82 protein-coding genes are annotated in these 83,776 nt (G+C 68.1%); 47 read left to right on the forward strand and 35 right to left on the reverse strand.

Annotated elements, in window-relative coordinates:
- The coding region (locus VFY73_RS19205; RefSeq protein WP_329721751.1) for a helix-turn-helix domain-containing protein at window positions 1-567 on the reverse strand (567 nt) is incomplete at its 3' end.
- Window positions 568-704: 137 nt separating this feature from the next.
- Here VFY73_RS19205 and VFY73_RS19210 point away from each other — a divergent pair.
- The 6 genes from VFY73_RS19210 to VFY73_RS19235 all read left to right on the forward strand — a co-directional run bounded on the left by VFY73_RS19210 (window position 705) and on the right by VFY73_RS19235 (window position 7,005).
- Window positions 705-2,216 (forward strand): CoA-acylating methylmalonate-semialdehyde dehydrogenase, encoded by a 1,512-nt coding sequence (locus VFY73_RS19210; protein WP_329721753.1) that lies wholly within the window; start codon window positions 705-707, stop codon window positions 2,214-2,216.
- A 17-nt stretch (window positions 2,217-2,233) separates the two neighbouring features.
- Window positions 2,234-3,394 (forward strand): acyl-CoA dehydrogenase family protein, encoded by a 1,161-nt coding sequence (locus VFY73_RS19215; protein ID WP_329721755.1) that lies wholly within the window; start codon window positions 2,234-2,236, stop codon window positions 3,392-3,394.
- Window positions 3,391-4,176 (forward strand): enoyl-CoA hydratase, encoded by a 786-nt coding sequence (locus tag VFY73_RS19220; protein WP_329721757.1) that lies wholly within the window; start codon window positions 3,391-3,393, stop codon window positions 4,174-4,176. The genes VFY73_RS19215 and VFY73_RS19220 overlap by 4 nt, the downstream gene beginning before the upstream one ends.
- Before the next feature lie 14 nt (window positions 4,177-4,190).
- A complete protein-coding gene (locus VFY73_RS19225) occupies window positions 4,191-5,297 on the forward strand; it encodes an enoyl-CoA hydratase/isomerase family protein (protein ID WP_329721759.1) in 1,107 nt (368 codons plus the stop codon).
- Between the two features lie 19 nt (window positions 5,298-5,316).
- Complete coding sequence (mmsB, locus tag VFY73_RS19230; protein WP_329721761.1) at window positions 5,317-6,258, forward strand: 3-hydroxyisobutyrate dehydrogenase; 942 nt, start codon at window positions 5,317-5,319, stop codon at window positions 6,256-6,258.
- Window positions 6,259-6,555: 297 nt separating this feature from the next.
- Window positions 6,556-7,005, forward strand: a complete 450-nt coding sequence (locus tag VFY73_RS19235) for a hypothetical protein (RefSeq protein WP_329721763.1) — start codon at window positions 6,556-6,558, stop codon at window positions 7,003-7,005.
- 45 nt (window positions 7,006-7,050) lie between these two features.
- Here the strand turns inward: VFY73_RS19235 and VFY73_RS19240 are convergent, their stop codons facing one another.
- Window positions 7,051-7,446 carry a winged helix-turn-helix domain-containing protein gene (locus VFY73_RS19240; protein ID WP_329721765.1) on the reverse strand — a complete coding sequence of 132 codons (396 nt, stop codon included), beginning with the start codon at window positions 7,444-7,446 and terminating at the stop codon, window positions 7,051-7,053.
- A gap of 459 nt (window positions 7,447-7,905) precedes the next feature.
- On the opposite strand from VFY73_RS19240, the gene VFY73_RS19245 reads away from it, so the two are divergent.
- A complete protein-coding gene (locus VFY73_RS19245; RefSeq protein ID WP_329721767.1) occupies window positions 7,906-9,153 on the forward strand; it encodes a glycoside hydrolase family 5 protein in 1,248 nt (415 codons plus the stop codon).
- An 8-nt stretch (window positions 9,154-9,161) separates the two neighbouring features.
- Here VFY73_RS19245 and VFY73_RS19250 read toward each other — a convergent pair whose 3' ends face one another.
- Complete coding sequence (locus tag VFY73_RS19250) at window positions 9,162-10,163, reverse strand: aldo/keto reductase (RefSeq protein WP_329721769.1); 1,002 nt, start codon at window positions 10,161-10,163, stop codon at window positions 9,162-9,164.
- Between the two features lie 156 nt (window positions 10,164-10,319).
- On the opposite strand from VFY73_RS19250, the gene VFY73_RS19255 reads away from it, so the two are divergent.
- On the forward strand, window positions 10,320-11,291 hold the full coding sequence (locus VFY73_RS19255; RefSeq protein ID WP_329721771.1) for an AraC family transcriptional regulator: 972 nt from the start codon (window positions 10,320-10,322) through the stop codon (window positions 11,289-11,291).
- Window positions 11,291-11,929 carry a VOC family protein gene (locus tag VFY73_RS19260; protein WP_329721773.1) on the forward strand — a complete coding sequence of 213 codons (639 nt, stop codon included), beginning with the start codon at window positions 11,291-11,293 and terminating at the stop codon, window positions 11,927-11,929. The genes VFY73_RS19255 and VFY73_RS19260 overlap by 1 nt, the downstream gene beginning before the upstream one ends.
- Window positions 11,930-11,945: 16 nt before the next feature.
- Here VFY73_RS19260 and VFY73_RS19265 read toward each other — a convergent pair whose 3' ends face one another.
- Window positions 11,946-12,560 carry a DUF2239 family protein gene (locus VFY73_RS19265; RefSeq protein ID WP_329721775.1) on the reverse strand — a complete coding sequence of 205 codons (615 nt, stop codon included), beginning with the start codon at window positions 12,558-12,560 and terminating at the stop codon, window positions 11,946-11,948.
- 254 nt (window positions 12,561-12,814) lie between these two features.
- Here VFY73_RS19265 and VFY73_RS19270 point away from each other — a divergent pair, with 254 nt between their 5' ends.
- From VFY73_RS19270 to VFY73_RS19335, 14 genes are all read left to right on the forward strand, one after another.
- A complete protein-coding gene (locus VFY73_RS19270) occupies window positions 12,815-14,383 on the forward strand; it encodes a PilN domain-containing protein (RefSeq protein WP_329721777.1) in 1,569 nt (522 codons plus the stop codon).
- Window positions 14,383-15,195, forward strand: coding sequence for a hypothetical protein (locus VFY73_RS19275; RefSeq protein ID WP_329721779.1), 813 nt, complete (start codon window positions 14,383-14,385; stop codon window positions 15,193-15,195). The genes VFY73_RS19270 and VFY73_RS19275 overlap by 1 nt, the downstream gene beginning before the upstream one ends.
- A 2-nt stretch (window positions 15,196-15,197) precedes the next feature.
- Window positions 15,198-15,722 (forward strand): hypothetical protein, encoded by a 525-nt coding sequence (locus VFY73_RS19280; protein WP_329721781.1) that lies wholly within the window; start codon window positions 15,198-15,200, stop codon window positions 15,720-15,722.
- Window positions 15,719-17,374, forward strand: coding sequence for a pilus (MSHA type) biogenesis protein MshL (gene mshL / locus VFY73_RS19285; protein ID WP_329721783.1), 1,656 nt, complete (start codon window positions 15,719-15,721; stop codon window positions 17,372-17,374). The genes VFY73_RS19280 and mshL overlap by 4 nt, the downstream gene beginning before the upstream one ends.
- Before the next feature lie 20 nt (window positions 17,375-17,394).
- Window positions 17,395-19,104, forward strand: coding sequence for a GspE/PulE family protein (locus VFY73_RS19290; RefSeq protein ID WP_329721785.1), 1,710 nt, complete (start codon window positions 17,395-17,397; stop codon window positions 19,102-19,104).
- Between the two features lie 160 nt (window positions 19,105-19,264).
- Entirely contained in the window at window positions 19,265-20,512 is a 1,248-nt protein-coding gene (locus VFY73_RS19295; protein WP_329721787.1) for a type II secretion system F family protein, read from the forward strand.
- Window positions 20,513-20,530: 18 nt separating this feature from the next.
- Window positions 20,531-21,025, forward strand: coding sequence for a hypothetical protein (locus VFY73_RS19300; RefSeq protein WP_329721789.1), 495 nt, complete (start codon window positions 20,531-20,533; stop codon window positions 21,023-21,025).
- 53 nt (window positions 21,026-21,078) lie between these two features.
- Window positions 21,079-21,450 carry a type II secretion system protein gene (locus tag VFY73_RS19305; RefSeq protein WP_329721791.1) on the forward strand — a complete coding sequence of 124 codons (372 nt, stop codon included), beginning with the start codon at window positions 21,079-21,081 and terminating at the stop codon, window positions 21,448-21,450.
- A 37-nt stretch (window positions 21,451-21,487) separates the two neighbouring features.
- Window positions 21,488-24,871 carry a LamG domain-containing protein gene (locus tag VFY73_RS19310; protein WP_329721793.1) on the forward strand — a complete coding sequence of 1,128 codons (3,384 nt, stop codon included), beginning with the start codon at window positions 21,488-21,490 and terminating at the stop codon, window positions 24,869-24,871.
- The gene (locus VFY73_RS19315) at window positions 24,852-25,346 is read left to right on the forward strand and encodes a type II secretion system protein (RefSeq protein WP_329721795.1); all 495 of its coding nucleotides are present in this window, start codon (window positions 24,852-24,854) and stop codon (window positions 25,344-25,346) included. The genes VFY73_RS19310 and VFY73_RS19315 overlap by 20 nt, the downstream gene beginning before the upstream one ends.
- 14 nt (window positions 25,347-25,360) lie before the next feature.
- Window positions 25,361-25,825 carry a type II secretion system protein gene (locus tag VFY73_RS19320; RefSeq protein ID WP_329721797.1) on the forward strand — a complete coding sequence of 155 codons (465 nt, stop codon included), beginning with the start codon at window positions 25,361-25,363 and terminating at the stop codon, window positions 25,823-25,825.
- A complete protein-coding gene (locus VFY73_RS19325; protein ID WP_329721799.1) occupies window positions 25,822-26,688 on the forward strand; it encodes a type II secretion system protein in 867 nt (288 codons plus the stop codon). The genes VFY73_RS19320 and VFY73_RS19325 overlap by 4 nt, the downstream gene beginning before the upstream one ends.
- Window positions 26,685-27,149 (forward strand): MSHA biogenesis protein MshP, encoded by a 465-nt coding sequence (locus tag VFY73_RS19330; protein ID WP_329721801.1) that lies wholly within the window; start codon window positions 26,685-26,687, stop codon window positions 27,147-27,149. The genes VFY73_RS19325 and VFY73_RS19330 overlap by 4 nt, the downstream gene beginning before the upstream one ends.
- A gap of 78 nt (window positions 27,150-27,227) precedes the next feature.
- The gene (locus VFY73_RS19335; RefSeq protein WP_329721803.1) at window positions 27,228-27,437 is read left to right on the forward strand and encodes a hypothetical protein; all 210 of its coding nucleotides are present in this window, start codon (window positions 27,228-27,230) and stop codon (window positions 27,435-27,437) included.
- Here the strand turns inward: VFY73_RS19335 and VFY73_RS19340 are convergent.
- Both VFY73_RS19340 and VFY73_RS19345 read right to left on the reverse strand, forming a co-directional pair.
- On the reverse strand, window positions 27,428-27,775 hold the full coding sequence (locus VFY73_RS19340) for a four-helix bundle copper-binding protein (RefSeq protein ID WP_329721805.1): 348 nt from the start codon (window positions 27,773-27,775) through the stop codon (window positions 27,428-27,430). The genes VFY73_RS19335 and VFY73_RS19340 overlap by 10 nt on opposite strands.
- A gap of 76 nt (window positions 27,776-27,851) precedes the next feature.
- Complete coding sequence (locus VFY73_RS19345; RefSeq protein WP_329721807.1) at window positions 27,852-28,292, reverse strand: MerR family transcriptional regulator; 441 nt, start codon at window positions 28,290-28,292, stop codon at window positions 27,852-27,854.
- Between the two features lie 80 nt (window positions 28,293-28,372).
- Between VFY73_RS19345 and VFY73_RS19350 the strand changes: the two genes are divergently transcribed.
- The 4 genes from VFY73_RS19350 (at window position 28,373) to VFY73_RS19365 (ending at window position 33,039) form a co-directional block, all read left to right on the forward strand.
- Window positions 28,373-29,272, forward strand: a complete 900-nt coding sequence (locus VFY73_RS19350; RefSeq protein ID WP_329721809.1) for an MBL fold metallo-hydrolase — start codon at window positions 28,373-28,375, stop codon at window positions 29,270-29,272.
- Window positions 29,273-29,332: 60 nt separating this feature from the next.
- On the forward strand, window positions 29,333-30,934 hold the full coding sequence (locus VFY73_RS19355; RefSeq protein WP_329721811.1) for a GGDEF domain-containing protein: 1,602 nt from the start codon (window positions 29,333-29,335) through the stop codon (window positions 30,932-30,934).
- A 45-nt stretch (window positions 30,935-30,979) separates the two neighbouring features.
- Window positions 30,980-32,053 carry a flavodoxin family protein gene (locus VFY73_RS19360; RefSeq protein ID WP_329721813.1) on the forward strand — a complete coding sequence of 358 codons (1,074 nt, stop codon included), beginning with the start codon at window positions 30,980-30,982 and terminating at the stop codon, window positions 32,051-32,053.
- A 149-nt stretch (window positions 32,054-32,202) separates the two neighbouring features.
- Window positions 32,203-33,039: a glycoside hydrolase family 16 protein gene (locus VFY73_RS19365; RefSeq protein WP_329721815.1), complete on the forward strand. Its 837-nt coding sequence runs from the start codon at window positions 32,203-32,205 to the stop codon at window positions 33,037-33,039.
- A gap of 17 nt (window positions 33,040-33,056) precedes the next feature.
- Here the strand turns inward: VFY73_RS19365 and VFY73_RS19370 are convergent, their stop codons facing one another.
- Both VFY73_RS19370 and VFY73_RS19375 read right to left on the reverse strand, forming a co-directional pair.
- On the reverse strand, window positions 33,057-34,103 hold the full coding sequence (locus VFY73_RS19370) for a phosphatidylinositol-specific phospholipase C (RefSeq protein WP_329721817.1): 1,047 nt from the start codon (window positions 34,101-34,103) through the stop codon (window positions 33,057-33,059).
- Between the two features lie 153 nt (window positions 34,104-34,256).
- Entirely contained in the window at window positions 34,257-34,595 is a 339-nt protein-coding gene (locus VFY73_RS19375; protein WP_329721819.1) for a nuclear transport factor 2 family protein, read from the reverse strand.
- Window positions 34,596-34,951: 356 nt separating this feature from the next.
- Between VFY73_RS19375 and VFY73_RS19380 the strand changes: the two genes are divergently transcribed.
- Entirely contained in the window at window positions 34,952-35,143 is a 192-nt protein-coding gene (locus tag VFY73_RS19380) for a hypothetical protein (RefSeq protein ID WP_329721821.1), read from the forward strand.
- Between the two features lie 40 nt (window positions 35,144-35,183).
- On the opposite strand, the gene VFY73_RS19385 is transcribed toward VFY73_RS19380, so the two are convergent.
- Entirely contained in the window at window positions 35,184-37,295 is a 2,112-nt protein-coding gene (locus VFY73_RS19385) for a phosphocholine-specific phospholipase C (protein WP_329721823.1), read from the reverse strand.
- A 155-nt stretch (window positions 37,296-37,450) separates the two neighbouring features.
- On the opposite strand from VFY73_RS19385, the gene VFY73_RS19390 reads away from it, so the two are divergent.
- On the forward strand, window positions 37,451-38,485 hold the full coding sequence (locus VFY73_RS19390; protein ID WP_329721825.1) for a ligase-associated DNA damage response exonuclease: 1,035 nt from the start codon (window positions 37,451-37,453) through the stop codon (window positions 38,483-38,485).
- Entirely contained in the window at window positions 38,482-40,221 is a 1,740-nt protein-coding gene (locus tag VFY73_RS19395; RefSeq protein WP_329721827.1) for an ATP-dependent DNA ligase, read from the forward strand. Before VFY73_RS19390 ends, VFY73_RS19395 begins: the two co-directional genes overlap by 4 nt.
- On the opposite strand, the gene VFY73_RS19400 is transcribed toward VFY73_RS19395, so the two are convergent.
- Window positions 40,205-41,359 (reverse strand): VCBS repeat-containing protein, encoded by a 1,155-nt coding sequence (locus VFY73_RS19400; protein WP_329721829.1) that lies wholly within the window; start codon window positions 41,357-41,359, stop codon window positions 40,205-40,207. The two genes, VFY73_RS19395 and VFY73_RS19400, sit on opposite strands and share 17 nt — an antisense overlap.
- 301 nt (window positions 41,360-41,660) lie before the next feature.
- Here VFY73_RS19400 and VFY73_RS19405 point away from each other — a divergent pair, with 301 nt between their 5' ends.
- A complete protein-coding gene (locus tag VFY73_RS19405) occupies window positions 41,661-42,422 on the forward strand; it encodes a hypothetical protein (RefSeq protein WP_329721831.1) in 762 nt (253 codons plus the stop codon).
- Window positions 42,423-42,599: 177 nt separating this feature from the next.
- Here the strand turns inward: VFY73_RS19405 and VFY73_RS19410 are convergent, their stop codons facing one another.
- From VFY73_RS19410 to VFY73_RS19430, 5 genes are all read right to left on the reverse strand, one after another.
- Window positions 42,600-43,115 carry a L,D-transpeptidase gene (locus VFY73_RS19410; RefSeq protein WP_329721833.1) on the reverse strand — a complete coding sequence of 172 codons (516 nt, stop codon included), beginning with the start codon at window positions 43,113-43,115 and terminating at the stop codon, window positions 42,600-42,602.
- A gap of 290 nt (window positions 43,116-43,405) precedes the next feature.
- Window positions 43,406-44,239 carry a hypothetical protein gene (locus VFY73_RS19415; protein WP_329721835.1) on the reverse strand — a complete coding sequence of 278 codons (834 nt, stop codon included), beginning with the start codon at window positions 44,237-44,239 and terminating at the stop codon, window positions 43,406-43,408.
- A 101-nt stretch (window positions 44,240-44,340) separates the two neighbouring features.
- Window positions 44,341-44,886: a hypothetical protein gene (locus VFY73_RS19420; RefSeq protein WP_329721838.1), complete on the reverse strand. Its 546-nt coding sequence runs from the start codon at window positions 44,884-44,886 to the stop codon at window positions 44,341-44,343.
- Window positions 44,887-45,061: 175 nt separating this feature from the next.
- Window positions 45,062-45,616, reverse strand: coding sequence for an NAD(P)H-dependent oxidoreductase (locus tag VFY73_RS19425; RefSeq protein WP_329721840.1), 555 nt, complete (start codon window positions 45,614-45,616; stop codon window positions 45,062-45,064).
- Window positions 45,613-47,577, reverse strand: coding sequence for a thiamine pyrophosphate-requiring protein (locus VFY73_RS19430; RefSeq protein WP_329721842.1), 1,965 nt, complete (start codon window positions 47,575-47,577; stop codon window positions 45,613-45,615). The genes VFY73_RS19425 and VFY73_RS19430 overlap by 4 nt, the downstream gene beginning before the upstream one ends.
- 187 nt (window positions 47,578-47,764) lie before the next feature.
- Here VFY73_RS19430 and VFY73_RS19435 point away from each other — a divergent pair, with 187 nt between their 5' ends.
- Window positions 47,765-48,220, forward strand: a complete 456-nt coding sequence (locus VFY73_RS19435) for a PA2169 family four-helix-bundle protein (protein WP_329721844.1) — start codon at window positions 47,765-47,767, stop codon at window positions 48,218-48,220.
- 203 nt (window positions 48,221-48,423) lie between these two features.
- Here the strand turns inward: VFY73_RS19435 and VFY73_RS19440 are convergent, their stop codons facing one another.
- The 8 genes from VFY73_RS19440 to VFY73_RS19475 form a co-directional block, all read right to left on the reverse strand.
- Window positions 48,424-48,978 (reverse strand): DUF4142 domain-containing protein, encoded by a 555-nt coding sequence (locus tag VFY73_RS19440; RefSeq protein ID WP_329721846.1) that lies wholly within the window; start codon window positions 48,976-48,978, stop codon window positions 48,424-48,426.
- Between the two features lie 364 nt (window positions 48,979-49,342).
- Window positions 49,343-50,647, reverse strand: coding sequence for a cation:proton antiporter (locus tag VFY73_RS19445; RefSeq protein ID WP_329721848.1), 1,305 nt, complete (start codon window positions 50,645-50,647; stop codon window positions 49,343-49,345).
- On the reverse strand, window positions 50,626-50,826 hold the full coding sequence (locus tag VFY73_RS19450) for a hypothetical protein (protein ID WP_329721850.1): 201 nt from the start codon (window positions 50,824-50,826) through the stop codon (window positions 50,626-50,628). The genes VFY73_RS19445 and VFY73_RS19450 overlap by 22 nt, the downstream gene beginning before the upstream one ends.
- Window positions 50,827-50,905: 79 nt before the next feature.
- Window positions 50,906-52,432: an RNA polymerase factor sigma-54 gene (rpoN, locus tag VFY73_RS19455; RefSeq protein WP_329721852.1), complete on the reverse strand. Its 1,527-nt coding sequence runs from the start codon at window positions 52,430-52,432 to the stop codon at window positions 50,906-50,908.
- A gap of 283 nt (window positions 52,433-52,715) precedes the next feature.
- Complete coding sequence (locus tag VFY73_RS19460; protein ID WP_329721854.1) at window positions 52,716-54,851, reverse strand: response regulator; 2,136 nt, start codon at window positions 54,849-54,851, stop codon at window positions 52,716-52,718.
- 205 nt (window positions 54,852-55,056) lie between these two features.
- Complete coding sequence (locus VFY73_RS19465; protein ID WP_329721856.1) at window positions 55,057-61,395, reverse strand: HAMP domain-containing protein; 6,339 nt, start codon at window positions 61,393-61,395, stop codon at window positions 55,057-55,059.
- A 308-nt stretch (window positions 61,396-61,703) separates the two neighbouring features.
- The gene (locus VFY73_RS19470) at window positions 61,704-63,032 is read right to left on the reverse strand and encodes a PQQ-dependent sugar dehydrogenase (protein WP_414654492.1); all 1,329 of its coding nucleotides are present in this window, start codon (window positions 63,030-63,032) and stop codon (window positions 61,704-61,706) included.
- A gap of 105 nt (window positions 63,033-63,137) precedes the next feature.
- Window positions 63,138-63,662, reverse strand: coding sequence for a hypothetical protein (locus VFY73_RS19475; RefSeq protein ID WP_329721860.1), 525 nt, complete (start codon window positions 63,660-63,662; stop codon window positions 63,138-63,140).
- Between the two features lie 185 nt (window positions 63,663-63,847).
- Between VFY73_RS19475 and VFY73_RS19480 the strand changes: the two genes are divergently transcribed.
- A complete protein-coding gene (locus VFY73_RS19480) occupies window positions 63,848-64,144 on the forward strand; it encodes a hypothetical protein (protein WP_329721862.1) in 297 nt (98 codons plus the stop codon).
- Window positions 64,145-64,224: 80 nt separating this feature from the next.
- Here VFY73_RS19480 and VFY73_RS19485 read toward each other — a convergent pair whose 3' ends face one another.
- The 3 genes from VFY73_RS19485 to VFY73_RS19495 form a co-directional block, all read right to left on the reverse strand.
- The gene (locus VFY73_RS19485; protein ID WP_329721864.1) at window positions 64,225-66,681 is read right to left on the reverse strand and encodes an ATP-binding protein; all 2,457 of its coding nucleotides are present in this window, start codon (window positions 66,679-66,681) and stop codon (window positions 64,225-64,227) included.
- Window positions 66,682-66,883: 202 nt separating this feature from the next.
- Window positions 66,884-67,162 (reverse strand): hypothetical protein, encoded by a 279-nt coding sequence (locus tag VFY73_RS19490; protein ID WP_329721866.1) that lies wholly within the window; start codon window positions 67,160-67,162, stop codon window positions 66,884-66,886.
- Window positions 67,163-67,248: 86 nt separating this feature from the next.
- Window positions 67,249-67,569 (reverse strand): hypothetical protein, encoded by a 321-nt coding sequence (locus tag VFY73_RS19495; RefSeq protein ID WP_329721868.1) that lies wholly within the window; start codon window positions 67,567-67,569, stop codon window positions 67,249-67,251.
- Between the two features lie 163 nt (window positions 67,570-67,732).
- On the opposite strand from VFY73_RS19495, the gene VFY73_RS19500 reads away from it, so the two are divergent.
- Both VFY73_RS19500 and VFY73_RS19505 read left to right on the forward strand, forming a co-directional pair.
- On the forward strand, window positions 67,733-68,350 hold the full coding sequence (locus VFY73_RS19500; protein WP_329721870.1) for a hemerythrin domain-containing protein: 618 nt from the start codon (window positions 67,733-67,735) through the stop codon (window positions 68,348-68,350).
- 95 nt (window positions 68,351-68,445) lie between these two features.
- The gene (locus VFY73_RS19505; RefSeq protein ID WP_329721872.1) at window positions 68,446-68,772 is read left to right on the forward strand and encodes a BON domain-containing protein; all 327 of its coding nucleotides are present in this window, start codon (window positions 68,446-68,448) and stop codon (window positions 68,770-68,772) included.
- 58 nt (window positions 68,773-68,830) lie between these two features.
- Here VFY73_RS19505 and VFY73_RS19510 read toward each other — a convergent pair whose 3' ends face one another.
- The gene (locus tag VFY73_RS19510; RefSeq protein ID WP_329721874.1) at window positions 68,831-69,472 is read right to left on the reverse strand and encodes an outer membrane beta-barrel protein; all 642 of its coding nucleotides are present in this window, start codon (window positions 69,470-69,472) and stop codon (window positions 68,831-68,833) included.
- A 157-nt stretch (window positions 69,473-69,629) separates the two neighbouring features.
- On the opposite strand from VFY73_RS19510, the gene VFY73_RS19515 reads away from it, so the two are divergent.
- From VFY73_RS19515 to VFY73_RS19525, 3 genes are all read left to right on the forward strand, one after another.
- Window positions 69,630-71,852 carry an ATP-binding protein gene (locus VFY73_RS19515; protein ID WP_329721876.1) on the forward strand — a complete coding sequence of 741 codons (2,223 nt, stop codon included), beginning with the start codon at window positions 69,630-69,632 and terminating at the stop codon, window positions 71,850-71,852.
- A 63-nt stretch (window positions 71,853-71,915) separates the two neighbouring features.
- Window positions 71,916-72,263 (forward strand): DUF2845 domain-containing protein, encoded by a 348-nt coding sequence (locus tag VFY73_RS19520; RefSeq protein WP_329721878.1) that lies wholly within the window; start codon window positions 71,916-71,918, stop codon window positions 72,261-72,263.
- Between the two features lie 55 nt (window positions 72,264-72,318).
- Window positions 72,319-72,774, forward strand: coding sequence for a nuclear transport factor 2 family protein (locus tag VFY73_RS19525; RefSeq protein ID WP_329721880.1), 456 nt, complete (start codon window positions 72,319-72,321; stop codon window positions 72,772-72,774).
- Between the two features lie 110 nt (window positions 72,775-72,884).
- Here VFY73_RS19525 and VFY73_RS19530 read toward each other — a convergent pair whose 3' ends face one another.
- Window positions 72,885-73,139: a hypothetical protein gene (locus tag VFY73_RS19530; RefSeq protein WP_329721882.1), complete on the reverse strand. Its 255-nt coding sequence runs from the start codon at window positions 73,137-73,139 to the stop codon at window positions 72,885-72,887.
- A 175-nt stretch (window positions 73,140-73,314) separates the two neighbouring features.
- Here VFY73_RS19530 and VFY73_RS19535 point away from each other — a divergent pair, with 175 nt between their 5' ends.
- The 6 genes from VFY73_RS19535 (at window position 73,315) to VFY73_RS19560 (ending at window position 76,187) form a co-directional block, all read left to right on the forward strand.
- A complete protein-coding gene (locus VFY73_RS19535; protein ID WP_329721884.1) occupies window positions 73,315-73,869 on the forward strand; it encodes a hypothetical protein in 555 nt (184 codons plus the stop codon).
- Window positions 73,859-74,311, forward strand: a complete 453-nt coding sequence (locus VFY73_RS19540) for an ABA4-like family protein (RefSeq protein WP_329721885.1) — start codon at window positions 73,859-73,861, stop codon at window positions 74,309-74,311. The genes VFY73_RS19535 and VFY73_RS19540 overlap by 11 nt, the downstream gene beginning before the upstream one ends.
- Before the next feature lie 71 nt (window positions 74,312-74,382).
- Window positions 74,383-74,688, forward strand: coding sequence for a putative quinol monooxygenase (locus tag VFY73_RS19545; protein ID WP_329721887.1), 306 nt, complete (start codon window positions 74,383-74,385; stop codon window positions 74,686-74,688).
- 18 nt (window positions 74,689-74,706) lie between these two features.
- The gene (locus VFY73_RS19550) at window positions 74,707-75,300 is read left to right on the forward strand and encodes a hypothetical protein (protein WP_329721889.1); all 594 of its coding nucleotides are present in this window, start codon (window positions 74,707-74,709) and stop codon (window positions 75,298-75,300) included.
- Entirely contained in the window at window positions 75,297-75,740 is a 444-nt protein-coding gene (locus VFY73_RS19555; RefSeq protein WP_329721891.1) for a hypothetical protein, read from the forward strand. The genes VFY73_RS19550 and VFY73_RS19555 overlap by 4 nt, the downstream gene beginning before the upstream one ends.
- A 15-nt stretch (window positions 75,741-75,755) precedes the next feature.
- Entirely contained in the window at window positions 75,756-76,187 is a 432-nt protein-coding gene (locus VFY73_RS19560) for a hypothetical protein (protein WP_329721893.1), read from the forward strand.
- Here the strand turns inward: VFY73_RS19560 and VFY73_RS19565 are convergent.
- The 5 genes from VFY73_RS19565 to VFY73_RS19585 all read right to left on the reverse strand — a co-directional run bounded on the left by VFY73_RS19565 (window position 76,182) and on the right by VFY73_RS19585 (window position 79,494).
- Window positions 76,182-76,661 (reverse strand): hypothetical protein, encoded by a 480-nt coding sequence (locus VFY73_RS19565; protein ID WP_329721895.1) that lies wholly within the window; start codon window positions 76,659-76,661, stop codon window positions 76,182-76,184. The genes VFY73_RS19560 and VFY73_RS19565 overlap by 6 nt on opposite strands.
- Window positions 76,662-76,711: 50 nt before the next feature.
- Window positions 76,712-77,656 (reverse strand): lipocalin family protein, encoded by a 945-nt coding sequence (locus tag VFY73_RS19570; RefSeq protein WP_329721897.1) that lies wholly within the window; start codon window positions 77,654-77,656, stop codon window positions 76,712-76,714.
- Window position 77,657: 1 nt separating this feature from the next.
- On the reverse strand, window positions 77,658-78,119 hold the full coding sequence (locus VFY73_RS19575; RefSeq protein WP_329721899.1) for a phage holin family protein: 462 nt from the start codon (window positions 78,117-78,119) through the stop codon (window positions 77,658-77,660).
- A 26-nt stretch (window positions 78,120-78,145) separates the two neighbouring features.
- Window positions 78,146-78,415, reverse strand: a complete 270-nt coding sequence (locus tag VFY73_RS19580; RefSeq protein WP_329721901.1) for a GlsB/YeaQ/YmgE family stress response membrane protein — start codon at window positions 78,413-78,415, stop codon at window positions 78,146-78,148.
- A 104-nt stretch (window positions 78,416-78,519) separates the two neighbouring features.
- The gene (locus VFY73_RS19585; RefSeq protein ID WP_329721903.1) at window positions 78,520-79,494 is read right to left on the reverse strand and encodes an SDR family oxidoreductase; all 975 of its coding nucleotides are present in this window, start codon (window positions 79,492-79,494) and stop codon (window positions 78,520-78,522) included.
- A 230-nt stretch (window positions 79,495-79,724) separates the two neighbouring features.
- On the opposite strand from VFY73_RS19585, the gene VFY73_RS19590 reads away from it, so the two are divergent.
- The 3 genes from VFY73_RS19590 to VFY73_RS19600 all read left to right on the forward strand — a co-directional run bounded on the left by VFY73_RS19590 (window position 79,725) and on the right by VFY73_RS19600 (window position 82,332).
- Complete coding sequence (locus VFY73_RS19590) at window positions 79,725-80,048, forward strand: hypothetical protein (protein ID WP_329721905.1); 324 nt, start codon at window positions 79,725-79,727, stop codon at window positions 80,046-80,048.
- A gap of 248 nt (window positions 80,049-80,296) precedes the next feature.
- Window positions 80,297-81,508, forward strand: coding sequence for a glycosyltransferase (locus VFY73_RS19595; RefSeq protein ID WP_329721907.1), 1,212 nt, complete (start codon window positions 80,297-80,299; stop codon window positions 81,506-81,508).
- Window positions 81,509-81,510: 2 nt separating this feature from the next.
- Window positions 81,511-82,332, forward strand: coding sequence for a polysaccharide deacetylase family protein (locus tag VFY73_RS19600; RefSeq protein WP_329721909.1), 822 nt, complete (start codon window positions 81,511-81,513; stop codon window positions 82,330-82,332).
- A 362-nt stretch (window positions 82,333-82,694) separates the two neighbouring features.
- Here VFY73_RS19600 and VFY73_RS19605 read toward each other — a convergent pair whose 3' ends face one another.
- Window positions 82,695-83,228: a CDP-alcohol phosphatidyltransferase family protein gene (locus tag VFY73_RS19605; protein ID WP_329721911.1), complete on the reverse strand. Its 534-nt coding sequence runs from the start codon at window positions 83,226-83,228 to the stop codon at window positions 82,695-82,697.
- Window positions 83,225-83,776: NAD(P)H-dependent oxidoreductase (locus tag VFY73_RS19610; protein WP_329721913.1), on the reverse strand; the 552-nt coding region annotated here is incomplete at its 5' end. The genes VFY73_RS19610 and VFY73_RS19605, both read right to left, overlap by 4 nt.

The raw sequence follows: 83,776 nt of genomic DNA on the forward strand, positions 1-83,776 counted from the left end.
ACCGGGCTGCAGGCCCAGGTCCTGCGCCAACGTTTCGGCCAGCCGATCGAGGCTGTCGATGTGGTTGGTGCGGCGGTTGAAGTGGTCGCGCACCGCTTCGTGCGGCAGCGGTGACAACGCCATGCGCTGCTGCTCGCCGCCCAGCTCGCCGTAGAACCGGTCGACCGTCTGCTGGTGCTCTTCCTGCAGGCGCTGGTGACGCTGGTACAGCGACAGAAACGCCTCCACCAGCTCGGGCGCCTGCTCGATCATGCGCGCCAACTGGGCTGGCGCGACGGACTCGCGGCTGAGCGTGCGGTCGTGCAGTGCGCTGTCCAGCTCGGCCAGCTGGCGCTTGTCCTGCTCTTCGGAGAACTGCGCGACGTCACCGCCGAATACCTCCGCCAGGCGCAACAACACGCTCGCGGTCACCGGCCGCTGGTTGGTCTCGATCTGCGAGACATAGCTCAGCGACAGGCCCAGCCGCTCGGCCAGCAGGCCCTGGTTCCAGCCCAGCTGTTCACGCAGCCGGCGCACGCGTGGGCCGACGAAAAGCTTGCGAGTGGTAGCAGGCGAGGCAACGCTCATTTCACAAGGTTCGCAATTTTCACTGGCGGCTTGCGAAGCAATTCGCAAGTTTTCCTTTTCACATCAAGCACTTGTTGAGCGTTGTGGAATCGGTGGATAGATTCTGTGTGAAGTTTCCCGACCTGACAAGGACACCCATGAACACCCAAGCCCTGCCCTGCATCCCGCTGCTGATCAACGGCGAACTCGTGGCCTCGCGCAGCACCGAATGGCGTGACGTGGTCAACCCGGCCACGCAAGAAAAGCTGGCCCGCGTGCCGATGGCCACGGCCGGCGAGGTTGAAGCCGCAGTGGCCGCCGCGCGCACCGCGTTCACCACCTGGCGCAAGGTGCCGATCGGCCAGCGCGCGCGCATCTTCCTAAAGTACCAGCAACTGATCCGCGACAACATCAAGTCGCTGGCCACCACGCTGAGCGCCGAACAGGGCAAGACGCTGGCTGATGCGGAAGGCGACGTCTTCCGCGGCCTCGAGGTCGTCGAGCACGCCGCCAACATCGGCAGCCTGCAGATGGGCGAGCGCGCGCACAACGTGGCGGTGGGTGTCGACACCTACACGCTGCTGCAGCCGCTGGGCGTGTGCGCCGGGATCACGCCGTTCAACTTCCCCGCCATGATCCCGCTGTGGATGTTTCCGATGGCGATTGCCTGCGGCAACACCTTCGTGCTGAAACCGTCGGAGCAGGATCCGATGGTCACGATGCGCCTGGTCGAGCTGGCGCTCGAAGCCGGCATCCCGCCGGGTGTGTTGAATGTGGTGCACGGCGGCGAAGCGGTGGTCAATGCGCTGTGCGACCACGCCGACATCAAGGCGATCTCGTTCGTCGGCTCCACACGCGTCGGCACGCATGTGTACGAGCGCGCGACGCTCGCGGGCAAGCGCGTGCAATGCATGATGGGCGCGAAGAACCACGCCATCGTGCTGGCCGATGCGCACAAGGAGCAGACGCTCAATGCGCTGGTGGGCTCGGCCTTTGGTGCCGCGGGCCAACGCTGCATGGCGGTGTCGGTCGCAGTGCTGGTGGGCGCGGCGCGTCAATGGGTGCCCGAGCTCGTCGCCAAGGCCAAGCTGCTGAGTGTTGGCGCAGGCAACTCGGCGGGCACCGACGTGGGCCCGGTGATCTCGTGCTCAGCGAAGGAGCGCGTCGAAGCGCTGATCGCCCGTGGTGTCGAAGACGGTGCGACGCTGGCACTCGACGGCCGTCTGCCGCCGCTGGACGGCCGGCTGAAAGAAGGCAACTTCATCGGCCCGACGATCTTCACCGGCGTCAAGCCCGGCATGGCGGTGTACGACCAGGAAATCTTCGGCCCGGTACTGTGCGTGACCGAAGCCGAGTCGCTCGACGACGCGATCGCGTTGATCAACGCCAACCCGAACGGCAACGGCACGGCGATCTTCACGCAATCGGGCGCGGCGGCCCGCAAGTTCGAGGATGAGATCGACGTCGGCCAGGTCGGCATCAACGTGCCCATTCCGGTGCCCGTGCCGCTGTTCTCGTTCACCGGTTCACGTGCGTCGAAGCTGGGTGACCTGGGGCCGTATGGCAAGCAGGTGATCCTGTTCTACACGCAGACCAAGACGGTGACCGCACGCTGGTTCGACGACGACAGCGTGGCCGGCGCGGTGAACACCACCATCAGCCTGCGCTGACGCACCAAGGTCCGATCATGGACTTCGAACTCAGCGACGACCAGCGCGCCTTTGCCCAGGCGGCGCGCGACTTTGCGCTGGCCGAGATGGCGCCCTTCGCCGCCGGTTGGGACGCGGAAGCAACCTTCCCGCGCAGCACCTTGCGCCACGCAGGCGAGCTGGGCTTTTGCGGCTTGTATGCCAGTGCCGAGCATGGCGGCCTCGGCCTGCCGCGGCTCGACGCGACGTTGGTGTTCGAAGAGCTGGCCGCCGCCTGCCCGTCGACCACCGCGTACCTGAGCATCCACAACATGGCGACGTGGATGGTCACCGAGTTCGCACGCCATGAGGTGGCCGCAGTCTGGGGCCCGGCGCTCGCCAGCGGCGCCAAGCTGGGGTCCTATTGCTTGACCGAACCGGGCGCCGGCTCCGATGCCGCCTCGTTGCGCACCAGCGCGCAGCGCGACGGGGATGTCTACGTGCTGAACGGCGGCAAGACTTTCATCTCAGGCGCCGGCGCCACCGACGCGCTGGTGGTGATGGCGCGCACCGGTGGTCCAGGCGCGGCTGGCATCTCGGCCTTCCTGGTCGCAGCCGACAGCCCCGGCATCGCCTACGGCCGCAAGGAAGAGAAGATGGGCTGGAACAGCCAGCCCACCCGCGCGATCGCGTTCGACGGCGTGCGCGTGCCCGCCAACCATCTGCTCGGCGAAGAAGGCCAGGGCTTCAAGATCGCGATGCAGGGGCTGGACGGTGGGCGCATCAACATCGCCTGCTGCTCGGTCGGCGCCGCGCAAAGCGCGCTGGTCGCAGCGCAGCGCTACATGCACGAGCGGCGCCAGTTCGGCAAACCGCTGGCTGACCTGCAGGCGCTGCAGTTCAAGCTGGCCGACATGGCCACCGAGCTGGTGGCCGCGCGCCAGATGGTGCGCCTGGCCGCCGCCAAGCTCGACGCCAACTCGCCCGACGCGCAGGTCTATTGCGCGATGGCCAAACGCCTGGCCACCGACATCGGCTTCACCGTCTGCAACGAAGCGCTGCAGATCCACGGTGGCTACGGCTACACGCGCGAATACCCGCTGGAACGCTACCTGCGCGACGCGCGCGTGCACCAGATCCTCGAAGGCACCAACGAACTCATGCGCGTGATCGTCGCGCGCCGTTTGCTGCAAGACCACGCACCGGAGACCATTCGATGAACGATTCGTACCAAGGTTTGAAGCTTGAGAAGCGCGAGCACGTCGCCGTCGTCACGCTGAACATCCCACCCGCCCATACCTGGACAGCCGAGAGCCTGAGCGCCCTCATCCGCCTGGTGAAGGACCTCGACACCGACCGCAGCATCTATGCGCTCGTCATCACCGGCGACGGCGAGAAGTTCTTCAGCGCCGGCGCCGACCTGAAGCTGTTCGCCGATGGCGACAAGGGCGTGGCCGCGACGATGGCACGCCGCTTCGGTGAAGCCTTCGAAACGCTCGCGGCCTTCCGTGGCGTGACGATCGCCGCGATCAACGGCTACGCGATGGGTGGTGGGCTCGAATGCGCGCTGGCCTGCGACCTGCGCGTGGTCGAGTCGCATGCCCAACTCGCCTTGCCCGAGGCCACCGTCGGCCTGCTGCCCTGCGCCGGCGGCACGCAATGGTTGGCCTGGACGGTCGGCGAAGCGTGGGCCAAGCGCATGGTGCTGTTGGGTGAGCGCGTCGACGCCGAGACTGCGTTGCGCATTGGCCTGGCGGACGAACTGGCGCCAAAGGGCCAGGGCCTGGCGCGTGCATTGGCGCTGGCCGAAAAGGTGAGCAAGCAAAGCCCGAGCAGCGTCGCGGCCTGCAAGCGCCTGATCCAGTCGGCGCGCCACGCGCCGGCGCACGCCGCCTTGCCCGGCGAGCGCGAAGCCTTCATCGGCCTGTTCGACACCGAAGACCACCGCGAAGGCGTGCAGGCATTTCTCGGCAAGCGCCCGCCCGTGTGGCACAACGCTTGAGCGGAGCCATCGGGATGACTGTCCTGCTCCGCGAGATCACCACCGCCAGCGGCCACCGCTTCGGCCACGCGACGCTTGCCGCACCGGCCAGCCTGAACGCGCTGTCGCTGGCGATGATCGACACGCTGGCACCGCAGCTCGACGCCTGGCTGGCCGACCCGGGCGTTGTCGGCGTCGTGCTCGACGGTGACGGCGACAAGGCCCTCTGCGCCGGCGGCGACGTGCTGGCGCTGTACCGCAGCATGCGCGAGACCGAGCCCGGCGAAACGCCTCGCGAGGCCGCCGCGTTCTTCGAGCGTGAGTACCGGCTGGACCACCGCATCCACACGGCGCGCAAGCCCATCGTCTGCTGGGGTCACGGCATCGTGATGGGCGGCGGGCTCGGCCTGATGGCCGGTGCCTCGCACCGCGTGGCCACCCCCGCCACACGTATCGCGATGCCCGAGATCACGATCGGCCTGTACCCCGACGTCGGCGGCAGCTGGTTCCTGCCGCGCATGCCGGGCCGCGCGGGCCTGTTCCTCGCGCTGACGGGCGCCCCGCTGAACGCTGCCGACGCCGGATTCGCTCAACTGGCCGACATGGTGTTGCCGCACGAGGCCAAGAGCGCTGCGTTGTTGGCGATGGCCGAGGCTTCATGGCACGGCGAGCGAGACGCCGACGATGCTCAGCTGACGCGCCTGCTGCACACCCAGGCCATCGGCCTGCTCGACTCGCCGCTGCGGCGCCACGCCGATCGCATCGACGCGTTGATGGCCGGCGACGACCTCGGCGCGATTGCCGAGCGGCTGCGCGACCTGGCCAGTCATGAAGACCCCTGGCTCGCTGCAGCCGGCAAGACCTTCAGCAAAGGCTCACCAACGTCAGCCGCCCTGTCGTGGGCCCTGTGGCACCGTGCCCAAGAGCTGGAGTTGGCCGACATCTTTCGCCTCGAGTACCAGGTGTCGCTCGGCTGCTGCATCCATGCCGACTTTGCCGAAGGCGTGCGCGCGTTGCTGATCGACAAGGACAAGAAGCCGCGCTGGCAACCGGCAACGCTGGACGCGGTGACCACCGCCCACGTCGACGCCCATTTCATTCCCCGCCACACCGGCCCGCACCCACTCGCCGATTTGACCTGACCTTAGAAAGACACTGACCATGCGAACGATTGCCTTCATCGGCCTGGGCCACATGGGTGCGCCGATGGCGCTGAACCTGCACAAAGCCGGCTTCGCCGTCCAAGCCTTCGATCTGAGCGCTGCGGCCTGCGAAAGCGTCGCCTCGCAGGGCGTGACGGTCGCCAACTCAGCGGCAGCGGCTGTCGAAGGCGCCGACGTCGTCATCACGATGCTGCCTGCGAGCAAGCACGTCGAATCGCTTTACCTCGGCGAGGGTGGCCTGCTCGGCGCGATCGCCGGCGGCACATTGCTGATCGACTGCAGCACGATCGCACCGGCCACCGCCCGCGTCGTCGCCCAAGCTGCCGTCGCACGCGGCCTCGCGATGATCGATGCCCCCGTCTCCGGCGGCACCGCCGGCGCTGCCGCAGCCACGCTGACCTTCATCGTCGGGGGCGAGGCTGACGCGCTGGAACACGCCCGCCCCGTGCTGCAAGCCATGGGCAAGAACACCTTCCACATGGGTGGGCACAGCGCTGGCCAGGTCGCCAAGCTGTGCAACAACATGGCGCTCGGCATCATCATGGCCGCGACCAGCGAAGCCTTGGCGCTGGGCGTGGCACATGGCCTGGACGCCACCGCTTTGTCGCAGATGATGGCCGTGAGCACCGGCCGCAGTTGGGCCACCGAGGTGTGCAACCCGTGGCCCGGCGTGCTGCCCAACGCGCCGGCCTCGCGTGGCTACAGCGGCGGCTTCGGCAACGACTTGATGTTGAAGGACCTGGGGCTTGCAGCGGAAGCGGCGTTGGGTGTCGGTGCGGCCATCCCGCTGGGTGAGCTGGCGCGCAACCTCTATGCGCTCAACAGCCGCGCGGGACGCGGTGGGCTGGACTTCTCCAGCATCCAGCGCCTGGTGCGGAGCGATCCAGGCATGGCCACCGCATCGCTCAACGATGCCACGCCACCGGCCCTATCGCCTTGAATCGGTGCCCCCACCGCCGGCGAGCCTCGTTCACTTGAGAGCGCCCCAGGGCCGGGCTGCGCCCAGCCCGCGCCCGCGAGGGTTCAAGAAACTCGGGAACGGCCCTTCGTTTCTTGCGAGATTCCTTCGCTTTCATTGCCGACAAATCCACCGCGGCGTGCTGAGAGATTCCATCGCGACTTCAGCGCGTCGCGAAGCGAACTTCATAACCTGAAAGTGGTGACGGTGAGCTTTCAACGCAGTGTGGCTGCAACGGAAGCCATCTTCGCCTCAACCATCAATTTCAGGAGAAATGCAATGAAACTCGAAAGGCTCACCCAGGCGCTGTTGGTCGCGGGACTGCTGATCACCACGGCCACCACGGCCTCGGCCGCCCGCCAACGCGGCGGCGCCGACCCCTCCCCCGCGGCGGCCGATGTCGAGGCGGTGTCAAACGCACCGGCGATCACCTGCCCCGCTGGCTTCTACTGGGTGGGTGCCACGCTGTGCATGACGGGCGCCCTCGGTCCGACGTCGTTCGCCAACGCCATGGCCTATTGCCAGGCCATCGGTGGTTCGGTGGCCGGCTACGGCGCGTGGCGCTATCGCATCCTCTATGGCGATGGCATTGCGGCACCGGTGGGCTGGTGGCTCGGCCCCATCACGGCAGACGACAACGCCCTCTACGTCAACTCGGGTGACGTGGGCAACTTTGACGGTGAAGGCAGTCGGTTCGACAGCCGCTACTACGCCTGCTCGAAGGGCTGACGCAGTCGCTTCGGCTGCAGGGGCCCTTCGGGGCCCTTTTGGCCTTTACGCATCGGCGTGCTCAAGAGCGCCCCCAGACCTGTCGCTTCGCGCCAGGCCCCCCGAGGGGGTTGAGTCAACTTGGGAACGGCCCTGCGTTGACTCAAGAGCCACGAACCGATAGCCGAAGCCCGTCAGCGTGCGCACATAGCGATGCGGCTGGCTGCGATCGTCAAGCGCCAACCGGACATCCTTGATGGTGCTGGCCAGGGTTTCGTCGCTGATGACCCGCGGCGACCAGACCGCCTCGCACAACTCGTCCTTGGGGACGGCGCGCGGGCTCTGCTCGATCAGGTAGCGCAAGCACTCATAGGCCTTGCGCCGAAGCTGAACTTCCTGGTCGTCGCGGAACAGAGCCCGGCGCAGGGTGCACAGGCGGTACTCCCCAAAGGCATGGATCACGAAGGCCTCGCAATGGATCGAGGGGCCAACCTCACGGCGGTCCCAGCTGAATGTCGGCGATTCAATGCGGCTCGCTTGCTCCAGCAGCCGACGAGGCGAACCTTGAAGCGGCGCTGCCTGTCACCGCGTAACCCGCATCTTTTCGATGCGTCCACGGCCGTGCCACGGCATGGCCACCGCGTCTTGCCAGACCTCCAGCAGGCACATGAGCCCCGTCTGATCGCCACCTTGAACGGCAGTGTGCGGACATCCGGTGGCCTCGGCATCCTACGGGTTGGTGAGTACGTACCCCCCATTTCTCGTCCGCACGTCACCGCGGCATCGCCCGCCTTCGAGGCGTTGGCACGATTGGGTTTCAACTGTTACTGCCCGCCATTCGGACTCGGCAGCTTTCTTCAAGCCTGGCACTGCGCGGCCACCTACATTGGGTCGATCGTTCAACGTCACAGGTGGAGCGCCATGTCCAAGCACGCTGCCGCACGGATCGCCACGCTGATCAGCGCTCTGTTCCTCGCCGCGCCCGCCCAAGCCCAACCTCCCGAATCCTGGCAGGGCCTGCGCGTCGACGGCCAGCGCATCGTCGACGCCGCCGGCAAGAACTTCGTGATGAAGGGCTTCGGCGCCGGCGAGTGGACCAACGTCGAGGCCTACATGATCGAGTGGCCCGATGGCGATGGCAAGTACCTCTGGTACTACGGCCACACGCGCATCCACGAGACGCTGGCCGGCATGATGAGCCCGTCTGCCTACGACAAGTACTGGCGGGACTGGAACCACAACATCGTGACCGAAGACGACTTCGCGCGCATGCAGCGCTGGGGCGTCAACACACTGCGCGTCTCGATCAACCACCACTGGCTGTCGCCGTCCGACGGCGTGTACCTGCAGAGCGGCTGGGACTGGCTCGACCAGATGATCGCGTGGGGCAAAGCGCACGACATCCACATCGTGCTGTGCATGCATGCGGCACCGGGCGGGCAGAGCAACGAGCTGATGTCCGACACGGTCGACGGTGTGCCGCATCTGTGGACCGAGCCCGAGATCTACCAGCCTTGGACGATCCGCCTGTGGCAGGCCATCGCCGCGCGGTACGCGAATGACACGACGGTCGCCGGCTACGAACTGCTCGACGAGCCGATCGTCTACAAGAACAACCCGCGCGGCGGCGGCGACAAGCTGCGTGCCTTCTACGTGAAGGTCACCGATGCGATCCGCGAGGTCGACCCGAACCACATCATCTTCGCCTGCGGCACCGAATGGTGCGGCTCGCCGGCCGCGATGCGCACCATCCTGCCGCCGTGGGACGACAACATGGCGCTGGTCTTCCACAAGTACTGGGACAAGAACAACCAAGACTCGATCCAGGGCTACCTCGACATCCGCAGCAAGCACAACGCGCCGCTGTGGAATGCCGAGACCGGCGAGAACGGCAACGCCTGGGCGCAAGGCATGGTCGACCTGCTCGACAAGCACAACATCGGCTGGGCGTGGTGGACCTACAAGAAGGTCAACAACAGCACCCAGCCGTGCAAGGTCCGCGAACCGGCGCGTTATGCCAAGGTGCTGGACTATGTCGAAGGCAAGGGACCCAAGCCCTCGCAGTCAGCCGCCGACACGATCATGCTCGAACTGGCCGCGAACACCGCCAGCTCGAAATGCATGTGGAACGACGGCCTGTTGCAGGCGCTGTTCAACACCGATCACTAAAGGCTGCGTCAGCCATTGACCATCGCCATCCCTGCGGCCGGGTAGCGATCACCAGCCACGGGATGCTCGGCGAGCAACTGGTCGAGTTGCTGCAGCACCGCGGCATCGAGCCCCAAGGTCGCGGCGGCGGCGTTCTCGTCCAGCCGCGCGATCTGGCGGGTGCCCGGAATCGGCACGATGTCCGGCCCGCGGTTGAGCAGCCAGGCCAATGCCAACTGGGCTGGCGTCGCACCGTGCTGCGTCGCCAAAGCCTTCACCGCATCGGCCAGGGCCAGGTTGCGCACCATGTTGTCACCCTGGAAGCGGGGGTTCTGGCGGCGCCAGTCGTTCGCGTCCAGCACGTCGGCACTGCGCATCGCACCGGCCAGGAAGCCGCGGCCCAGCGGTGAATAGGGCACCAGCCCAATGCCCAACTCGCGGCAGGTCGGCAGGATCTCGGCCTCGACGTCACGCGTCCACAGCGAGTACTCGGTCTGCAGCGCGGCGATGGGGTGCACCGCCGCGGCGCGGCGGATCGTCGCGGGCGAGGCCTCGGACAAGCCAAGGTACCTCACCTTGCCAGCCTTGACCAGCTCGGCCATCGCGCCCACCGTCTCTTCGATCGGCACCGTGCGGTCGACGCGGTGCTGGTAGTACAGGTCGACGTGGTCCAGGCCCAGCCGCAGCAGGCTTGCATCGCAGGCACTGCGCACGTACTCGGGCCGCCCGTCGACCCGGACGAAGGTGCCGTCCTCGGCGCGCACGTTGCCGAACTTGGTGGCGATCACCACCTCATCGCGTCGTGCCTTCAGCACCGGTGCCAACAGGCGTTCGTTGCTGCCCACGCCGTACATGTCGGCCGTGTCGAAGAAATTGATGCCGATGTCCAGCGCGTGGTTCAACACCGCCAGCGAACGTTCGTCTTCGGCGGCGCCGTAGAAATCGGACATGCCCATGCAGCCGAGGCCGATCGCGGAGACGGCGAGATCGCCTTGGCCGAGATGACGTCGGGGGTAAGTGGTGGTGCTCATGCTGCCTTCTCCTTGCGGGTGTGTTGTGGATGGCCGTCAGCGTAGGCGCCCACCGCCGCGCAGCGATAGTCGATTGCTGGTGCATGCTTGCCTGATCCTCCAGAACCATGTCCCCACGCGCTGTGCCGCCGCGCGCGCCGCTCCACAATCAGCGCCATGGTCGATACCGTCTGGCCCACGCCACCCGACACCGTTTCACGCACCAGCGCCTCGCCGCCGCCGGATGGGCGGCAGGACGAGATGGTGTCAATCGCTTGCCAGTTCGCGCGCACCACCGGCTCGCACGAAACCGCCATCCGCGGCCTGCACCTGATTCGCGCCGACGGCCCGGGCCAGCGGCTGCCCGCGGTCTACGAGCCGGGCGTGGTCGTGGTGCTGCAAGGGCGCAAGCAGGCGCGGCTGGGCAACGCGGTGTTGGGTTACGACCCGCTGCACCACCTGATCGTGTCAGTCACGATGCTGCCGACCAGCCAGATCATCGAGGCCTCGCCCGAGGCGCCGTACCTGTGCCTGCGGCTGAACGCAGACACCAGCGAACTCGCTTCGCTGCTGCTTGATGCCGGGCCGGCCGCCGCGGCGGCGCCGAGCGCCCCGACGCTGGACCGCGGCCTGCAGGTCGCACGCAGCTCGCCCGCGATGCTCGACGCGGTGCTGCGCCTGCTGCGCCTTCTGCGCACACCTGCCGATGTGCCGGTGTTGGCGCCCCTGGCGAAGCGCGAGATCTTCTACCGGGTGCTGACCGGGGAGCTGGGCCACCGGCTGCGTGCACTGGCGGTTGCCGAGAGCCATGCCCAGCGCATCGCCCGCGCAATCGAACTCGTCAAGCGCCGCTATGCCGAACCCCTGCGCATCGACGATGTCGCCGAAGCCGCGCACATGAGCCCTTCGAGCCTGCACCTGCACTTCAAGCAGGTCACCTCGATGTCGCCGCTGCAATACCAGAAGCAGCTGCGTCTGCACCACGCCCGCCAGCTGATGATGGCCGAAGGCCTGGACGCCGCGGTCGCCGCACATCGCGTCGGCTACGAAAGCCCGTCGCAGTTCAGCCGCGAATACCGGCGCCTGTTCGGCGCACCGCCACGCACCGAGATCCAGCAGGCACTTGGCACGGTGGGGTCGGCGCGCTGATGCTGCGGCTGGATCACATCACCGTCGCCGCGCTCGACCTGGCCGATGGCGTGGCCTGGGCACAAGAGCGACTGGGCGTCGAGATCCCGCGCGGTGGCGAGCACCCGCTGATGGGCACGCACAACCACCTGCTGCGCCTGGCCGACGACCTGTTCCTCGAAGTGATCGCGCCCGACCCGGCCGCCGCGGCACCGGCGCGTGCCCGCTGGTTCGGCCTGGACAGCCCGGCCACGCAGCAGGCCCTCGCGTCGTCGCCCCGGTTGTGGACCTGGGTCGCACGCACGGCCGATCTCGACCAGGCGCTGCGCGAGGTCACCGGCAGCGCTGGCCCCGCCGTGCGCGTGACCCGCGGCGCGCTGTCGTGGCTGATCGGCGTGCCGGACGATGGCTCGATGCCCTTCGACGGCGCCTTCCCGACCCTGATCGAATGGCCACCCGGCCCCCACCCGGCCAGTCGCATGGTCGGGCGCGGCTGCAGCCTGCTGAGGTTCACGGTGCACCATCCGCAGGCCGATCGGATCGCCGCGCAACTCGAACCTCGCTTGAGCGACCCACGGGTGAGGTTCGAGCCAGGCCCGACTTGCCGCCTCGTGGCAGAGATCCAGACGCCGAACGGCGTGCGCGTGCTCGATCAGTAGACAACCCCAGCGGAGTTCAGAGCTCGTCGCTGAACGCCAGCGTCGTCGCGTGGTCGGCCAGGTCGGCGGGCCAGGCAGCGACCAGTTCGACGAAGCGCTTGCGGTCGTTGGCGAACAAGGCCCGCGTTGCCTCCTCATAACCCGGCAGGTCACCGGCAATGGCCGACATGAAGTGGTAGGCACGCTCCTGCGCCTTGCGCTGCCGGTCCTTGTCGCCGTGCACGCGCCGCGCCTCGTCGACCAGCTTGCGCAAGGCCACCGATGCACCGCCAGGCTGCGATGCCAACCATGCCCAGTGCCGCGGCAGCAGCGTCACCTCGCGCGCCACCACGCCCAGCTTGGGCCGGCCTCGCCCCCGCGGTTCGCTGGCGGGCTCTTCCGCCTCGTCGAGCACCGCCTGAGCCGCCGTCAAGCCGAGCAAAGCGGCCAGGCGGGTGACGACCTCGTCGTCCGAGCCCCGCGTGTCGATGTCGACGCAGCGGCCGGTCTGGTCATCGAAGACCAGCACCGGGCCGGCGGCCCCGCTGTCCAGCGCCCGCTTGGCCCGCAGCGCCACCACCTGCAGGGGGCCTTGCGCAATGCGGCGAAAGCCATCGAAGCCGGTGTACGAAGGAAAGGTGTCGGGTGTCATGGGGAAACCGCTTTTTGCGTCCATCGAAGAGACGACGTATTTTTACCCGGATCAAATGATGACGTCAATAGTACCCGGGTAAAACTCCACGACGCGGCTTTGAACACAACCCGGCGCCGGCCGCCATTGGCAATCGGCATTCCCGCAAAGAGCAGCCGACTCAGGCACCTTAAGGCTGCATTCCTGGTGCTTTTCGATCGACTGGTGCGGGGCCGGAACGCCCACCATTGGCGGTGAACGATCACTCTCACCCCGTGCCTACCATCTCAATGCGTCATCGTCTTGTTGCTGCCGGTTGGATTGCCTGCGTACCGCAAGCGGCCGGCCTGCGCCTGGCGCTGGTTGAAGCCGGCGAACGCCCCGTCGTGCGCTGGCTGCACAGCGAGGCGGCTCGCGCTTCGGGTGCCGTGCTGCGCCGGGCGCGCCGGGCCCTGCCGCGTGGTCGTTGGGCCAGCGTGGTGTTGCTCGAGCGCGGCAAGTACCAGCTGCTGCAGGCCGAGGCGCCCGAGATGCCGCCCGAGGAGTGGCGCGATGCGTTGCGCTGGCGGTTGAAGGACCAGGTCGAATTCCCCGTCGATGGCGCCGCCATCGACCTGCTGGCAATGCCGCCGCAAGCCGGCCCGCGCAACCAGCGCACCCTGATTGCCGTGGCCGCACCGGCCACCGCCCGCGAGGCCTTGCGCCGCGACGGCGAAGACGCCGGCTGGCAATGGCAGGCGATGGACGTGGCCGAGACGGCACTGCGCAACCTGAGCGGGCTGCTGGCCAGCCCGAACCGCGGCCATGCGCTGCTGCACCTGGGCGAGACCTACGCAACGCTGGTCATCACCGTGGCCGGCGCATTGCTGCTGTCGCGCCAGGTCGAGGTGGCCCGCGCCCAGTTGGTCGACCCCGACGAACACACGCGCCAACAAGCGATGGAACGCGCCGGCCTGGAGCTGCAGCGCACGCTCGACGGCTTCGACCGCGTCTTCAGCCAGGTGGCTGTCGAGCGGCTGGACGTGCTGCCCGGCGCTGGCGCCGAAGGCCTGGCCGACTTCGCCCGCGAATTGCTTTACGTACCGGTGCTGGTCGCGAAGATCGCCGACAAGCTCGACACCTCTCAGCTTCCGACCGACACCGACCTGAGCGACCACTGGCTGGCCATCGGAGCCGCGCTGCGCCGCCCCGATGCGCCTGCGATCACCGTTGCCGATGCCGGCACCGAACCCACCGAACAGCGCCAGGCCGACCTGAACCTCGACCCGCCGAGCCTGCGCCCACGCCCGCAGCCGTGGCGTGCCAGCCAGGGCCTGCTGGCACTGGCCGGCGCATCGGCAGGCATCTGGGCCTTGGCCCACGGCCTGGACGCCTGGGCCCAATACCGACAACAGCAGGCCGATGCGCTGGCGCAGTCGCTGCCGCAGCAACGCGCCCAGCTCGAAGCCCGCGACCCCGGCGGCGCCGACGCCATCCAAGGCCTGGCGGCCGAACGCAACCGGCTGCAGAGCCTCGAAGCCGACCAGCGCCACCTGCGCGCGCAGATCGACGAACACATGAAGCGCGGCGCCGGCGGCTACACGCCTTACTTCATGGCGCTTTCGCGCCAAAGCCAACCCTCGGTGTGGATCACCGGCTTCAGCGTCGCCCCGAACAACGGTGCGATCGAACTGCAGGGCCGCATGATCGACGCTGCCGCGCTGCCCAGCTACCTGCAACGCCTGAACCAGGAAGGCAGCTTCAAGGGCCGCCAGTTCGCCCGCCTGCAGCTGGCCCAGGGCGAAGGCCTGACCGAGTTCACGCTCGCCGGCATCGGCGCCGATGCGACCGCGGGAGCGAAATGATGGACTGGCAAGACCGCCTCTACGACCTGCGCCAGCGCGCACTCGCACAAGCCCGCCGCTTCGACGCCCGCCCCAAGCGCGAGCGGGTGATGATGATGCTGGCCACTGCCGCGGTGCTGCTGCTGGCAGGTGACCGCTTTTGGCTGACGCCGGCCTTCCGCCACTTCAGCGCCGCCTCATCGGCACTGGCCGTGGCCCGTGTCGATCAGCAAAACCTGACCGAAGAATCCGAGCGCCGGCGCGTGGTGGGCGACGCCCAGCGCCGCGAACTCGACGCCGACATTGCCCAGTGGCGCCAACGCACCACCCAGGGTGCGCAGGCGCTGGCCGACACGCAAGCCGGCCTGATCGGCCCGGACCGCATGGTCTCGCTGCTCGAACAGATGCTGCCCAAGCAAGGCAGCGTCAAGATCGTCGGGCTGAAGACGCTGCCGCCGCAGGACGCCCGCCTGCCCTTGACCGCGCCGAGCGCCACGCCGAACGCCTCGATGCTGCCCGCGGGCGCCGCCTCGGCCGTGCCGACACTGGCCAACGCGCTGGCCACGCCGACCAGTGCGACACCGGTGCCCGCCGCGGCGACCGCGGCCGTTCTGCCGGCCACCGCAGGCGCCCCCCTCTTCCGCCACGGCGTCGAAATCACCGTCGAAGGCCCTTATGGCGACCTGATGGGCTACCTCTCGTCGCTCGAGAGCTTGCCCGGCCCCCGCCTGTTATGGGGCGGCGTCAAGCTGAAGGTCGAAAAGCATCCCACCGTGCAGCTGAGCCTGACGGTCTACACGCTGAGCCTGGACCGGGCCTGGCTGGAGCTGTGACGATGAATTCACTCACCGCCCTGCGCTGCTTCGTGGTCGGCCTGTTGCTCGGTGCCTTCACGGTCGCCTTTGCGCAGCCGGCCGCCACCGCCTGGGCCGATCCTACCCGCCCGGCGGGTGCATTGGCCGCCGATGCCGGTGCCTCGGCACCGCGCGCCGCCCGCGCCGCGGCCGCCGCCTCGGCTGCTGCGCCCGCCGTGCCGCAACTGCAGTCGCTGCAGGTCGGCGCCAACGGCCAATCGACCGCGCTGGTCGACGGCCGCGTCATGCAGACCGGCGACGCACTCGGTGCCGCGCGCATCGTCGCCATCGACGCCGACGGCCTGACGCTGCGCGACGCCAAGGGCCGCACCGAGCGGCTGCTGTTGATCAACGCCGCGATCGCCAAGCGCGACAGCGGCTCGCCGGCGCCGATGGCAACGGCCCCCCACAAAGATTCGCGGCCGATGGCGGCCGCTCTTGCGACCGGTGCTGCCGTACCTGCCGGCTCCCTTGGTCGCGGCGGACGCGAAGGACAACGCCCATGAACTCCATCACCCTTGCCCCCATTCGCCGCCGTGTCACCGCGCTGGCCGCCGGCCTGGCCATGGTCGCCGGTGCCCACGCCGCCGACCCCGGCCGCTTCGACCTGTCGGTCAACAACGCACCGGCCGCCCAGGTCTTCATGCAGATCGGCACCGGCACGCCCTACAGCATGCTGGTCACGCCCGAAGTCTCGGGCAATGTCTCGGTCACACTGAAGAACGTGACGGTGATCGAAGCCCTCGAATCGCTGCGCGACCTCTACGGCTACGACTTCAAGGTCACCGGCACCCGCGTGCTGGTGTTGCCGAACACGGTGCAGTCGCGCCTGTTCAAGGTCAACTACCTGCCGGGCCGCCGCCAGGGTGGTTCGGACCTGCGCGTCAGCACCGGCTCGGCCGCGATGTCCGGTGCCGGCTCGCCTGCGCCAAACGGCAGCAACAGCAACGGCAGCACCAGCACGCCGTCCACGCCGACGCCGGGCCAGAGCAGCCGCGCCGTCTCCGACAGCGCGCAGGTCCGCACGACCAGCGACGCCGACTTCTGGACCGAGGTGCAGGCCTCGCTGAACGCGCTGGTCGGCAACACCAACGGCCGCGGCGTCGTGTTGAACCCGGCCGCCGGCGTGATCGTCGTCAAGGCCACGCCGGCCGAGCTGATCCAGGTCGAGAAGTACCTCAGCGCGATCCAGCTGTCGATCGAGCGCCAGGTGATGCTGGAGGCCAAGATCGTCGAGGTCACCCTGTCGAAAGACGCGCAGGCCGGCATCAACTGGGCAGGCTTCGGCCGCGTGCTGGGTGACAAGCTGTCGGCTTCGTTCGGCATCGTCGGTGCAGGAACCGTGCTCGGCACGACCGGCGCGATCGGCAACAACGACGTGGCCACCACGCCGGCCAGCAACATCAACACCAATGCCACCGGTCGCGGCTTCTACGGCCTGGCCCTGCAATCGCCCAACTTCGCCGCGCTGATCAACTTCCTGCAGACCCAGGGTGATGTCTCGGTGTTGTCCAGCCCGCGCATCGCGACGCTGAACAACCAGAAGGCCGTGCTGAAGGTCGGCAGTGACGAGATGTTCGTCACCGGCATCACGACCAACACCACGACCAGTGGCACCAACGCCATCTCGTCGCCGACGCTGACGTTGACACCCTTCTTCTCCGGCATCGTGCTCGACGTGACGCCGCAGATCGATGCCGACGGCGTCGTGATGCTGCACGTGCACCCGGCCATCAGCAACGTGGCCGAGAAGACCAAGGCGATCGACCTCGGCTCGCTCGGCAACTACCGCCTGCCGCTGGCCGCCAGCACGGTCAACGAGAGCGACAGCATCGTGCGCATCGGCGACGGCCAGATCGTCGCGATCGGTGGCCTGATGGTCCAGACCAACGCCAACAACAGGAGTGGCGTGCCAGGCCTGCAAGATGCACCGCTTGTCGGCGGCCTGTTCCGCCAGACCAGCGACGTCAACTCCAAGCGCGAGCTGGTGATCCTGATCAAGCCGACCATCATCCAGAGCAACGGCGCCAACTGGCCCGACGCACCGACCGCGCAGATGGGCGCCGGCACGCCGATCGCCCATGTCGAGCCCGCCACCACGAGCCGCGTGGCGATCCCCGGTTCGGGCCTGAAGCTCGACAGCACGCTGACCCGCTGATTTCCTGAGACGCGACCCCGATGGCCCGCCCCGAACGCATCCGCCTTGGTGACCTGCTGATCCAGGAGCAGTTGATCTCGCAAGAGCAGCTGGAGAAGGCACTCGCCGAACAGAAGCAGTCCGGCCGCAAGCTCGGCCGCATCTTCATCGACTCTGGCTTCGTCACCGAAGTCCAGATCGCGAAGGCAGTGGCGCGTCAGCTGCGTGCACCGTTCGTCGAACTGACCGGCCGCATGATCCGGCCCGAGATCGCGCGCCTGCTGCCCGAAGGCCAGGCGCGGCGCATGCGCGCGCTGCCGCTGGAAGAAACCCCGGCCGGCCTGCGCGTGGCGATGGCCGACCCGACCGACATGGCGGCGTGGGACGAACTGAACCGCCTGCTCAAGCGCGAGATCGACCTCGCGGTCGCCGCCGAAAGCCAACTGCTGGCCGCACTCGACCGCAGCTACCACAGCACCGAAGAAATCGCCGGCCACGCGCAAGCGCTGCAAGCCGACCTGGCCAACGTGACGCAGGAGTTCGGCGACCTGCTGGGCCTGTCGACCGCGACCACCGAAGACGCGCCGGTCGTGCGTCTGCTGCACTCGGTGTTCGAAGAGGCGCTGCGCGTGCGCGCATCGGACATCCACATCGAGCCGCAAGAGCGCACGCTGCGCATCCGCTTCCGCATCGACGGCGTGCTGCACGTGCAGACCGAGGCCGACCCGAAGATCGCCACCGCGGTGGCACTGCGGCTGAAGCTGATGTCGGGCCTGGACATTTCCGAGAAGCGCCTGCCACAGGATGGCCGCTTCAACGTCAAGCTTCGCAACGGCACGGTCGACGTGCGCATTTCGACCATGCCGACGCAGTACGGCGAGTCGGTCGTGATGCGACTGCTCAGCCAGAGCGGCGGCCTGCTGTCGCTGGACAAAGTCAACCTGCCACCCGCCGTCAACGAGGCCCTGCGCCGCGCCATCGCCCGCCCCAGCGGCATGGTGCTGGTCACCGGCCCGACCGGCTCGGGCAAGACGACCACGCTGTACGCGGCGCTGAACGAACTGAACGACAGCGAACGCAAGATCATCACCGTCGAAGACCCGGTCGAATACCGCCTGCCCGGCATCAACCAGGTGCAGGTGCTGGACAAGATCGACCTCAGCTTCGGCCGGGTGCTGCGCGCCGCATTGCGGCAGGACCCGGACGTGATCCTGGTTGGCGAAATGCGCGACCAGACCACCGCCGAGATCGGCCTGCGCGCCGCCCTGACCGGCCACCTGGTGCTGTCGACGCTGCACACGAACGATGCGCCGTCGACGCCTATGCGGCTGATCGACATGGGGGTGCCTCGCTACATGGTCGCGATGTCGCTGGCGATGGTGCTGGCGCAGCGTCTGGTGCGCGTGATCTGCAGCCAGTGCTCGGAAGGCTACACGCCGAACCCGCACCAGCACGAATGGCTCAAGCTGGAGTTGGGCGACGAGGTCGACCGCCACCGCTTCCGCCATGGTCGCGGCTGCCCGGTCTGCAACGACACCGGCTACTCGGGCCGCACGGGCGTCTACGAGTTCATCGAGATGACCCAGGAGCTGGTCGAAACGATGAACCACGGCCACGCGCCCGATTTCGCCCGCGCGGCCAAGAAGCAGATGGGCAAGGGAACGCTGCGCGGCGACGCGGTGCGCCTGGCCACCGAGGGCCGCACGACGATCGAAGAAGCGATGCGTGTGGCCACGCAGCTGGACGGATGAGGCACGACGTGCAACCAACGCTGCTGAAGCGGGCTGAGCGCTGGGCCGCTCCCGAGCCAACCGCTCGCTGGCGTGAGCCGTCCACCGGACGCCTCACGTCCGCGCTCGCCCCCCTGGGGGATCTGCCGATGTACCCATCGGACGAGGGGTTGAGTCTCAAATGATGCGTTACGCCTATACCGGCCGCAGCGCGGCGGGGCCCGTCAACGGCACGCTGGAAGGCAGCGATGCCGGCGCCGTGGCCGACCTGCTGCTCGCCCGCGGTGTGACGCCGCTGCGCATCGAGCCGGAAGAAGGCGCGGTGGAGGTGGTCGAGGGTGCGTCCAAGCCGATGCTGGAGCGGCTGAAGGCCATGCTGCAGCCGCCCGTGCACACGGTCGACCTGATGCTGTTCTGCCGCCAGTTGCACACGCTGATGCGCGCCGGCGTGCCGATCCTGCGGGCGCTGCTGGGCCTGCAGGAATCGGCCACCCACCCCGGCATGAAGGCCTGCCTGGGCGAGGTGCGGCGCAGCCTGGAGTCCGGCATCGAGCTGTCGATGTCGTTCGCCCAGCAGTCGCAGCTGTTCAACGGCTTCTTCGTCGCGATGGTGCGGGTCGGTGAGATGACCGGGCGCCTGGACGAAGTGTTCGACCGCCTGTTCCAGCACCTCGAGTTCGAGATGTTCATGCACCAGCAGGTGAAGTCCGCGCTGCGCTATCCGATGTTCGTGGTGGCGGCGATGGTGGCCGCCATTGGTGTCATCAACGTGATGGTGATCCCGGCCTTTGCCGGTGTGTTCGCGAGCTTCAACGCCGAGCTGCCGCTGCCGACCAAGATCCTGCTCGCCACATCCAAGTTCACGATCGATTTCGGCTGGCTGCTGGGCCTGGCCGTCGTCGGCGCCTTCTTCGGCTGGAACACCTGGCGCCACACGCCAGCCGGCAAGCTGAGGTGGGACGAGTTCGTGCTCAAGATGCCGGTGGCCGGCAAGATCGTCCGCAAGGCGATGCTGGCCCGCTTTGCGCGCGGCTTCTCGATGGCACTCAAGAGCGGTGTGCCGATCGAGCGTGCACTGGCCGCCGTCGCGCAGACGGTCGAGAACGCCTACATCGCCAAGCGGGTGGACGGCATGCGCGAAAGCGTCGAGCGCGGCGATTCGATCACCCGCTCGGCCGCGGCCACGGGCGTGTTCACGCCGGTGGTGCTGCAGATGATCGGTGTCGGCGAAGAGACCGGCGCGATCGACGAGTTGATGGAAGAAGTCGCCGACCTGTACAGCAACGAGGTGCAGTACGAACTGAAGACCCTGAGCCAGCAGGTCGAGCCGATCCTGATCGTCTTCCTCGGCGCGCTGGTGCTGGTGCTGGCACTCGGTGTCTTCCTGCCGATGTGGGACCTGGGGCGTGCCGCCTCGGGCAAACACTGACGACCGCGATGGATGCCCATGATTTCCAGATCCGCCCGTCTGTTCGGCCTATCGCGCTTCGAATTCGCGGTGGCGGTGGCGCTGATCGGCGTGCTGATGGCATTGGCGTTGCCGCGGCTGGCCGACTCGCGTGTGGCCGCGCGCCAGGTGCAACTGAAGATGCTGATGGCCACCACCCAGGCCACGGTCAACTTGTTTCGGCTGCGCTGCGAGGCGATGCCCCTGCCGCCCGCAGGCGAGCCACGCTGCGGCCAGGTGCTCGTGCAAGGGCAGAAAGTGGTCGGAATCCACGGTTGGCCCGCGGCCAGTGCCGATGGGATTGCGATAGCCGTCAATTCCTGGGGCGACACAGCCGATATCGACTGGCGACCCGACCGGATCGATGGTGTACCCGCCTTGCGGGTGCGCCTGAAGACGGGGGGGATTGCCGGCGCATGCGAGTTCATCTACGCCCAGGCGGCATCGCCGGGTGCGGCCCCCCGCATCGAGCTGACTGATGCGACCTGTTCCTGAAGTACTCGAAACCTGTTCCTTTCCCTACTTTCCTTTGTCATAGGAGTTTTGCCATGAAACGTATGCAAGCCGGCTTCACGATGATCGAACTGATCGTCGTCATCGTCATCCTCGGTGTCCTGGCCGCCGTCGCCATGCCCAAGTTCGTCGACGTCTCGTCGGAAGCCAAGGCCGCCGCCCTGCAAGGCGTGGCCGGTGCCGCCACTTCGGCGATGAACGTCAACTACGGTGCCCGCAAGGTCGCGCCGGCCAAGGGCGTTGCCGTTGCCAACTGCACTGACCTGCAGAACGTTCTGCAAGGTGGTGTGCCCGCTGGTTACACCGTCACGGCTGCGGCGATCGCTGCTGAAGCATCGGTGAGCTGCACCATCACCCAGGACGACGGTGGCGCCACCGCCACCTTCACCGGTCTGGGCATCAACTGACGCCACGATGCCGCAAACCGCGGCATCATGTGCGCTCATGCTGAGCACCCTGGCACGCCAGAGTCAAGACAGAAGCGCGGCCCCGCCGATGTGGCGGGCCGCGCTTTCTTTGCTTTGGGGGCTGCTGTTCCTGCTCCCGCTGTCATCCCAGGCAGCCACCTACACCTTCAAGAGCGACACCTACGCCTGGGAGACCGCCGCCAACGCGATCACCTGGGACCGGACCTGCACCCAATACCCCGGCGACGACGACAAGGCCACGATCAACCTGACCGGCGGCTTCACCTTCACCTTCGCGGGTACCGCCTATTCGTCGGTGCGGGTGCTGGCCAACGGCATGCTCCAGTTCGGCGCCGACACCGGCTTCTTCCGCAACTACACCAACGCCAATCTGCCGGCGGGCACCGCCACGGCCTACGGCGGGTGCGCCGCCGCCGCGACGGCGCGGGTCATCATGGCCTACTGGACCGACCTGGACCCCAGCCGCGCCGGCTCCGGCAACGTGACCTGGGAACAGAAAGGCACGGCCCCGAACCGCCGGCTGGTGGTCTCGTGGAACAGCGTCTACCAGTACAACACCAACACGCCGTACGCATTCCAGGTCATCCTGTACGAGAACGGCGAGTTCAAGTACCAGTACGGCAACGCCAACGCAACCGGCTCGAATGCGACGATCGGCGTGCAGGTCTCGGCCACCGACTTCACGCTGTACTCGTACAACAGCGGCTACAACGCCAACGGCAGCGCGATACGGTGGTTCCTGCCCAGCGGCACGCCGACGCGCCTGGCCGAGTACCGGATGGACGAATACTCGTATGCCGGCAACGTCGGCGAGGTCGCCGACAGCACCGGCAACGGCTATGGCGGTGTGCGTGTCGGCTCGGCGTCGAGCAGCGCCAGCGGCTACGTCTGCCGCGCGGTTGACATCCCGGCCAACACCGACACCTCGATCTCGGCGGTCGACACCACGATCGACATCGACTCGGCGCTGGGCGCCGACGGCGGCATCAGCTTCTGGTACGCCAGCAACCGCAACTGGGCCAGCTCGCCCGAGGCCCAGCTGTTCGACGCCAGCGGCTCGGCGAGCCGGCCTTTCTACCTGGCGCGCAAGAGCACCGGCGTGCTGCGGTTCGGGCTGTCCGACAGCGCCGGCACCGTGCTCAGCGCGCAGTCCGGCGTGCGGGGCATCAGCGCCGGCACCTGGACCCATGTCGCGGTGACGTGGCGCCTGGCCGCCGGAACCAACCAGAGCACGCTGCGCATCTACATCGACGGCGTGCAGGCCGGCGCCGTCACCGGCACCACCAATGGCACGCTCGACCCGAGCCTGCTGACGCTGTTCCTGGGCGACAACCGGACGACCGCCATCCCGGCCAATGCCACCTCGGCCTCGGCCAACGGACGTCTCGACGAAGTCAAGGTCTACAACTACGAGATCAGTGCGCTCGAGATCGCAGCCGACATGGCGGTCAGCCACAGCTGCCTGCCACCGCTGCACCACGTCGAGATCCGCCACGGCAGCGGCACCGGCCTGACCTGCACCCCCAGCACATTGACGGTGGCGGCCTGCCAGGATGCGAGCTGCGCAACCCCCTACACAGGCGGCCTGACCGGCACACTCACGGCCACCGGCACACCCAGCGTCGTCTGGCCCGGCGGCGCCAACTTCACGATCGCCTCGGGCGCCAGCACCACGACCACCGACGTGCAAGTGACCACGCCGGGCAGCGTGGACTTCGGCACATCCGGCCTGAGCCTGACGCCCAGCAACTCGACCAGCTGCGACTTCGGCAGCCCGGCGTGTAGGTTCACCGCCAACGACGCAGGGCTGCAGTTCAGTGTTGCCGATCACGCTTCCGACACCGCGCAGACTGTCAGCGTCACGGCCGTGCGCAAGTCCGACAACGCACTCAGCTGCACGCCAGCCTTTGCCGGCGTCAGCAAGGCGATCACCTTCACCTGCGGCTACACCAACCCGGCGAGCGGCACGCTGCCTGTTCGCGTAGCAGGGAACAACGTCGCATGCGGTGGCGCCGGCCAGGCAGTGACGCTGGCCTTCGACGCGACCGGCACCGCCAGCACCACGGTCCAATACGCCGATGTGGGCCAGATGAGCCTGAGCGGCAGCTACACCGGCAGCGGCAGCGACGCGGGCTTGGTGATGACCGGCACCGACAGTTTCATCGCGGCGCCGGCTTCGTTCGCGTTCAGCAACTTGCCCGCCGGGCCGATCAAGGCCGGCGTGAGCTTTTCGGCCACGCTGACCGCACGCAACAGCAGCAACAACGCGACACCGAACTTTGGCAATGAAACGGTACCCGCCACGCCGACAGTCGCCTTCGTGCGCCGCCAGCCGACCGGCGCTGGTGCCAGCGACGGCGTCTTCAGCGGCAGCTTCGGCAGCTTTGCCAGCGGTATCGCAACCGCCAGCAATCTGGCATGGACCGAGGTCGGCAGAGGTGACCTCACGGCCACGCTCAGCAACTATCTCGCCAGCGGCCTGTCGGCCAGCGGCACCACTGGCGTCGGCGGCGCCGTCGGCCGCTTCACGCCGCACCACTTCGACACCAACGTCACGCAGGCCTGCGCCGCTGGCAGCTTCAGCTATTCGGGCCAGCCCTTCACGACGCGCATCACGGCCGAGAACGCGAGTGGCAACACCACCGTCAACTACGACGGCAGCGCCGCCACCACGCCCAGCTTCGCGCAAGCGACGACGCTCAGCGACGCCGGCTTCGGCCTCGGCAGCTTCGACGCGGCGGCCAGTGTTGCGGCCAGCCAGTTCACAGCCGGCGTTGCCACCGTGACGCCTGCCTACACCTTCACCACCAAGCAGACCTACTCGGCCACTGCGATGACGGTGCGCGCGACCGATGCCGACGGCATCAACTCGCAGGTGGCGTCCGGCGGCGTCGAGGGCAGCACCATGCTGCGCAGTGGCCGGCTGCAGCTGTCCAACGGCTACGGCAGCGAGAAGAGCAGCCTGGTGCTGCCAGTTCGCGTTGAATACTGGAGCGACTTGGCCTGGGTGCTCAGCAGCAACGACAGCTCGTGCACTGGCGTGATCCCGGCTTCGGCGTTGGCGATGTCGAACGTGCGCGACCACAAAGGCAACGCCGGCAGTTGGACCACCACCGGCTCGGCGATCACGATCACCGGCGGTGTCGGCACACTGACGTTGACGGCGCCCTCCGGCGGCGCCACCGGCACCGTCGACCTGGCGTTGAACCTGGGCAGTACCGCCGCCGATCAGTCGTGCCTGACCACCCACCCGGCCAGCACCGGCGCCAACCTGCCCTGGCTGCGCTCACGCAACGGCAGTTGCGCCGCCGGCTGGGCGGCCGACCCCTCGGCGCGCGCCTCGTTCGGCGTCTACAGCCCCGAAACCCGCAAGACCGTCCATGTGCGCGAGATCTTCTAAGCGTTGCCCCAAGCCGCAGCGCGGGTTCACGATGGTCGAACTGATCGCCATCCTGATCCTGGTGGGCGTGATGGCCGCGGTCGCGATGCCCAAGCTCGACGTTGCAGTCAGCCTGCGCAACGACACCGCGCGCGACGAAGTGCTGGCCGCGCTGCGTTATGCCGGCCAGACGGCGCAGTCGCATCGCCGCCTGGTCTGCGCCGATGTCAGCGCGACCGCCGTCACGCTGCGCATCGCGACGAACCGGCCGGCATCGGCCTGCGACAGCGCTCTGACCGGCCCCGACGGCGGCACAAGCTTCACCAGCAACCCCGGCTCGTCGACCTTCACGCTGTCGCCCGGCGGCACGATGTACTTCCAGCCCGACGGCCGCGTGACCACCGATGGCGCCGGCACCGCCGCCAGCGCGCGCACGCTGGCGATCACCGGCGTCAGCAGCATCACCGTGGGCGGTGAGACGGGTCTGGTCAGATGACGCACCGACGTGCCATGACCCGCCGATCGCAGGCCGGCTTCACCCTCGTCGAGATGATCATCGCGATCGTCATCCTCGGCGTCGGCCTGGCCGGGGTGGCGGTGGCGTTCTCGGTCGCGATCGGCCGCAGTGCCGACCCGGTGATCAACCAGCAGTTGCTGGCGATCGCCGAAGAGATGATCGAAGAGGTTCAGCTCAAGCCCTATGCCAGCGCCGCCAACAGCCCGCCGGCAGGCTGCGCACGCGACACCTACAACGATGTGTCCGACTACAACGGCTATGCCACCAGCGGGCAGATCTGCACCGTCGACGGCGTCGCGGTCAGCGTGTTGGCGGGCTACTCGGTCTCGGTCGGTGTGGCCACCGCCAGCCTGTCCGGTGTCGCCGCCGCCAAGCGCATCACCGTCACCGCCACGCGCGGCTCGCAAAGCCTGACGCTGGTCGGCTGGCGCACCGACTTTGCATGGGAGCCGCCATGACGCCGCGCCGACACGCGCAACGCGGCTTCACGCTGATCGAGCTGATCATGGTGATCGTGATCGGCGCGGTGCTGGCGGCGACGCTGGCCGTCTTCCTGCGCCCGGCGTTCGACAGCTGGATCGCGCTGCGCACGCGCGCCGAGTTGTCGCACCAGGCGACGAACGCCTTGCGCCGCATGCGCGACGACGTGCGCGCCGCGGTGCCCAACTCGATCCGCAGCCCCGGCTCGCAATGCATCGAGCTGGTGCCGACGCTGACCGGCGCCAGGCTGCGGCGCGACGTCGACTCACAGATCGTCGGCGCGATGCCGCTGGACACCAGCACCGCGACGGCGCAGTTCGACGTGATGACCGCGTTCTCGACCACGCCCGCCGTCGGCGACTTCGTCGTGATCGACAACCAGAACCCGGGTGATGTGTACAGCGGCAGCAACCGTGCCGTGATCACGGCCGTGCCGTCTGCACCACCGAACCCTGCGTTCGGCCGATACCGCGTGAGCGTTGCCTCGACCCAGTTCCCAGCTGGCTACCAGGGCAATCGAATGGTGGTCGTGCCGAACAGCCAGCAGGCGGTGTTCTACGTGTGTGAAGGCGCCGACGGCACGCTCGATGCATCGGGCAATGGCAAGGGCGTGTTGGCGCGCTTGTCGCGTTATGGCTTCAACAGCGGCTACCCTGGTAGCTGCCCCAGCGCCGCCAGCGGCGAGGTGCTGGCGACGTCAGTCAAGTCTTGCCGCTTCATCTACGACCCGGCCCAGGGTGCCACGCAGCAAAGCGGCTTCGTCTCGATGCAGATCGAGATCACCCGAAACGCCGAGAGCGCCGGCCTCGTCGTCGGCGCCCATGTGGCGAACGTGCCATGAAGCGCCACACCCGATCTTCATGGCGCCGCCAGCGCGGCCTCGGCGCGGTGGCCGCCATCGTGGTGCTGGTGCTGCTTGCCGCGCTGTCGGCGGCGGTCGTGCGTATGACCACCGCGCAACAAATGGGCAGTGCGCAAGAGGTGAGCGCCGCCCGCGCCTCGCAGGCGGCGCGGGCCGGCATCGAATGGGGGCTGTACCAGGCCTTCCGAGGCAGCTGGACGGCCTGTGCCGGCAACACCCAGACGCTGGACCTCAGCGCCGACCTCGGCATGCGGGTCACCGTGACCTGCAATTCGTCGCTCTACAACGAAGGCGAGTCAGCCCCCGGCACGCCGCAGACGGTGCGCGTCTTCACGCTCGACGCCGTGGCCTGCAACAGCACCAGCAGTTGCCCCGACGCGGCCCGCGTCACCGGCCCGACCTACGTCGAGCGGCGGATGCAGATCCACGCCAGCAGCTGATCGGGCTCGCAGGGCAAAGGGCGGGCAAGCGGCGGGATCGCTACTTGCCCCCGGTCAGCGCCCAGCGCAAGGAACCCCGTGAACGCCCGACATGACGCCCTGCTCGCCCTGGCTTCCAGCGTGCCCTGGCCGGTGAGGGCGCTGCACAACGTTCCGCCCGGCCCTGCGCCAGCGCCGACGCCGGCCCCCGCCGACGAGCCAGCGATCAAGGACCCACCGGCGCCGGATCAGTTGCCGCCGGTGCGCGACCCGCCCCCCTCGCACGCGGCCGACGCACGTCAGGTGTGACGCTCGGACGCGTGCTTGGCGCAGGCCTCGGCGCAACGCTCGCAGGCCTGGCGGCAGCGCACGCAATGGTCGGTCTTGTGCTTGGCGCATTCGGCCGCGCAGGCCCGGCACAGGTGCTGGCACAAGGCGCAGAAATCACCGTGATGGATCGACCGCCGGGCCAGCGCCTTCAGCGTGGCGTCGCAAGCGTCGGCGCAATCGAGGTTGATCAGCGCGCACTGCGCCATGTGCGGGTTGACGTCGCGCAGGTCCGAGGCGGCGCAGTCCAGGCAGGCGCGCAGCGCGTCCTGGCAAGCGGTGATGCAGGCGCTGAGGTCGTCTTGGGCTTGTTGAACCATGGTGGTCCCCTGTGGGTGGTGGATGGGCTTCGCGCGGCAAGCGCGATGCCCAGGGCCTGCCGTGGCGCAGCGCAGATCACGCCGTGCGCCTGCGGGGCCCCGCCACACGCCGGGCCGGCGCTCGTTGCATCGCCTCGCTGGTCGCCTGCTGCACGGTGACCTGGGTCTGCTGTTCACAGCGCAGCGAAGACAGCGTGGCCTGCACTTCCTTGCGCAGCGTCCGCAGTTGCTTGATGTGGCCGTCGATCTCGGCCAGCTTCTTGTTCAAGTGCGTTTCGATCTCGGCGCGTTGCACCTGGCCGGCGTTCAGCCGCGGCAGGATCCAGCGGATCTCGGCCAGCGAAAAGCCCAGCGCCTGCGCGCTGCGAACGAAGCGCACCCGCGCCGCGTCGGCTTCGTTGTAGACGCGGTAGCCGTTGGCGGCGCGGCACGGCGGCGCCAGCAGCTTCTCGCGCTCGTAGTAGCGCAGCGTGTCGGCCGACACACCGGTCAGTTGGGCCAGGGCACCGATGTTCATGGGCGTGTCCGTCAGGGCTTGACCTTGGAGCTTACTCCAGGCTTTAGCCTTCGGTCCTCGCCACAAAAAATCCACCCACCATGCTGAAGAACACGCTTGCCGCACTCGCCTTCTGGTCCGCCACGGCCATCGCATCGGCAGCCGGCGGCGACACGCCGGCCGCACCGTCGACCGTGCGCTTCGCGATCGTCAAGACCGCCTCGCTGCAGACCCACGAGTGGCTGCTGTTTGCCGGCGGCCGCTTCGAGCCGGCCGAAACCGCGTTCTCGGCCTTCCTGGTCCGGCATGGCGATGATCTGTTCCTGCTCGACAGCGGCCTGGGCAGCCAGGTCGACAGCCAGTACCGCGCCGACATGCCGGGCTGGAACAGGCCCTTCTTCCGCTACGACCAACCGGTTCGGCCGGCGAAAGACCAGTTGGCCGAGGCCGGCCTCGGGCCGATCAGGCGCATCGTCGTCAGCCATTCGCACTGGGACCACCTGAGCGGCCTCGGCGACTTCCCGCAAGCCGAAGTCTGGCTCGCCCCGGCCGAGCACGAGCTGGTCAAGAAGCCGAGCCAGGCGGTGGGCGGTGTCTGGCCCTCGCAAGTGGCCGGCATCACGGCCTGGAAGGACATCGAGTTCGACGGGCCTGCATTCGAAGGTTTTGCGGCAAGCCAGGACATGTACGGCGATGGCCGTGCGGTGCTGGTCCCGATGCCCGGTCACACGCCGGGATCGATCGGCCTGTTCCTGACGGTCGACTCGGGGCAACGCTATTTCTTCGTCGGCGACGTGGTCTGGAACGCCGGTGCCTTGAAGGAAGGTGCGCCGAAGAACTGGGCCGCCCGCTGGCTCGTCGACCACGACGTCGAGCAGACCCAGGCCGCGATCGGCTTGATCCGTGCCGCGATGGCACGCGACCCGAAGCTGATCGTCATCCCCGCGCACGACGCGAAAGTACAGGCCAGCCTCGGACATTTCCCGACTTGGGTGCAATAGTCGCCACAAACGCGGCCGCCGCCGATCAATTCGGCACAGTACTTGCCGTAACTGGGGGCTATGACCTCTGAAGCCGGGCCGTTGCAGGCCGCACGCGCCGCCGTCGATGCCGGCAACATGCACCAGGCCTCGCTGCTGGCGGATGCTGCATGGCGCGCCGTCTCGCAGGCCGACGACCGCGGCCGGGCAGAGGCCGGCTACCTGCTGACGATGGCGCGGTTCCGGCTCGGTCGCTGGCCGGCGGTGCTCGACATTGGCGAGAGCGCCGCCGCGCTGCTGAACCGCACTGGCGAGATCTCCCGCCACGTCGAAGTGCTGCGCTGGGTGACGATCGCCGCCAGCGAACTGGGCCGCTTCGACCTGGCGCTGTCGAGTGCGAATGAATCGTGCCGCGTGGCCGAAGCTGCCGGCGATCGCGGGCCGCTCGCGCTGTCGCTGATGGCGCTGGGCATTTGCATCGAACGCATGGGCGACCCGTGGCAGGCGCACCGGCTGGTCGAAGAAGCGCGCCTGCTGCTCCAAGGCGAGAACAACCCCTACGCGCAGAGCATGGTGCTGAACAACCTGTGCGCGTCCTACATCGGCGCCTTCTACCTGCTGCGCGACGCAGGATCACAGGGCGAGGTGCGCAGCGTGCTGCGAAAGGCCGAGGCCCATGCGCGCGAAGCGCTGCCACTGGTGGCGCAGATGCCGCACAACCCCGTTCTCTATGCCATCGTCGAAGGCAACCTCGCCGAAGCGCTGGTGCATCTGGGCGAGCGCGACGAGGCCGAGCAACTGCTCGACCAGGCGCTGCGCCGGGTCACGGAACAAGGCAACACCGCCCACAGCTGGCGCATCCGCTTTTCCCGCGGCGAGCTGCTTCTGGCTCGCGGCGATGCGGCCGGCGCCAGCCGCGAACTGAACGCGCTGTGGCACGAGCTCGATGGCAGCGAGCAGTCCAACACGCTGACGCGCGTGCACGATGCGCTGTACCGCACCTGGCGTGCGCTGGGCGATCACGCCAACGCCCTCGCGCACCTCGAAGCCTTCGAGATGCTGGAACGCAAGCGCGTCGTCGCTCAGCTGCAGGCGCAGTCGCGGCTGTTCGTCACCCGCGTCGAAGCCGAGCGCTCGCGGCTGGAGGCGCAGGTCGAGCGGCTGCGCGCCGCCGAGTTCGAGTCTGAGGCGCAGCGCGACCAGCTCACCGGCCTGGGCAACCGCCGCCACCTGGATCGCCGCATGCCACCGGTACTGGCCGCGGCGGCCAGCAACAACAGCCCGTTGAGCGTGGCACTGATCGACCTCGACCATTTCAAGCGCATCAACGACCGCTTTGGCCATGGCATCGGCGACCTGGTGCTGTCGCGCATCGCCGATCTGCTGCGTGCCAACACCCGCAGCAGCGATGTGCTGGTCCGCCTGGGTGGCGAAGAGTTCCTGATCATCTTCACCGACACCGCGCTGCCGTTGGCGCAAGAGGTGAGTGAACGCCTGCGCGAGCAGGTGCAGTCGCACGATTGGTCGACCATCGCACCTGAGCTGGCGGTCACGCTGAGCATCGGGCTGACGACGGCACCGCCGTACGACCTGGCGGTGCTGTCCCAATCGGCCGACCAGGCCCTCTACCGCGCCAAGAGCGCCGGCCGAAACCGGGTTCAGGTCAGCACCGAAAAGGTCTGATCGACGGCGCCGGGTGTTCGGGCACCCGGATTGCCGAGCGGCGGCATGACCATCCCGATCCGCAAAGGCCAGGCGCCATCGCCCATCGACCGGCAAGCCTTCGGTGAACGATTTCGCGATGCCTTTGCCGACCCGGCCTTCGAGGCCGAACGCGGGGCGATCGCGCGGCTGGAGGCGATCGCCTGGCAGGCCTTCGACGGGGGCCGCAAGGCACCGCATACGCAGAAGGCCGGTGAAGGCTTCGCCGACCCCGACTACGAGCTGTCGCTCGACTGGCTGGCCACGCGCGCTCGCCTGCAGGCGGCGCAAGCGCGCTGGGCCGATGCGCGAACGACGCCGCGTGCGCTGCTGGTCGTCTGTGCGGCACGCAACGACGGCACGTGCCCGGGCGAGATGTCCAAGACCTACCGCCTGATGCAGTTGGCCCAAGAGGTGCTGAAGGCCGACGGTATCGAGACCGATGTGCTGGACCTGAGCCTGATGACCTCGGACTACCGCCGCCACATCCACCCCTGCAAGGGCTGCGTCTCGACCGCGATGCCGCTGTGCCACTGGCCCTGCAGCTGCTACCCCAACCACGCGCTCGGCCAGACCGGCGACTGGATGGCCGAGATCTATGAGCGCTGGGTGTCGGCGCACGGCGTGCTGCTGTTGACCCCCGTCTACTGGTACCAGGTGACCAGCCCGTTGAAGCTGATGATGGACCGGCTGGTCTGCGCCGATGGCGGCAACCCCGACCCGACCTCGACGCACGGCAAGAAAGCCGACGAGGCCAAGGCCCTCGAGCTGACGGGCTGGCCGTACCCTCAGCACCTGGCCGGCCGCTGCTATGGCGTCGTCGTGCATGGCGACGTCGCGGGCATCGAAGGCGTGCGCCGTTCGCTGTCGGATTGGCTCGACTGGATGGGTCTGATCGACGCCGGCCCGCAAAGCCGGCTCGACCGCATGATCGGCTACTACGAGCCCTACGCGACGAGCCACGAGGCGCTGGACCGCGACGAGGCGATGCAGGACGAGGTGCGCAACGTGGCGCGCGCCTTGGCGCATGCGATCGGCGATCTGCGCGCCGGTCGGCTCAGCCAGCCGGACCGCGGCCTCGAGCGGCCGCGTCCCAAGTGACGTGGCGACACACTTGATCACTCCGGTGCAGCAGCTTTCTTCAAGCCCGGCGCCAACGGCGGCTTCAGAATCGGTGATCGGGGGCATTCCCGCCTGCGCGGCAGTCGCTGCCGATACGCGAACCCACACTGATGCCGGAGGAGACGCCGTTGACATCCACGAAGCTGGCCCCCTTCGCCCTGATCGCGAGCATGCTGTTGCTCGCCGGCCATGGCGCCCGAGCCCAAGCCTCCGCCGACAGCCTGGCCGCTGACCCATGCGTCGGCAGCTACCTGCTGTGCGACGACTTCAACGGGCCGAAGATCGACCCCCGGAAGTGGATCATCGGCAACACCAACATCGCGCAGAAGTACCCGGTCCGGCCCGAGAACATCAGCCTCGGTACCTATGACGACAACGGCACCCAGCTCACGGTCGTCGACGCCAAGATCTACGGTGACCTCCACGCCGGCCCGCACCGCCAAGGCGGCCTGTTGATCACGGCCCGGTCCTATGGCGCGGGCCGCTACGAAGTCCGCATGAAGACGCTGCCCGGGCCGCATGGGTGCTCGTGCATCTGGAACTACTACGACAGCCTGAACGAGCCGGATCCGCCCGATCGACGCGTGTACACCGAAATCGATATCGAGATGCCGGCGCACATGAACCGGCCGCCCGACTGGGCCACGTGGCGAAAGACGCTCGGCTTCAACACCTGGAGCCACAGCGACTCGGACGCCGACGCGACCTACATCAACTGGCAGTCCAAGGTCGATCCGTTCGACGGGAAGTTCCACGTCTTCCGCTGGGACTGGAACACCCACAAGGGCGAGCGCCGGATCGACTGGTACGTCGATGGCGTGTTGCAGACCTCCACGGTCAAGCACGTGAGCTCACATAAGGCGCCACTCTGGGTGGGCAACTGGCCCGCCCCATGGCCCGGCATGGACTACGCCTTCGACACGATGCACCTGTACATCGACTGGGTGCGCATCTCAGCGCTCTGAGCCCCGCATCAAGACCTTCAACGGAAGTTCAGCTGGATCACGGACTGGATCAGGTCCGGCCCCGGATAGTCCACCATGACAAGACCCGCATAGCGCAACGAGTACGGCGCCCCCACGAGGTACTTGTACGCCAGGTGGTTGGTGCCGTCGTAGGCGATCGAGCACATGCCCCAGAAGCAGCCGACGCGGGGGAAGTCAGGCCACCAGGATTTGAACAACGGCGTCGTCAAGCCGGTGAGCAACTGCGACGACGAGGTGCTCGCCGTCACCTTGCCGCTCGCGACGAAGTACGGCAGCACGCCGGTGGAGCCGCTGAGGTAGTTCATGTACGGCGTGTGCCATGTGCCCTGGGCCTGGTATGCACGGTCGAGCTGCGCCTTGACCTTCAGCCACTTGTCGTACTGCGCGGTGATGTTGGAAACGACGTAGTCATCCTGGATGTTCAGCGAGCCGTAATCGATGCCGTAGAGCGCTGGCGTGAGGCTGAAATCCTGCAGCACGACGATGCGGCCGCGGATTTCGTCGAGCGATGGGTCGTTCGAGTTCGGCGCCCAGAAGTACGGCGCATAGCGCGGGTCGTGCCAGTAGGCGTCGAAGGTCTCCGGGAAGCTGCGGGTGTTGTCGGCCGGCTCGTGCTCTTCCTTCACCCGCATCACCACGGTCTCGGTCGGATGCTGGCGCAAGAAGGTGGTGACGACACCCAGCACGTCGTCGAAGTTGCGCCCGAGGTAGACGATGCCATGGTGGATCGCGAATGCGTTGCCGATGTGGCGACAGCGGATGTCCAGAACGCGGACGCCGCTTTCGAGCTGCGCCGCGAGGCCCAGCGTCTGCGTCTCGACACCCGGCACGATGCCGGTGTATTCGCCGGTGACGCTGTCGTGCGTACCCGGCAAGCTCAGCTCGTGGAGCCGCCGCCCGCCGGACACGCCGGCCATCCAGTCCGGCCGCGCGACGGCCACGGTCCGCTCATGGGAATACGCGCCATTCGCCTGCGCCAGCGCGGCGTCGGCCATCAGGCCGATCAGACACAGTACGGCGAGCTTCGTTCGAAGGTGCAGCATGGTCTCTCCCCGGATCGGGCCGTGCAGCAGGGGGCTGGCGGCGACCGGATGGGAAGATACCCGTGCGGCTCGATGGACTCACCCAGGTTTTCCTGAATGACTCGGGCGGCTCGGCGGCGTCCAATGTCGGCCGCTTTCGACGGCCGCAACGCCCTACTCCGGCGCGAACATCCAGGCGCTGCGGATCAGCCCGTCGCGCACGACATAGGCCGCCACCGCCTCGACCACCCCATCGCGCAAGCCCGTGATGCGCTCATGGTCGATGACCTTGTCGCCCAGCACGATGCGGTGCACCAGCTCGGCATGCAGCTTCGGCAGGTTGAAGCGCGAGTCGCGGTAGAAATCACCCAGCTGCTGTCGGCCTGTCAAGGCCGGGGTGGTGGCCGGCACGCGGTACAGCTCGGCATCTTCGGCGTAGGTGGCCACAAACGCCTGAAGGTCATGGCGGTTGTAGGCGTCGAGCTGGCGCTGGACGATGTCTTCTGGGTTCATGGAGTGAATGCCATCGGCGTAACGGGTTAGAGGGCAACGCTGAACAAGTCCCACGCGGGCCGCGCATCCCCGCTTTGGGCGGTCTGCTGCGTTGCAAATCCTCGCCATAGCACGAGCTATGGCTGTGGTTTGCGCCTTGCAGCCCATCCCAAACCAGGGCACGCAGCCTCGCGTGGGCTTATTCAGCGTCGCCTAGGGAGCCTGGCGTTTTGCTTCGAGAAACCTGCCAAGCGCCCCGCTTTTCCTGGGCTTGCGACAGCCGTGGGCCCAGTCTAATGGCGTCCAACGGCCAAGGCAGCAGGCTCGACCAGGATCGCAGCAGCCCACAGGCCGGATGAACCACGGGAGCTCACACGATGTCATCACACCTGAACGCGATTCACTTCAAGCCGGAATTCCAACCCAGTTTCAAACGCGACTCGCTGCCGCAGATCCTGGGCCCGAGGGACCAGCGCGACTGGATCCTGTCGTCGCTCGATCTGCGCGAAGGCTGCCATGTGCGCGAAGTGCTCGAGACGCTGCCTGCCGAGCTGCTCGACCTGATGTGAGCGGCCGCCGCGGCGCCACGCCGCGGCCTTCGCATCCGGATCAGACCCTGCGCTTCAAGCTGCCCAGCGCCGGGTCGCTGGAGCTGGGCAGGCCGTTCTCGATGTGGCCGGCGAGTTGCACCTCGAAGCCGGCGTCGCCGTCGACGCTCAGCACAATGTCGTACCAACCGAAGGTCGGCACCAGGTCCCACTGCAACATGCCGCGCTGGTCTGCCGCCAGCTCGATCGACTGGCTCTGGCCGCTGTAGCGGTCCAGCGCACGCACCACCGCCTTGCGGTTGGCCTGGTTGTGCAGGTCGAGCTTGAGCACCTGGCTCTTCGCCGCATAGACGTCGCGCACGTCGAGACGAGCCTTCTGGTCGCCGCTGACGCTGCCCTTGTAGCCGCGCAGGAAGCCGTTCGGCCCGCGCACGGTCAGGTCATAGGTGTTGGCCCCTTGCGCTTTCACCGCCCAGTTGCCGAACAGCTTCTTGCCCGGCTCGACGGTGTAGCTGCGCGGCAGGTCGCTCGCGCGGCCCGAATGCACCTGGAACACCGCGGTCGCACTGCCCACGTTGCCGAATCGCAGCCGATAGCTGCCGTCCGACTCCACCACATGGCCGCGTGCATGCAATGCATACGGCAACGCCCGCGCGCGGCGCAGCCCGGGTTCCTGCTGCGGCAGCTTGTCGTCGGTTGGCGGCTTCAGTTCGTAGTCTTCGTGCCGGTCCAGGTCGGGCGGGAAGTACGCGTCGGTGCTCGGCAGCGGCACCACGCCGGTGTCGGGGTTCGCGAAGTCGAAGGCCGACGTCAGGTCTCCGGCCACCGCGCGGCGCCACGGCGTGATGTTGGCCTCGGTCAGGTCGGGCTTGCCCTGGCCGAAACGGGCTTCGAGGAAGCGGATCACCGAGGTGTGGTCGAACACCTGCGAGTTGACCCAGCCACCCTTGCTCCACGGCGACACCACGATCATTGGCACACGCATGCCCAGGCCGTACGGCGCGGATGAGTAGCCCGAGTCGCCCGGGAAGATCTCGTTGATCGTCGACACGGTGGAGGCACCTTGGGCCGCGGTCTGCGGCGGCACCGGCGGCGGCATGTGGTCGAAGAAGCCACCTTCCTCGTCGTAGTTGACCAGCAGCACCGTCTTGCTCCAGACCGCCGGGTTGGCGGTCAGCGCATCCAGCACCTGCGAGATGTACCAGGCGCCGTAGTCGGCCGGGAAGTTCGGGTGCTCGGTGTAGGCCTCGGGCGCGGTGATCCAGCTGACCTGCGGCAGCCTGCCCTGGGCCACGTCCTGCTTGAAGATGTCCATCAGGCGGTTCGGGTCGCGGCCGAGGTTCTTGATGCGGGTGCCGGTCTTGGCGCGATCGGCCAGCGGGTTGCCGGGCTTGGCGTTCTGGTACTGGTGGAAGTACAGCAGCGAGTTGTCGCCGTAGTTGCCGATGTACGGATCGCCCGTCCAGCCCCACGAGTGGGCGGCATCCAGGCCCTCGCCTTCGTCCTGGTAGACCTTCCACGACACGCCGTTGCGCTGCAGCCGCTCGGGGTAGGTGCTCCAGTCGTAGCCGGCTTCGGCGTTGGTGATGACCGGGCCGCCGCCCTTGCCGTCGTTGCCGACCCAGCCGCTCCACAGGTGGTAGCGGTTGGGGTCGGTCGGGCCCATCAGCGAGCAGTGGTACGCGTCGCAGACGGTGAAGGCATCGGCCAGCGCGAAGTGGTAGGGGATGTCGTCGCGCACGTGGTAGGTCATCGCGCTCAGGCCCTTGTAGCGCACCCACTGGTCGTGTCGGCCCTTGTTCCAGGCGCCATGGCCGTCATTCCAGCCGTGCGGCGGATCCGGCAGGAAGGTCAGGCCGAGGTTTTCCACCGGCGGACGGAAGGGCAACAACTCGTCGTTGCCGCTCGGCTGGTGCCACACGCTCTTGCCCGACGGCAGCTTGATCACCCGCGGGTCGTTGAAGCCGCGCACGCCGCGCAGCGTGCCGAAGTAGTGGTCGAACGAACGGTTCTCCTGCGTCAGGATCACGACATGCTCCACGTCGTTGATCGTGCCGGTGCGGCGGTTCGCCGGGATGGCCAGTGCACGGGCGATGCTGGGCGGCAACGCGCCGGCGGCGGCAGCGCCGGCGCCCATCATTTGCAGGAACGAACGGCGGGAAGCTTCTGTCATGCGGTGACTCCTCGTGGGTGGTGAAGCATCGGCCTCGGGTGGGTAGGAGGGGGCCGATTGAGGGCGCATACGCTAGGGCGAATCCTTGACAGCACGGTGTCAGCCGGTAAGCCCTTCGGCGACCAAAGCTCATCGCTTGCGATAGTCTCCGATCGATGGATCTGATCGTCCAGCGGCCCGAGGGCCTGTACTGCCCACCCGGCGACTTCTACATCGACCCCTGGCGCCCGGTGGCCCGCGCGGTCATCACCCACGCGCATGGTGACCACGCGCGCTTCGGTCATGGCCACTACCTGGCCGCCGCCAAGTCCGAAGGCGTGCTGCGTTCACGCCTGGGCGAGATCGATCTGCAGACCCTGGGCTACGGCGAAGTGATTGAGCACCATGGCGTGCGGCTGAGCCTGCACCCGGCCGGCCACGTGCTGGGCTCGGCACAGGTGCGTGTCGAACACCGTGGTCAGGTCTGGGTTGCCTCGGGCGACTACTTCGTTTCGGGTGCGGACGACAACAACAGCACCTGCGAGCCGTTCGAGCCGGTGCGCTGCCACTGCTTCATCACCGAATCGACCTTCGGCCTGCCGATCTACCGCTGGCAGACACAACGGGCGGTGTTCGACGACATCAATCAGTGGTGGCGCACCAACGCCGAGGCCGGGCGCGCGAGCCTGCTGATGGGCTACAGCTTCGGCAAGGCGCAGCGCATCCTCGCCGGTGTCGACCCGGCCATAGGACCGATCGTCGTGCACGGCGCGGTCGAGCCGTTGAACGAGGCCTACCGCGCAGCCGGGGTGAGCCTGCCGCCGACACACCATGCAACCGAAGTCGACAAGACCGCGCTGTCGCGCGCCCTGGTCGTCGCGCCGCCATCGGTGCAAGGCTCGGCCTGGACCAAACGCTTCGGCGACTACAGCGACGCGTTCGCCAGCGGCTGGATGCAGTTGCGCGGCGCGCGCCGCCGCCGCGCTGTCGACCGCGGGTTCGTGCTCAGCGACCACGCCGATTGGCCCGGGTTGCAACGCGCCATTGCGGCCACCGGCGCCGAACGCGTGATCGTGACCCACGGCTACGAGGCGATCATGGTGCGCTGGCTCGAAGAGCAGGGGCTGCGGGCCGGTGCGTTCCAGACCGAGTACGACGATGAGCGGGCACACGCTGAAAAGCCCACCGGCGACGTCCAGAGCAACGAATGAAGCGCTTCTCCCAACTGTTCGAAGAGCTCGATGCCAGCACCGCCACCAACGCCAAGGTCGACGCGCTGAAGCGCTACTTCGCGCAGGCCTGCGAGGCCGACGCCGCGTGGGCGGTGTACTTCCTGTCGGGCGGCAAGCCGCGCCAGGTCGTTCCCACCGGCATGCTGGCCGAGCTGGCGCAGCAGCAGGCGGGCATCGCGCCGTGGCTGTTCGACGAGTGCTACCAGGCGGTCGGCGACCTGGCCGAGACGATTGCCCATGTGCTGCCGACGGCGACCCGGACCAGCGATGTCGGGCTGGCCGAATGGATCGAGCGCCGGCTGCTGCCGCTGCGCGGGGCGACGCCCGAGCAACAGGCCGAGCGCATCGCCGGCTATTGGGCCGAGTTGGACACGACGGGTCGCTTCCTGCTGACCAAGCTGATCGGCGGCGGTTTTCGCGTCGGCGTCAGCAAGTTGCTGGTGCAACGTGCATTGGCCGCCCACGCCGGGGTGGATGCCAAGCTCGTGGCGCAACGCATGATGGGCTACACCGACAAGTCGGCGCGGCCCGATGCCAGCGCCTACCGCGCCCTGTTGTCGAACGAGGCCACCCAGGCCCCGGCCGACTCAGGCCAGCCCTACCCTTTCTTCCTGGCCCACGCGCTCGAAGGCGAGCTGCACGAATTCGACACCCGCCTCGGCCAGCCGGACGATTGGCTGGTCGAGTGGAAGTACGACGGCATCCGCGCGCAGGTCGTGCGCCGCGCCGGGCAGATCTGGATCTGGTCGCGCGGCGAAGAGCTGGTCACCGAGCGTTTCCCCGAGATCGTCACGTTGGCCGGCCAGTGGCCCGACGGCACGGTCGTCGACGGCGAGATCCTGGTCTGGAAGCACCACCAACCGGCGCCGTTCAACCTGCTGCAGCAACGCATCGGCCGCAAGACGCTGACCAAGAAGATCCTGGCCGAGGCGCCGGTCAGCCTGATGGCCTACGACATCATCGAATGGGACGGCGAAGACCAACGCGACCGGCCGCAGCGCGAACGCCGCGCGCTGCTCGAAGCGCTGGCCGCACAGGTCAAGGGCCAGGCGCTGATGGTCTCGCCGGTCGAGCGGCGCGCCAGTTGGGCCGAGCTGGCGACGCTGCGCGAGCAGTCGCGCGAACGCGGTGTCGAAGGCTTCATGCTCAAGCACGGCGATGCGCGTTACGGCAGCGGCCGTACCAAGTCGGAAGGCACGTGGTGGAAGTGGAAGATCGCGCCGCTGTCGGTCGACGCGGTGCTGATCTACGCCCAGGCCGGCCACGGCCGGCGCGCCAGCGTCTACACCGACTACACCTTCGCGGTCTGGAGCCGCATGCCGCACGATGCGGCCGAAGCGCAGGCGGTGGTCGACGCGATGGCGCGGCGCGAGCCCGCGCAGCCCGGTGGGCTGCAGTTGGTGGCCTTCGCCAAGGCCTATTCGGGCCTGACCGACGAGGAGTTCCGCGAAGTCGACCGGGTCATCCGCGCAACCACGCTGGAGAAGTTCGGCCCGGTGCGCAGCGTCAAGCCGACGCTGGTGTTCGAGCTCGGCTTCGAGGGCATCAACCGCAGCACCCGCCACAAGAGCGGCATTGCCGTGCGCTTCCCGCGCATGCTGCGCATCCGCCACGACAAGCCGTTGCACGAGGCCGACACGCTCGCCACGCTGCAGGCGCTGATGAACGTGAGCCTGCCATCCGCGCCCGGCGAGCCGCTCACTTCCCCCAGCTGATCACGTAGTTCGGGCCCTTTTCGTCGATGCCGCCGTTTTCCAGCAACACCTTGCTGCCATCGACCGTGTCGGCCAGGTGGCCGCAGCCGAGGTAGTCCTGCACCAGCTGGGTTCTTTGCCAGCCGTTGCGCGGCTTGGCCTGGTAGACGAGGTCTGCCGCCTTGTCGTGCAGCGTGGTCCGGCACGCGATGTCCTGCAACACGACGTAGACATCGAGCCGCTGGTCGGCATTGAAGTCGCCGATCGTCAACGACGCGCCGATCGCCGGCAGCGTGTCGGTGAACGCGGGCTTCTCGAAGTACGGCGCCTTGCCGCTGTTCAGCCAGATCTGGAACTGGTTGGCGGCGGTGATCAGCACCAGGTCGTCGTGGCCATCGCCGTTCATGTCGCGCAGCCTGGCGACGGTCCATTCGCCCTTGATCGCCGGTGTCAGCAACTCTTCGAAGTCCCCTTCACGGTTGTTGACGTAGAGGTGGCCGGCGCGTTTCTCGTGGCAGACCAGCAGGTCGTCCCAGCCGTCGTGGTTGATGTCACCCTTGGCCAGGCACTGCGCGCCACGGTCGCCGGTGGCCAGCGTGGTCGCTTCGATGAAGTGCTTGCCGCCCTGGTTCAGGAACAGGTGGTTGATGTTGACCTGGCCATCGGCCCGAACGGTCGCCAGGTTGGCCAGGTAGATGTCGGGGTAGCCGTCGTGGTTGAAGTCGAGGAAGATCGGCAGCCGGCCGCGCCCGTACGGGTCTTCGGCGCCGAAATCGGTCGCCTTGGTGAAGATGCCGTCGGCCCCCTGCATCCACAACTCTTTCGGGCCTTGCCCGGTGCCCTTCTCGGCGCCGACTGCACAGTACAGGTCGAGCCGCCCGTCGAGATCGACGTCGGCGGCATCGCAATCGTGCCGGTCGACCCAGTCGAAAATCTGGCTCGAAGGCTGGTAGCCGCCGGGTGTCCAGTACCAGATGCGGTCTTCCGAGTGGTGGCCGCTGACGAAGACATCGTCATGGCCATCGCGGTTGAAGTCGGCCACGACCGAACCCCAGGCCTTGGTGGTTTCGAGCAGTTCGGCTTTGTACTGTGCCTGAGCCGGCAGTGAAAAAAACGCCAGCAATACGCCGCTCGCAACAAGTCTTGCAAGCTGTTCCATTGAAGTAACCTCCCAGAAGGACGACAAAGTCTTTCCCGTACCGGAAAGACCCGGGGGTGGATTGTGGGTGGGGGCGGCAGCGCCCGGGAAATCACGATTCCGAGGCAGCTTGCGCACATTGTGCACGCCGGAAGCGACGGCCCCGGCCCGACCCCGGTTGGACCCCGCGCCCGGCGGCAGGGCCGGAAAGCGCTGGGCGCCCTTGCTCGGCGGTGGTTGGGAACGCGAATTGCCGACAACTCGCATCTCGAGGGTGCGCCTGCGATCGGCACCCGCAACACCCAAACCGAAAGGAAGCCAGATGCATCAGCGTGACCCATGGGGCCGCCCACGCAGCGGCGAGCAGGACGATCTTTGGGGCCACTGGGGCCGCCGCGAGCCCCAGCAGCAAGGCGGTGAGTATGGCAGCCGCGAACAGGGCAGCGCCTCCCGCGACACCTACCGCGACCAGGCGCGCGACCGCGAGTTCGCCTACGGCAGGCGACCCAACGCCGACTGGGGCGGCGACCGCGGCAGCTACGGCGACCAGCAGGGCCAGCCCGACTGGAGTCCCGGCCAGTACGATCGCCAGCAAGGTGGGCAGTACGCGGGTCGCCGCCACGGCCGCAGTGCCGAAGACAGCTATCGCCCAGTTGGTGAACCGTACGAGCGCTATGGCCCGTCCGCGCCTCACGAGGCATCGCGCACGGCCGCCGGCCCTTGGGGCGGGCCGGCGCCGCGCGAGCAGTGGAGCCATCCGTCCGAACAGTGGGGCGGCCACGGTGAACAGGACTTCAACTACCTGCAGCGCGACACGCTGTCGCCCGAACCCGGTTGGGGCGGCCGTCACGACGACCAGTTCGATCCCGATTACCACCAATGGCGCAACGAGCAGATGCGTGCGCTGGACGAGGACTACCGCAGTTGGCGGCAGGACCGCTACAAGAAGTTCTCGACCGAATTCGACCAGTGGCGCGCCGAGCGCAGCCGCACCAGCGCGCCGGCCGGAGATACCGGCAAGGCCAGCGACAGCCCGGGCGATGCGTCGTCGGGCGGTACCGCCGGCGCCGGCACGCGCAAGTAGTTTCTCTCGTGTGAGTCGCCTGACTGTCCCGCGCCCAGGGTGTGGGGTAGCCAGGCAGCCCGCGCGAAGGGCTTGCCGGGGGGCTGGTCCTTTGCGCGGGCGCCTTTTTCCGGCCGCACAATGCAGCGCGGGCCTGTGAAGGCCCGCCGTGGTTCATGTTCTGACCGATGCCGAGCGTCAGAGCTTGCGGTCGACCGTCGCGCTGGCCATCGACTCCTGCAGGTCGGGCAGCACATAGACGACGCCACGCTGGCGGCCCAGCGTGGGTGCGACGACCTGATCGTAGAACGCGCCGCTGACGATCACGCAGCCTTGCGAGATGCGGTTGTCTTCGGGCGTCTGCGAGGCCAGGCGTTCGGCGCGGCGCTCGGCCGGGTGCGCCGGGCGCAGACGGTGGATCGCGAAGGCCGCGTCGTAATCGACCCAGACGATGGCTTCACCCTTGATGTTGTGACCAGGCTCGGAATCGAAGCGCCCGGCCGGGGTGGTGCGTTCGATCGCGGGGATGTAACCGCCGGCCTTCTTGCCGATGTCAGGGGCGCTCTCGTCACCCTTGGCCAGGCCCAGCAGGACGGGCGTGGTGCCGCGCAGCACGCCATCGGCGCCGAAAACGTAGATCTGGGCATTCCTCTTGTCGACGATGGCGACCGGCCGGCCCTGGGCGTCACCATGCTCGAAGGCCCTTTGTGCCATCAAACGCGCATCGGCCGAAGCCCTCTCCTCGAGGAAGTCGACCTTGATGGCGGTTGCCTCGACGCCGGCGCAAGCACCAGCTGCCGAGATCCAACACAGAGCCGCCAGGCATGTCAGACGCATGCCTTTGAATCCCACCACACCCATCGCGCCAGCTTCCCTTGCCCATCAAGAAGGAGCCGGGTGCGAGGACCCGGCTCAAGATGGCTGAAATGCTAAACGCAAGGACGGTAAGCAATCGCGACAACAGACTGCCTTGGTGGGCGTATTTACCGCAATCAGGGGGAGATTTACGTGGCGGAAATGGCCCCGCCGGAAACAAAGTTGCCAGGAGATCTGGTGGAGACGACGTGGTACGGCGTCTGCACCCCCGGGAAGACTTCGGTCAGGGGTTTGAGCTCCGGCAGCACATAGACCACGCCGGGCTGAGCCTGGAAGATCGGCCACAGCACGCCTTCGAAAAAGCTCACCGGCACGTTGATGCAGCCGTAGCTGATGCGGTTGTCACTGGGCGTCGGCGAGGCCAGGCGCTCGAGCCGCCGCTCTTTCGGGTTGGTGACACGCACCCGGTGCATCGACACCGCGGCGTCGTAATCGACCCAGACCACGTCCTCCTGCAGCGTGTTGCGCCCGCGCGCCGCCACGAAGCGCCCGGCGGGGGTGGTGCGTTCCTGCGGCTTGACATCGGCCACGGCCTTCGCGCCGATGCCGGGCGCCGAGTCGTCGCCGGCGGCATAGCCCAGCAGCACCGGGCTGACGCCCGTCAGCTTGCCGCTGGGATCGAAGACATAGACGCGGGCGTTGCGCTTGTCGAGGATGACGAAGTGCTGCACTCCGTTGTCGCCTGAATCGACCACCCACTGGGCGAGGCGGCGCGCATCCTTCGACGCGGTTTCGCCGCTCCAGTCCAGCCGGCGCTGGATGATCACCGGTTCGGGGGGCGCTTTCGGAACAGCGGGCAATGCCGCCGGAGGTGGCGCAAGAACGGCCGAAGGATCGACCAGCTGCGCAGGCCGCTGCTGCGGCAGCAGGTGATGCCGCATCGGTATCACCACCACCAGGATGGCGGCGCCGACCAGCACCCCTTGCTTGAGCCCATTGGTGACATCGCGACTGATCATCATGCGGTGGGTCTCCTCTGACGGCCGAGGGCCCGACGGCATCGAGCAGACTTGCTCGCGCTGTCGGGCCTCGGGTCACCCTGTGTCAAGTAAGAAGCGGCGCGTCAGTTGCGGTCCGGACGCGGAGCGCGTTCGCTGTCGCTGCTCCTGCCCATGTTGTAGATGGGATCGTTGGGCGAGTTGAGGTCGATGTGAGTCTCGCTCGGCGCGGTGTTGGTCGACAGGCTGCTGTTGGTCTGGTTGACGCTGTCAACGGTGTTGGGCGCCGAGGTGCTCGGCGAGGCCGTCGTGGCAGGCGGCGTGCTGGTCGTGTCGGCGGCCCACGGGCTCGTCGCATCAACAGCCGGCGGAGTCGCGGTCGAAGAGGTCGCGGCGCTGTCGGCCGGCGTCATCGACGAATCGGCCGGCATTGCCGTCGTGTCGGCCGGCAACGCCGAACTCGGGCCGGCGGCAGTTGGCGCCGCGGTGTCGTACGGGTTGTTGTCGATGACGCTGTCGCGGGCCCAATGCTTCGGTTCGGAGTTGTTGACCGATCCGTTGATGTTGGCATTCGGGTACGCGCCTTCATCTGAGCTCTGAGCGTACGCAAAACCAAGGGTTGCCACCATCGCTGCGGTGGAAACGGCGGTGATCAGGGACTTCTTGGACATGTGGAACTCCTTGCTGTGTATGCACCCCGCGGGGCGGTGTGAAGCGGAATCGTTCGATGGACCGGATGACTGCCCGGTGGACTGACTCTAGGCTTCGTGCCTGGGCTTGCGGGTCCTCCGCGGGAGCGTCTGCATGTAGGAAAAAACCGCGTCGATGCGCCCTGCCGTGCGGCGCTCAACGCCTTGCGGCGCCGTGCACCTCCACGAAGGCGCGGTAGGCATCGACCCAGCGTTGCAGAAAGGCCCGCGTCTTGTCGTCGCTCACCTCGCCGGCCTGGCTGATCAAGCCCTCGCGGTAGTGCACGAAGGCTTCGGGCTGGTTCAGCGTCGGCACGTCGAGGTAGGCCAGCACGTTGCGCAGGTGCTGCTGGGCCAGGGCCGTCCCGGCGGCGCCGATCGATGTGCCGATGACCCCTGCCGGCTTGCCGGCGAAGGAGTTCTTGCCGTAAGGACGCGAGGCGATATCGATGGCGTTCTTCAGGACGCCGGGGATCGAGCGGTTGTATTCCGGCGTGACGAACAGCAGCGCATCGGCCGCCTCGATCTCCTGCTTCAGCCGCCTGGCCTGTTCCGGCGGCGCGGCGTCATGGTCCTGGTTGTACAGCGGCAGGTCACCGATGGCGACGTATTGGTAGACCCAGTCCTGCGGGCCCATGCGGGTCAGCGCGCGGGCCAGTTGCAGGTTGAAGGATTCGGCGCGCAAGCTGCCGACCAGGATCGCGACTTTCATGCGGGTCCTCCACGCGATGGGAATGAATCAAGGGCGGCGCCCGGGTCTTCTTCACCCGCGGCAGATTCGTCTTCACCAGGCTCGGCTGGCGGGTGGGCCACCGCTGCACCGGTCAGCGGCGCAAGGCGCGGTGTCTCGGCCGACTTTTTGTCGCCAGGGGCGTCCGCCACGTTCGGAAACAGGCTGGCCCACCATTGCCGCGCCGAGGCCAGCACCGTCGCCAGGGCATCGCGGTCGCCCTTCAGCATCGCGGCGCCGTAGGCACGCAGCTGATGAGCCGTCAGATGGGGCGGCGCAGGCGGCACGTTCGGGTCGACCACCATTTCCAGCAGCACCGGCCGGTCTGCGGCCAGCGCGGCGTCCCAGGCCGCGGCCACCCCCTCGGGCGCATCGATGCGCATGCCGATCAGCCCCAGCAGCTGCGCATAGTCGGCATACGGGAACGACGGCACGAACTGCGAAATGCCGGCGCGCGGCTCGCCCTCGGTGGCCCGCTGCTCCCAGGTGACCATGTTGAGGTCGTCGTTGCGCAGCACCATCACCACCAGCCGCGGGTTGGCCCAGCGCCGCCACGAGTGGGCCACGGTGATCAATGCGTTGATGCCATTCATCTGCATCGCGCCATCGCCGACCAATGCGATCACCGGCCGGCCGGGGTGGGCATGCTTGGCCGCCAGCGCGTAGGGCAACGCATTCCCCATGCTGGCCAGCCCCCCGGACAACGACGCCAGCATGCCGCGGCGAATCTTCAGGTCGCGTGCGAACCAGAACGCGGCGCTGCCCGAATCGCAGGTCAGCACGCAGTCGTCGGGCAAGCGCGGCGACAGCTCCCAGAACACCCGCTGCGGGTTGATCGGATGGGCCGGCACCATCGCACGCTGCTCCAGCACCTGCCACCAGCGCGCGACGTTGCGCTCGACGCGCTCGCGCCAACGCCTGTCGGCCTTGCGGTCGAGCAGCGGCAGCAGCGCCCGCAGCACCCGTGCACTGTCGCCGACGAGGTTGACCTCCATCGGGTAGCGCAGCGCCAGCCGGCGGCCATCGATGTCGATCTGAACGCCGCGTGCCTGCCCTTCCTTCGGCAGAAACTCGGCATACGGGAAGTTGCTTCCGACCATCAGCAAGGTGTCGCAGTGGGCCATCAGGTCCCAGCTTGGTTCGGTGCCGAGCAACCCGATGGCACCGGTGACGAACGGCAGGTCGTCTGGCACCACCGCCTTGCCGAGCAAGGCCTTGGCGATGCCGGCGCCCAGCAATTGCGCCACTTCCAGCACCTCGTCGCCCGCCTGCAGCGCGCCGGCCCCGACCAGGATGGCGACCCGTTGACCTTGGTTCAGCACCGTGGCCGCGGCCGCCAGGTCGGCACCACCCGGCACCTCGGCGCGCGCTGTGCGGCCGATGCCGCTGTGCAACGTGCCATGCTCGCGCGGCGGCTCGGGCACGGCCGGCAAAGTCTGGACATCGGTCGGCAGGATGATGCAGGTCACCGTGCGCTGGTCGATCGCGATGCGAAAGGCGCGGTCCACCACGTGGCGCAGTTGCGCCGGGACGGTGACCATCTGGCAGAACTCGGCCGCGACGTCCTTGAACAGCGCGGCCAGATCGACCTCTTGCTGGTACTCGCCGCCGAGTGCCGAGCGGGCCTGCTGCCCGACGATGGCAACCACCGGCTGGTGATCAAGCTTGGCGTCGTACAGGCCATTGAGCAGATGGATCGCGCCAGGGCCCGAAGTGGCCAGGCACACCCCCACCTCGCCGGTGAACTTGGCGTGCGCGCAGGCCATGAAGGCGGCCAGTTCCTCATGCCGGGTCTGCACGAACGCCGGCCCTTCGCCTTCGTTGCGCGCGCGTTCGAGCGCACCGATCACGCCGTTGATGCCGTCGCCGGGGTAGCCGAAAACGCGCACCGCCTTCCACTGGCGCATGCGTTCGACCAGATGGTCAGCGACGGTCTTGGACATGGTGGCAAGCGGGCGTCATCGCGGCGATTCGGCAATCGACGTACCTGACACGAACGAGGCCGCTGCCCGGCCTTGCAGGCATGCAGCCTGCTGCTGGGGCTTTGGACGCCCTTGGCAAGCCGGCCGTGGGCGCCAGACCACCACCCACCCTGTCGCTCATCCTTGAACTGAATTTGGAAAGGCCATCATGGAACACTCGGACCTCATCGACCTGCTGAACCACCTTGTCTCCACCTGCAAAGACGGCGAGTACGGCTTTCGCAGCTGCGCCGAACATGTGAAGGGCGAGAACTTGCGCAGCGTATTCAGTGCCCGCGCCGAAGAATGCCGCCAGGCCGCGACGGAGCTGCAGACACTGATCCAGCAAAACGGCGGCAAGGCCGACGACGGCGGCACCGCGACCGGCGCGGTGCACCGCGGTTGGGTCGCCGTGAAGGGCACGCTGACCGGCTACAGCGATCTGGCGATGCTCGAAGAATGCGAACGCGGCGAAGACGTCGCGTTGGACCGCTACCGCAAGGCGCTCGAAGAGCCGCTTCCGCCGGAATGCCGCCTGGTCGTCGCGCGGCAATTCGAAGGCGTCAAGCGCAACCACCTGCAGGTGCGCACGCTGCGCGATCAAGCCCGCGCAGCGGCGGCTTGAGACCGGCTCAGCACTGAGCCAGTGCCGGCGCGGGCCGCCCCACCTGGCGGCCGCGCCCCGCTGGCGAGGCCGGCTCGGGTTGGGGCACCTCGACCGGCAGGTCCCCCGGCTGGGCCGGCAGTTCCGGCGGGGGCGGTGGCGGCACCATGTCGGGTGGGGGTGGTTCCACGTGCGATTCGACCCGGTGTGTCACGTCGATTCCTTCACTTGCCAAGCGTGGCGTTGTTGCCGAGCCCCCGCGCGGCGGTCAGGTGATCGCGCAAGGTCGGCAAGTTCCGGGCCGCCAGTGCCCTGAGATCGGCATCGCCGGCGGCCAGGGCCTGTTTGTCGAAACTGGAGACGGCGCTCTGGTGACCCACCAGCATGTGCTGGCTGAACGCGTTGTCGAACGCGGCGCCTTCGAGCTTGCCCATCTGCTCGAGCATGGTCAGACGATCCTTCGACAAGCCGGTGGGCAACGGCGCGCCCTTGGCCGCCGCGATGGCCCGCAACTCGTTGTTGAGTCGGATGTGGTCTTGCTCGATGCGCGCGCCGAAGTCCTTGATCTGGCCGCTGCTGCCTTTTTGCTGGGCGAGCTTGCCCAGTTCGACCTCGGCCATGCCATCGGCCACGGCGTTCCTGACGAACTTCAAGTCCATCGTCGACAGGCCCTGTGCAGGCGCCGAAGCCGGGTTTTGCGCCAGCACGCCGACACTGGCCGTCAAGCAGCACACGGCCAGGCAGGCCAACCCTTTCTCGCAAGACGCAACGAATGACATGATGGGGCGCTCCCTGGTGGGTTGCGGGCGGCCGCTGCAGGCTCGGCAGTGGTCGCGGCAACTTTCGTGCGATGGCAACGCCGGCGGGCCCGCCAGCGGGCGACGCGTCAACAGAAGAAGCGAGGCCCGGCCCCTCGCCACACCCGGCCGCAAGGGTCGCACCAGGTCGTGCAATACATCTGCAAAGGCTGGGGCTGCGCCGGCGGATCTTGCACCGGCACCGGCGGCAGCCAGGGATCCGGGTCTTCGATGTGGCGGCGTGACGGCTCCGGGGGTGTCGGCGGGTGCTGAGGCAACTCGGGATTCGGCGTGGTGGGTACAGGCATGCCCACTGGGCAGCAAGCGCTGTGCCTTGAACGCTGCATCACCCCTCGGCCGAGCGGCCATGGCGCCGCGCGCGCCGATACAAGCGCATGACCGGGGTGGCCGAAGAGCCGTGCAACAACACCGACAAGACCACCGTCACCAGCACGGCGTCGGCCACGACCCCCATCTGCGGCCCGCTGGCACCATGCGCGACCGCGAAAGCCAGGTAGTACATCGACCCGACGCCGCGGATGCCGAACCAGGCGGCCAACCGCCGCTGCCCGGGCGTCAAGCCCATGCGCGGTGTGGTCGCGAAGACGGCCAGCGGTCGGGCAACGAAACACACGGCCAGCGCGATGCCAATGCTCAGCGGCGTGAATGCGTCGCCGCGGATCAGCGTGCCGACGACGATCATCACGATCATCTCGGCCAGCTTCTCCAGGTCCAGGGTGAAGTCCAGCACCGTCTTGGCCATGTAGGCGGTGGCCCGTTGCGGGTGGGCGGCCGCATCGGGGCCGAGCCGAGCCGCGTCGTCGACGACCGGCATACCGTTGGGGGTGTCCTGACGCTCCACCTGGCGCATCGCCAGGCCGGCGGCGAACACGGCCAGAAAGCCGTAGACCTGCAGCAGCAGCGCCAGGCCATAGGTCAACGCGATCAGGCCCAGGGTCAGGAAGCTCTCCATGCCCAGCGCCTGCTCGCGCTCGCGCCGCAGCCACACCACCAGGCGGCTGAAGGCAAAGCCGAGCCCCCACCCCAGCGCCAGGCCACCGAGCGTGGGCCACAGCAGATCTTGCCGCCACCATTGCGCCCCCCACGGCCCCAAGGTGTGCAGCCCCATCAAGCCGAGGGCCAGCATCACGAAGGGCGCGGCGGTGCCATCGTTCAATCCGGCCTCGGCGGTCAGGCTGAAGCGCAGACGGTCACGGTCGTGCTCGTGGTCGACCTGCACATCCGAGGCCAGCACCGGGTCGGTGGGGGCCAACGCGGCCGCCAGCAACAGCGCCGGCGCCAACGCCAGCCCCATGACGAGGCCGGCACCGCAGATCAGCGCGATCGTCACCGCCATCGTCAACGTGGCCATCACCAACGGCACACGCCAGAGCTTGTCGCGCAAGGGCGGGCGCAAGCGCAAACCCACGGCGAAGACCGACACCAGCACCGCCGCTTCGGTCAGGCGCTCCAGCAGCGCTGCATCGCGCCGCAGGTCGAGATCGAGAAAGCCGAAGACCTCGGGCCCGATCAAATGGCCCGCGACGAGGTACAGCGCCGCCGCGCACACCGGCATCTCCCGCCGCCATGTGTCGGTCAGGCCGATCAGGATCAGCAGCAGCCCGACGATCAGGAACCAGGTGGTGACCACAACTCCGCCACCGTCAGCACCTGCAGCGCGACGAACCGCCAATCCGACCCTTCATGCGCCGGATCGACGCCGGGGCGCCAGGCGCGAACGATGGCGATGTCTCGGCCCGCGTCGTGAAGGGCTTGCTGCCGCAAGCCTTGCAGCAGCACGACGAGGGCGGGGCTTGGTGGTGCTTGCATCACGGGTTCCTGCGGGACCGGAAGCAACCCGTATGCCCGTGATGGTGTGCGCCGTCGCGCGCCCTCAGGCAAGGGCCTTTCAAGCCCTTCCGCGGCGCCGCTCGATCGGGTCAATGCGCAGCAGCTGGCGGTACTTGGTCACCGTGCGGCGCGCCAGCCGCACACCCTGCTGCGCCAGCTGTCGCGCGATGTCGGCGTCCGACAGCGGTGCGTTCGGCGACTCGGACTCGATCATGTCCTTGATCAGGCTGCGCAAGGCGGTGCCCGAGCAGGTCTTGCCGCTTTCGGTCGTCAGCGCGCGCGAGAAGAAGTACTTCAACTCGAACACACCCATCGGCGTCATCATGAACTTGTTGTTCGTGACGCGCGACACCGTGGACTCGTGCAACCCCAACGCATCGGCGATCTCGCGCAAGCCGAGCGGGCGCATCGCCATCGGGCCATGGTCGAGGAAGCGGTGCTGGCGCTCGACGATCGCCTCGGCCACCTGCACGATGGTGGCAAAGCGCTGCTCGACGTTGCGCAAGGTCCAGCGCGCTTCCTTCAGGTGATCGGCCAGCGCCTGGTCGTTGGCGCGCCGGTGGCGCTGGAACAGCTCGGCGTAGACGCGGTTCATGCGCACGCGCGGCACCACTGCGCTGTTGAGCTGCACCGCCCATTGGCCGCGCACCTTGCGCACGATCACGTCGGGCACGACGTACTGCACCTGCGCCGGGCCGCAGCGCCAACCCGGCCGCGGATCCAGCCGGCGAATGCGTTCGCACACCGCTTCGATCCGCTCCTGCGGCTGCTGCAACGTGCGGGCCAGCTTGCCCACGTCGTGCCGCGCCAGCGACTCCATGTGCTCGTTGACGATCGTGCGGGCCAACGCGCGCATCTCCGGGCACTCGACGGCCTGCAGCTGCAGTGTCAGGCATTCGGCCACATTGCGTGCGCCGACCCCCGCCGGCTCCAACGACTGCACGCGGCACAGCGCGATCTTCAGCTCCTGCAGCGTGGCCGGTGGCGTCATTTCCGCCAGGTCGACGATCTCGGCCAGCGACAGGCGCAGGTAGCCGTCGTCGTCGAGCGATTCGACGATCGCCCGCGCCAGCGCCGCGTCGCGCTCGGGCAACGACAGCAGGTCCAGTTGCCCATGCAACTGGGCGGCCAGCGTTGGCTCGGCGGCCATCAGGTCCAGCGCGCTGATGTCGCCGTCTTCGGCGCGGCGCATCCGGGTCAGGCCATCGCCGTGCCATGAGTCGTTGCTCACCGCGTCGAGCAAGGCCTCGGCGGCCTCGGCGGCCGAGGCGTCGACACCATCGGGCAGCGGCAGGTCGGGGGCCGAGATCACCTGGGAACCATCGAGGCCCTCGAGACCGTCGGCGTCGAAACCGTCGGCGCTGTCGGCCACGCGATCGGGCTCGACACGCTCGCCGTTGGCCGGCGCGTTCGGCTCGTTGCCTTCGCCCTCCTCGCCTTCGAGGAACGGGTTTCGACCCAGGACGGATTGCACCTCGTGCGCAAAGTCCGTCGATGAGAGCTGCAACAGCCACACTGCGCGTTGCAGGCGCGGTGAGAGAGCTTGCTGCTGGCGTTGTTCGGTGTGACGTTGGATGGAAAGCATGCCGTGTCTCGTCTGTGGGTTTGACGGTGAATACGGCCTTTCATGCATGCTTCGTGCCGGAACGGTGCGCTGTTGCATCGCGTCACTTCTGTAAGCGAAACAACCCCGAATTGAACGTTTTCACGGGGCTTCACGGGCACGTTAACTGCCGCGATCACTGACGAATGTTTCGAGCGAAACGCTTGACCCATTCCGCAACGCAGTCATTCAGCGCAGCGCGTGAGAAGAATTGCCACCAAGCGGTCAGCTTTACCGATCGCGCGCAGCCACGTCGCAACGGTCCTCAGGTTCGACGAAACGCGTACAAGGTGGCTTTCGGTGGCTGCTCGCCGGCCTCTGCCGCGGCCGGCACATCGCGGGCGATCAGGGCATTGAGCACCGCCGGATCGACAGGCTTGAGCAAATGCTCGTCAAAGCCCGCCTCGCGGCCCCGCTGGCGATCGCTCGCCTGGCCGTAGCCCGTCAGCGCGACCAGCAGCTTGTCGCGCGTTGCCGGCAGCTGGCGCATACGCCGCGCGACCTCGTAGCCGTCCATCATCGGCAACCCGATGTCCAGCAGCACGATGTCCGGCACGAAATCTTCGACCATCGACAAGGCTTCACGGCCATCGCGCGCGGTGCGCACCTCATGGCCCGACAAGGCCAGCATCGCGGCCGTCGTATCGGCCACGTCGGCGTTGTCTTCCACCACCAGGATGCGACGGCCAGCGGTGGGTGACAGCCCCGCCGGCTCCAGCACCTGCGCATCGGCCGGCACGCTCACCGCGGGCAGATAGACGCGGAACTCTGCCCCCAGCCCCGGCCCGGCGCTCAGCGCCTCGACGTGGCCACCGTGGAGCTTGACCAGCAACTGGACCAGCGTCAGCCCGATGCCCAGGCCCCCCTGGCTGCGGTCCAGTGCGCGGTGCCCCTGCTCGAACAGGTCGAACACCCGCGGCAGCAGCTCGGCCTCGATGCCCATGCCGTTGTCGCGCACGCTGACGATCGCCTGCCCGTCTTCGGCAGTGACGCTCACCTGCAGGTTGCCGTCGTCCTGGGTGTACTTGACGGCATTGCTGAGCAGGTTGCTCACGACTTGCTGGATGCGAGCCCCATCCCCCTGCACCAACACCGGTGTCGGGGGCAGCGCCAGCGTCAGCAGCTGGCGCCGCGCGCTGATGCTGGGGCGCTGCGCCTCGACGCATTCGGCCACCAGCGCGCCCAGATCGAGCGACGCGCGCTGCAGCACGATCTTGCCCTGGCTGATGCGCGCAACGTCCAGCAACTCGTCGACCAGGCGCGTCAGCTGCCGAACCTGGCGGTCGGTGATGTCGGTGGCCCACATCAGCGTGCTGTCGTTGGGTGCCTTGCGGCGGATCACCTCGACCGCATTGCGGATCGGCGCCAGCGGGTTGCGCAGCTCGTGCGACAACATGGCGAGGAACTCGTCCTTGCGGCGGCTGGCTTCTTCGAGCCGGGCTTCGGCCTGGCGCCGCTCGGCGATCTCGACCTGCAGGCTCTGGTGCAGCCGCGCAGCAGCAAAGACGATCGCCGCACGGGTGGCGACCTCGTCCAGCAGCGCCTCGCCCAGGGTCGTCACCGGGCCGTGCAGCAACAAGGCCCCCAGCACGCGATCGCCATGGCGCAACGGAACGACCCGCAACGCATCGCGACACACCGTGCCCGGCACCGCCGCTGCGCCTGCCGTGGGCAGCGCGACGCTCAGTGCCTCCAGCTCGGCAGGCATCAGGCCATCCGTCGCCACGTCATGGGTTCGACTGGCGCCATCGTGCCGGCGCACGGCATGCTCGATCTGCATCCGCTCGTCGACCAGCACCACCGCTGCCGCATGGCACAGCGCCGGCACCACCAGCGTCATCAGCTTGTGCAGCCCGGTGCGCACGTCGAGCACACCCGACAACGAATGGCTCAGCTCCGACAGGTAGGCCGAACGGCGCGTCGACTCCTCGGCCACCTGCAGCGCGGCGGCCGACGCAGCCAGCGCGACGCGCTCGTCGGCCTGCCGGGCGATGCGCTTTTGCAGCACGTGCAGCTCGACGAACACCCGCACCTTCGAGCGCAGCACCTCGGGCACCACCGGCGAGAGGATGTAGTCCACCGCACCGAGCGAATAGCCACGCGTGGTCTGCAGCTCATCGGCATACGAGGTGATGAAGATGATCGGCGTATGGGCCGAGCGACGGTGGCGGCGGATCAGCGCCGCGGTTTCGAAGCCATCGATGTCGGGCATGTTGACATCGAGCAGGATCACCGCGAATTCGTGCCTGAGCACCTCGCGCAAGGCCTCGGTGCCCGAGCGCACGAAGATCAGGTTCTGGTCCAGGTCCTCCAGCACCGTCTTGAAGACCAGCAGCTTTTCCTGCAGGTCGTCGACGACCAGGATGTTGGCCTTCTCAGCGTCGTGTATCAACGCGGACATCTCTCGCTCCGATTCAGGCGCGCGCAGCGCCGCCTGCCATCAAGCGGCGTGCGCGGATCCGGCTTCGCCGGTCCGCTGCGCGAGCCCCCCTGGGGGGCTTCGCCCGGACATGAACAGTCCTGAGGACTCTTCGTGCCTGGCGAAGGGCCGAGCCTCTGGCTCGGCGCGGCCTGCAAGGCAGGCCCCGGAAGGGGCCGTGGGGGCCTCATCTGCACAGCCAGCCTCTCAACACAGCCAGCAAGTTCATCGGATCGACCGGCTTGGAGAGGTAGTCCCAGGCCCCCGCTTCGATGCACTTCTGCCGGTCGCCCTTCATCGCCTTGGCCGTCACCGCCACCATCGGCAGCTCGCGTCCGCGCGGCAGCTTGCGGATCTGCTGCATCGTCGCGATGCCATCCATCTCGGGCATCATGATGTCCATCAACACGATGTCGATCTCCGGGTCGGTCTCGACCAGGCGGATCGCCTCGCGCCCGTTGTCGGCCGAGACGATGACCATGCCGACCTCGTCCAGCACCGTCGCCAGCGCGAAGATGTTGCGCATGTCGTCGTCGACGATCAATGCCTTCTTTCCTTTCAGGCCGTTCTGGGCGGCCAGCGTCTGTTCGATCTCGCGCCCTTCCTCGTCCGAGAGCAAGCCCGGGCCCCGGTGCAGCCAGAAGGCGATCTGGGCGCGCAAGTCCTTGAGCGAGTCGGCCTCGCGCTGGCCATAGCCGCCCGGGCTGCGGCCCCAAGGCGACGTTTCCTGCCGCCGCTGGCGGTACAGCACCACCGGCAACTGGCACACGCCGCGGCGCTCGGCCAATGCGTCGAGGATGTCCTCGGGCCCGAAGTCGGGCACCGTTTCGTCCACCAGCACGCAGTCGGCCTCCATCAGCAGGCGGCGCGCTTGCGCGGCGTCGTCGGCGAGCAGCGGTTGCACGTCGGCGTCCAGCTCTTCGACCAGCTGGTTTCGCAATGGCGACGGCGGCATCACCACCGCCAGGCGCTTGACGGGCCGCTCCACATAGCTGAACAGCTCGTCGATGGCCGCCTTGGCCTCGTCGGCCGATTGCAGCGGCTTGGACAGGAAACCGATCGCGCCCGACTGCAGCGCCCGGTCGCGCGCATCGTCGGTCGACACGACGCAGATCGGGATGTGGCGGGTCGCCATGTCGGCCTTCAGCCGGTCGAGGATGCGCCAGCCTTCCATGTCGGGCAGGTGGATGTCCAGCGTGATCACGCTGGGGTGGTGCTCGCGCGTCATCGTCAGCGCGCTGGCCCCCGTGCCGGTGACCAGCCCCTTGAAGCCGCTGGCCCGGGCCGACTCCAGCATCACCTTGGCGAAGCCGAGATCGTTCTCGACGATCAGCATCACCCGGTCCCCGGCACCGATGTCGTCGCGGTCGTCGTCGGCATGGTTGGCAAACAGCAACGGCGTCACCGCGTCCAGCGGGTCGGTCACTTGCAGCGACGCGATCTCGACGCGCGGCAGCGCCTGCGGGCGAACCGGGGCCGGCAACGGCGCGTCCAGCCGGATCTGCGGTGGCTCGCCGGCTCCATGGGCCAGTGTTTCCGCGGGCGCCTGCCGGCCATGGCGGCCGGCGCGCGTCGGGCTGTAGTTCTGCGGCAGGTACAACGTGAAGACGCTGCCCTGGCCGGGCGCGCTGACGAGGCGGATCTCGCCGCCGAGCAGGCGCGAGAGTTCACGGCTGATCGCCAGCCCCAGGCCGGTGCCGCCGTACTTGCGGCTGGTCGAGCCATCGGCCTGCTGGAAGGCCTCGAAAATGATCTGCTGCTTGTCAGGCGAGATGCCGATGCCGGTGTCTGCCACCGAGAAGGCGATCACCTGGCTGGCGCGGTTGAGCTCTTCGTTTTCCCGCGACCAGCCGCCGGTGGCCTGCGAGATGCTGAAGGTCACCTGGCCGACGTGGGTGAACTTGAACGCGTTCGACAGCAGGTTCTTGATGATCTGCTGCAGCCGCTTGACGTCGGTGATCAGGCTCTTGGGCAGCGGCGGCTCGAGCTGCACGACGAAGTCGACATGCTTGGATTCGGCGAAGTGGCGGAACCCCCGCTCGATCGAGCGGTGCAGCTCGTCGATGCGCAGCTCGGAGACATCGACCGCGACCGTGCCGGACTCGATCTTCGACAGGTCCAGGATGTCGTTGATCAGCATCAGCAGGTCGTTGCCCGACGCGTGGATGGTCTTCGAGAACTCGACCTGTTTCGGGCTGAGGTTGCCGTCGGGGTTCTTGCACAGCTGGTCCGACAGGATCAGCAGCGAGTTCAGCGGTGTGCGCAGCTCGTGCGACATGTTGGCCAGGAACTCGCTCTTGTACTTCGAGGTCAGCGCCAGCTGCTCGGCCTTTTCCTCCAGTGCCTGGCGGGCCTGTTCGACCTCGGCGTTCTTGCGCTCGACCTCCTGGTTCTGGTGGGCCAGCAGGCGCGCCTTGTCCTGCAGCTCCTGGTTGGTCTGCTGCAGCTCTTCCTGCCGGCTGCCCAGCTCGGAGGCGAGCGACTGCGATTGCTTCAGCAGGTCTTCGGTGCGGGTGTTGGCCTCGATCGTGTTGATCACGATGCCGATCGACTCGGTCAGTTGGTCGAGGAAGGCCTCGTGCACCGGGTTGAAGTGCTCGAGCGACGCCAGCTCCAGCACGCCGCGCACCTGGCCTTCGAAGACCACTGGCAGCACCAGCACGTCCATCGCCGCATGTTCGGACAGGCCCGACGCAATGCGAAACGCCTCGCTCGGCGTGTTGGTCAGCAGGATCTTGCGCTTGTCGATCGCACACTGGCCGACCAGTCCCTGGCCCAGGTCGACCAGCTTGCCGTGGGCGCTCTGCCCGCCGCTGGCATAACTGGCCAGCAGCTTCAGCTGCGGCAGCTCGACGCTGGCGCTCATCACGTAGAACTCGGCCTGCTGCGCGCCGACCACCGGCGCCAGCTCGGACAGGATCAACTGGCCCACCGTGACCAGGTCTTTCTGGCCCTGCAGCATGCGGCTGAATTTCGCGAGGTTGGTCTTCAACCAGTCCTGCTCGGTGTTCTTCTGCGTCGTGTCCTTCAGGTTGCGGATCATCTCGTTGATCGTGTCCTTCAGGGCCGCCACCTCGCCCTGCGACTCGACCGTGATCGAACGCGCGAGGTCACCCTGCGTCACCGCGGTCGCCACCTCGGCGATCGCGCGCACCTGCGTCGTCAGGTTGGCCGCGAGTTCGTTGACGTTCTCGGTCAGGCCCTTCCAGGTGCCCGCCGCGCCCGGCACCTTCGCCTGGCCGCCCAGCTTGCCTTCGACGCCTACTTCGCGCGCCACCGTCGTCACCTGATCGGCGAAAGTGGCGAGCGTGTCGATCATCGAGTTGATCGTCTCGGCCAGCGCGGCAATCTCGCCTTCGGCCTCCACCGTCAGCTTGCGCTTCAGGTCGCCGTTGGCCACCGCGGTCACCACCTTCGCGATGCCGCGCACCTGAGACGTCAGGTTGCCGGCCATGAAGTTCACGTTGTCGGTCAGGTCCTTCCAGGTGCCCGACACGCCCTTGACCTGGGCCTGGCCGCCCAGCCGCCCTTCCGTGCCTACCTCACGCGCCACCCGCGTCACTTCGGCCGCGAACGACGACAACTGGTCGACCATCGTGTTGATCGTCGCCTTCAGCTCGAGGATCTCGCCCTTCACGTCGACCGTGATCTTCTTGCTCAGGTCGCCGGCCTGCACGGCCTTGGTCACGTCGGCGATGTTGCGCACCTGGCTCGTCAGGTTCGAGGCCATCAGGTTGACCGAGTCGGTCAGGTCCTTCCAGGTGCCGGCCACGCCCTGCACGTCGGCCTGGCCGCCCAGCTTGCCCTCGGTGCCCACCTCACGCGCGACGCGGGTCACTTCCGCGGCGAACGACCGCAGCTGGTCGACCATCGTGTTGATGGTGTTCTTCAGCTCCGAGATCTCGCCCTTCACGTCGACGGTGATCTTCTTGCTCAGGTCACCGGCGGCCACCGCGGTGGTCACCTCGGCGATGTTGCGCACCTGCGAGGTCAGGTTGCCGGCCATGAAGTTGACCGACTCGGTCAAATCCTTCCAGGTGCCGGCCACCCCTTCCACCGCCGCCTGGCCGCCGAGCTTGCCTTCGGTGCCCACTTCGCGCGCCACGCGGGTCACTTCCGCGGCGAACGACCGCAGCTGGTCGACCATCGTGTTGACGGTGTTCTTCAGCTCCAGGATCTCGCCCTTCACGTCGACCGTGATCTTCTTCGACAGGTCGCCCGCCGCCACCGCCTTGGTCACGTCGGCAATGTTGCGCACCTGCGAAGTCAGGTTCGAGGCCATCGAATTGACCGACTCGGTCAGGTCCTTCCAGGTGCCGGCCACGCCCTGCACGTCGGCCTGGCCGCCCAGCTTGCCCTCGGTGCCCACCTCGCGCGCCACGCGCGTCACTTCCGCGGCGAACGACGACAGCTGGTCGACCATCGTGTTGATGGTGTTCTTCAGCTCCGAGATCTCGCCCTTCACGTCGACGGTGATCTTCTTCGACAAGTCGCCGGCGGCCACCGCGGTGGTCACCTCGGCGATGTTGCGCACCTGCGAGGTCAGGTTGCCGGCCATGAAGTTGACCGACTCGGTCAAATCCTTCCAGGTACCGGCCACGCCTTCCACCGCCGCCTGGCCGCCGAGCTTGCCTTCTGTGCCCACCTCGCGCGCCACGCGGGTCACTTCCGCGGCGAACGACCGCAGCTGGTCCACCATCGTGTTGATGGTCGCCTTCAGCTCCAGGATCTCACCTTTCACGTCGACGGTGATCTTCTTGCTCAGGTCACCGGCTGCCACGGCCTTGGTCACGTCGGCGATGTTGCGCACCTGAGAGGTCAGGTTGCCGGCCATCGAGTTCACCGAATCGGTCAAGTCCTTCCAGGTGCCCGACACGCCCTTCACCTCGGCCTGGCCGCCCAGCCGGCCTTCGGTGCCGACCTCGCGCGCCACGCGCGTCACTTCGGCCGCGAACGACGACAGCTGGTCGACCATCGTGTTGATGGTCGACTTCAGTTCCAGGATCTCGCCCTTCACGTCGACGGTGATCTTCTTGCTCAGGTCACCGGCCTGCACGGCCTTGGTCACGTCGGCGATGTTGCGCACCTGGTCGGTCAGGTTGCCGGCCATCGAGTTGACCGAATCGGTCAGGTCTTTCCAGGTGCCGGCCACGCCCTGCACCTCGGCCTGGCCGCCGAGCTTGCCTTCGGTGCCGACCTCCCGCGCAACGCGGGTCACTTCCGCGGCGAACGAGCGCAGCTGGTCGACCATCGTGTTGATGGTGTTCTTCAGCTCGAGAATTTCGCCCTTCACGTCAACGGTGATCTTCTTGCTCAGATCACCGGCCGCCACCGCCGTCGTCACCTCGGCGATGTTTCGAACTTGAGACGTCAGGTTGCCGGCCATGAAGTTGACCGACTCGGTCAGGTCTTTCCACGTGCCGGCGACGCCTTGCACGTCGGCCTGGCCGCCGAGCTTGCCTTCCGTGCCGACCTCACGGGCCACACGTGTCACTTCGGCGGCGAACGACCGCAGCTGGTCCACCAGCGTGTTGACGGTGTTCTTCAGCTCCAGGATTTCGCCCTTGCCGTCGACGGTGATCTTCTTGCTCAGGTCACCCGCCGCGACCGCCTTGGTCACGTCGGCGATGTTGCGCACCTGGCTGGTCAGGTTGCCGGCCATGGAGTTGACCGAATCGGTCAGGTCTTTCCAGGTACCGGAGACCCCCTCGACCCTCGCCTGGCCACCGAGCGAGCCTTCTGTGCCCACCTCGCGGGCCACACGTGTCACTTCCGACGCGAACGAACGCAGCTGGTCGACCATCGTGTTGATGGTGTTCTTCAAGGTCAGGAACTCGCCTTTGACATCGACCTCGATCTTCTTCGACAGATCGCCCTTGGCCACCGCCGTGGTCACGTCGGCGATGTTGCGCACCTGGTCGGTCAGGTTGCCGGCCATCGAGTTGACCGAATCGGTCAAGTCCTTCCAGGTGCCGGCCACGCCCTTGACGGTCGCCTGGCCGCCGAGCTTGCCTTCGGTGCCTACTTCGCGCGCGACGCGGGTCACCTCGGCCGAGAAGTTGCCGAGCTGGTCGACCATCTTGTTGATCGTCTGTGCGGTGTGCAGGAATTCGCCTTCGAGCGGCCGGCCGTCGACCTCCAGCGCCATGCTCTTGCTCAGGTCGCCCTGCGCCACCGCGCCGATCACGCGGGCCACTTCGGAGGTCGGGTGCACCAGGTCGTCGATCAGCGAGTTGATGCAATCGATCGACTCGCCCCAGAAGCCGCGTGACGCGCGCAGCGATGCGCGCTGCTTCAGCTTGCCCTGCTTGCCAACGACCTGGCGCAGACGGGCCAGTTCCTGAGCCATGTTGGCGTTCTGTTCGACCACGTCGTTGAACGCATCGGCCACCCGGCCGGCCACGCCCGACCAGTGGTGCGGCAGGCGCACGCTGGCGTCGCCATCGCGCAAGGCGATCAGGGCGGTCAACAGCACATGCAGCTCATGCACCGGCTCGAGCTTGACCGTTGTTTCGATGGCGCTCATCGGCACCCTCCTGGTAATACTGCGGCCATGCGGGGCGACAGCCGTAACGCAGCTCAGTGCAGCTTCCATGCCACCGTTGTCGGCGTCGAGCCTGGCGTGTGACGGCAGCCCGCGGGCCCGGGCATGCGGGCTGCCACGCGATAGGCAGCCCCTCCCTTCCACCCCTGGCCCAATGCCGGCTGCCCGGGAAGACTTGCCTGCCGTCGGTAAGCTTTACCGACGAAATCGCTGTTGCCTGGTCATCCGTCACGGCGACCCGCCAGGGTCAAGTCGGCGGTCAGCGGCGCCTGTGCTGCGGTGCAGCGCGTTCAGCGTGCGATGGTGGCGTTGGTGACCCGCCAGACGACGTTGCCCACGTCATCGGCCACGAGCAATGCGCCCTTGCCGTCGAGCGCCACACCCACCGGCCGGCCGTAGGCCTCGCCTTGGGGGCTCAAGAAGCCGGTCAACACATCCACCGGCAGCGCGCCGGCCGCCGGCTTGGGGCCGTCGAAGCGCACGAAGACCACCTTGTAGCCGCTGCGCGGCTCACGGTTCCACGAGCCATGCTGGCCGATGAACACGCCGTGCGCGAAGGCCGCCGGCAAGGTGGTGCCGTCGGAGAAGGTCAGCCCGAGCGAGGCGGTGTGCGAGCCGAGCGCATAGTCGGGCGCCACGGCCTTGGCGACCATCTCCGGTTTCTTCGGCGAGACGCGCGCGTCGACATGGGCGCCGAAGTAGCTGTAGGGCCAACCGTAGAACGCCCCGTCCCGCACCGAGGTCAGATAGTCCGGCACCAGGTTGTCGCCCAGCTCGTCGCGCTCGTTGACGACCGTCCACAAGACCTTGCTGCCCGGCTCCCAACCCATGCCGTTGGGGTTGCGCAACCCGGTGGCGAACAAGCGCTTCTGGCCCGTCGCGATGTCGATCTCCCAGATTGCTGCGCGCCCTTCTTCGGCCTCCATGCCGCGTTCGGCGACATTGCTGTTGGAGCCGACGGTCGCATAAAGCTTGGTGCCCGCCGGGTTGGCGATCAGGCTCTTGGTCCAGTGGTGGTTGATCGGGCCGGCGGGCAGGTCGGCCAGCTTGGTTGCGGCCGCGCTGATGCGGGTGTCGCCAGTGCGGTAGGGGAAGCGCAACACGGCGTCGGTGCACGCGATATACAGGTGATCGCCGACCAAGGCCATGCCGAACGGCGAGTTGAGGTTCTCCAGCAGCACGCTGCGGACCTCGGCCGCGCCATCGCCATCGGCGTCGCGCAGCAGCGTGATGCGGTTGGGGCTGGGCGTGCCGGCACCAGCCTCCTTCATCTTGGCCTTCATCACCATGCCCTTCAAACCTTTGCCTTCTTCGGGCCTGGGCGGGGCGTTGGTTTCGGCGACCAGCACATCCCCATTGGGCAACACGAGCAACCAGCGCGGGTGGGTCAGGCCGGTGGCGAACGCTTTGACCGCCAACCCGGTTGCCGCCACCGGCGCGGTGCCGGGTGGCCAAGGCTTGGCCTTGGCGACGTTGACGGTCGGGATCAGCTGCTTCTCGGGCGCCGGCAGGTTCGGATTGGGCCCGTAGCCCGGGTCGACGGCCGTCGGTGCCGCACTGCTGCAGCCGGCCATGGCGGCCCACACGAGGCTGCACAAGATCCAGGACGAGGCATGCATGGTCATCCCCTGCAGTGTGCGCTCAGTGCGCGGGCGAACTCGAAGACCGGCTCGAGGTCCGGGCCGGCACCTTGCCATGACGGAGCCGCCTGGCATCACGGGCCCTCAGCCGCGCTGCCGCTGCTTGCGCCAGCGGTCGAACTCTTCGACGAACTTGGCGTAGCGGTCCTGCCGCCAGTGCCGGTAGTCGTCGTCCAGGCTGTCCAGGTGCTCCGTACGCCACTGCTGGTAGTCGGGATCAAATTCGGTCTGGGGAGCGCCGGTGCGGCGGCCGTGGGCATAGCGGCCATCGGGGTTGCCGCCGTACCCGCTGGTACCGCCGAAGTTCTCGCCGCCGTACGGCCGGCCACCGTGGGCACTGTCGTGGCCGCCGACCGGCAGGCCGCGCCCACCCGCTCGGCCACCGAACTGGCCGCCGCCATAGCCCTGGTCCGGCCGGCCCCAGCGCGGGCGGTTGCCCTCGGGCGGACCGAACACACCACGTTCGTCGGCCGACGTCCGGCCGGCGGACGACGCCACGCCGGGCGCGCCGCTGTACCCACCCTGGTTGCTGCCGCCAGCCCCATCTTCATCGCCCGTCGAGCGGCCGAGGGCCGGCCGGGTTGGCGTCTTGTCTGATGGTGTTTGCATCGTTCGCCCCTGTCTTGCGTTCGAAACACGGTGCGGAACCGGCCGCACGATCCGTGAAGCGAAGCAGCAAGCCCTATACCCGATCGGCCGCCGTCGGACACCGGCCCGGCACGGGGGCACACGCCTTGCCAAAGGCAGCGCATCGGGGACGAGATTTTGAAAGGAAGGGCGCCCGTGCCAGCCGAATGCACCTCCCGTGGCATTGCCGCATCCGCCGCCTGCCGCTCCCTCTGCCGAAGGCCGAGGGGCTGATGGCCAACCCGCGCATCCTGACCGTCGCACCCTGCAGGCCGTCGCTGGCCTGCTGCGTAGCCGACGCCCTGCGCCTGCGCTGCGCCGCGCTGGACGAGACGCTGCGCCAGCGCTGCGGGCCGGACCTGATCCTCGCGCTGCTGCGCGACATCGAGCGGCTGACCGATGAGCTGAAAGTCGCACTGGACGCGCAGGATCTGCTCGACGGTATCCGCCGGCAGCCGACTTGAGCGGCTCGACGCCGCGTCAGCCGACGGTCACCACAAGCCCTCCGTCAGCGCCGCCACCTGGGGTGTTCGGCGGATGCGTTTCAGGCCGCGATCCGCCCATGCAGCAGGGCCATCGGCGATGAGGCGAACTGGCGCGTCAGCGTCTCGGTCAACGTGCGGTAGTCGACCGGCTTGGTGATGTAGCCCTCGAAGCCGGCCCGCATCGCCGCTTCGATCTGCTCGGGCATCGCATCGGCACTGACCGCAATCACCGGGATCTGGCGCGTGCGCGCATCGGCCTTCAAGGCCTTGATGACCGTAAAGCCGCTGCCATCGGGCAGGTGCATGTCGAGGAAGATCAGGTCCGGCTTCGACAGCGCGGCCTCCAGCCCCTGCGCACAGGTCGGCGCCACTTGCAGCGACACGTTGTCGACCAGGCCGATGAAGCCTTCCATCACCAGCGCGTTGACCGGGTCGTCTTCGATGTAGAGCAAACGGCGCTGCGTGGCACCGACCGATGTCGGGTCGTCCAGACCCTGGAAGTCGGTCGCCGCGCCTTCGCCCTGCGGCAGCTTGGCCGCCGGCAGCGTGAAGCAGAAGCAGGCACCGCACGGCGCATCGAACAACTGGATGTCGCCGCCCATCAGCTGCGCCAGCTTGCGGCTGATCGTCAGCCCGAAGCCATTGCCGACGTAGCGATCTTCGGTGTCCAGGCGCTCGAAGGGTTCGAACAGGCGCTCACGCCGCTCCAGCGACACGCCGGGGCCTTCGTCGCACACAAGCAGGTCGATCTGGTCGCCGCTGGCGGCGCGCTGCGCCTTCACGCGCACCGTGGAGTCGGGCGGGCTGAACTTGATCGCATTGGCCAGCAGGTTGATCAGCACCTGCCGCGTCGCCCGTTCGTCGGCCAGCACACCCTCGACCTGCGGCGACACTTCGACCTTGAGCTTGATCCGCGCATGCGCCGCCTGCGGTGTGACCATTTCGATGCTGCGCTCGATCGAGTCCTTGACCGAGATCGGCTGCGGCCGTATCTCGACGCGTCCGGCCTCGAGTGACGAGATGTCCAGCATGTCGTTGATCAACGACAGCAAGTGCTCGCCCGCATGGTGGATATGGCGGGCCGATCGGCCCGGCTCGATGGTGCTGTCTGCAAACCGCAGACGCAGCAACTGCGCGAAGCCGATGATGGCATTCAACGGCGTGCGCAGCTCATGGCTCACGCGCGACATCAGCTCGGCCCTGGCGGCGGCGGAACGCGCAGCCGTGTCACGCTCGATGCGCATCGACTCGAGCTGTTCGCGCTCGTTGACCTCGTCGGTCACGTCCGTCACCACGCCGTAGAAAGTGACGCTGCCGTCGTCCTGCCGCTCCGGGATCGCCTGCGCGAACAGCACGCGCTCGCCACGCCGCGGCAGCCGCACCCGGTAGCTGGTGCGCCAACGGCTCAGCGTGGCCGCCGCCCGCAGAACCGACTCCCGCACGCGGGGCGCATCGTCGGGGTGGATGCGTTGGTGCAGCACACTCGCATCGTCGCGCACCTGCTCGGGCGTGAGTTCGTAGACCGCTTCGATGTGCTCGCTGGCGTACGGCATCTGGGTCGTGCCGTCGGGGTAGATGCGAAACTGGTAGATCAGGCCTGGGATGACCGCGGCGATGCGTTGCAGCGCCCGGCTCGCGCGGCGGCCTTCGCGTTCAGCCTGCGCGCGTGCGCTGATGTCGCGCGCAGTGCCGCGGTAGCCGCAGAACCCCTCACCGTCGTAACACGGGATGCCGAACAGCAGCAGGCAGCGGATGTCGGTGGCCTCGCCGCGGCAGATCATCACCCGCGACAGGCGCTCGCGTCGCGCCAGCAACTCGCCCAACGTGGGCGGCAAGGTCGACAGCTCGCTTCGTTCATCGGCGACGCGCACATCGGGCAGCGGCCGGCCGGGCACGAACTCGTCGGCCACGCCCCAGGCCTGCGCCAGGCCCCGTGACGCCCAGCTCAACCGGCCCTGCGCATCGGTCTCCCAGAACCAATCGCCCGACGCGGTGGTGAAGTCCGCCAGGCGCTGAGAGCTGGCCCTGAGCAGTTGCAGGCTGCGGTGCGCCGCCAGCACGGCTTCGGCGCCTGCCGCCAGGCCGACGAGTGCGCTGCGCTGCGCGTCGGTCAACGCGCGCGGCCGTTGATCGATCACGCACAGCGTACCGATGGCAACGCCGTCCAGCGTCAGCGTCTTCGCGAAGTAGGCCCGGATGTGGGGGGGGCCGCTCACCAGCGGGCTGTCTTTCACCCGTGGGTCGGTCAACGCATTGGGAATCTCGAACAGGTCGGGCTGGCCGATCGCGTGGGTGCAGAATGAACCGTCGCGCGGCCCGCTTTCGATGTCCCAGCCGAAGTGAGAGAGAACGTGTTGCCGGTCGGTCCCGACGAGGCCGACCAGCGCGATGGGGCAGTTGGTCAGTTGCGCTGCCGTGCGGGTCAATGCGTCCAGAGAGTCATGCTCGCCAACGCTCAGCTCGCGAGTGTTTTGCAGCAAGGCGTCACGTCGCCAATCCTCTGGATCTGCTTGCATGGCCGGCGGTCTCCCTGAAGGCCATTGTGTGTTGCGCAAGACCTGGCCGCTGGGTGCGGTCTGTCCAACGCGCCTCGAACTGCAGTGCGGCGAGGTGGCGGTGTGTCGGCTTTACCGCCGTCTGTGAGTTTTTGTAGCTTTGTCCGATGCCTGGAAAAAGGGCTCGAGCCCGTTGGGCCCGAGCCCCGCCTGACCGGGGCTGTCAGCTCTGGTCGCGCTTTTGTTGGCCCGGCTGGCTGCCCAGTTGGTCACGGCCGGCTTCGCGTGATCCCTGGCCCGGCTGGTCGCGGTCGAGGTTCTGGCCTTGCTGGCCCGGGGTGCCCGAACGCTGCTGCTGCTGGTCCTCAGGGCGCTTCTGCGGGGTCTGGCCCGGTTGGCCCGACTGGCCCGGACGCGGCTGTTGCTGCTGGTCCTGGCTGCGGCTGGTGTCGCTGGTGCCTTGCTGGCCGGACTTCTTGTCCTCCGGACGGTTCTGTTGCATGGTCACTCCTTAGGTTGAATCGACGGATTGCCGACGACATCGATAGAGCAATCGCAGTGCCCGAACGGTGCCGACCCAGGCCCGCGTCAGCGGCTGAGGCGCCCGATCAGGACGCCCAGCACCACCGCACCGGCCAGGTAGCTCAAGGGATGCTCGCGGATGCTGCTGCGGCACGCCTCGGCATACTCTTTTTCGATCTCGTTGAGCCGCTCTGCCTTGTTGCGCAGCAGCTCGGCGGCCTGGGCCATCGATTCGGCCGCACTGTCGACGGCGTGGTGCGCACCGCTGACGACGCGCTCGAAGCGCTGTGGCGAGGTCGAGTCCGCGCCGTTGCTGTTGCTGTTGGCGCCGCCGCCGGTCGAGGCGGTGTTGGAGGCGTAGCTTTCCTGTGGCAGATCGATGGCCATGGTGGGTCTCCTGAAAGTGAAGGTGGGGTGGGTAGTAGGGTCGAAATCACGATGAGAACGGCCGGAGGCAGCGGCAAGCGTCGTGCCCTCTTCCCCCATTCACCGCGCAGCCGGCACATGGCTTGCTCCTTGAAGCACAACCGTTGCTCAGAGGAGTTTCACCATGCCGCACAGCCACCCCAGCAGTCGCGCCGCTACCGCCGCGCGCAGCCACATCATCGAGCTGCTGCAGGAAGATCACTGGCGCCTCAAGCGTGCCTACCGCGAATTCCAGCGTCTGGATGCCGAACGCAACGGCGACCTGTGTGAATCGATCGTCCGCCGCACGCTGCATGAATTGCGCGTGCACGCCGCGCTGGAAGAGGAGCTGATCTACCCGGTGATGCGCCCGATCGTCAGCGACCCGGAGGCAGTCGACCAGGCGGAGGTCGAGCACGAGACCATTCACCAGCTGATCAGCCAGCTCGAAGCCGCCCATGCGGTCGACGAAAAGTTCTCGGCCCGCTTCGTGGTGCTGTGCGAGTACGTGCTGCACCACGTCAAGGAGGAAGAAGGCGAGCTGTTCCCTCAGCTCAAGCGCGCCAAGCTCGACTGGGAAACGCTGTGCGCCGAGTTCACCGAGCGGCGGGAGGCGCTGCTGACCGCTGACGCGATCGACAGCCTGCCCGATCCGCGTGACCTGGTCCCGACCGACGAAACCGGCCTGCTGATGACCGGCGGCCAGTATCCGGCGCGCTACCCGCCGCAAGAGGCCGGCTCGATCACCAGCCGCAAGATCTGACACGAGCCGCCTGCCATGTACTTCCATGCGTCTTAGAGCGGGTACGCCGCTTGCCCTGTTATAGGCCCATCCCATCCATTCGTGAGGAGCCAGGAATGAGAAAACTTTCCCTGATCGCGGCGGCCACCATCGCCGCTGGGACCCTGCTGGGCAGCGTCGGTTGCGCCGTGACGAGTGGCCAAAGCAGCGTTGGGCAGTATGTCGACGATTCGACGATCACCGCGCGTGTAAAGGCCAAGATGGCACAGGACCCGATGGTCAGTGCGATGCGCATCGACGTGAAGACCGTGAATGGCACCGTGCAACTGGCGGGTTTTGCCACCAGTCAGGCCGAGAAGGATGCGGCCGCCAAGATGGCTGCCGACGTGCCCGACGTGAAGTCGGTGCGCAATGACATCATCGTGCGCTCACCCAGCAACTGATCGACGCTGTCAAGAAGCGCGGGGCCTTCGGGCCCCGTTTCGGCGTTCTGAAGCCGGTTCAGAACTTGTAGCGGTAGCCCAGCGTCGTCATCTGAACCTCCTTCGTGCCCTGCCCCTGGAACCTGAAGTCGTGGCGCTCCCATTCGAGCACCAGGGCAGATCTGCGCGCCACTTCGTAAGTCAGGCCGGCGCCGTAGGAGCCGCCCCAGCCCTTGGCGACTCCGGTCGGCAGGCCCGACAAGGCATCGGCCGTCACCTCGGTGCGGCCGAAGGTGCCGCCCACCTTGGCGAAGGCGCTCCACGACGCGCCCATCGGCCAACGCCCGAGCAGGCTGAGGTTGATGCCCTGGGCGGACGTGTGGCCACCGGCGCGCTCGGCACTTCCCATGTGGACATACCCCAGCTCGACGCCGACGTAGTCGTTGAACAGGCCCCCCACGTGCACGCGGCCGGCCAGGTCGGGGTTCTTGCAGCGGTAACCGCCGAAACCGCAGCCGGTGGAATAGCGGGCCTGGCCGAAATCGATGCCGAGGTAGCCGCTCTTGCCGATGTTCATCGGCGAGAAGCCTTCGTCGCCGAGCCCCGCCGCGGGCCCGCTGCCCGCGCCCGCCGGGGCCGGGGCCTGGGCTTGCGCGTGCACCGCGGCGGTCGCCCACACAGCCAGCGTGATCATCTGGATACACCGTTTGCGTGGGCTCATGGATCGTCCTCCAACTGAAACCGGACAGACACCGCTTGGCAACATCGTGGCAATTGCAATTCCGCTTTGCTGTCGGACGCCACCGCATCCGCAGCTGCTCTAAAGTCCGAGCGTGCTGTGGGCCAAACGGCCTGCAGCGCCCCCGTTCCCATCACCCATGCCGATTTCGATCCGTTCACGCCTGCTGCTGTTGCTGATGTCGGTGCTGCTGCCCGCGATGGCCGGCGCGTTGTGGGTGCTCGTCGACACCTTCCGCGGCGAGCGACAAACGATGCAAAGAGGCCTGCGCGACACGGCCAGCGCGCTGTCGATGGTGGTCGACCGGGAGCTGATGCAGCGCGCGGCCATCGCCCGCACGCTGGCCATGTCGTCGCTGCTGGACGCGGCGCCCACGCTGACGAAGGAACAGCTGAGCTACTTCGACAGCCAGGCTCGGCAGGCGCTGCAGGGCCTGGGCGGCTGGGTCGAGCTGCATTCGGCGCAGGGCCTGCTGCTGAGCACCCGCTACCCGCCCGGCATGCCCGGCCAGGCGCAAGGGGCGGCCAGCGTGCCGGCCGCTCTGGTAGAGACCGAGCAGGTCGGCCCCCTGGCGCGCGATCCGGCCAACGGCGAATGGCGGGCCTCGGTGATGGCGCCGGTGCGGCGCGCCGACCGCACCGTGCTGAACCTGGCCGTCACGATCCTGCCGCTCGAGTTGCAGCAAATCGTCGACCACCAGCGCCTGCCACAAGGCTGGGCCGCCACCGTGATGGACGGCCAGGGTGCGGTGGTCGCGCGGCACCCGGGCGGCTCGTCTTACGTCGGCCGCGCCGCCGTCCCCGATCTGCGGCCGCAGATCGCCGCCAGGCGCGAAGGGCTGTTCGAATCGACCTCGCTCGACGGCGAGCCGATGACCGGCTACTTCAGCACCTCGCCACAGGGTTGGACCTTCGTCACCGCGGTGCCGCGCTCGCAGCTCGCGGGCCAGGTGCCGGCAGCGGTGATGCAGTTGCTGCTGGTCGGGGCGGTGTTGCTGGGGGTGGCGATCGTCGGCGCGCGCTGGCTGTCGCGCCGCATCGTCGAGCCGGTGGTCGCGCTGAAGGACATGGCCGAGCGCATGCAGGCCGGTCTGCCGGTGCATGCCGAGCCGACCGGCATCGAAGAATGCGACAAGGTCGCCAATGCGCTGGAAGCGGCGGCGTACGCGCAGCAGCGGGCGCGCGGCGAGCTTGAGCGCCGGGTCAACGACGCCATCGCGCGCACCCGCGAGGCCGAGCAGCGGGCTTCGCACAACCAGCGGGTCGAGGCCCTGGGACGCCTGACCGGCGGCGTGGCGCACGACGTCAACAACCTGCTCGGCGTGATCAGCAACAGTGCCTACCTGATCGAGCGGCGCAACGACGGCCAGCTCGACCTGGGCTCGCCGCTGGCGGCGACGATGCGTGCGGTCGAGGCCGGCCGCCGGCTGACCCAGCACCTGCTGCGCTTCGCCGGACGCCATGCCACGCGGCCCGAGCGGGTGGACCTCGCCACCGCCCTGCCCGAGCTGCGCGAGCTGCTGGGCATCGTGCTGGGCAAGCGCATCGCGATCGAGGTCAAGGTTGCCGCCGACACCCGAGCGATCGTCGTCGACGCCGGCGAGCTGGAGCTGGCGTTGATCAACCTGGCGTTGAACGCCCGCGACGCCCTGCCCAACGGTGGCCACCTGACCGTGGAGGCCGGCAACGCAGGCGCCGCCGAGATCGCCGAGTTGCCGCCCGGCGACTATGTGCTGATCAGCGTCACCGACGATGGCACCGGCATCGCCGACGAGGTGGCCAACCGTGCCTTCGAACCCTTCTTCACCACCAAGGCCACGGGTCTGGGCAGCGGGCTCGGCCTGAGCCAAGTGCACGGCTTCTGCACCGAGGCCGGGGGCCTGGCACGCATCGCCGGCACGCCGGGCCAGGGCACCACGGTGTCGCTGGTCCTGCCGGCAGCGGCGGCCGCGGCGGCACCGCCCCCCACCCGTCGACAGCCGGCGGCAACCGAGGCGATGGCCGGCCTGCGGATCCTGGTGGTCGAAGACAACGAGTCACTCGGCGACATGACCGCGGCACTGCTGGGCTCGTACGGCTGCCGGGTTCACCTGGCCCGCAACGCCGAGCAGGCACTGGGCTGCTTCGACGGCGGCGAGCCGCCTTTCGATGCGGTCCTGTCCGACATCGTGATGCCCGGCGGAATGGACGGCGTCACGCTGGCCCGCCAGTTGCGCGAGCGCTACCCGCAGCTGCCGCTGGTGCTGATCAGCGGCTTCAGCCATGTCCGGCCGGCCGAAGGCGAGTTCACCGTGCTGAGCAAGCCTTGCAGCCCTGATGGCCTGGTCGGCGCCTTGCGGCAGGCGGTGGCGGACAAAGCCTGACAGCGGCGCGCGAGACACCGGGCGCGCACAATGTCGGCAGCCTGTTGTGTGGGCGAGGCCGCCATGAAACGACGTCACTCCTTAGTCCTGACTGCCGCGCTGGGCCTGATGGCCGCGTCGTCGGCGCGGGCCGAATCCCTGCGCTGCAACGGCAGCAGCACCAGCGAAGGTGAATCGCGCCTCGCGGTGCTCTACAAGTGCGGCGAGCCGCTGCTGAAAGACAGCTACTGCGCCCCATGGGTGCAGGCCGGCACGTTGCAGCCGCTGCCCAGCGCCTATGCGGCGGTGGTGACGCCGTGCCAACCCGTCGAGGAATGGGTCTACGACCGCGGCCCCGGCAACCTGATGGCCACGGTGCGCTTCAAATCCGGCGTCGTGCAGTCCATCGTCTACGGCCGCGCGCCGCAGTGACCATGGCGCTCGCCCTCCTCGACCCCGACGACCCTCGACCGCAAGGCTGCGCGGCATGACGCACCGACTCTCCCACTTCATCCGCGCGGCCCGGGCCGCGACCCTGTGCCTGCCGCTGGCCACGTTCGCCGCCACGCCGGCCGAAGACGAGGTGATGGCCGTCACCCAGGCCGCCTGCGACGCCTTCCGGCTGCGCGACCTGTCAGCGCTCGACCGCCTGCTGGCGCCGGAGTTCACGATCGTCGGCCCGGCCGGCGATGTGCAGCCGCGCAGCCAGGCCATCGACGAGGTCAAGGCCGGCGATCCGCAGTACCAGGTCTTGCGCAACCACGACATGGTCGCCCATGTCTACGGCGACGCGGCCACCGTCCAGGGCATCACTTCGTTGAAGGGCCGCTCGGGCGGCCAGGACTTCGAGGTCGACGTGCGCTTCACCGACACGCTGGTGCGGTTCAACGGCCAATGGCGTCTCGTCGTCAGCCACGTCACGCGGCTCGCGAAGAAGCCCTGAGACCCGGGCCAACCTCTCTCGGCCATCGAACGGCCTGACGCGCGCGTGGTGGCCGCCATCGGCGAAGCGGGCCAGCTCGGAGCCTGGGAGTTTTTCGGGCGTGCAGGCTCTCAGGCCACGACCAGCCCGGCCGATGCCAGGCGCGATTTGATTGCCGCAAAGCCGCCCTCGTACTCCCAGTACATCACCCGCCCATGCGACGAGGTGACCAGCAGGTACTTCTCGGATACCGATTGGATCCGGTCGACGGCCACCAGCTTTTCGACGAAAGCCTCGTCCCGGATCTCTTCGACGACTTCCTGGTTGTCGTCGGTGTAGCCATGCATCACGATGGCCGAGCGGACACGAACAGAGATGAATGTCATGGTGGGCGGCAAATGGGTGGGTGACGCCCATTCTGGCGCGGCCCCGCCAGCCCTGCAGCCGTGGGGTTAGCGTCATGGGAGCGACTGCTAAACTGCCAACCGGGCTGTCAGGACGCCCACCTCGCGAAAGCAGACGCACCTGCATCGCAAGCCCTTCGCTTGCATACCCTCCGACATGGCCACCCGCGAGAAGGCCATCCGTCCCGATGGAGTTGGTATGCGCACTCAACGCGTTTCCTCATTGCATCCGCCTGGTTCGGCGGAACGGCCCTCGGCGGCCGCAACGGCGCTCGACCGGGTGCTTCGCCAGGCCCGCAGGCTGCACCGGGCCGCTCAGTCCGGCCCGCTGCTGCTGGCCATGCCCGCGCTGCGGCGAGCCCATGCGGCCGGGGTCTTTCCGGGCCGATCGCTCATCGCGCTCTACCGCGAGCGGCAGCAGCTGCAGCGCAAGCACTTCCTGCGCACGCTGGCCATCGAGGCCGGCCACCCCGACTGGGAGCACTACCGCCCTGCACTGGCCACGATGCCGCCGCACGCGGTCGACCCCCTCGAATTGCCGAACGACTGTCATGCGTTCCTGAATCACTGGTTTTCGACTGAGGCCGAGGCCCGCGAGCACGCACGCCAGCATGGTGGCGCGGTCCATCGCGTCGGCACGCAGGCGGTGGTGGTCGCGGCCGAGGCACAGACACAGACACAGACAAACGCATTGGCCGCCCATGACGCCTGAACACTCGTTCACGTTGGCCAGCATCGCCGCGATGGTGGGCTGGATGCTGCTGGTCGGCGCGGCGCTCGCACCGCCCGGCACCGCACGCATCCGGCTGCTGTGGGCCGGTGGCCGATTGGTGCCGCTGCTGCTGTCGGCCGCCTACCTGGCGCTGCTGGTGTCGCACTGGCGCAGCGCACCGGGTGGTCATTTCGGCAGCCTGGATGGCGTGGCCACGCTGTTCGCGTCACGCGGCAAACTGGCCGGTGGCTGGGTGCACTTCCTCGCCTTCGACCTGTTCGTCGGCCGCTGGATGATCGACGACGTGCTGGCGCGCACAGCCCCCCGCTGGTACCTGCTGCCCTGCCTGCCGCTGACCTTTCTCTACGGACCAGCCGGGCTGCTGCTGTACTTCGCGCTGCGCCCGTCCCGTCGTCTGCCACCCCCAAAGCCCGATGACTGAAAACTAGGGGCGGTCCGGCACGCAGTCACGGCGCAGAATGCGCGCCTGACCCTGACTCCAAAGCATCGAAGATGATCGTCGTGATTGGAAGCGTCGTCGCCGCGCCGGGCCGTGTCGATGACGCACTGGCCCTGAGCCTTGCGCATGTGCAGCGCTCGCGCGCCGAGCCGGGCTGCCTCTCGCACGCCGTGCACCGCGATGCCGAAAACCCGCAGCGCCTGGTGTTTGTCGAAGAGTGGGCCGGCATGGCGGCGCTGCAACAGCATTTCCAGGTGCCGGCCTCGCGCGCGTTCGCGAAGGCACTCTCCACGATGGCGACCGAACCGCCGGCGATGACGTTGTACGAAGCCGCACCGGTGTCCATCCCGCGTGCCTGATTGTTTCAAGGAGGACCGATGTTCCTGCCCACCCCACCCGACACCGACGCCACCGCGCGCTTGGAGCAGCAAGACCTGGCCCAGCGTGGCCATGTGATGAACCTGACCCGGCTGTGGAGCTGGCGGCCCGATGTGTTCGACGGTTTCGCCGCGCTGCGCGCCGCGCTGATGAAAGACTCGGCGCTGACGCAGCGCGACTGGGGCGTGCTGGTCTGCGCCACCGCGGCCAGCCTGGGGGACTCCTACTGCGCGCTGGCCTGGGGCAAGACGCTGGCGGGGGAGGCTGACGCGGCCACCACGGTGTCGGTGCTCAATGACGAACCAGGTGGTGAGCTCACCCCGCGCGATCAGGCCCTGTCGCGCTGGGCGCGGCAGGTGGTGAGCGATCCGAACGGCAGTTCGCCGCAAGACGTCGAGGCGCTGCGCGCCGCCGGCCTGTCGGACCGCGAGATCTTCGAGGCCACCGCCTTCATCGCTTTCCGCCTGGCGTTTTCCACCGTCAACGACGCGCTCGGTGTGCGGCCCGACTGGCAGGTGGCACAGGCCGCGCCGGCCGAAGTACGGGCCGCCGTCACCTTCGGCCGCCCTGCTGCCGAGGCCCCTGCCCGATGAGCAGCCGGCCCAACACCTTCCTGCTCGCCGGCGCCGGCCTCAGTGCTGTCGCCGCGCTGTTGCATGTGGCGATCATCTTCGGCGGTGCGCCGTGGTACCGCTTCTTCGGCGCGGGTGAAGGCATGGCCAGGGCGGCCGAAGCCGGCCAGTGGTACCCGGCGCTGGTGACCACCGGCATCGCGTTCGTGCTCGGGCTATGGGCGGCGTACGCGCTGGCCGGCGCGGGCGTGATCCGGCGCCTGCCGTGGCTTCGGCTTGGCCTGTGCGTGATCACCGCCATCTATCTGGTGCGTGGGCTGGCGCTGCTGCCCGCCTGGGTGTGGGCGCCAGCGGAAGTAACGCCATTCGTGGTGTGGAGCTCGGTCATCTGCATGCTCTACGGAGCCGTGCATGTGCTGGGCGTGGTGCGAGCCTGGCCGCAGCTGTCGCGGGCCGGATAACGAAGGAGAGCGCTGATGTTTCCCTGGTTGTGGTTCTGGGCACCGCAGTTTCATTTCCCATGGAGCGGCGACGTCGCACAGCGGGTGGAGCCGAACACGCACTGGTTCTTCCAGGGCATCAACCCGTGGGCCGGCAACGCCCGCATCGAAGAGAAAGCGTTCGCCGTCGCCAGCTACGGCAAACAGCTGGGCCTGATCACCGAGGTGCTGATCGCCCAGGCCGAGCAGGTCGGCAGTGCCACGCCCGAGGCCGCCGAATCGCTGGCCAAGCTGAAGGCGATCGCGCGCGAGATCGAGGCGATCAAGAGCGGCGAGTACGAGCAGACGGCGATCGATCTCGAAGCCCGGCTGCAGGACCTGCAGCGCCGCGGCGGGCCGCGTTATGCGCAGCTCAGCGAGCGCTTGCTGCCGCTGCTGCAGGCCCGCCCCGCCACCGGCTCGTCATGACACCGGCTGGCCCTGGTCGTCGACCAGGCCATGCTGGCGGTAGACCGCCATCTCGTCGCCGGCCACGAAGCCGAAGATCTTGGGCCCCTGTGCACGCCGCTGCATCAGGTAGCTGACCTGGAACGGGATGCTCAGGCGTTCGCCGTCGGGTCGCAGGTACTCGGCGATGTACGCCACTTGCACGATGTCGTGCTCGCCGTCGATGGCCTGCGCCCGCACCCGCTCGACCCACATCCGCTGCGTGCCGATGGCCTTGTAGAAGCCATAGGCCTGCTGCAGCGCCTGCTCGAAGCCGGTGTCGTTGCTGCCCATCTGCAGCTGGCCATTGGGACCGGCCGACACGAACGACTCGGCAAAGAAGCCGCGGATCGCCGCACTGTCCACCACGTCGCCCAACGACCGCTCGAAGACGGCCGCGTAGTCATGGAACAGCGCGTCGTAGTCCGGGGAACGGTTGTCGAGTGAGGGGGACATGGGTTTTCCTCCAACGACGAGCGCCGCGCCGGCGCGGGTGCGGCGGTGGGTCAGTCCGGTTGAGACACCAGCAATCGGTCGACTGCGAAGCCTTGCGCCCGGGCCAGATCGACGGCGGCGTCCAACGCCTCGGGTTCGATGCGGGGCCGGCGCGCCAGCACCCACAAGTGGCGCCGGTCCGGCGCTCCGACCACGGCCAACGCGTAGGTCTCGTCGACGTGAAGCACCCATTGGTCGGTCCAGCCGAATGGCAACCAGCGCAACCAGGCCGGCAGGAAGCTGATCGCCAGCTTGGCCCCGTGGCTGCCCGACAGCACGCGGGCCTCGCCGCGGACCACCTGCTCCTGACCGCTGGCATCGAACCAGCCGCTCAGCACCTCCATCACGCCGCCGCCATGCACGGCGTAGTGCACCTTCGGCTGGCCACCACCGCCGCCTTGTTCGAGGTCGGTGGGCAAACGGGCGATCTCGTACCAGGTGCCGGCATAACGCCCCAGGTCCACGTGCTCCGCCGTGTGCAGCGGCGGCAGTTCGCGGCCCTCGGCGTCACGCGCGGCCTCGCCACCGCCGGCAAAGGCGCCCCGCAAGCCGCCCATCAGGTAGCGCGAGGCCGCCATGCCGAGGTTCATCAACGCACCGGTCGAGGTCGGACCCCAGCGCCGCCTCCACGACTCCGGCATGAAAGGCCAGGCCAGCGCCAGCAGCTCCAGCCAATCCAGCTTGTGGGATCGGCGCGCGTCGCCCCCGGACGTTCGCGGCGAGTGTTCGCCCATGGCGGCTGCCGGCGCCGGCCGAGGCCGCCGTCGGCGCCACAGCCACCAGCCTGCGAGCAGCGCCAGTGCGCCACTGGCCACCGGCACGATCCAGCGCGCCGGCTCGCGCGCGCGCCGCACACGCTGGCCCAGCAGCGCCACCTGATGCTTGACCCGCTGGTCGCGGGCGATCAGGGCCAACTCGGCGCGCTGGATGCGCGCGTCGAGGTCGTCGTCAGACATGTCAAGAACCGGGAGCATGGCCATCGTCGTGCGGGTTCGGTGCGGAGTCGGGGGGCGACGTCGCGCGCGGCGACAGCGTCAGGTGTCGGCGTGTGGCGGGCAGGCTCAGCCGGGTGACCAGGTACTGCACCCGTTTCAATGCGAGCACCACCGCGACCAGGTTGATCAGCAGCACCGGCAACAACGCCAGCGTCCAGTGCAGGCCCAAACCCACCAGCGCGATCACCACGCCGGCCCACAAGGCCAGCCAGGCGGTGACGCCCAGGATCGCGATCGCCACCACCCAGGCCACGATGCGCGCCAGCGCCGAACCCGCGCGCCCGAGTTCGAGCGCGAACAACTCGACCCGGTCGCTGACCAGCCCCGGCAGCTCTTGCAGCAGGTTGTGCAGGGCATCGATGAATGATTCGGTGCGTGCGGCGCTTTCGCCGCCCGGTGCTTCGCTCCGGGTTCCGTCGGCCATGCGCGCCTCGGCGTTGCGCGGCGCGCTCAGCGGGCCGTCCCGCGCCGAACCAGGTTCACGATGGCCAGCAGGATGATCGCGCCCACCAGCGACACCAGCAGCGCACCGAGGCTGAATGCCCCCTGATTGATGGTGGGTACGCCGACCAGCGGCGAAATGAACCAACCGCCAAGCAGTGCGCCGACGATGCCGACGACCACGTTCAGCAACACGCCTTGCTGCGCATCGGTGCGCATGATGAGGCTGGCGACCCAGCCCAGCAACCCACCAATAACCAGCCAGATGATGAGATTCATGTCGGCAACTCCGTGTGAGAGATGGGAAAGGGTGAAAGCGCGCCCCGCCGAGAAGGGCAAACATCGTGCCTTGGGTCCGCGGGGCTCATCGCAGGGCGAGGCGCTCAGATGGCGCCCACGCTGCCGGTCACCGGCAGCACGATGCCGCTGATGTAGCCCGAACACACAGGCGCGGCAAGGAACACATAGGCCGGCGACAGCTCCTCGGGCTGGGCCGCGCGTTTCATGTCGGTGCTCTGGCCAAACTCGGCGACCTTCTCGGCCGGGATGTCGGCCGGGTTCAACGGGGTCCATACCGGCCCCGGGGCCACCGCGTTGACGCGGATGCCGCGTTCGATCAGGTTGCTCGCCAGCGACTTGGTGAAGGCGTGGATGGCCCCCTTGGTGGCGGAATAGTCGAGCAGCTTTTCGCTGCCGCGCAGACCCACGACCGAGCCGGTGTTGATGATCGAGCTGCCGCGCTTCAGGTGCGGCAGCGCCGCGCGGGCCATGCGGAAGTAACCTCCGATGTTGGTGTCCAGCGTTTCCTGCAGCCGGCGGTCGTCGATCTCCTCGAGCGACGCGGCGTGTTCCTGGAACGCGGCGTTGTTGACCAGCACGTCGAGCTTGCCGAAGGCCGTCACCGTCTGCTTCACCGCCTGTCGGCACCAGGCGTCGTCCTTCACATCGCCTTGCAGCAGCAGGCAGCGCCGCCCCTCCGCTTCCACGCAACGTTTGGTTTCTTCGGCATCTTCCTGTGACGAGTGGTAGGCGACCGCCACATCGGCGCCTTCGCGTGCGAACAGCACCGCCACTGCGCGGCCGATGCCGGAGTCGGCGCCGGTGATCAGCGCCGCAAAGTCCTGCAGCTTGCCGCTGCCCCGGTAGTCGGGCGCCATGAAGCGCGGCTTCAACGCCAGGTCTGCCTCCAGACCCGGCTTGGCCAGGTGCTGGGCAGGCAGCTTCTCGGGTTGTCGGCGGGCGCCGGCCTGCACGGCGCCGCCGCCGTCATCCTGGCCCGCCTGTCGCTCTTGGTCGCGGCGGTCTTGTTGCTGCTGGATCTCGCGTTGTGTCTTCAGGCTGTGGTCGGTCTTGGCCATGGGCTGCTGCTCCTGCTGAATGGGTTGGCATCAGGGGTTCGATCGGCAAGGTTTGCCATGCGGTGCAGGGCTCTGGCACTCGTCATGCCGCGCCATTCGATGGAAGAACTTGCCGGCTGCTGGAGCCCGACGACGGCACGCGGATTGCCGAGTTGCTCCCGCGGCGCTCGTTTCGCCATGCCTGGCATGGCGGCACAGCGAATCCTCAACCTTTCTATGGAGTCTTTGGAATGAACAAGCTTGTCACCCGACTGACCAGTGCAGCTGCAGCCTGCCTCGTGGTGGTTGCCGGCGTCGCCGTCGCTCAGAACGACCCCGCCGGGCAGGGAACTGCCGGCCCGGATACCGGCGCAACGCCCACGCTGCCGAATACCAGCAACACGATGCCCGTCGCGCCGAGCGGCACGACGACAACGGATTCGAGCACCACCTCGACGCCAAGCACCACCACGCCGAGCACGACGCCGAGCACCGGCGCCACCGGCACCAGCAGCTACGACAGCGGCACCACGACGACCGACTCGTCGTTGCCCGCCCGCAGCGACCGCAACTGAAGCCCCGGCGGCCTGGCGTGAGCCAGTGCCGCCTGTCGACCCCGCCACCACCCCAGGTGGCATGTGAAGTCGCATCGCCATGCCGCATCCCGCAACGGGTGCGGCATGTCAGCAAGAACTGCCGGCGGCCGGTAGGCCTTACGGCACAACGGACGCTCCGCCCGGGAGGCCGCTCGTGCCTCCCGCCCGCTCACCGAGTGACAGCCACGCCAGTCGTGCAGTGGCACAAGCCTTGCAATAGCCGCCCCATGCCTGCCATACCGCCCCCCACCAGCCGGCCGGAAGGCCCGCATCTGCTTGACGCCACGATGTTCTGGTCTCGCGAGGCCTGCGGTGGCGTGCGCCGTGTCATCAGCACCAAGCGGGCGGCACTGGTCGCCGAGGGCTGGCAGCATACATTGCTGGCGCCCGGCGTCCGCGGCCCGGGCATGATCGACTGCGGCGGCATGCCGCTGCCGTTTTCCGGCGGCTACCGGTTCGTGTGGAGCCGGGCCCATGCGACACGACTGATCGAGCAGGCCGAGCCGGAGATCCTCGAATCGTCGGATCCGTTCACGCTGGCCTGGGCCACGCTCGACGCGGCGCGCGCCCTGCAGGTCCCGTCGGTCGCTTTTTGCCACAGCAATCTGCCGGCGTTGGCCAGGCACTGGGTGGCCGGTGTCGGCGGCAATCACTGGCGCGGTCGATGGGCCGAGCGCCAAGCCCGCCACTACCTGGCCCGCGTTTACGCCGGCTTCGACATGGTGTTGGCCCCCAGCCGCACGATGACCGAAGCCTTGCATGACCTGGGCGTGCGCCATGCGCACCACCAGACACTCGGCGTGGACAGCACGGTCTTCAACCCCGCCGCGGCCGACCCGGTGTGGCGGCGCGCGCTGGAGCGTCGGCTGCAATTGCCACCCGGCACGCGGCTGCTCGTCTACACCGGCCGGTTTGCGCCGGAGAAGAACCTCGATCTGCTGGCCCGCGCGGTGGAGCTGCTGGGCCCCAGGCACGTGCTGCTCGCCGTCGGCAATGGACCGAAACCACCCAAGGGTCGCCAGGTGGTCGTGCTGAAACCTCAGTTCCACAACGGCCGCCTGGCGCGCCTGCTGGCCAGCTGCGATGCCTTCGTGCACGCGGGCGATCAAGAAACCTTCGGCCTGGCCGCGCTCGAAGCCATGGCCTGCGGCACGCCGCTGGTCGCCAGCTCGGCGGCAGGCCTGGGTGAGCTGGCTGACGGCGTCGCCATCACGCTGGCCTCGCGCCGCCCCGGCGACTGGGCCGAGGCGATGCGAGCCGCCCTGGCCGGCCGCGAAGGCGCGCTGGCGCAACAGGCGCTGGCCCGTGCCCGCACGCTCGACTGGAAGCTGGTGCTCGATGGGCTGTCGCAGCGTTACCTTCGACTGCTGCAACGAGGCCCGCTGGACAACGACGAGCCGTCATCGGCCCCGACCCAACCGCTGTTGCTGCAAGCCTGACCATGGGCCGCGCACTGACGGTGGTGCTGCACGACGTGTCGCCGGCCACCTGGCCGGCTTGCCTGCGCGTGATGACCGCCGTGCGCCGCGTCGCGCGCCGTGAAGGCAAGCGCCTGCCGATGACCCTGCTGGTGGTGCCGGCCATGCATGGCGAGCCGGCCACGCCTGCCTTCGTGCGCTCGCTGCGCTACCTGGTGGGCCACGGCCACGAGCTGGCACTGCACGGGCTGACCCACAGCGACGACGCACCGCCCCGCAGCAGCTGGCTCGACCACGTGCGGCGCCGCTGGTACACCGACGGGGAAGGCGAGTTCTCGGCGCTGGACCGATCCGAGGCCACGCGCCGCCTGGCGCTCGGCCGCGCCTGGGCCACGCTGCTTCGCTTGCCGATGCGGGGTTTCGTGGCCCCTGCCTGGCTGCTGAGCGAGGCGTCGTGGGAGGCGGTCGAATCGGCCGGATTCGCCTACACCTGCACGCTGAACGAGGTGGTCGCCCTGCCCGGCCGCCAAGGCCTGCATGCGCGCAGCGTGGTGTTCAGTACCCGCTCGGCCTGGCGGCGCCTGGCCTCGGTGGTCTGGAACACCTTACTGGCCGGCTGGCAGCAGCGCGCACCGCTGCTGCGGCTGGAGCTGCACCCGCATGACGCCGACCATGCCGCCGTACTTCGGTGCTGGTCGCGCATCCTGGCCCGCGCCCTGCGCGACGGGCGCCGGCCGCTGCGGCTCGACGACGTGGCGCGCCAGGTGCAGGTGCGCGCCCACGCCCGAGCCATCCGCGGCTCAGGCCCGCGCGACCCCGCCACCTCTTCCGCGGCTGCGCACTGAACCGCGCCCGTGGTGCAACGGCTGGTCGACCGGGGCCGTCGCCCTTCCGCTGCGGTCCAATCCTTCGCGAAGCAAGGCATTGGCGATGGAGATCGCCTTGTCGCGAACAGTGCGCGGCAAGTGAGTCATCGTCTGGAGCAACGTGCTTGCGTCCCGGGCATGGTTCGGCAGCATCAGGAGGTGCCACCGCGCTTGGGTTGCGCCCGCGCAGAACCGCCAGCACCGGAAGAGCGCCGCGATGCCCGGATCGCGCCATGGAGGTGATCGCCGGGAGCCGCTCCCACCCGTATCGACAGGACTGGCCAGCAGCGCGGTGGCATCAGGGACTCTGCACCACTGCCCGCTGCATCGATTGCGCGAACTCAATGGCGGTGCCCGTCGACTGCCGGCAACAGCATGACCGACAACCGCCCGGCGATCGTCATGATCGAGGCGATGCCGGCCAGCCAGCCCAGCGTGAGCTGGACGGCCAGGTCCGGCGCAATCAGCACGCCCAGCGCGGCACCCATCAACACCCCACCGATCGAGCGGCCCAGCGGGTCGTACAGGCGCTTGCGGCTGGTCGCGACGAACACGACGAAACTCGCACCGATGGCCCACAGAGGCCACCAAGGGAGCACTCCGGCCATTGCCAGCCCCGCGAACGCCGCCGTGATCAAGGCCAGGTCGGCGTGGATGTCGAACCACGCTCCGAATCGCGTCGAGCACCCGGCGTACCGCACCAGTGGGCCGTCCAGCAGATCACTGGCCATGCCGACGGCCAGCACCCCTGCCGCCTCGAAGAACCGTCCCTGCTCAATGCAGAAGAAGAGCCACGGCGATACCGCGAGCCGTGCGGCCGTCAACATTTGCCCCGCGGCCGCGGCGGGCCAGCGCGCCCGCCCGGGGCGGCTCATTGCGCAGCGGGCGAAAGCGCCCGACCGGCATCGTGCGCCATCGCGATCGCCTGGTCGACGTTCGAGCCACCAGCGCTCGGGGATGCGCCGTTGGGCCGCTGCGTCGTGTAGCCGTACTTCCCGACGACGCGCCCGTGCGCCGCTGTCGCCCGCTCGGCAGTGGCCGCCAACGCTGGGCCGGCGTCGCCGGCCGCCGTGAACACCAGCGCCACGGGCTTGCCGCGAAGATCACCCAGCCGCTCCAGGTAGCGCGACAGGGGAGTCGCCGCTGCATTGGCATAGACCGGCGAGCCCAGGACGAGCAAGTCGTAGCCGTCGAGATCGCCGGGCGCCTGGATACTGGCGGTCGTGCGCTCCACCCTCCAGCCCGACGCTGCCAGTCCGGCGGCGAAAGAGGCTGTGACACGATCGGGAAAGTCGCTGAGCCCGGGGTGGTAGACGATCAGCGCCCGGCCGGTCGTGCCGTTGCTGTTCAGCGGCTTCACACCCGTCACCACTTCGCGCGACGATGCCCACCACACCCAGGCGGCGGCCAGCAGCAGGCCGGC

It is taken from the genome of Ideonella sp. (assembly GCF_036277275.1).
In the GTDB taxonomy this organism is placed as follows: Bacteria; Pseudomonadota; Gammaproteobacteria; order Burkholderiales; family Burkholderiaceae_C; genus Ideonella.

What these genes read in the sequence shown, in the direction of transcription:
- VFY73_RS19325 (WP_329721799.1), top strand. Translation starts at nt 25,822, where the DNA reads ATGACGCCGCGCCGACACGCGCAACGCGGCTTCACGCTGATCGAGCTG.
- VFY73_RS19305 (WP_329721791.1), top strand. Translation starts at nt 21,079, where the DNA reads ATGAAACGTATGCAAGCCGGCTTCACGATGATCGAACTGATCGTCGTC.
- VFY73_RS19575 (WP_329721899.1), bottom strand. Translation starts at nt 78,119, where the DNA reads ATGGCCGACGGAACCCGGAGCGAAGCACCGGGCGGCGAAAGCGCCGCA.
- VFY73_RS19290 (WP_329721785.1), top strand. Translation starts at nt 17,395, where the DNA reads ATGGCCCGCCCCGAACGCATCCGCCTTGGTGACCTGCTGATCCAGGAG.
- VFY73_RS19265 (WP_329721775.1), bottom strand. Translation starts at nt 12,560, where the DNA reads ATGACACCCGACACCTTTCCTTCGTACACCGGCTTCGATGGCTTTCGC.
- VFY73_RS19255 (WP_329721771.1), top strand. Translation starts at nt 10,320, where the DNA reads ATGGTCGATACCGTCTGGCCCACGCCACCCGACACCGTTTCACGCACC.
- VFY73_RS19525 (WP_329721880.1), top strand. Translation starts at nt 72,319, where the DNA reads ATGACGCACCGACTCTCCCACTTCATCCGCGCGGCCCGGGCCGCGACC.
- rpoN (WP_329721852.1), bottom strand. Translation starts at nt 52,432, where the DNA reads ATGCTTTCCATCCAACGTCACACCGAACAACGCCAGCAGCAAGCTCTC.
- VFY73_RS19480 (WP_329721862.1), top strand. Translation starts at nt 63,848, where the DNA reads ATGCACCTCCCGTGGCATTGCCGCATCCGCCGCCTGCCGCTCCCTCTG.
- VFY73_RS19435 (WP_329721844.1), top strand. Translation starts at nt 47,765, where the DNA reads ATGGAACACTCGGACCTCATCGACCTGCTGAACCACCTTGTCTCCACC.
- VFY73_RS19555 (WP_329721891.1), top strand. Translation starts at nt 75,297, where the DNA reads ATGAGCAGCCGGCCCAACACCTTCCTGCTCGCCGGCGCCGGCCTCAGT.
- VFY73_RS19490 (WP_329721866.1), bottom strand. Translation starts at nt 67,162, where the DNA reads ATGCAACAGAACCGTCCGGAGGACAAGAAGTCCGGCCAGCAAGGCACC.
- VFY73_RS19320 (WP_329721797.1), top strand. Translation starts at nt 25,361, where the DNA reads ATGACCCGCCGATCGCAGGCCGGCTTCACCCTCGTCGAGATGATCATC.
- VFY73_RS19415 (WP_329721835.1), bottom strand. Translation starts at nt 44,239, where the DNA reads ATGATGATCAGTCGCGATGTCACCAATGGGCTCAAGCAAGGGGTGCTG.
- VFY73_RS19345 (WP_329721807.1), bottom strand. Translation starts at nt 28,292, where the DNA reads ATGAACATCGGTGCCCTGGCCCAACTGACCGGTGTGTCGGCCGACACG.
- VFY73_RS19560 (WP_329721893.1), top strand. Translation starts at nt 75,756, where the DNA reads ATGTTTCCCTGGTTGTGGTTCTGGGCACCGCAGTTTCATTTCCCATGG.
- VFY73_RS19405 (WP_329721831.1), top strand. Translation starts at nt 41,661, where the DNA reads ATGCATCAGCGTGACCCATGGGGCCGCCCACGCAGCGGCGAGCAGGAC.
- mshL (WP_329721783.1), top strand. Translation starts at nt 15,719, where the DNA reads ATGAACTCCATCACCCTTGCCCCCATTCGCCGCCGTGTCACCGCGCTG.
- VFY73_RS19565 (WP_329721895.1), bottom strand. Translation starts at nt 76,661, where the DNA reads ATGTCCCCCTCACTCGACAACCGTTCCCCGGACTACGACGCGCTGTTC.
- VFY73_RS19515 (WP_329721876.1), top strand. Translation starts at nt 69,630, where the DNA reads ATGCCGATTTCGATCCGTTCACGCCTGCTGCTGTTGCTGATGTCGGTG.
- VFY73_RS19460 (WP_329721854.1), bottom strand. Translation starts at nt 54,851, where the DNA reads ATGTCCGCGTTGATACACGACGCTGAGAAGGCCAACATCCTGGTCGTC.
- VFY73_RS19550 (WP_329721889.1), top strand. Translation starts at nt 74,707, where the DNA reads ATGTTCCTGCCCACCCCACCCGACACCGACGCCACCGCGCGCTTGGAG.
- VFY73_RS19410 (WP_329721833.1), bottom strand. Translation starts at nt 43,115, where the DNA reads ATGGCACAAAGGGCCTTCGAGCATGGTGACGCCCAGGGCCGGCCGGTC.
- VFY73_RS19540 (WP_329721885.1), top strand. Translation starts at nt 73,859, where the DNA reads ATGACGCCTGAACACTCGTTCACGTTGGCCAGCATCGCCGCGATGGTG.
- VFY73_RS19360 (WP_329721813.1), top strand. Translation starts at nt 30,980, where the DNA reads ATGACCATCCCGATCCGCAAAGGCCAGGCGCCATCGCCCATCGACCGG.
- VFY73_RS19390 (WP_329721825.1), top strand. Translation starts at nt 37,451, where the DNA reads ATGGATCTGATCGTCCAGCGGCCCGAGGGCCTGTACTGCCCACCCGGC.
- VFY73_RS19520 (WP_329721878.1), top strand. Translation starts at nt 71,916, where the DNA reads ATGAAACGACGTCACTCCTTAGTCCTGACTGCCGCGCTGGGCCTGATG.
- VFY73_RS19530 (WP_329721882.1), bottom strand. Translation starts at nt 73,139, where the DNA reads ATGACATTCATCTCTGTTCGTGTCCGCTCGGCCATCGTGATGCATGGC.
- VFY73_RS19485 (WP_329721864.1), bottom strand. Translation starts at nt 66,681, where the DNA reads ATGCAAGCAGATCCAGAGGATTGGCGACGTGACGCCTTGCTGCAAAAC.
- VFY73_RS19605 (WP_329721911.1), bottom strand. Translation starts at nt 83,228, where the DNA reads ATGAGCCGCCCCGGGCGGGCGCGCTGGCCCGCCGCGGCCGCGGGGCAA.
- VFY73_RS19470 (WP_414654492.1), bottom strand. Translation starts at nt 63,032, where the DNA reads ATGCATGCCTCGTCCTGGATCTTGTGCAGCCTCGTGTGGGCCGCCATG.
- VFY73_RS19295 (WP_329721787.1), top strand. Translation starts at nt 19,265, where the DNA reads ATGATGCGTTACGCCTATACCGGCCGCAGCGCGGCGGGGCCCGTCAAC.
- VFY73_RS19275 (WP_329721779.1), top strand. Translation starts at nt 14,383, where the DNA reads ATGGACTGGCAAGACCGCCTCTACGACCTGCGCCAGCGCGCACTCGCA.
- VFY73_RS19340 (WP_329721805.1), bottom strand. Translation starts at nt 27,775, where the DNA reads ATGGTTCAACAAGCCCAAGACGACCTCAGCGCCTGCATCACCGCTTGC.
- VFY73_RS19310 (WP_329721793.1), top strand. Translation starts at nt 21,488, where the DNA reads ATGCTGAGCACCCTGGCACGCCAGAGTCAAGACAGAAGCGCGGCCCCG.
- VFY73_RS19580 (WP_329721901.1), bottom strand. Translation starts at nt 78,415, where the DNA reads ATGAATCTCATCATCTGGCTGGTTATTGGTGGGTTGCTGGGCTGGGTC.
- VFY73_RS19590 (WP_329721905.1), top strand. Translation starts at nt 79,725, where the DNA reads ATGAACAAGCTTGTCACCCGACTGACCAGTGCAGCTGCAGCCTGCCTC.
- VFY73_RS19545 (WP_329721887.1), top strand. Translation starts at nt 74,383, where the DNA reads ATGATCGTCGTGATTGGAAGCGTCGTCGCCGCGCCGGGCCGTGTCGAT.
- VFY73_RS19505 (WP_329721872.1), top strand. Translation starts at nt 68,446, where the DNA reads ATGAGAAAACTTTCCCTGATCGCGGCGGCCACCATCGCCGCTGGGACC.
- VFY73_RS19380 (WP_329721821.1), top strand. Translation starts at nt 34,952, where the DNA reads ATGTCATCACACCTGAACGCGATTCACTTCAAGCCGGAATTCCAACCC.
- VFY73_RS19595 (WP_329721907.1), top strand. Translation starts at nt 80,297, where the DNA reads ATGCCTGCCATACCGCCCCCCACCAGCCGGCCGGAAGGCCCGCATCTG.
- VFY73_RS19475 (WP_329721860.1), bottom strand. Translation starts at nt 63,662, where the DNA reads ATGCAAACACCATCAGACAAGACGCCAACCCGGCCGGCCCTCGGCCGC.
- VFY73_RS19395 (WP_329721827.1), top strand. Translation starts at nt 38,482, where the DNA reads ATGAAGCGCTTCTCCCAACTGTTCGAAGAGCTCGATGCCAGCACCGCC.
- mmsB (WP_329721761.1), top strand. Translation starts at nt 5,317, where the DNA reads ATGCGAACGATTGCCTTCATCGGCCTGGGCCACATGGGTGCGCCGATG.
- VFY73_RS19330 (WP_329721801.1), top strand. Translation starts at nt 26,685, where the DNA reads ATGAAGCGCCACACCCGATCTTCATGGCGCCGCCAGCGCGGCCTCGGC.
- VFY73_RS19450 (WP_329721850.1), bottom strand. Translation starts at nt 50,826, where the DNA reads ATGCAAGCACCACCAAGCCCCGCCCTCGTCGTGCTGCTGCAAGGCTTG.
- VFY73_RS19215 (WP_329721755.1), top strand. Translation starts at nt 2,234, where the DNA reads ATGGACTTCGAACTCAGCGACGACCAGCGCGCCTTTGCCCAGGCGGCG.
- VFY73_RS19495 (WP_329721868.1), bottom strand. Translation starts at nt 67,569, where the DNA reads ATGGCCATCGATCTGCCACAGGAAAGCTACGCCTCCAACACCGCCTCG.
- VFY73_RS19225 (WP_329721759.1), top strand. Translation starts at nt 4,191, where the DNA reads ATGACTGTCCTGCTCCGCGAGATCACCACCGCCAGCGGCCACCGCTTC.
- VFY73_RS19220 (WP_329721757.1), top strand. Translation starts at nt 3,391, where the DNA reads ATGAACGATTCGTACCAAGGTTTGAAGCTTGAGAAGCGCGAGCACGTC.
- VFY73_RS19370 (WP_329721817.1), bottom strand. Translation starts at nt 34,103, where the DNA reads ATGCTGCACCTTCGAACGAAGCTCGCCGTACTGTGTCTGATCGGCCTG.
- VFY73_RS19375 (WP_329721819.1), bottom strand. Translation starts at nt 34,595, where the DNA reads ATGAACCCAGAAGACATCGTCCAGCGCCAGCTCGACGCCTACAACCGC.
- VFY73_RS19315 (WP_329721795.1), top strand. Translation starts at nt 24,852, where the DNA reads ATGTGCGCGAGATCTTCTAAGCGTTGCCCCAAGCCGCAGCGCGGGTTC.
- VFY73_RS19570 (WP_329721897.1), bottom strand. Translation starts at nt 77,656, where the DNA reads ATGTCTGACGACGACCTCGACGCGCGCATCCAGCGCGCCGAGTTGGCC.
- VFY73_RS19210 (WP_329721753.1), top strand. Translation starts at nt 705, where the DNA reads ATGAACACCCAAGCCCTGCCCTGCATCCCGCTGCTGATCAACGGCGAA.
- VFY73_RS19350 (WP_329721809.1), top strand. Translation starts at nt 28,373, where the DNA reads ATGCTGAAGAACACGCTTGCCGCACTCGCCTTCTGGTCCGCCACGGCC.
- VFY73_RS19420 (WP_329721838.1), bottom strand. Translation starts at nt 44,886, where the DNA reads ATGTCCAAGAAGTCCCTGATCACCGCCGTTTCCACCGCAGCGATGGTG.
- VFY73_RS19500 (WP_329721870.1), top strand. Translation starts at nt 67,733, where the DNA reads ATGCCGCACAGCCACCCCAGCAGTCGCGCCGCTACCGCCGCGCGCAGC.
- VFY73_RS19260 (WP_329721773.1), top strand. Translation starts at nt 11,291, where the DNA reads ATGCTGCGGCTGGATCACATCACCGTCGCCGCGCTCGACCTGGCCGAT.
- VFY73_RS19235 (WP_329721763.1), top strand. Translation starts at nt 6,556, where the DNA reads ATGAAACTCGAAAGGCTCACCCAGGCGCTGTTGGTCGCGGGACTGCTG.
- VFY73_RS19440 (WP_329721846.1), bottom strand. Translation starts at nt 48,978, where the DNA reads ATGTCATTCGTTGCGTCTTGCGAGAAAGGGTTGGCCTGCCTGGCCGTG.
- VFY73_RS19600 (WP_329721909.1), top strand. Translation starts at nt 81,511, where the DNA reads ATGGGCCGCGCACTGACGGTGGTGCTGCACGACGTGTCGCCGGCCACC.
- VFY73_RS19280 (WP_329721781.1), top strand. Translation starts at nt 15,198, where the DNA reads ATGAATTCACTCACCGCCCTGCGCTGCTTCGTGGTCGGCCTGTTGCTC.
- VFY73_RS19250 (WP_329721769.1), bottom strand. Translation starts at nt 10,163, where the DNA reads ATGAGCACCACCACTTACCCCCGACGTCATCTCGGCCAAGGCGATCTC.
- VFY73_RS19245 (WP_329721767.1), top strand. Translation starts at nt 7,906, where the DNA reads ATGTCCAAGCACGCTGCCGCACGGATCGCCACGCTGATCAGCGCTCTG.
- VFY73_RS19465 (WP_329721856.1), bottom strand. Translation starts at nt 61,395, where the DNA reads ATGAGCGCCATCGAAACAACGGTCAAGCTCGAGCCGGTGCATGAGCTG.
- VFY73_RS19300 (WP_329721789.1), top strand. Translation starts at nt 20,531, where the DNA reads ATGATTTCCAGATCCGCCCGTCTGTTCGGCCTATCGCGCTTCGAATTC.
- VFY73_RS19385 (WP_329721823.1), bottom strand. Translation starts at nt 37,295, where the DNA reads ATGACAGAAGCTTCCCGCCGTTCGTTCCTGCAAATGATGGGCGCCGGC.
- VFY73_RS19355 (WP_329721811.1), top strand. Translation starts at nt 29,333, where the DNA reads ATGACCTCTGAAGCCGGGCCGTTGCAGGCCGCACGCGCCGCCGTCGAT.
- VFY73_RS19510 (WP_329721874.1), bottom strand. Translation starts at nt 69,472, where the DNA reads ATGAGCCCACGCAAACGGTGTATCCAGATGATCACGCTGGCTGTGTGG.
- VFY73_RS19400 (WP_329721829.1), bottom strand. Translation starts at nt 41,359, where the DNA reads ATGGAACAGCTTGCAAGACTTGTTGCGAGCGGCGTATTGCTGGCGTTT.
- VFY73_RS19425 (WP_329721840.1), bottom strand. Translation starts at nt 45,616, where the DNA reads ATGAAAGTCGCGATCCTGGTCGGCAGCTTGCGCGCCGAATCCTTCAAC.
- VFY73_RS19430 (WP_329721842.1), bottom strand. Translation starts at nt 47,577, where the DNA reads ATGTCCAAGACCGTCGCTGACCATCTGGTCGAACGCATGCGCCAGTGG.
- VFY73_RS19585 (WP_329721903.1), bottom strand. Translation starts at nt 79,494, where the DNA reads ATGGCCAAGACCGACCACAGCCTGAAGACACAACGCGAGATCCAGCAG.
- VFY73_RS19535 (WP_329721884.1), top strand. Translation starts at nt 73,315, where the DNA reads ATGGCCACCCGCGAGAAGGCCATCCGTCCCGATGGAGTTGGTATGCGC.